General features: G+C 68.0%; 106 protein-coding genes (1 of these 106 running past the window's edge). 41 read left to right on the top strand and 65 right to left on the bottom strand.

Translation table 11 applies throughout. The features are described from left to right. Positions 1-371 precede the first annotated feature (371 nt). Positions 372-1,301 carry a slipin family protein gene (locus IG65_RS0116265; RefSeq protein WP_081879513.1) on the top strand — a complete coding sequence of 310 codons (930 nt, stop codon included), beginning with the start codon at positions 372-374 and terminating at the stop codon, positions 1,299-1,301. 102 nt (positions 1,302-1,403) lie between these two features. On the opposite strand, the gene IG65_RS0116260 is transcribed toward IG65_RS0116265, so the two are convergent. The 5 genes from IG65_RS0116260 to IG65_RS34775 form a co-directional block, all read right to left on the bottom strand. Continuing rightward, positions 1,404-3,173, bottom strand: coding sequence for an SDR family oxidoreductase (locus IG65_RS0116260; protein ID WP_030515768.1), 1,770 nt, complete (start codon positions 3,171-3,173; stop codon positions 1,404-1,406). A gap of 24 nt (positions 3,174-3,197) precedes the next feature. Beyond that, positions 3,198-4,307, bottom strand: coding sequence for a PDR/VanB family oxidoreductase (locus tag IG65_RS0116255; RefSeq protein WP_030515767.1), 1,110 nt, complete (start codon positions 4,305-4,307; stop codon positions 3,198-3,200). Continuing rightward, positions 4,304-5,206, bottom strand: a complete 903-nt coding sequence (locus IG65_RS0116250) for a metal-dependent hydrolase (protein ID WP_030515766.1) — start codon at positions 5,204-5,206, stop codon at positions 4,304-4,306. Before IG65_RS0116250 ends, IG65_RS0116255 begins: the two co-directional genes overlap by 4 nt. Positions 5,207-5,333: 127 nt before the next feature. Next, a complete protein-coding gene (locus tag IG65_RS35935) occupies positions 5,334-5,795 on the bottom strand; it encodes a hypothetical protein (protein ID WP_051756160.1) in 462 nt (153 codons plus the stop codon). 149 nt (positions 5,796-5,944) lie between these two features. Next, positions 5,945-6,259, bottom strand: a complete 315-nt coding sequence (locus tag IG65_RS34775) for a helix-turn-helix domain-containing protein (protein ID WP_227462808.1) — start codon at positions 6,257-6,259, stop codon at positions 5,945-5,947. Positions 6,260-6,309: 50 nt separating this feature from the next. On the opposite strand from IG65_RS34775, the gene IG65_RS0116235 reads away from it, so the two are divergent. After that, positions 6,310-7,062, top strand: coding sequence for an SDR family oxidoreductase (locus IG65_RS0116235; RefSeq protein WP_030515763.1), 753 nt, complete (start codon positions 6,310-6,312; stop codon positions 7,060-7,062). 154 nt (positions 7,063-7,216) lie between these two features. Here the strand turns inward: IG65_RS0116235 and IG65_RS0116225 are convergent, their stop codons facing one another. Continuing rightward, positions 7,217-7,411: a hypothetical protein gene (locus IG65_RS0116225; protein ID WP_030515762.1), complete on the bottom strand. Its 195-nt coding sequence runs from the start codon at positions 7,409-7,411 to the stop codon at positions 7,217-7,219. A gap of 133 nt (positions 7,412-7,544) precedes the next feature. After that, positions 7,545-11,027: a carboxylic acid reductase gene (gene car / locus IG65_RS0116220; RefSeq protein ID WP_030515761.1), complete on the bottom strand. Its 3,483-nt coding sequence runs from the start codon at positions 11,025-11,027 to the stop codon at positions 7,545-7,547. A gap of 306 nt (positions 11,028-11,333) precedes the next feature. Here car and trxA point away from each other — a divergent pair, with 306 nt between their 5' ends. From trxA to IG65_RS35930, 5 genes are all read left to right on the top strand, one after another. Next, positions 11,334-11,702: a thioredoxin gene (trxA, locus tag IG65_RS0116215; RefSeq protein ID WP_030515760.1), complete on the top strand. Its 369-nt coding sequence runs from the start codon at positions 11,334-11,336 to the stop codon at positions 11,700-11,702. Positions 11,703-11,841: 139 nt separating this feature from the next. Beyond that, positions 11,842-12,678: an HPF/RaiA family ribosome-associated protein gene (locus tag IG65_RS0116210; RefSeq protein WP_081879512.1), complete on the top strand. Its 837-nt coding sequence runs from the start codon at positions 11,842-11,844 to the stop codon at positions 12,676-12,678. A gap of 30 nt (positions 12,679-12,708) precedes the next feature. After that, positions 12,709-13,644 carry a universal stress protein gene (locus IG65_RS0116205; protein WP_051756157.1) on the top strand — a complete coding sequence of 312 codons (936 nt, stop codon included), beginning with the start codon at positions 12,709-12,711 and terminating at the stop codon, positions 13,642-13,644. An 86-nt stretch (positions 13,645-13,730) separates the two neighbouring features. Beyond that, on the top strand, positions 13,731-14,168 hold the full coding sequence (locus tag IG65_RS0116200) for a VOC family protein (RefSeq protein WP_030515757.1): 438 nt from the start codon (positions 13,731-13,733) through the stop codon (positions 14,166-14,168). A gap of 362 nt (positions 14,169-14,530) precedes the next feature. Continuing rightward, positions 14,531-15,727, top strand: coding sequence for an alpha/beta fold hydrolase (locus tag IG65_RS35930; protein ID WP_051756155.1), 1,197 nt, complete (start codon positions 14,531-14,533; stop codon positions 15,725-15,727). Positions 15,728-15,983: 256 nt separating this feature from the next. Here the strand turns inward: IG65_RS35930 and IG65_RS0116185 are convergent, their stop codons facing one another. Together IG65_RS0116185 and IG65_RS0116180 are read right to left on the bottom strand one after the other, a co-directional pair. Then, positions 15,984-16,187, bottom strand: coding sequence for a DUF397 domain-containing protein (locus IG65_RS0116185; protein WP_030515755.1), 204 nt, complete (start codon positions 16,185-16,187; stop codon positions 15,984-15,986). A 16-nt stretch (positions 16,188-16,203) separates the two neighbouring features. Next, a complete protein-coding gene (locus IG65_RS0116180; protein WP_197039851.1) occupies positions 16,204-17,028 on the bottom strand; it encodes a helix-turn-helix transcriptional regulator in 825 nt (274 codons plus the stop codon). A gap of 227 nt (positions 17,029-17,255) precedes the next feature. Here IG65_RS0116180 and IG65_RS38520 point away from each other — a divergent pair, with 227 nt between their 5' ends. The 4 genes from IG65_RS38520 to IG65_RS0116160 all read left to right on the top strand — a co-directional run bounded on the left by IG65_RS38520 (position 17,256) and on the right by IG65_RS0116160 (position 19,537). Further along, positions 17,256-17,423 (top strand): hypothetical protein, encoded by a 168-nt coding sequence (locus IG65_RS38520; protein ID WP_167331926.1) that lies wholly within the window; start codon positions 17,256-17,258, stop codon positions 17,421-17,423. Between the two features lie 5 nt (positions 17,424-17,428). Next, positions 17,429-17,608: a hypothetical protein gene (locus tag IG65_RS0116170; protein ID WP_156055642.1), complete on the top strand. Its 180-nt coding sequence runs from the start codon at positions 17,429-17,431 to the stop codon at positions 17,606-17,608. Between the two features lie 229 nt (positions 17,609-17,837). Beyond that, on the top strand, positions 17,838-18,920 hold the full coding sequence (locus IG65_RS0116165) for an S-(hydroxymethyl)mycothiol dehydrogenase (RefSeq protein WP_030515752.1): 1,083 nt from the start codon (positions 17,838-17,840) through the stop codon (positions 18,918-18,920). Next, positions 18,917-19,537, top strand: a complete 621-nt coding sequence (locus IG65_RS0116160) for an MBL fold metallo-hydrolase (protein WP_231509231.1) — start codon at positions 18,917-18,919, stop codon at positions 19,535-19,537. Before IG65_RS0116165 ends, IG65_RS0116160 begins: the two co-directional genes overlap by 4 nt. 91 nt (positions 19,538-19,628) lie before the next feature. Here the strand turns inward: IG65_RS0116160 and IG65_RS0116155 are convergent, their stop codons facing one another. Beyond that, positions 19,629-20,243: a TetR/AcrR family transcriptional regulator gene (locus tag IG65_RS0116155; RefSeq protein WP_030515750.1), complete on the bottom strand. Its 615-nt coding sequence runs from the start codon at positions 20,241-20,243 to the stop codon at positions 19,629-19,631. A 99-nt stretch (positions 20,244-20,342) separates the two neighbouring features. On the opposite strand from IG65_RS0116155, the gene IG65_RS0116150 reads away from it, so the two are divergent. The 7 genes from IG65_RS0116150 to IG65_RS0116120 all read left to right on the top strand — a co-directional run bounded on the left by IG65_RS0116150 (position 20,343) and on the right by IG65_RS0116120 (position 26,706). Further along, positions 20,343-21,236 carry a metal-dependent hydrolase gene (locus IG65_RS0116150; RefSeq protein WP_030515749.1) on the top strand — a complete coding sequence of 298 codons (894 nt, stop codon included), beginning with the start codon at positions 20,343-20,345 and terminating at the stop codon, positions 21,234-21,236. Continuing rightward, positions 21,233-22,276: a PDR/VanB family oxidoreductase gene (locus IG65_RS0116145; protein ID WP_030515748.1), complete on the top strand. Its 1,044-nt coding sequence runs from the start codon at positions 21,233-21,235 to the stop codon at positions 22,274-22,276. Before IG65_RS0116150 ends, IG65_RS0116145 begins: the two co-directional genes overlap by 4 nt. 89 nt (positions 22,277-22,365) lie before the next feature. Continuing rightward, complete coding sequence (locus IG65_RS0116140; protein WP_030515747.1) at positions 22,366-23,829, top strand: NAD(P)/FAD-dependent oxidoreductase; 1,464 nt, start codon at positions 22,366-22,368, stop codon at positions 23,827-23,829. Continuing rightward, complete coding sequence (locus IG65_RS0116135; RefSeq protein ID WP_030515746.1) at positions 23,826-24,710, top strand: short-chain dehydrogenase/reductase; 885 nt, start codon at positions 23,826-23,828, stop codon at positions 24,708-24,710. The genes IG65_RS0116140 and IG65_RS0116135 overlap by 4 nt, the downstream gene beginning before the upstream one ends. Beyond that, on the top strand, positions 24,707-25,753 hold the full coding sequence (locus tag IG65_RS0116130; protein ID WP_051756152.1) for an alpha/beta hydrolase: 1,047 nt from the start codon (positions 24,707-24,709) through the stop codon (positions 25,751-25,753). The genes IG65_RS0116135 and IG65_RS0116130 overlap by 4 nt, the downstream gene beginning before the upstream one ends. Positions 25,754-25,783: 30 nt before the next feature. Continuing rightward, complete coding sequence (locus tag IG65_RS0116125; RefSeq protein WP_030515744.1) at positions 25,784-26,095, top strand: pyrimidine/purine nucleoside phosphorylase; 312 nt, start codon at positions 25,784-25,786, stop codon at positions 26,093-26,095. A 179-nt stretch (positions 26,096-26,274) separates the two neighbouring features. Further along, positions 26,275-26,706, top strand: coding sequence for a nuclear transport factor 2 family protein (locus IG65_RS0116120; protein ID WP_030515743.1), 432 nt, complete (start codon positions 26,275-26,277; stop codon positions 26,704-26,706). Positions 26,707-26,769: 63 nt separating this feature from the next. On the opposite strand, the gene IG65_RS0116115 is transcribed toward IG65_RS0116120, so the two are convergent. After that, positions 26,770-27,645: an NmrA/HSCARG family protein gene (locus tag IG65_RS0116115; RefSeq protein WP_030515742.1), complete on the bottom strand. Its 876-nt coding sequence runs from the start codon at positions 27,643-27,645 to the stop codon at positions 26,770-26,772. Between the two features lie 130 nt (positions 27,646-27,775). Here IG65_RS0116115 and IG65_RS0116110 point away from each other — a divergent pair, with 130 nt between their 5' ends. Further along, the gene (locus IG65_RS0116110) at positions 27,776-28,372 is read left to right on the top strand and encodes a TetR/AcrR family transcriptional regulator (protein ID WP_030515741.1); all 597 of its coding nucleotides are present in this window, start codon (positions 27,776-27,778) and stop codon (positions 28,370-28,372) included. Positions 28,373-28,497: 125 nt separating this feature from the next. On the opposite strand, the gene IG65_RS0116105 is transcribed toward IG65_RS0116110, so the two are convergent. The 6 genes from IG65_RS0116105 to IG65_RS0116080 all read right to left on the bottom strand — a co-directional run bounded on the left by IG65_RS0116105 (position 28,498) and on the right by IG65_RS0116080 (position 34,349). Beyond that, the gene (locus IG65_RS0116105) at positions 28,498-29,724 is read right to left on the bottom strand and encodes a cytochrome P450 (protein ID WP_030515740.1); all 1,227 of its coding nucleotides are present in this window, start codon (positions 29,722-29,724) and stop codon (positions 28,498-28,500) included. A gap of 280 nt (positions 29,725-30,004) precedes the next feature. Beyond that, positions 30,005-31,084 (bottom strand): dihydrodipicolinate reductase, encoded by a 1,080-nt coding sequence (locus IG65_RS0116100; RefSeq protein ID WP_030515739.1) that lies wholly within the window; start codon positions 31,082-31,084, stop codon positions 30,005-30,007. 31 nt (positions 31,085-31,115) lie between these two features. Beyond that, positions 31,116-31,313, bottom strand: a complete 198-nt coding sequence (locus IG65_RS0116095; RefSeq protein WP_030515738.1) for a ferredoxin — start codon at positions 31,311-31,313, stop codon at positions 31,116-31,118. Then, positions 31,313-32,119, bottom strand: coding sequence for an SDR family oxidoreductase (locus IG65_RS0116090; RefSeq protein WP_030515737.1), 807 nt, complete (start codon positions 32,117-32,119; stop codon positions 31,313-31,315). Before IG65_RS0116090 ends, IG65_RS0116095 begins: the two co-directional genes overlap by 1 nt. 1 nt (position 32,120) lies before the next feature. Continuing rightward, positions 32,121-33,326 carry a cytochrome P450 gene (locus IG65_RS0116085; RefSeq protein WP_030515736.1) on the bottom strand — a complete coding sequence of 402 codons (1,206 nt, stop codon included), beginning with the start codon at positions 33,324-33,326 and terminating at the stop codon, positions 32,121-32,123. A gap of 144 nt (positions 33,327-33,470) precedes the next feature. Then, complete coding sequence (locus tag IG65_RS0116080) at positions 33,471-34,349, bottom strand: SDR family NAD(P)-dependent oxidoreductase (RefSeq protein ID WP_030515735.1); 879 nt, start codon at positions 34,347-34,349, stop codon at positions 33,471-33,473. A 112-nt stretch (positions 34,350-34,461) separates the two neighbouring features. On the opposite strand from IG65_RS0116080, the gene IG65_RS0116075 reads away from it, so the two are divergent. Then, complete coding sequence (locus IG65_RS0116075; RefSeq protein ID WP_030515734.1) at positions 34,462-35,934, top strand: aldehyde dehydrogenase; 1,473 nt, start codon at positions 34,462-34,464, stop codon at positions 35,932-35,934. Between the two features lie 46 nt (positions 35,935-35,980). Continuing rightward, entirely contained in the window at positions 35,981-36,730 is a 750-nt protein-coding gene (locus IG65_RS0116070; protein WP_030515733.1) for an SDR family oxidoreductase, read from the top strand. A gap of 92 nt (positions 36,731-36,822) precedes the next feature. Here IG65_RS0116070 and IG65_RS0116065 read toward each other — a convergent pair whose 3' ends face one another. Next, positions 36,823-38,175, bottom strand: a complete 1,353-nt coding sequence (locus tag IG65_RS0116065) for a cytochrome P450 (protein ID WP_051756210.1) — start codon at positions 38,173-38,175, stop codon at positions 36,823-36,825. A 222-nt stretch (positions 38,176-38,397) separates the two neighbouring features. Between IG65_RS0116065 and IG65_RS0116060 the strand changes: the two genes are divergently transcribed. Continuing rightward, positions 38,398-39,405: a DUF4189 domain-containing protein gene (locus IG65_RS0116060; protein WP_030515731.1), complete on the top strand. Its 1,008-nt coding sequence runs from the start codon at positions 38,398-38,400 to the stop codon at positions 39,403-39,405. Between the two features lie 185 nt (positions 39,406-39,590). Continuing rightward, on the top strand, positions 39,591-40,733 hold the full coding sequence (locus IG65_RS0116055; protein ID WP_030515730.1) for a phage tail tip lysozyme: 1,143 nt from the start codon (positions 39,591-39,593) through the stop codon (positions 40,731-40,733). Positions 40,734-40,763: 30 nt separating this feature from the next. Here the strand turns inward: IG65_RS0116055 and IG65_RS0116050 are convergent, their stop codons facing one another. The 3 genes from IG65_RS0116050 to IG65_RS0116040 all read right to left on the bottom strand — a co-directional run bounded on the left by IG65_RS0116050 (position 40,764) and on the right by IG65_RS0116040 (position 43,616). Further along, entirely contained in the window at positions 40,764-41,804 is a 1,041-nt protein-coding gene (locus tag IG65_RS0116050; protein ID WP_030515729.1) for an NAD(P)-dependent alcohol dehydrogenase, read from the bottom strand. A gap of 96 nt (positions 41,805-41,900) precedes the next feature. After that, the gene (locus IG65_RS0116045) at positions 41,901-42,320 is read right to left on the bottom strand and encodes a pyridoxamine 5'-phosphate oxidase family protein (RefSeq protein ID WP_030515728.1); all 420 of its coding nucleotides are present in this window, start codon (positions 42,318-42,320) and stop codon (positions 41,901-41,903) included. Positions 42,321-42,377: 57 nt separating this feature from the next. Next, entirely contained in the window at positions 42,378-43,616 is a 1,239-nt protein-coding gene (locus IG65_RS0116040; protein ID WP_030515727.1) for a cytochrome P450, read from the bottom strand. A 239-nt stretch (positions 43,617-43,855) separates the two neighbouring features. Here IG65_RS0116040 and IG65_RS0116035 point away from each other — a divergent pair, with 239 nt between their 5' ends. Then, positions 43,856-44,428, top strand: a complete 573-nt coding sequence (locus IG65_RS0116035) for a TetR/AcrR family transcriptional regulator (protein ID WP_030515726.1) — start codon at positions 43,856-43,858, stop codon at positions 44,426-44,428. 1 nt (position 44,429) lies between these two features. Then, the gene (locus IG65_RS0116030) at positions 44,430-45,296 is read left to right on the top strand and encodes a PfkB family carbohydrate kinase (RefSeq protein ID WP_030515725.1); all 867 of its coding nucleotides are present in this window, start codon (positions 44,430-44,432) and stop codon (positions 45,294-45,296) included. Between the two features lie 93 nt (positions 45,297-45,389). Here IG65_RS0116030 and IG65_RS0116025 read toward each other — a convergent pair whose 3' ends face one another. From IG65_RS0116025 to IG65_RS0115970, 12 genes are all read right to left on the bottom strand, one after another. Continuing rightward, positions 45,390-46,052, bottom strand: a complete 663-nt coding sequence (locus tag IG65_RS0116025; RefSeq protein ID WP_036524749.1) for a nucleoside/nucleotide kinase family protein — start codon at positions 46,050-46,052, stop codon at positions 45,390-45,392. Positions 46,053-46,072: 20 nt separating this feature from the next. Beyond that, positions 46,073-46,717: an LUD domain-containing protein gene (locus tag IG65_RS0116020; RefSeq protein WP_030515723.1), complete on the bottom strand. Its 645-nt coding sequence runs from the start codon at positions 46,715-46,717 to the stop codon at positions 46,073-46,075. After that, entirely contained in the window at positions 46,714-48,198 is a 1,485-nt protein-coding gene (locus IG65_RS0116015; RefSeq protein ID WP_051756149.1) for a lactate utilization protein B, read from the bottom strand. The genes IG65_RS0116020 and IG65_RS0116015 overlap by 4 nt, the downstream gene beginning before the upstream one ends. Next, positions 48,195-48,977 carry a (Fe-S)-binding protein gene (locus tag IG65_RS0116010; protein WP_036524592.1) on the bottom strand — a complete coding sequence of 261 codons (783 nt, stop codon included), beginning with the start codon at positions 48,975-48,977 and terminating at the stop codon, positions 48,195-48,197. Before IG65_RS0116010 ends, IG65_RS0116015 begins: the two co-directional genes overlap by 4 nt. A gap of 165 nt (positions 48,978-49,142) precedes the next feature. Then, positions 49,143-49,538 (bottom strand): DUF779 domain-containing protein, encoded by a 396-nt coding sequence (locus tag IG65_RS0116005; protein WP_030515720.1) that lies wholly within the window; start codon positions 49,536-49,538, stop codon positions 49,143-49,145. Next, positions 49,538-51,055: an aldehyde dehydrogenase gene (adh, locus tag IG65_RS0116000; protein WP_030515719.1), complete on the bottom strand. Its 1,518-nt coding sequence runs from the start codon at positions 51,053-51,055 to the stop codon at positions 49,538-49,540. The genes IG65_RS0116005 and adh overlap by 1 nt, the downstream gene beginning before the upstream one ends. A gap of 158 nt (positions 51,056-51,213) precedes the next feature. Beyond that, positions 51,214-52,506: a hypothetical protein gene (locus tag IG65_RS0115995; RefSeq protein WP_030515718.1), complete on the bottom strand. Its 1,293-nt coding sequence runs from the start codon at positions 52,504-52,506 to the stop codon at positions 51,214-51,216. Positions 52,507-52,652: 146 nt separating this feature from the next. Continuing rightward, positions 52,653-53,156: a nitroreductase family deazaflavin-dependent oxidoreductase gene (locus IG65_RS0115990; RefSeq protein ID WP_030515717.1), complete on the bottom strand. Its 504-nt coding sequence runs from the start codon at positions 53,154-53,156 to the stop codon at positions 52,653-52,655. A 6-nt stretch (positions 53,157-53,162) separates the two neighbouring features. Beyond that, complete coding sequence (gene msrA / locus IG65_RS0115985; protein ID WP_228794851.1) at positions 53,163-53,630, bottom strand: peptide-methionine (S)-S-oxide reductase MsrA; 468 nt, start codon at positions 53,628-53,630, stop codon at positions 53,163-53,165. A gap of 186 nt (positions 53,631-53,816) precedes the next feature. Beyond that, complete coding sequence (locus IG65_RS0115980; RefSeq protein ID WP_156055640.1) at positions 53,817-54,314, bottom strand: ATP-binding protein; 498 nt, start codon at positions 54,312-54,314, stop codon at positions 53,817-53,819. A gap of 99 nt (positions 54,315-54,413) precedes the next feature. Beyond that, entirely contained in the window at positions 54,414-55,211 is a 798-nt protein-coding gene (locus IG65_RS0115975; RefSeq protein WP_030515714.1) for an RNA polymerase sigma factor SigF, read from the bottom strand. Then, complete coding sequence (locus IG65_RS0115970) at positions 55,201-55,629, bottom strand: anti-sigma factor (RefSeq protein ID WP_030515713.1); 429 nt, start codon at positions 55,627-55,629, stop codon at positions 55,201-55,203. Before IG65_RS0115970 ends, IG65_RS0115975 begins: the two co-directional genes overlap by 11 nt. A 233-nt stretch (positions 55,630-55,862) precedes the next feature. On the opposite strand from IG65_RS0115970, the gene IG65_RS0115960 reads away from it, so the two are divergent. After that, the gene (locus IG65_RS0115960; protein ID WP_030515711.1) at positions 55,863-56,231 is read left to right on the top strand and encodes an STAS domain-containing protein; all 369 of its coding nucleotides are present in this window, start codon (positions 55,863-55,865) and stop codon (positions 56,229-56,231) included. 36 nt (positions 56,232-56,267) lie between these two features. Here the strand turns inward: IG65_RS0115960 and IG65_RS0115955 are convergent, their stop codons facing one another. The 3 genes from IG65_RS0115955 to IG65_RS0115945 are packed head-to-tail and all read right to left on the bottom strand — an operon-like array spanning position 56,268 to position 59,535. Continuing rightward, on the bottom strand, positions 56,268-56,714 hold the full coding sequence (locus tag IG65_RS0115955) for a response regulator (RefSeq protein ID WP_030515710.1): 447 nt from the start codon (positions 56,712-56,714) through the stop codon (positions 56,268-56,270). Further along, a complete protein-coding gene (locus IG65_RS0115950; RefSeq protein ID WP_036524743.1) occupies positions 56,711-58,273 on the bottom strand; it encodes a CHASE3 domain-containing protein in 1,563 nt (520 codons plus the stop codon). Before IG65_RS0115950 ends, IG65_RS0115955 begins: the two co-directional genes overlap by 4 nt. 47 nt (positions 58,274-58,320) lie before the next feature. Further along, on the bottom strand, positions 58,321-59,535 hold the full coding sequence (locus IG65_RS0115945) for a PP2C family protein-serine/threonine phosphatase (RefSeq protein ID WP_231509229.1): 1,215 nt from the start codon (positions 59,533-59,535) through the stop codon (positions 58,321-58,323). A gap of 731 nt (positions 59,536-60,266) precedes the next feature. Here IG65_RS0115945 and IG65_RS0115935 point away from each other — a divergent pair. Further along, entirely contained in the window at positions 60,267-60,950 is a 684-nt protein-coding gene (locus IG65_RS0115935) for a PAS and ANTAR domain-containing protein (protein WP_231509228.1), read from the top strand. 16 nt (positions 60,951-60,966) lie between these two features. Here IG65_RS0115935 and IG65_RS0115930 read toward each other — a convergent pair whose 3' ends face one another. The 8 genes from IG65_RS0115930 to IG65_RS0115895 form a co-directional block, all read right to left on the bottom strand. Further along, complete coding sequence (locus IG65_RS0115930) at positions 60,967-61,998, bottom strand: 1-acyl-sn-glycerol-3-phosphate acyltransferase (RefSeq protein WP_231509227.1); 1,032 nt, start codon at positions 61,996-61,998, stop codon at positions 60,967-60,969. Further along, a complete protein-coding gene (locus IG65_RS0115925) occupies positions 61,995-62,915 on the bottom strand; it encodes a GNAT family N-acetyltransferase (RefSeq protein ID WP_081879519.1) in 921 nt (306 codons plus the stop codon). Before IG65_RS0115925 ends, IG65_RS0115930 begins: the two co-directional genes overlap by 4 nt. Positions 62,916-63,093: 178 nt before the next feature. Further along, entirely contained in the window at positions 63,094-63,855 is a 762-nt protein-coding gene (locus IG65_RS0115920; protein WP_030515703.1) for an ABC transporter permease, read from the bottom strand. Next, positions 63,852-64,841, bottom strand: a complete 990-nt coding sequence (locus IG65_RS0115915; protein ID WP_051756139.1) for an ATP-binding cassette domain-containing protein — start codon at positions 64,839-64,841, stop codon at positions 63,852-63,854. Before IG65_RS0115915 ends, IG65_RS0115920 begins: the two co-directional genes overlap by 4 nt. A 46-nt stretch (positions 64,842-64,887) precedes the next feature. Continuing rightward, on the bottom strand, positions 64,888-65,529 hold the full coding sequence (locus IG65_RS35925) for a PadR family transcriptional regulator (protein WP_051756136.1): 642 nt from the start codon (positions 65,527-65,529) through the stop codon (positions 64,888-64,890). Positions 65,530-65,580: 51 nt separating this feature from the next. Continuing rightward, complete coding sequence (locus tag IG65_RS0115905; RefSeq protein ID WP_030515700.1) at positions 65,581-66,843, bottom strand: glycosyltransferase family 4 protein; 1,263 nt, start codon at positions 66,841-66,843, stop codon at positions 65,581-65,583. Further along, on the bottom strand, positions 66,840-68,411 hold the full coding sequence (locus IG65_RS0115900; RefSeq protein ID WP_051756134.1) for a glycoside hydrolase family 57 protein: 1,572 nt from the start codon (positions 68,409-68,411) through the stop codon (positions 66,840-66,842). The genes IG65_RS0115905 and IG65_RS0115900 overlap by 4 nt, the downstream gene beginning before the upstream one ends. Further along, positions 68,408-69,223: a bifunctional 2-polyprenyl-6-hydroxyphenol methylase/3-demethylubiquinol 3-O-methyltransferase UbiG gene (locus IG65_RS0115895; RefSeq protein WP_030515698.1), complete on the bottom strand. Its 816-nt coding sequence runs from the start codon at positions 69,221-69,223 to the stop codon at positions 68,408-68,410. Before IG65_RS0115895 ends, IG65_RS0115900 begins: the two co-directional genes overlap by 4 nt. A 210-nt stretch (positions 69,224-69,433) precedes the next feature. Here IG65_RS0115895 and IG65_RS0115890 point away from each other — a divergent pair, with 210 nt between their 5' ends. After that, a complete protein-coding gene (locus IG65_RS0115890) occupies positions 69,434-70,219 on the top strand; it encodes an electron transfer flavoprotein subunit beta/FixA family protein (protein WP_030515697.1) in 786 nt (261 codons plus the stop codon). 41 nt (positions 70,220-70,260) lie between these two features. Beyond that, positions 70,261-71,220 (top strand): electron transfer flavoprotein subunit alpha/FixB family protein, encoded by a 960-nt coding sequence (locus tag IG65_RS0115885; protein ID WP_030515696.1) that lies wholly within the window; start codon positions 70,261-70,263, stop codon positions 71,218-71,220. Positions 71,221-71,319: 99 nt separating this feature from the next. On the opposite strand, the gene IG65_RS34765 is transcribed toward IG65_RS0115885, so the two are convergent. Beyond that, a complete protein-coding gene (locus IG65_RS34765) occupies positions 71,320-71,727 on the bottom strand; it encodes a DUF1707 domain-containing protein (RefSeq protein WP_051756132.1) in 408 nt (135 codons plus the stop codon). 113 nt (positions 71,728-71,840) lie between these two features. On the opposite strand from IG65_RS34765, the gene IG65_RS0115875 reads away from it, so the two are divergent. The 5 genes from IG65_RS0115875 to IG65_RS0115855 all read left to right on the top strand — a co-directional run bounded on the left by IG65_RS0115875 (position 71,841) and on the right by IG65_RS0115855 (position 76,033). Next, positions 71,841-72,827: an aminoglycoside phosphotransferase family protein gene (locus tag IG65_RS0115875; protein WP_081879508.1), complete on the top strand. Its 987-nt coding sequence runs from the start codon at positions 71,841-71,843 to the stop codon at positions 72,825-72,827. A gap of 342 nt (positions 72,828-73,169) precedes the next feature. Beyond that, positions 73,170-74,636, top strand: coding sequence for a sensor histidine kinase (locus tag IG65_RS0115870; RefSeq protein WP_227463003.1), 1,467 nt, complete (start codon positions 73,170-73,172; stop codon positions 74,634-74,636). After that, the gene (locus IG65_RS0115865) at positions 74,636-75,064 is read left to right on the top strand and encodes a roadblock/LC7 domain-containing protein (protein ID WP_030515692.1); all 429 of its coding nucleotides are present in this window, start codon (positions 74,636-74,638) and stop codon (positions 75,062-75,064) included. The genes IG65_RS0115870 and IG65_RS0115865 overlap by 1 nt, the downstream gene beginning before the upstream one ends. Then, positions 75,061-75,411 carry a DUF742 domain-containing protein gene (locus tag IG65_RS0115860; RefSeq protein WP_030515691.1) on the top strand — a complete coding sequence of 117 codons (351 nt, stop codon included), beginning with the start codon at positions 75,061-75,063 and terminating at the stop codon, positions 75,409-75,411. Before IG65_RS0115865 ends, IG65_RS0115860 begins: the two co-directional genes overlap by 4 nt. Then, entirely contained in the window at positions 75,386-76,033 is a 648-nt protein-coding gene (locus IG65_RS0115855) for an ATP/GTP-binding protein (RefSeq protein ID WP_081879507.1), read from the top strand. The genes IG65_RS0115860 and IG65_RS0115855 overlap by 26 nt, the downstream gene beginning before the upstream one ends. A 54-nt stretch (positions 76,034-76,087) precedes the next feature. Here IG65_RS0115855 and IG65_RS0115850 read toward each other — a convergent pair whose 3' ends face one another. Continuing rightward, the gene (locus tag IG65_RS0115850) at positions 76,088-76,945 is read right to left on the bottom strand and encodes a LysR family transcriptional regulator (protein ID WP_036524723.1); all 858 of its coding nucleotides are present in this window, start codon (positions 76,943-76,945) and stop codon (positions 76,088-76,090) included. A gap of 111 nt (positions 76,946-77,056) precedes the next feature. Between IG65_RS0115850 and IG65_RS0115845 the strand changes: the two genes are divergently transcribed. Continuing rightward, the gene (locus IG65_RS0115845; RefSeq protein ID WP_030515688.1) at positions 77,057-78,352 is read left to right on the top strand and encodes an NAD(P)/FAD-dependent oxidoreductase; all 1,296 of its coding nucleotides are present in this window, start codon (positions 77,057-77,059) and stop codon (positions 78,350-78,352) included. Positions 78,353-78,427: 75 nt separating this feature from the next. Here the strand turns inward: IG65_RS0115845 and IG65_RS0115840 are convergent, their stop codons facing one another. After that, positions 78,428-79,132 carry an SDR family oxidoreductase gene (locus IG65_RS0115840; RefSeq protein WP_051756130.1) on the bottom strand — a complete coding sequence of 235 codons (705 nt, stop codon included), beginning with the start codon at positions 79,130-79,132 and terminating at the stop codon, positions 78,428-78,430. Between the two features lie 95 nt (positions 79,133-79,227). On the opposite strand from IG65_RS0115840, the gene IG65_RS0115835 reads away from it, so the two are divergent. Further along, positions 79,228-79,893, top strand: a complete 666-nt coding sequence (locus IG65_RS0115835) for a TetR/AcrR family transcriptional regulator (protein WP_030515686.1) — start codon at positions 79,228-79,230, stop codon at positions 79,891-79,893. A 228-nt stretch (positions 79,894-80,121) separates the two neighbouring features. On the opposite strand, the gene IG65_RS0115830 is transcribed toward IG65_RS0115835, so the two are convergent. Together IG65_RS0115830 and IG65_RS0115825 are read right to left on the bottom strand one after the other, a co-directional pair. Beyond that, a complete protein-coding gene (locus tag IG65_RS0115830; RefSeq protein WP_030515685.1) occupies positions 80,122-80,661 on the bottom strand; it encodes a DUF1697 domain-containing protein in 540 nt (179 codons plus the stop codon). Positions 80,662-80,671: 10 nt separating this feature from the next. After that, positions 80,672-81,325 (bottom strand): dihydrofolate reductase family protein, encoded by a 654-nt coding sequence (locus IG65_RS0115825; RefSeq protein WP_051756129.1) that lies wholly within the window; start codon positions 81,323-81,325, stop codon positions 80,672-80,674. A 127-nt stretch (positions 81,326-81,452) separates the two neighbouring features. On the opposite strand from IG65_RS0115825, the gene IG65_RS0115820 reads away from it, so the two are divergent. Continuing rightward, positions 81,453-82,466, top strand: a complete 1,014-nt coding sequence (locus IG65_RS0115820) for an RNA polymerase subunit sigma-70 (RefSeq protein WP_051756122.1) — start codon at positions 81,453-81,455, stop codon at positions 82,464-82,466. Between the two features lie 29 nt (positions 82,467-82,495). Here the strand turns inward: IG65_RS0115820 and IG65_RS0115815 are convergent, their stop codons facing one another. Beyond that, the gene (locus tag IG65_RS0115815; RefSeq protein ID WP_039779969.1) at positions 82,496-83,239 is read right to left on the bottom strand and encodes an acyltransferase; all 744 of its coding nucleotides are present in this window, start codon (positions 83,237-83,239) and stop codon (positions 82,496-82,498) included. A 78-nt stretch (positions 83,240-83,317) separates the two neighbouring features. Between IG65_RS0115815 and IG65_RS0115810 the strand changes: the two genes are divergently transcribed. Further along, positions 83,318-84,763, top strand: coding sequence for a PQQ-binding-like beta-propeller repeat protein (locus tag IG65_RS0115810; protein WP_231509226.1), 1,446 nt, complete (start codon positions 83,318-83,320; stop codon positions 84,761-84,763). On the opposite strand, the gene IG65_RS0115805 is transcribed toward IG65_RS0115810, so the two are convergent. The 8 genes from IG65_RS0115805 to ctaD all read right to left on the bottom strand — a co-directional run bounded on the left by IG65_RS0115805 (position 84,747) and on the right by ctaD (position 94,192). Next, positions 84,747-86,021 carry a hypothetical protein gene (locus IG65_RS0115805; protein WP_051756120.1) on the bottom strand — a complete coding sequence of 425 codons (1,275 nt, stop codon included), beginning with the start codon at positions 86,019-86,021 and terminating at the stop codon, positions 84,747-84,749. The two genes, IG65_RS0115810 and IG65_RS0115805, sit on opposite strands and share 17 nt — an antisense overlap. Positions 86,022-86,208: 187 nt before the next feature. Then, positions 86,209-87,186, bottom strand: a complete 978-nt coding sequence (locus IG65_RS0115800; RefSeq protein WP_030515679.1) for a class I SAM-dependent methyltransferase — start codon at positions 87,184-87,186, stop codon at positions 86,209-86,211. 36 nt (positions 87,187-87,222) lie between these two features. Then, positions 87,223-87,987: an enoyl-CoA hydratase-related protein gene (locus IG65_RS0115795; RefSeq protein ID WP_030515678.1), complete on the bottom strand. Its 765-nt coding sequence runs from the start codon at positions 87,985-87,987 to the stop codon at positions 87,223-87,225. Between the two features lie 231 nt (positions 87,988-88,218). Beyond that, the gene (locus tag IG65_RS0115790) at positions 88,219-89,052 is read right to left on the bottom strand and encodes an NUDIX hydrolase (RefSeq protein WP_030515677.1); all 834 of its coding nucleotides are present in this window, start codon (positions 89,050-89,052) and stop codon (positions 88,219-88,221) included. 93 nt (positions 89,053-89,145) lie between these two features. Further along, the gene (locus IG65_RS0115785; RefSeq protein ID WP_030515676.1) at positions 89,146-89,976 is read right to left on the bottom strand and encodes an ABC transporter ATP-binding protein; all 831 of its coding nucleotides are present in this window, start codon (positions 89,974-89,976) and stop codon (positions 89,146-89,148) included. Between the two features lie 191 nt (positions 89,977-90,167). After that, entirely contained in the window at positions 90,168-90,983 is an 816-nt protein-coding gene (locus IG65_RS0115780; protein ID WP_051756118.1) for a peptidyl-tRNA hydrolase, read from the bottom strand. After that, on the bottom strand, positions 90,983-92,236 hold the full coding sequence (gene serB, locus IG65_RS0115775; RefSeq protein WP_036524710.1) for a phosphoserine phosphatase SerB: 1,254 nt from the start codon (positions 92,234-92,236) through the stop codon (positions 90,983-90,985). Before serB ends, IG65_RS0115780 begins: the two co-directional genes overlap by 1 nt. A 219-nt stretch (positions 92,237-92,455) precedes the next feature. Continuing rightward, positions 92,456-94,192 (bottom strand): cytochrome c oxidase subunit I, encoded by a 1,737-nt coding sequence (gene ctaD, locus IG65_RS0115770; protein WP_030515673.1) that lies wholly within the window; start codon positions 94,190-94,192, stop codon positions 92,456-92,458. A gap of 199 nt (positions 94,193-94,391) precedes the next feature. On the opposite strand from ctaD, the gene IG65_RS0115765 reads away from it, so the two are divergent. Beyond that, positions 94,392-95,468, top strand: a complete 1,077-nt coding sequence (locus IG65_RS0115765) for an ABC transporter substrate-binding protein (RefSeq protein WP_030515672.1) — start codon at positions 94,392-94,394, stop codon at positions 95,466-95,468. Between the two features lie 17 nt (positions 95,469-95,485). Here the strand turns inward: IG65_RS0115765 and IG65_RS38515 are convergent, their stop codons facing one another. Next, positions 95,486-95,992 carry a hypothetical protein gene (locus tag IG65_RS38515; protein WP_197039850.1) on the bottom strand — a complete coding sequence of 169 codons (507 nt, stop codon included), beginning with the start codon at positions 95,990-95,992 and terminating at the stop codon, positions 95,486-95,488. 89 nt (positions 95,993-96,081) lie between these two features. Between IG65_RS38515 and IG65_RS0115755 the strand changes: the two genes are divergently transcribed. Beyond that, the gene (locus IG65_RS0115755; RefSeq protein WP_197039849.1) at positions 96,082-96,648 is read left to right on the top strand and encodes an AAA family ATPase; all 567 of its coding nucleotides are present in this window, start codon (positions 96,082-96,084) and stop codon (positions 96,646-96,648) included. Here IG65_RS0115755 and IG65_RS39585 read toward each other — a convergent pair. Then, positions 96,642-96,776, bottom strand: coding sequence for a hypothetical protein (locus IG65_RS39585; RefSeq protein ID WP_255359458.1), 135 nt, complete (start codon positions 96,774-96,776; stop codon positions 96,642-96,644). The genes IG65_RS0115755 and IG65_RS39585 overlap by 7 nt on opposite strands. Positions 96,777-97,039: 263 nt before the next feature. Continuing rightward, the gene (nrdF, locus tag IG65_RS0115745; RefSeq protein ID WP_030515669.1) at positions 97,040-98,002 is read right to left on the bottom strand and encodes a class 1b ribonucleoside-diphosphate reductase subunit beta; all 963 of its coding nucleotides are present in this window, start codon (positions 98,000-98,002) and stop codon (positions 97,040-97,042) included. A 112-nt stretch (positions 98,003-98,114) separates the two neighbouring features. On the opposite strand from nrdF, the gene IG65_RS39795 reads away from it, so the two are divergent. Further along, positions 98,115-98,792 (top strand): GNAT family N-acetyltransferase, encoded by a 678-nt coding sequence (locus tag IG65_RS39795; protein WP_369801546.1) that lies wholly within the window; start codon positions 98,115-98,117, stop codon positions 98,790-98,792. A 91-nt stretch (positions 98,793-98,883) separates the two neighbouring features. Here IG65_RS39795 and IG65_RS0115735 read toward each other — a convergent pair whose 3' ends face one another. From IG65_RS0115735 to nrdI, 4 genes are all read right to left on the bottom strand, one after another. Continuing rightward, positions 98,884-99,552 carry an alpha/beta fold hydrolase gene (locus tag IG65_RS0115735; RefSeq protein WP_030515667.1) on the bottom strand — a complete coding sequence of 223 codons (669 nt, stop codon included), beginning with the start codon at positions 99,550-99,552 and terminating at the stop codon, positions 98,884-98,886. 307 nt (positions 99,553-99,859) lie between these two features. Continuing rightward, entirely contained in the window at positions 99,860-101,413 is a 1,554-nt protein-coding gene (mgtE, locus tag IG65_RS0115730) for a magnesium transporter (protein ID WP_231509225.1), read from the bottom strand. Between the two features lie 362 nt (positions 101,414-101,775). Continuing rightward, complete coding sequence (nrdE, locus tag IG65_RS0115725; RefSeq protein WP_231509235.1) at positions 101,776-103,857, bottom strand: class 1b ribonucleoside-diphosphate reductase subunit alpha; 2,082 nt, start codon at positions 103,855-103,857, stop codon at positions 101,776-101,778. A 59-nt stretch (positions 103,858-103,916) separates the two neighbouring features. Then, positions 103,917-104,227 carry the 3' portion of a class Ib ribonucleoside-diphosphate reductase assembly flavoprotein NrdI gene (nrdI, locus tag IG65_RS0115720; protein ID WP_051756104.1) on the bottom strand. The gene runs 193 nt beyond the window's last position, so only the last 311 of its 504 coding nucleotides appear in the window; its start codon lies beyond the right edge, outside the window; it ends in the stop codon at positions 103,917-103,919.

The following is a 104,227-nucleotide window of genomic DNA, read 5'->3' as shown; positions in this document are numbered from 1 at the left end:
CCGGCATCGACTCCTCCGACACGATGATCCCTTCCGCTGAGACGCTCGGCCTCAGCCTCTCCGATCACCGTCCCGCCCACAAGATCTCAGACAGTCCCCGACGGCGATGCTTCTCGGCGAACGGCTGCCACCGAGATCCAGACGAGTGCGCCGACCACGGCCGCGATGACGACGAAGTGCATGAGCGGACCGTAGCCGCACAACCGGGCGTTCGCCCGGTGAGTCGGTTGCGCCGCTCCTGGCGCGACCTCTCCGGCCGCGAACCTCCCTCGCCGGCCGTTCGTTCGTGGCCCGCGAGGCGCAACGGTGCCATGATCGATGGCAGGAGCCCGGTCCCGGGCGTGCCGGGCGTTTCGCATGGTGGTGACGCTATGGACGTTGCGACGTTTGCCGCATTCATCGTGGGGGCGGGGGCGGTGTGCGCCGGGGTCGCGTTCGGGACCGGGTTGCGGGTGGTTCAGCAGTACGAACGCGGGCTGGTGTTCCGGTTCGGGCGGGTGCGGGCGGTGCGTAAGCCGGGTTTGCGGGTGCTCATTCCGTTCGTCGACAAGATGCGCAAGGTGCCGATGCAGGTTGTCACGATGCCGGTGCCGGGGCAGGAGGGCATCACTCGCGACAACGTGACCGTGCGGGTCGACGCGGTGGTGTACTTCCGGGTGATCGACCCGACACAGGCGGTGGTGGAGGTGCAGGACTATCTGTTCGCCGTCGAACAGGTGGCGCAGACCTCGCTGCGCTCGATCATCGGTAAGAGCGAACTCGACGATCTACTGTCCAACCGCGAACAGTTGAACAAGGGCCTGGAGTTGATGATCGACAGTCCGGCCCTCGCCTGGGGCGTCCACATCGACCGGGTGGAGATCAAGGATGTGGCGCTGCCGGAGGCGCTGAAACGGTCGATGTCGCGGCAGGCGGAGGCCGAGCGCGAACGCCGCGCCCGCGTCATCACCGCCGAGGGCGAGCTCCAGGCCTCACGAAAGCTGACCGACGCCGCCGAACGGATGGCGACCGCCCCGGCGGCCCTGCAGCTGCGACTGCTCCAAACCGTCGTCGAGGTTGCGGCAGAGAAGAATTCGACCCTGGTGCTGCCGTTCCCGGTGGAGCTGTTGCGGTTCCTGGAACGATCGACCCCGCCGGAATCGGGTGCGGCGCCGGTCGAGAGCCGCCCGGACACGCCCACCGCCGAAGCCGGGACTGCGCATGCACCGGACACGGATTCCGGCGTGGACCCCCGCGCCGCCGAACCGCCCTGGGCCGACGCCTCGCGATCACCGCAGCGCGCACCGATTCGCCCCGAGTGAAGGCCGGCTGCTCCCCCGGCTCCCTCGACCCCGGCTCGAACAGGCGGACCGGTCGCATCGACCGTACGACCGGTCCCCCGCGCCGACGACGCGAAACGCGGCCTACGTCAGCTTCACCCGCGCCGCGACGAAGCGGTGGACGGCCGGGGCCAAGCGGCTGAAGTGGTACTGCAGGTGGGCTTCCGGCGTGATCGGGACGATCTCGCGGTGCCGTTCGACCGCGCGCACGATCCGGTCGGCGACCTTCTCCGGGCCGTAGCCGCGTTTGCGGTACAGCGCGTCGTAGCGGGCCTGCTTCGCGGCCTCCGCATCGTCGGACAGGCCCGAGAACTTCGTTGTCGCAACGATATTCGTGTGCACGATGCCGGGGCAGATGGTGTGCACCTCGATACCCTTGCCGGCCAGTTCGGCGCGCAGGCAGTCGGAGAACATGAAAACCGCGGACTTACTGGTCGAGTAGGCGCTGAAACCCTGCTGCGGGCTGTAGGCGGCCATGCTGGACAGGTTGACGATATGTCCGCCGAGTCCCCGCTCGGCCATGGCGGCGCCGAAGGTGCGGCAGCCGTTGACCACGCCGCCGAGGTTCACCCGCAGCACCCGGTCGAATTCGGCGGCGGAGGTCTCGAAGAAGTCTCCGGCCTGGCCGATGCCGGCGTTGTTGATCAGGATGTCGGGCACACCGTGGGCGGCGATCACCGCGCTCGCGTGCTCGCTCATCGCCGCTTCGTCGGAGACGTCGACGGCGTAGGCGTGCGCGATGCCACCGGCCGCCGTGATCAGTTCCACGGTCTCCTTGGCGGCGTCCAGGTTCAGATCCGACAGGACGACCTCGGCGCCGCGGCGGGCGAACGCCAGCGCCGTTTCGCGGCCGATGCCGCTGCCGCCGCCGGTGATCACGACCAGCCGCTCGGTGAACGGCCCGGCTTGCGCGCCGACCTCGGCGCGGCGCAGCGTGCGCGGATACTCACCGGTGTCGACGGCCGTGGCGAGTTCGGTCGCCGAGGTGGCCAGCAACTCCGGATGGGAGAACGGCAGCCAATGCCCGCCCGCGATCTCGCGCCGGAACAGCCGATCGGTCCACTTCGGTGTGTCGTCGTACCCGGCCGGACGCACCGCGATATCGCGGCGCGCGATGATCAGCTGCACCGGCACCTCGGTGTGCCGCTCGCGCGGGCCGAGCATGCGCGGCAGGATGTTGGCGCGGTAGATCCGCATACCGTCGAAGAAGTCCTGCCGGAACGCCGGGCCCAATGTGACGTTCTCCGGGGAGGTTTCGTTCATCAGGCCGATGAACCGCTTCCACACCTTCTCCGACGACAGCGGCCGCATCACCGCCTTGTTCAGGCCGGGGGTCATGAACAGGAAGGTGTAGGCCGAGGACAGCAGCTGCGTGGCCGGGCCCCACACCGCGCCGCGGCCCATCCGATTGCGGGTCCACTTCGCCAGGTGGTCGAGATTCGGGCCGGAGACCGAGGTGAACGAGGCCACCCGGGCGGCGGCCTGCGGCTCACACACCGCCTCCCACACCTGCACCGAACCCCAGTCGTGGGCGAGCACGTGCACGGGCCGGTCCGGGCTCACCGCATCGGCCACCGCGTAGAAGTCGGAGGCGAAGCGGTCCAGGCCGTAGTCCTCGGTGCGATCGGTCCGAGTGGAGCGGCCGTGGCCGCGGGTGTCGTAGGCGACGACGTGAAAACGCCCGGACAGCTTCGGAATCACCCGATCCCACAGGTGATGGTCGTCGGGCCAGCCGTGCACGAGCAGCATCGTCGGTGCGGCGGGATCGCCGTATTCGTAGACGGCGATATCGAAGTCACCGTTGCGGACGAAGTGTTCGGAGTCCGGAACGGGGGCGGAGTCGGTCACGAGAATCTCCTCGAAGAGGGCGAGTGGAGGTCAGAGGTCGAGCACCAAACACTCACCCGCGCACCGTGATACGCAGATGAGCAGTTCGCCCTCGGCGCGCTCGCCGGGGGTGAGGACGGTGTCGCGATGATCGGGCTGCCCGTCGAGTACCCGGACCTTGCAGGTGCGGCAGAAACCCTGCCGGCAGGAGTAGGCGATATCGGGCCGCACGCGCAGCACTTCGTCGAGCACCGAGCGGTCGGCGGGAATGTCGAGCACCTCACCGGTGCGGGCGAGCTCGACGCGGAACGGCTTGCCGTCGACCACCGGCGCGGCGGAGAATCGCTCGGAATACAGTTCCACACCGGGCATTTCGCGAACGGCCGCGGCGATCGCCGAGGTCATCGGGACCGGCCCGCAACAGTAGACCGATGTGTCGACGCCGACCCCGGGCAGCAGTTCCGCCGCCGTCGGCACACCCCCCTCGTCGTCGGTGCGCACCGTCACCCGGCTGCCGAAGGATTCTGTTTCGGCGAGGAACGGGATGGTGTCGCGACTGCGGCCGGCGTAGACCATGGTCCAGTCCACGCCCAGCCGATGCGCCATCCGCACCATCGGCAGGATCGGCGTGATCCCGATGCCGCCCGCGACGAAATGCACACGGGCAGCGGAGGATCCGTGGCCCGGCAGGACGAATGGGAAGGCGTTGCGGGGCCCGCGGATGGTGAGTTCGGCGCCGACGCGGAGGATGTCGTGCACCTCGACCGAACCACCGAGGCCGCCCGGTATCCGGCGCACCGCGATCCGGTAATGGAACCGATCGGCGGGGTCACCGCACAGCGAATACTGCCGCAGCCGGCCCGACGGCAGTTCCAAGTCCAGATGGGCGCCCGGTCGCCAGGTCGGCAGTGCGCTGCCGTCGGTGGCGCGCAGCACCAGGCTCACCACATCGGCGTCGTGCGCCTCGATCCGCCGCTCGACCACCCGCACGCGCAACCGGCCGCTGTCGACCGCGCCGGTCACCGGACGCCGGTGGATCAGCGACGCCCACCGCATCCGCGCCTCGGCGACCGCGCCGATGATGCGGATCGGCCGGTCCGAGCCGCGCCCACCGTAGAGGTCGGGCGGCAGTTCGGTGGGCACGGGCCTGCGTGTCGTCACGACGCGAGTGCCTGTGCCGCAGGCGATTTCGCCAGATACGCCACGGCCTGCGCGGTCGATCCGACCGAGGCCGGGGTGTATCCGGGCTTGGCCACCGACAGCGCCGACCACAGCAGCGAGGGAATTCCGGGCAGCGCACCCCGCCACATCGCACCGAGCGCCTTGCCCACGATGCGCGGATACCCCATATTCGGCAGCTCGGGGTCCTGGTGCACCAGATACTTCGTACCGCGCAGCAGCAGCGCCACGAAGATCGGGAAGGTGATCGCCATCAGCGCGCACCGGCGCACGTAGCCGACCTCGAAATATCCGGCGACATCGTGGGCGACGAAGCGGTGTTCGACCTCCTCGGCACCGTGCCAGCGGTACAGGTCGAGCATGTTGGGCGCGGCGTCGAACCGCTCCAGATCGGCGTTGATGATCCAGTCGCCGAGGAAGGCGAAGAAGTGCTCGAGGGTGGCGATGAAGCCCAGCCGTTCGACGAGGGTCTGGACCTGCTCGCGCGGCGTCTGCCCCTCTCGCGGACCCAGCGCCTTGCGGAAGATGTACTCCATCTGCCGTGCGTAGCTGTCGACGTCGACGCCGTGGGCGCGGAAGACCTGCTGCAGCGAATCGTTGTGGGTTTCGGCGTGCATGGCCTCCTGCCCCATGAAGCCGATGACCTGTTCGCGCAGCTTCTCGTCCTTGATCAGCGGCAGCGCCTCGGAGAAGGTCTGGATGAACATCCGCTCGCCCTCGGGCAGCAGCAGGTTGAGCGAGTTGAACACATGCGAAGCGATGGGTTCGGCGGCCAGCCAGTGCAGCGGGGTGGCCCGCCAATCGAACTGCACATTCCGCGCGTGCAGCGCCACCTCACCGGGATCGCCCACGCCACGGTTGTGCATGGGAAGTAACTTCATCGGTACTCCTGGTCGTCATCTCGGCCATCGGTTCCGGCCGCACCGGCACCGTTGCTACAGCAGCGTAGCAATTATCGGACGGTAAGCGACACCCTGAGTACCACATAATTTTAGCCGCCGGAGAGGGTCAGCGCGGAGTTCTCGGCCAGGTGAAGGTGTGACCGTCGGCATCCACGGTGGTCACCTTGGTGAAGACATTGCCCGGCCGCGCGACGTCGGTCAGCGTGAGATGCACCTTTTGGGTGACGTACTTGCCGGCGGCACAGTTGGGATCGCAGGTGTTCTCCCGCTCGACACCGTCTCCCTGCGCCTGATCCGGCCCCCAGCTCTGCCACACGATCTGTTCGACCTGAGCACCCAGATCGGCGCAGGCGAGGATCATATTCTCCGGCCGGACCGCCGGCTTACTGAAGGAACAGTCGATAACTTCCGGGACCGTACTGGCGGTGGTCGCCTTCGGCGCGACCGAGTCGGCCGGGCGAGCGTTCCCCGAGTCGGACGAGCCACAGCCGGTCAATATCAGCAACGCGGCGGCCGCGGCCGCGCCGAACAGCGGGCGGCTACCGCGCCGAATCGTGTCACCGTTCATGTCAGTCCCCAGATCTTCGTCGAACTCCACCCGCCGCCCGTGGGCGTGTCTACCAAACCTAGTGGATCGATTCCGCGGCCGGGGGCACGCGACACCGGCGCATACGCGCAACCTCGGCACCTATCGCCTCGCTCGGTCGACGACAGCGACTATTCCCCCACCGCGCCGGCGTCGAGATTGCTCGCCGCCCACGCCCACAGCGGTTGCAGCGCCCGCACGAGTTCGGTTCCGGCCGTGGTCAACTCGTAGGCCTTGTCGGCGCGTTTGACGATCACACCGGCGCCTTGCAGGGTCTGCAGGCGCACCGAGAGCATGCTCGAGGAGCAGTTGTCCATGCGCCGGCGCAGCTCGAGGAAACCGAGAGGTCCCGGCGTCAGTTCCCAGACGACGCGCAGCATCCAGCGCTGCCCCAGCAGTTCCATCGCCGCCCGCGGGGCGCCCTCGCGCTCTCTTGCACTTCTCATTTCGAACTACCATAGTGATTCTGAAATAGAAGCAACGAGTGGGAGTGCGGGTGGATTCACAACGCATCGTGTTGATCACCGGCGCCTCCCGCGGCATCGGGGCGCAGACCGCCCGGATTCTCGCGGGGCGCGGCGATCATGTCGTCCTGAACTATCGCGAGAAACGCAGGCGGGCAAGCATTCTCGCCGATTCGATCGCCGCCGACGGCGGATCGGCGACGCCGGTGGGCGCCGACCTGTCCGATCCCGAGTCCGCCGCGACCATGATCGAGGAGATCCGCACCCGCTTCGGGCGGCTGGACGTGCTGATCCTCAACGCCTCTGGCGGGCTCGAACACGGCGCCGCGCCCGATTACGCGATGGCGATCAACCGTGACGCCCAGGTGCGGCTGGTCCGGCTGGCGCTACCGCTCATGGCCCCGGGTGCGCGCATCGTGTTCATCACCAGCCACCAGGCGCATTTCCACGGCCGCAAACCCACCCCGGCGGACTATGAGCCCATCGCGCGGAGCAAGCGGGCGGGCGAGGACGCGCTGCGCGCCATGATCGGCGAATTCGACTCGCTCGGAATCGGTTTCACGGTCGTATCGGGCGACATGATCGAGGGCACCATCATCGTGCGCCTGCTCGAACGCCGCGATCCGGACGCGGTGGCGGCGCGAACCGAACACGGTGCGCTGCCCACGATCGACGAGTTCGCGACCGCGATCGCCGACACCACCACGGCCGATACCGAATCCGGCCACACGGTCTATGTCGGCGGGACCGACTACCTGGCCGACGCGATCGATCCGGCTACCTGACCGTCGGACGCGGAGCCGGCACCGCCACGGCCACGCTCCGACCCCTCGCTGCGAAGCGACTACCGTTCGCGGACGGCCGAGCCGACCAGCGGCCGCGGCGCGCCGGCAGCCCGGCCACGATCGGTCCACATCGGCCGCCGCCGGGCCCGCACGATCACCCGTGGGCGTGATCGAACCACTGATACGGGATCGACCAGTCCCATTCGGCCGCGGCCGCTTCGGCGTCGCGGTAGTCGTCGACCTGGCACTCGTTCAGGTAGACCGGAACCATCGCGCCGAAACCCGCACCCAGCGCGGACAATCCGTTCAGCACACAGCGCCACAGAGCGGACTTCTCGAGTCGGTGCACCGGAATCGACCTCCTTGTCGCACTCGGCGAGCGCCCGGGGCGACGCGATCACCCTCGGCGCCTTCGCCGACCAACGCTGTGGGGCAAAACGGTACGCCCGGCAGGCCCCGGCTGTGTCCGGTTTCGGCAATCTTCACAGCAGAACCGCAGCGGTCAGATCCCGGACGTATTTCTCGATCAATTCCCGGCTCAGGTGCGGAATGTCGCCGTCCGGGCCGGTTCCCGCCGCCTGCACGGCGGCCCGGAACCGCTCGGCCGGCAGCGCCGATCCCGGAACGGCCGGGGCCGGACGACGGAAGGCATGCAGCAGCGGCAGGACCGAATGCCGCCGCTGCCGCTCGGGCAGGGCACGCAGCGCGGTCTCGAAACGGGCCAGCCAGTCGGCGTAGTCGGCGATGCGAGTGATGCGGTGGCCGTCGGCGACGAGCCAGTCGACGAAGGTGTCCAGGCCGATGCCGTCGTCGTGCGGGTTGAGCACGTCGAAGGTGTCGAATCCGCTCTCGGCGCCGGGGCCGAGCGCGGTGATGGCGGCGGCGGTGAAGTCCGCGGGAAGGCCGTCGTAGTGGGCGCGGGCGCGACCCCCGTCGGCGGCCGGGCGGTAGAACGATTCCGGTGCGAGGCCGGTGGCGAGCACGCTGAGCAGCAACCGGGTGAACAAGTCGGGCAGATTGAACTGCCCGGCGAATTCGCTGTGCGCGAGGATCATGTCGGACCGGAAGACCGCGACCGGAAGTCCGCACAGGTCGTGCGCCTCGCGCAGCAACACCTCACCGGCCCATTTACTGTTGCCGTACCCGTTGGCGTAGCCGCCGTCGATGATCCGTTCGGGGCTGATCTCGCGGATATCGCCGTCCTCGGTGAAGCGCGCGGGGTCGACCTGGGAGGCCACCGCGACGGTGGACAGATAGGTCACCGGCTTGCGGCGCGCGGTGATCGCCAGGCGGACGACCTCGGCCGTTCCCACCACGTTCGGCCCGAACAGCTGGTCGTAGGGCAGCACGTGATTGACCAGCGCCGCCGGGTGCACCACCAGGTCGACCGTTTCGGCGAGTTCGCGCCACCGGTCCTCGCCCAGCCCGAAATTCGGTTCGCCGATATCACCCGGCACGACAGTCAGCCGGCGGTCGGCGAGCTCCCGATACCGTTGCAGCAGAACCGGATCCCCGCTGTCGAACGCCTCGTCCAGACGCGCCCGCGCGGCGTCGGCGTCACGGCCGCGGATCACACAGATCAGGGTGCCGTCGCAGGCGTCGAGCCGGTGCAGCCATTCCAGGCACAGGAACCGGCCGAGGTAACCGTTCGCCCCGGTCAGCAGAACCGTGCGCGGCGGGGCCGGTGCGGGCGGCAGAGACTTTGCGGCGGTGAGGGTTTCGTGATCGATGAACGCGTCGAGGGTCAGATCCGCGGCCCGCACCCGCGTGCCGCGCCCGTGCACGGTGGCGAGCGTGGGGCGGCGGCCGCCGCCGCGTCGTTCGGTGTCGATGTGTTCGGCCAAGCGCCGCAACGTATTCGCCGGATGGACGATCGTGCCCACCGGCACCTCCACGCCGAACAGTTCGCTCAGCAGATTCGACAGCGACAGCGCCGAGAGCGAATCACCGCCGAGGTCGGTGAAATGCGCCTCCGGCCGGATATCGCCACTCGCGCAGCCCAGCAGGGCCCGCGCGGCGCGGCCCACCGTCTCCAGCACGGGACGATCCGCCGCACCGTGGCGCAGTGCCGCCAGTTCGTCGGCCTGTTCCTGGGACAGTTCGGCGTAGAGCCGCTCCAGGCGTTCGCCGTAGCGCTCCTTCAGCTTGGGCCGCAACAACTTTCCGATCCCCGACAGCAGACCGTTGTCCTGAGTGAACGGTTCGGTCTCGAGCAGGAAGTCGCGCGGAATCTCATAGCTGTTGAGCCCGGCCTCCTTCGCCAGCTGCTGCAGTGATTCGGTCAGCGCCGCACGGGGATCCGGGAGCGCCTGCGCCTCGTCGGCCGGCACGATCACCGCGAGCAAGTAGGCGCGTTCGCTGCTGCCGTAGACGAAGATCTGACGGATCAGCGCGCTGGTGGAGAACACCGACTCCAGCTTCGCCACGGTGACGAACTCGCCCTGTGACAGCTTGAGCACGTTGTTGCGGCGATCGACGTAGACCAGATGGTCGGGGCCGAGTTCGGCGACCACGTCGCCGGTGCGGTAGAAGCCGTCCTCGTCGAACATCTCCGCGGTGATCTCGGGGCGTTTGAAGTATCCCGGGAACATGGTGGTGGTCTTGAGCAGCAGTTCCCCGCGCGGATGGGGCTGGTCGGTGCCGAAGTAGCCGAGTTCGGGGACGTCGGCGAGCTTGTAGTCCAGCACCGGCGGGCGCCGGACCTTGTTGTCGACGATGACGCTGCCGCCGGCCTCAGTGGAGCCGTATCCGTCGTGCAAGCCGATGGTCAGCACGGATTCCATGAAGGCGCGCATCTCCGGCGCCAGCGGCGCACTGGCGCACATCGCGCCGAGGAAGCGGCCGCCCAGAAGTCGTTCGCGCAGTTCGGCCTTCACCTCGTCCTCGATGACGCCGCGCTCACCGCCGGCCGCGATCCGGGCCTCGACCTCACCCTGGTGGTGTTGCAGCAGCATCTCGCAGACGCGCGGAACGAAGACCAGTTCGGTGGGCCGGGTCAGCTCCAGATCCTCGAACAGCGTCGACATATCGCTGCGCGCGGTGAAGTAGGCGGTGCCGCCGCGAGCGAGCGTGCCGCCCAGTTGCAGACGGCCGGCCACATGGCTGAGCGGCAGATAGTTGAGGGTGATCGCGGGCACCGGCGCCTTGGCGGTATACAACCACATCGCCGCGGCCAGGCGGTCGGTGTACATGGCGCCCTTGGGCGTTCCGGTGCTGCCGGAGGTGTAGATGAGCAGCGACAACGGATCGTCGCCGGGCGCGCTCGCGAGCGGCACGGCCGGGAGGGCGAAACCGTGCTCGACGAGATCGTGCAGCGAGTCGAACGCGATCTCGCGACCCGATTCGGCCAGCCGGGCGCGAGCCGCCGCGACGGCCGCGCGTTCGTCGTCGTCGCCGGTGCTGTCGAAGACGACCAGTTGCCCGATCGTCGCACTCGCCAGCGCGGCCTCGACAGCGGCGTCGAGCAGTTCGGCGCTGCAGGCCAGTACCCGCGCCTCGGTTTCGGCGATGATCGAATTCCATTGCGCGACAGCGGCCGTGGCCTGGAGCGGCACCGCCACGGTGCCGAGCCGCACGCCCGCGAGGTCGACGGTGACGTAATCGCTGCTGACGAATCCGACGGTGCACACGAAATCACCGGCCCGCAGTCCCCCGGCCTGCCATGTACTCGCCAGCGCGCCGGCGCGCGACCACAGCTGCCGATAGCTCAGGGTTTCGAAGCGCGGCAGCGGCCGCCGCACCCGACGCCCCTCGGCGTCGACGACGATCTCACCGGCCCGCTGCCCGACGGCCGGACGGTCGGCGTACGCGGTCATGACCGTGTCGACCAGTTCGGCCAGGCGCAGCCCCGGGCGCGCGAGCGCGGCGCTGACGTCCGCATCCGGCCATGCCGCACGCACCTCGTCGTCGGCCATCGCCGCCGCGAGGCGCCGTTTACGCTCGGCCTTCTGCACGTCATCGGGCATGGGTAGGTCTCCCTGGGTCGTCTGCCGGCGGACGAGTCGTCCCCACGCGCCACTGTAGCGCGCATCACGGTTAACTTAGCTCCGCTAACTACCCATTCGTCAAGCCTTTGCGCCAACAATTCGGTAGGCAGCAGCGGAAATGCCTACTCACATGATGGTCGCACCACCCCTGGGCGTCGTTCGATTCCAGTGTGAAGCCGTTTCCGTTCCGGCACCGGGGCGAGACTCCGCGTGGAATAAGTGCGCCACCCACACGCTTCCATATATACCCCCCGGGGTATATGACCCAAGAGAGAAGAGAGAGACATGGCAACTACGACAGTGACCAAGGCGAACTTCGACCAAGTCGTCGCGGGCTCGGACCTGGTGGTTCTGGACTTCTGGGCATCCTGGTGCGGTCCGTGCCGGATGTTCGCGCCGATCTTCGAGCGCGTCGCCGCGAAGCATCCGGACGTCGTGTTCGGAAAGGTCGACACCGAGGCGGAAGAGGAGTTGGCGGGCGCGTTCCGGATCAGCTCCATTCCGACGCTGATGATCGTCCGCGACGGTGTCGTGCTGTACGCGCAGCCGGGCGTCGTCCCCGAAGACGCACTGGAGCAACTCATTTCACGGGCACGCGAGTTGAACATGGACGACGTGCGCCGAGAGATGGCCGCGCAAGCGGCGCGAGTGTGAGCCGGGTCGCTGCCGGATCGCCCCTCGGAACCACCGCGGCTTCGCCGGTTGTTCGGCCGCTGAGAAGCGGTCGAACGGCAGGGGCACGGTGACTTTGTGCCCTCTCGCACCGGGCCGCGCGGATGCGACTGTCCTCCTCATGCAGAACACCGTTTCGCCGGCGGAGCCGATCCTCCAGGTCTCCGCCGGCCGCTATGTGTCGGATGCGGGAGCGGACTACGCGCGGGAGAAGATCGGGCGTGCGCTGGCCCACGCGCCCGAGCCCGTCCTGTCCGCGCGAGTGCGGCTCACCGGTCACGGTGATCCCGCCCTCGGCGGATCGGTTGTCGCCCAGGCCAATGTGAATCTCGCCGGTCGCCCGGTGCGGGTGCAGGTCACCGGCACGAGCACGCGCGAAGCCGTGGACCTGCTCCGGGCGCGGCTCGAGTCACGCCTCGCCCGCATCTCGCGGCACTGGGAAGCCGTACGAGGGGGACGAGGAGCCGGGGCCGTCCACGAATGGCGGCACGGCGCTGCTCCGCGAAACGGATTGCCGTACCACCCGCGTCCGGCCGAGGAGCGTCGAGTCGTGCGGCACAAGTCGTATGCGCTGACGAACGAGACCGTCGACGAGGCGGCCTTCGACATGGAACTCATGGACTACGAGTTCCAGCTGTTCACCGAATACGGCAGCCGCGTCGACAGCGTCCTGTATCGCGACGGCGCCACGGGTTACCGTCTGGCGCAAGTGGATCCGCGTCCCGACGCGGTGACCCGCGGCTTGCCGGCATTGTCCGTCAGCAGCCGGCAGGCGCCCCGGCTGAGCGTGCCCGAGGCGATCACCCGGCTGGAACTGACCGGATGGCCGTTCGTCTTCTTCCGGGACCGGGATCTCGATCGCGGCTGCGTGCTCTATCACCGCTACGACGGGCACTACGGCCTGATCACGCCTTCCGACGCCGCAGACCGCACCGACGCCGCGGACCGCACCGAATAGGCCCGGCGCACACGGGAAGAGGAGACACCTATGAGCGGACCGGATACACCGGCGATCGTGGTCGGCGCCGACGGCTCGGAGATCGCGTTGCAAGCCGTGGTGTGGGCCGCCGTCGAGGCCGCGTTGCAGCACTGCGCGCTGCACATCGTCACGTCCTACGGCGTAGCGCCGAATCCGGGCCTGACCGCGGTGCTGGCCGCCGCGGAACAGCAGTGGCTGCGCGCGGACGGGGAACGGGTACTGGCCGAAGCGGCGGCGGTGGCGCGCCATGCCACACCCGATGCGACGCTGGCGATCAGCACCGAACTGAGTTTCGACCTGATCATCCCCACCCTGCTCGAGCATTCGGCGCGGGCGCGGATGGTGGTGGTCGGCAGCCATGGCCGCGGGGCGATCGGGCGGATGGTGCTCGGCTCGGTCAGCACCGCGCTCAGCCGGCACGCGCACTGCCCGGTCGCGGTCGTGCACGGCGATCCGGCCGCCGACGCCGGATGGGCGCGGAAACCGGTCGTGGTCGGAGTGGACGGCACCGCGAACAGCGTCCCGGCCGTCGAACTCGCCTTCGCCGAGGCGTCCCGGCGCGGGGCCGGGTTGGTCGCGGTACACGCGTGGAGCGATCGGAGCGGTTACGACCTGCCCGTGGTCGGCTGGGAGGCGATTCGCGAGACCGAGCGGGTGGTGCTGGCCGAGAGACTGGCCGGCTGGGCGGAACGGTTCCCGGAGGTATCGGTCGAGCGAGTCGTGATGTGCGACAGCCCCGTTCGGGCGCTGCTCGCCCACTGCGAGGACGCGCAACTGCTGGTGGTCGGTACCCACGGGCGCGGCGGGTTTCCCGGTCTAATTCTGGGTTCGACCAGTACCGCGCTGCTGCATCTCGCGCACTGTCCGACGATCGTCGTCCGGGGCGGCGAGGCCGACGCGGCGGTCACCGAACACGTAACCGCCGGGGCGGAAGGCGTCGCATGAGTGCCGGCTCGTTCCGCGACGACGAAGGCCCCGGCCGGTGATTCGTCTACCGAAATTGGTCAGCCCTGCTCGGTAGCATCCACCGCATGCCCATCAAACTCGAGAACGTCGGCATCGCCGTTCGCGACCTCGAAGCAGCGATCGCCTTCTTCACCGACCTCGGTCTCACGGTTCTCGGCCGGGACACGGTCAGTGGTGAATGGACCGACACTGCCGTCGGTCTCGACGGCAATCACGCCAAGATCGCCATGCTCCAGACCCCGGACGGTCACGGTCGCCTCGAGCTCTTCGAGTACATACACCCGGATGCGATCGAGACGGAACCCACCCGCCCCAACGAGATCGGCATGCACCGGGTCGCCTTCTCGGTCGACGACATCGACACAGCCCTCGAGATCGCCGCGAAGCACGGCTGCCATCCGCTTCGCGGCGTCGCGACCTATCAGGACATCTACAAACTCACCTACCTCCGCGGCCCGAGCGGCATCCTCGTGATGCTCGCCGAGGAACTGAAGAAGGACTGAGGGCGGATCGTGCCGCTCGAGCGTGCCGATCGTGCAAACCGTGGCCGATTCCCTCACCGCGGAGAAGAGCCCGAATACCTCGTGGGCCGGCCCCGGACGTTCCCGCAGCAGCTCCCTGCGAACGACGATGGTGTGCATCATCGGAAAGATCTCGGTGCGCCGGTGATCCCGATGTGGCAGGGAACGTCCCAGCGCCTGTGGGCAGGTGCGGGGGTGAACTAATCGTGCAAACCGCGGCGAGATGTGGCGATTTCCGTCATCGTCGGCGAGGTTTGCACGATTAGTTCAGCCGGACGCGGGGTCGGAGGGGATCGCGGCGAGGCACTATCGTGAACGGCCTGACTATCGCACGGGGGTAGACCATGGATGCGGTGCGAGCGCGGCATATTGCCCGTCCGGACGTGGACCTGCACGGGGAGGAGGTCGGCGATGGGCCGACGGTTGTCTTGCTGCATGCAGGGGGTGAGCGGCGGCAGGTGTGGGCTCCCATCGTGGAGCGACTTGTCGAGGACGGATTGCGGTGTGTCGCTTTCGATCAGCGCGGGCACGGTGACAGCGGTGGGTCACTCAGGAGGCTGGACGAGTGCGGCGGCGATATTGCCGCGATAGTCGATGCGGAACCCGGATGCGTGCTCGTCGGCGCCTCACTGGGCGGGCTCTCCGCCGTTGCGGCATTGGGTGATCCGCGCACCCGAGCCAAGGTCACGGGGCTGGTGCTGGTGGATGTGGTGCCCAATCTCGATGCGGGCCGAGTGCGGCGCTTTCTCGATGCCGGTGGCCTGTCGAATGTCTACCCGGACTTCATCGACGATGTCTTGGCCCACGTCCCGCGGCTGCGACAGATCACCGCACAACTGGATATCCCCATCCTTCTGATCCGTGCCGGTCGGGGCTCATCGCTCACCGACGTCGAGGCCGACGGGTTGCTCCAGCTGGCTCCGCACGCCACGGTGACCCGAATTCCGGGCGCCGGGCATCTGGTCGCCCGCGATCAGCCGGAGGCGTTGGCGCGGACGATCGCGGATCTCACGACACCGTGGCCGGCGCTGGCGCTGCTGCGCGAACTCGGCGCGGCCCGGGTGGCGCATCCCGGTGGGGATCTCCTCGATCATCTCGAGCGGGTGCGGCAGCTGGTCGCCGACCTCGGCGGAGGTACCCGGGTTCGGCTGGCCGCACTCACCCACGCCACCTACGGCACGGACGGCTTCCCACACTCGCTGCTGCCACCCGACCGGCGATTACGCCTGCGCGCGGCAATCGGTCACGACGCGGAAGCGCTGGTCTACCGCTACGGCGCGTGCGACCGAGCCGAGACCTATCCCCACCTCGGCACCACCCCACTTCCGGTCACCGACCGCTTCACCGGCGAGGTGGTCGCCGTAGACGGCACCGACCTCGCGGACTTCGCACTCCTCACCGTCGCCAACGAACTCGACGTGGTGCGCCATGCCACGCTGACCACCGAAACCGTTCACGGGATCCGGGCTCTCATCACCGCGTGTGCGACATACGTGCCCGATGCCGCCGCTGGGGCCCTCGCCGACCGGCATCTCACCTGAGAACACCGGACACGATTCGAATTGCGTTGTGCCAGAAGGCTGAACTTTCCGTGCAAACCTCGGGGAAATGTGCGGGTTTCCGTCAATGTGGGCGGGGTTTGCACGAAAAGTTCAGACAGATCACCGTCCGGGCCCCAATCGAGCGGCACCCGCCAGGTGCGCCCTCACCGCCAGCGACGACAGATACGCAAGAACCACCGAAGCTCAAGGGAGATAAGGACTTCGGGGCATCTCGAACCGTAATGAGCGGAGAGGGCTACGCCCGATCGAACCGGCCGCGCTGGACGCTGGTGGTGAAGGAGGACCACTCCGAGGGAGTGAACAACAGCGCGGGGCCGGTGGGATTCTTCGAATCGCGAACGCCCACAGCATCATCGAGGAACGCTACCTCGACACACTCCTTGGTTGAGCCCGAACGGCTTGACTTGAACCACTTCGCACCGGACAGATCGTTGCTCACGGCATGTGCTCCTTGATCAAAGCTCCGAATCAACTTCAGGCAACGCTACACGACGAATCTCCCGAAGTGCCTGCATATATCGTTGCAGCTCGGCCTCTCGCTCGAGGTAGAGGTCGCCCGTCCAGCCCTCCACATACACGATAGAAGGTTGTGCCAGCCCCGACACCAGGTCGGGAAATTCCAAGAGCATGAAAGAGCCGACGTAGGACCCGAGTTGACTCGGAGCCGTGAACGGAACCACACGAATGGAGATGTTCGGGAGGTCCGAAAGGGAAACCAGGTGCGCCAGCTGCTCACCGATCACGGCGGCGCCGCCGACTTGATCACTCAGGACCGCCTCGTGCAGTAGTGCGGTAATTCGCAGGTTTGGATCCTTTAGGCGCTCCTGGCGGTGCGCCTGCCACTCGATCCGACGCTCCAACTGCTCACTATCGATACCCGGGTGCTCAGCCCAAGCAAGCGCACGTCTGTAGTTCGACGTCTGCAGCAATCCGGGGACAATCGTTGTCTTCCATACCGTCAGCCGGTCCGCCGCATCCTCCAGCGCCAAGTAGTGGTTGAAACCCGTCGATATCTGGTCCGCATACGCCCTCCACCAGCTGGCCGTCACCTTCCCCTCTCGCGATGCGCGAATCTCCTTCACCAGATCCAGGCAGATGCGCCGCTCCTCATCGGTCGCCCCATAGCTGTCGCACAGTGCGTTCACTTGCAGGCTGGTGATCCGCGTCGTCTGGCCCTCTTCGATGCGGCCGATGGTCTGATGCGACGTTTCCGCGATGCGCGCGGCCTGGGATTGTCCCATTCCCTTGGCATTTCGCAGCCGCCGCAGTTCACGCCCCAATGCTCGTTGCGCGAGTGTGCTCCCTGACCCCATTCGTTAGCTCCCCTATCGATTGTGTCCCGGTTTTCTGGACAGGTCCCCACTGGACAGGTTGCTGGTAGACGAGTTCAAACAATCGGTACGGCAACGGATACCCGAAATCCCCACCATTCGACTACAACTCGCGGCCGAGTCGATGCAACCTCAACGCCGACAACCACTTTCACATCGCAGGGGAAGTATCCACCATGGGACTGCTCAACCACGATCGAATGCCGATCATGACCGTCTCCTACGCGCACATCATCATGCAATTGCATATCGACTGCGCTTTGTGCGTGTGCCCGGTCAAACAGCAGGCGAAGCAGCGGCTCATCGAGGCAAAACACCTGGTGCCGGATTCGGGTCGGGAGTGACGCGGATGTTCTGGGAATTCGTTCTGCTGATCAGTATTCCGCTGGCGGTCATCGTGCTGGCGATGTTCTGGCCCGAGCAGATTTCCAAGCCGGACACACGATATTCGGTGCGCGCCATTCTCGACCGCATCGCCGACGAAGACCGAGCGCGAAAGGCGAAATACCGTGACCGATACCGGGAATAGCCGACACTTTCGCACGGCGGCCGGGCCACGGTCGGCGTGGTGGCGGGTCGGCGACCACGAGCGGTGAGCGAGCAGTTCCGGCGTCGATTCGCTTCCTGACCGCCGGGCGTCTCATGCGGCCACGAACCCGTGAACCGAACTACAGTCCGGACACCTGTCCGAGATATTGGGGGCGGGCATACACTGACCCATAGGTGAACCGGCACCCTCGACGCGTAAAGGAGATTCCATGTCCCAGAAGGTTCGCGGCGTCATCGCCCGCAGTGTGGGCGCCCCGGTCGAGATCGTCGATATCGTCATCCCCGATCCGGGCCCGCACGACGTGGTGGTGCGGGTGCAGGCCTGCGGGGTGTGCCATACCGATCTGACCTACCGCGAGGGCGGCATCAACGACGAATTCCCCTTCCTGCTCGGACACGAGGCGGCCGGCGTGGTGGAAACGGTCGGCGACGCCGTCACCCACGTCCAGCCCGGCGATCACGTGCTGCTGAACTGGCGCGCGGTGTGCGGGCAGTGCCGGGCCTGCAAGCGCGGCAAGCCGTGGTACTGCTTCGACACCCACAACGCGAGCAAGCCGATGACGCTGGCCGACGGAACCGAGCTGACCCCGGCTCTGGGCATCGGCGCCTTCGCCGACAAGACCCTGGTGCACGAGGGACAGTGCACCGTGATCGACCCGGAGACCGATCCCGCCGTGGCCGGACTGCTCGGCTGCGGCGTGATGGCCGGACTGGGGGCGGCGATCAACACCGGCGGGGTGAGCTACGGCGATTCGGTCGCGGTCATCGGCTGCGGCGGCGTCGGTGACGCCGCGATCGCGGGGGCCCGGCTGGCGGGCGCCACCACCATCATCGCCATCGACCGCGATCCGCGAAAGCTGGAGTGGGCCAAGGAACTCGGGGCCACCCACACCCTCGAGGCCGGTGATGACGTGGTCGAGCGGGTGCAGGAATTGACCGGCGGTTTCGGCGCCGACGTGGTGATCGACGCGGTCGGGCGGCCGGAAACCTGGAAGCAGGCCTTCTACGCGCGCGATCTGGCCGGCACGGTGGTGCTGGTCGGCGTGCCGACGCCGGATATGCAGCTGGAGATGCCGCTGATCGACTTCTTCTCGCACGGCGGCTCGCTGAAGTCCTCCTGGTACGGCGACTGCCTGCCGGAACGCGACTTCCCGATGCTGCTCGACCTCTACCGCCAGGGACGGCTGCCGCTGGAGCGGTTCGTGAGCGAGCGCGTGGCCCTCGACCAGGTCGAGCAGGCCTTCACCACCATGCACCACGGTGACGTGCTGCGATCGGTGGTGACGCTGTGAGGATCGATCGCGTCGTCACCTCCGGAAAGTTCGAATTGGACGGCGGCAGCTGGGATGTCGACAACAACGTCTGGGTCGTCGGCGACGACCGTGAGGCCGTTGTGATCGATGCCGCCCACCAGGCCGAGCCGATCATCGCGGCCGTCGGCGATCGCACGGTGCGCGCGATCCTCTGCACCCACGCCCACAACGACCACATCAACGTGGCCACCGAGCTGGCCGCGGCGCTGCGTGCCCCGATCCGGCTACATCCGGCCGACGAGGTGCTGTGGAGTGCCCTCTACCCCGACACCCGCTACGAACCGCTGCACGATCGGGAGCGAATTCCGGTGGCGGGCAGTGAGATCGAGGTCCTGCACACACCGGGCCACTCCCCCGGCGCGGTGAGCCTGTACCTGGCCTCGGAGAAGACGGTCTTCACCGGTGACACCCTGTTCCAGGGCGGCCCCGGCGCGACGGGTCGCTCGTTCTCGAGCTTCCCGACCATCATCGAATCCATCCGCACCCGCCTGCTGAATCTGCCCGCGGATACCACGGTACTGACCGGACACGGTGACTCCACCACCATCGGCACGGAGGCACCGCACCTGTCGGAATGGATCAAACGCGGTCACTGAAAATCACTGCCGCACAGTCATTTGCGCGACGAGGGCCGCACGAGCGATCGTGCGGCCCTCGGTCGTGACGCCCTTACCGTGGCGGCCTCGCTCACCCCTTGACGAGCGGGATCAGGTAGACGCGGGCGAAGGCGGCCAGTTCTTCGTCGTTGTGGAATTCTCCGGCGCAGTACGGCGCGAGGATGAGGGAATGCACTATGCGGCAGAGCAATTCGGCGCGGGTGAGCAGGTCGGGGGCGTCGGGCAGTAGCCCACGATCCACCGCGCGCTGCAAGACCGCCGCCGTCGCGGAGACGCACATGGCGAAGGTCGTGGCGCCCTCGGCGGTCAGCTTCATGATGACCCGCTCCGGCTCGAGGGCCATCATGCGCTCGACGAGCGGGTTGGTCCGCCAGCGGGTGAGGACGGTGACGAAGACGTCGGTGACGAGGTCCTCGACGGTGTCATGGCGCTCGGGAATCTCGGCGACATCGGTGAGCACGGCGGTGACTTCGCGGTTCACCACGGCCTGCACCACGTCGTCGCGGGAGCCCATGCGCCGGTAGACCGTGACCCGGTCGACGCCCGCTTCGCGGGCGATGTCCTCGATGGTGGTCTTTTTGACGCCGACCTTCTGGAACCGGACCAATGCCGCGTCGAGGATGCGCGCTTCCACGCCATCGGCGACATTGTCCCGGGTAGAGGCCGTTTTCGACGCGCTGATCACACTGTCCACGCTAACAGAGGGACCACCCTTTGCAACATTCTCGAGAAAAATGTTGCGCGCAACATTGCAATAGAAAATGTTGCGCTGTACGTTCCGTGTATGGCTTCGACAGCTGGCGCGACGAGGCGCCCCTACCGCGACGAGGCGCATGCGATCAACGCGCGCGACGTGCACTTCGACTTCGCCACCGTGCCCATGCACTACATCCCCGGTGAGGCGCTGGCCACCCACATCGTCAACGTGATGCACCTACTGCTGCCGGAAGGTGAGCGGGCGATGGCCCAGGCCCTCGCAGAGTCGTTGCCCTACATCGACGACGAACGGCTCCGCGAGGAGGTGACCGGATTCGTCGGACAGGAGACCATGCATGCCGCTACCCACGAGGCCGCTCGCACGCACCTGCAGTCGATCGGGCTGGACGTCGACTCCTACATCGGCGCGATCGGCTGGGCCGTCGATCGCATCCTCGGCGACCACGGACTGACCGGCCGCGCCAAAGAGGAATGGCTCAAGGAACGGCTCGGACTGTTCGCCGGCATGGAGCACTACACCGCCGTATTCGGCGAGTGGTTGCTCAACGCCGAGGTGCTCGAACAGAAGGGTATGCATCCGGCCATGCTCGATCTGGTGCGCTGGCACGGCGCCGAAGAGGTGGAGCACCGCAGCGTCGTGTACGACGCGTTCATGCACGTGGACGGCAGCTACGCCCGCAAAGCGCGGACGGCGCTCGTCGCGAGTGCGACGCTGCTGCCGCTGTTCGTGCTGTCGGCCGCGTACATGTATCGCAAGGACCCATCGCCCGACAAGGGCCGGTTCTGGGGATGGCAATTCGTCAGCGCGACCCGTCGCAAGGTGATCCCGAGCTGGACGACGTTCTTCACCGAGATCCCGCGCTACCTGCGGCCGGGATTCCATCCCTCCCAGCTCGGCCCGATGGACACGGCGTTGCGCTACCTCGCACACTCGCCCGCGGCCAGGGCGGCACAGCGATGACCCGCGCGGCGACCAGCGTGCCCGCCGGGCTGCGGATGCTCGGCGGCGTCATCGACATCTACAAACACGTGTTCGTCTCGGGACCGGCCGCCACGGTGTTGTCGCGGCCGAACCCGTTGCGGCGCAACGGTTTCGACCTGAATATGGTGGTCGAGTCCGTCGACCGGGCAGCCGACGACGTGGCCGGCTTGACGCTGCGCGCGCCCGGCGGTGACGAGCTGCCGAGCTGGCGTCCCGGCTCACATCTGGACGTCTTCCTGCCGTCCGGCCGGCAGCGGCAGTATTCGCTGTGCGGCGACCCCGCCGACCGGAAGCGCTACCGCATCGCGGTCCGCCGCATCGCGGACGGGGAGGGCGGTTCCCGGGAGATCCACGAGACGCTGCGCGTGGGCGACCCACTGCGAATTCGCGGTCCGCGCAACGCCTTCCCCTTCGTGGAGGCGCCGTCCTACCTGTTCCTCGCGGGCGGCATCGGGATCACCCCGATCCTGCCGATGGCCACAGCGGCCGGCGCGCGCGGACAACTGATCTACACCGGCCGCACCCGCTCCGCCATGCCGTTCCTGGCCGAACTGCCGGCGCACGCGGAGATCCGGCCGGACGACGAGTGCGGCGTGCCCGTGGTCGCGGACCTGATCGCGCGGGCCGAGCCCGGCGCGGCCGTCTACGTCTGCGGGCCGCCGCCGATGCTCGCGGCCGCCCAGCGCTGCATGTTCGAGCTGAACCCCACCGGCTCCCTGCACACCGAACGGTTCTCGGCACTGCCCGTCACCGACGGGAAGCCGTTCCGGATCGAACTGGCCCGCTCCCGCCGGACGGTGCGGGTGGAGGCGAACGAGACCGCGCTGAGCGCGATTCGGCGCGTGGCGCCGGACGTGACCTTCTCCTGCCGCCAAGGATTCTGCGGAACCTGCAAAACCGGCGTGCTCTCCGGCGCCGTGGACCACCGCGACCGCCTGCTGCCCGACGCCGAGCGCGGCGACCGGATGCTGATCTGCGTCTCCCGCGCGGCGGGCGACGATCTCGTGCTCGACCTCTGAGCGCTCGACCTCCGACACCGAGAAGGGACAACGTTGTCCGAACAAGCGCATGCCACGCCGATCGCGGTACTGCACGGAAGGAACCTGCGATGAACACACCTCGCGAGCACATCGGCATCGCCATCGTCGGCGCCGGATTCGGCGGTATCGGCCTGGCCGTCAAACTTCGTGAGGCCGGTTTCCACAATCTGGTGATCCTGGAACGCGCGGACGACCTCGGCGGCACCTGGCAGGCGAACACCTACCCCGGCTGCGCGTGCGACGTCCCCTCGCACCTGTACAGCTATTCGTTCGCCCCGAACCCCGACTGGTCGCGCACCTACGGCAAGCAGCCCGAGATCCTCGACTATCTCCGCTCGGTGGCGGAACGGTTCGATGTGGCCCGGCACATCCGGTTCGGCACCGAGGTGCTGGACGCCCGCTGGGACGAGGACGAGTCGGTCTGGCGGATCGAGACCTCCCGTGGCTCGCTCACGGCCAATTTCCTGCTGTCGGCCGCCGGGGTCTTCGCCGAAGCGAAGTATCCGGCGCTGCCGGGCCTGGAAACGTTCGCCGGCACCGCTTTTCACTCGCTGCACTGGGATCACGACCATGACCTCACCGGCGAACGGGTCGCGGTGATCGGCACGGGAGCGTCCGCGGTGCAATTCGTGCCCGAGATCCAGCCGAAAGTCGGCAAGCTGCTGCTCTTCCAGCGTTCCGCGCCGTGGATCGTGCCGCGAATGGACCGCGCCACGCTCGGCGCGGAGCGGCTGGTACTGCGCACGCTGCCGATGGCGCAGAAGGCGATTCGCGGCGGCTGGTACGCCACCATCGAGGCATTCGGCCTGATCTCGCTGGTGGACAAGCGCTTTCGCCATCCCTACGAGGCCCTCTCCAAGTGGCATCTGCGGCGGCAGGTGCGCGACCCGGAGCTGCGCGCGAAACTGACCCCGGACTACGTGATCGGCTGCAAACGCGCGATCTTCTCCGACGCGTACTTCCCGGCGCTGGACCGGCCGAACGTGGAGGTGGTGACCGAGTCCATCGCGGAGGTCCGGCCGCACTCGATCGTGCTACGTGACGGTTCCGAGCACGAAGTGGACACCATCATCTTCGGCACCGGTTTCAAGCCGATCCCCTCGGTCTTCGAGCGCTACCACGGACGCGACGGGGTGACGATGGCGCAGCTGTATCACCAGCAGCCGCAAAGCTATCTGGGCATCGCACTGGCCGGATTCCCCAATTTCTTCTGCACGCTGGGCCCGTTCGGGGCGGCGGGCAACCAGTCGGCGATCTACATGATCGAATCCCAGATCGCCTACATCGTCGACGCTCTGCGCACGATGCGCCGCAAGGGCGCGCGCCGGGTCGAACTGCGGCCGCAGGTCCAGGAGCGCTTCGTCGAGGAGATGCGGGAACGCAGCACCTCGACGGTCTGGCTCACCGGCGGATGCCAGACGTACTACACCACCCCCGACGGCCGCAACGCGGGCCTGTACCCCAACTGGAGTTTCGAATACCGCCGCCGCACAGCCGGTTTCGACGCCGAGTCCTACGCGGTGAACGCATGATCGGCCTCGGAAGACTGCTCGGGCTGGTCGGTCTCGGCGGCGAGCGCTACGACGTGAACGGACGGGTGGTGCTGATCACCGGCGCCGGCCAGGGCATCGGCCGGGAACTGGCCGCCATCCTGCACCGGCGCGGCGCGCGGATCGCGGTGGTGGACATCGATGCCGCCGCGGCCGAGACCGCCGCGCGTGATCTCGGCTCGCGCGCGCTCGGCGTGGGGGCCGACGTCGCCGACCGGGAGGGTATGGAGGCCGCTGTCGCCTGGGTGATCGACCATTTCGGCCGCCTGGACGTCGTGGTCGCCAACGCGGGGATCGTGCCCGAGGCCGCGACCCTGCGGACGATGACCGGGCCCGCGTTCGACCGGGTGATGGCCATCAACCTCACCGGCGTGTACAACACCGTGCATCCCGCGCTGGATCAGATCGTCGCCAATCGAGGACACGTCGTGGTCGTCTCCTCGTGCGCGGCGTTCGCACCGGGGATGGCCGGATCGCCGTACATGATCAGCAAGGCCGCCGTCGAGCAGTTGGGCCGCGCCCTGCGGGTGGAACTGGCCGGGTTCGGCGCGAGCGCGGGCGTGTCGTATTTCGGCGTGGTGGAGACCGAGATGACGCGCAGCACTCTCGATCGCGATCCCCTCGGCCACGAACTGGACAGCCTGCTGCCGTGGCCGCTCAACGTCCGGATCAGCGCGACCGAGGCGGCCATCGTGATCGCCGACGGCATCGCCCGCCGAGCACCGCGCACCGTCGCGCCGCTCGGCTGGGAGCCCTACGCCCTGCTGCGCGGCGCGGTGAACGTCGTGCTCGACAGTCGACTGGCCAACGACGCACGGATGCACGACCTGGTGCGGCGCGTCGAACAGCGGGCCCGGCCATGACCGGCCGGATCGGCGAAAACCGTTCCGAATACGAGGAATTCGCCACGGCCGGCCTGTTCCCGGGAGACCACACCGTCACCGCGGCGCCGGCCTCGCCCCCCGCCCGGGCACTGCGCCGGATCTCGGCACTGCTCGGGGTGGGCACCGTCCTCACCGCCGTCCCGGTCGACCGGCGCACCCTCGCGGCCGCGCGCCTGCTGCTCGAGCACGGTATGCGCGCGGCCGCGCCGGTGCTCGGCGGGACCGGCATCGACCCGGTGGACGACGGCCCGGTTCCGGGCGAATGGGTGCGCGGACCGCGTGCCACCCGCGACGACGCCGCTGTGCTCTACGTACACGGCGGCGGGTTCGTGGCCGGCTCGCCCCGGTCCTACCGCGGCGTCGCCTCGCGGCTTTCCACGGCCGCCCGGCTGCCGGTCTTCACGCCGGCCTACCGGCTCGCTCCCGAGTATCCGCATCCGGCCGCGCCGCAGGATGTCGCGGCGGCCTACCGATGGCTGCTGACCCAGGGCTACGATCCGGACCGCATCGTGCTGGCCGGCGATTCCGCGGGCGGCTATCTGGCCGCGGACTTCGCGATCACGCATGCGGCGCAGGGTAATTCGCGCCCTGCCTGCCTGCTGCTGTTCTCGCCGATGACCGATCTCTCCCTGGATACCGCCGCGCGCTCCGTCCATCGGGACACCGTGCTGGGCCCGGCCGTCGCCCGCGCGGCCGTCGCGCAGTTCACCGCGCGACCGCAGCGGCTGCGGCCGGTCGCGGGAACGGCTCTGCCGCCGACCCTGATTCACGTCGGCGGGGACGAGTTCTTCACCGCCGACGCCGTCGCCCTCGCCACGGCGCTGCGGGCCGCCGGCGCACACTGCTCGCTGCACACCTGGCCCGGGCAACTGCACGTGTTCCACGCGCTACCTGCCGTCGTGCCCGAATCCCGATCCGCCTACCGCGCCGCGGCCCGCTTCGTCGCCGCCCATCTCGATCCCGCCGGGGAGACAGCGGCGGCGACCGCCGCACCGGGCCGATCGGCGCGGTCAGTAGGCTGACTACTCCACGTCACCTCCGGGAAAGAGACCATGTCGCAGTTCGAGAACGTCAGCGTGGCCACGAAGGCCAATGTGTACTTCGACGGCAAATGCGTGAGCCACGACCTCACGCTGCCCGACGGCACCAGGAAGTCGGTCGGCGTGATCCTGCCGTCGACATTGACCTTCACCACCGGCGCTCCGGAGATCATGGAACTGGTGGAGGGCGAGTGCGCCGTGACACTGCCCGGCGCGACCGAGCCGACGACCTACCGCGGCGGCGAATCGTTCTCCGTGCCCGGCGACAGCTCGTTCGACATCGAGGTGCGGGAAACCCTGCACTACATCTGCCACTTCGGCTGAGCAGCCGATAACACCGCGGCCCCGAGAACCGCTGCCACGCAAGGGTTTACGAAGGAGGGCCGCACGAGCGATCGTGCGGCCCACCCGGCGGCACGGGCCGCCGATGCTCCCCTGCTACCCCGATGACCTTGTCCATTTCCCGCCGGATCGCCGTCGCTCACGACGGTAAGGTCCGGGCTATGACACCGGACAACAGGACCGTGGTTCAGGCTGCCTGGCGAGCCTTCGCCGGCCACGACGCCGAGCAGATCGCAGCATTCTTCACTCCGGACGCCGAATGGCTGGCGCCGGCCGGCAATGCCACCGCGGTCGCCTTGGACGCTCCCAGCCACATGATCGGACGCGAGGCCATCACGGAGTTCATCGCGAACGGTTTTCCCCGCCTGTTCGTCGCCGATGTCGCGCTGGATTTTCACGGCTTCTACGCCGAGGGCGACCGGGTGATCGTGGAGGAGACGATGACTGCCACGCTGGCGAACGGGAATCGCTACAGCAACGACTACTGTTTCGTGTTCGAACTGCGCGACGGAGTGATTCACCGGGTTCGCGAATACATGGACACCGCGCGCGGACACCGTGACGTCTTCGGTGAACCGGCGGTCATCGGCTGACGGTTTCGGTCACCGTTCGCGATCGTCGACGCCGACAAGCGCAAGGGCGCACCTCGGTGATGATCAAGGCCGGGTGTCGAGCAAGGGGCGGATCAGCTTCGCGCCCTTGACGTCGAGCCAGTCCCGGAAGGTCATCAATCCCGGGTGCAGTGCGCGCAGTTCGTCGACGTCGACGTCGGGGATGGTGCCGTCGCCGCTGTTGAGCAATTCGTAGCCGCGGGCGAATCGTTCGTTGATGCGGCGCAGTTCCTCGATCGGGCGCTGGATGTACGGGACCGGCCGCCCGAGGGCGGCGCCGACCTGCGCGGCGACCTCCGGCGGCGTGAGCACGTCACCGACGAGTTCCAGTGTCCGGCCGCGATAGTCGTCCGGATTCCGCAGGGCGAGCCCGGTGAACGCGCCGATATCGTCGAGCGCGATGAATTGCTGACGCACGTGCGCGGCGGCGGCGGTGCGCAGCGCGCCGTCGCTTATCCCGACCGTCGCGGACTGCGTGATCAGATTCTCCATGAAGGAACTCGGCCGCAGCACCGTGGCCGAGACACCCGACGCGGCGATGTACTGCTCGATCTCCCATTTGGTCGGCTGGCCGCCTCGATCGGCACCCAGGCCCGAGCTGTAAACCAGGTGCGCCACACCATATTTCACCGCCGCGTCGGTGACGGCCTTACCCGCCTTCACCTCGTCCTGCTCCGGGGCCAGCGGCCCGGGATGCACGCTGTACACGCCGTAGGCGCCGTCGACGCAGCGCTCGATCGTCGCCGGGTCCTCCAGCGAGCCCGCGATCACCTGCGCGCCCGCCTGTGCCAAGCTTCGCGCCCTGTCGCTGTCGGGGCGGCGAGTCAACACCCGCACCTGCCATCCGTCGGCAAGGAGACGATCGGCGACCGCCCCGCCTTGCTGCCCGGTCGCGCCGATGACGAAAACAACCTGCTCCATGAGCCCTCCGTAGGCGAATCTTCGGATCTACCGCGCCGCCGAGCCACAGTAAACGGAGACCATTCTCCGCTTCTGCTCACTATACGGAGCGGTGTCTCCGTTTCGCAATGGCGGCGGCTACGATCGAGCGATGGGTAAGGACGCGGGGCAGGTTGCCAAGCCACTGCGCGCGGATGCGCGCCGCAACCGGGACCAGGTGCTGGCGGTCGCCCGGGAGATGCTCTCGGTGGACGGCTCGTCGGCGTCGTTCGACGAGATCGCGCGCCGAGCGGGCGTCGGCGTCGGCACCGTGTACCGGCATTTCCCCACGCGTTCCGCACTGTTCGAGGCGGTCGTCGTCGGCCGGGTGGAGGAGTTCACCGAACGAGCACGCCTGCTGGCGGGCACCGATACCGCGCCGGAGGACGCGTTCTTCGACTACTTCACCCACCTCGTCGGCGAGGTCGCCCTCAACCAGGCGCTGTGCGAAGCGCTTGACGACGACGGCACGGCCGTAGCGATCCCCGACGAACTCCGGCACGACTTCATCCGGTCGCTCGACACCCTGCTCTCCCGGGCGAAAGAGGCAGGGGCCGTACGTCCCGACATCGATGTCGCCGACGTGCTCGACCTGGTCATCGGCGCGGCGACGGTCGAACGCCGCGCCCGAGCGCGCAACGCGCCGAACCCTCTGATCGCCGTCGTGCTCGACGGCCTCCGCGCGCCCGATCACCGAGCGCCTGCGTGACCGTCACCGGTTGCCGGACCACTGCGCTGGGAATGACGCTGGGCCACAACGCATGTCGCGCACACGACCGAGGGCCGCACGAATGATCGTGCGGCCCTCGTGTCCCCCAGCCTTTTTCCCCGGGTCTAGGAATATTCGACCTGCCAGTGTTTGATGCCGTTGATCCAGCCCGAGCGCAGGCGCTGGGGGTCGGAGATCTGGTGCAGGTCGGGCATCACGTCGGCGATGGCGTTGAACATCAGGTCGATTTCCAGGCGGGCGAGGTTGGCGCCGACGCAGAAGTGGGCGCCGGTGCCGCCGAAGGCCAGATGCGGGTTGGGATCGCGCAGCACGTCGAAGTCGAACGGCTTGTCGAAGGCCGCCTCGTCGAAATTGGCCGAGCTGTAGAACAATCCGACCCGCTCACCGGCCTTGATCAACTGCCCGCCCAATTCCACATCCTCGGTCGCGGTGCGCTGGAACGCGGTGACCGGAGTCGCCCAGCGCACGATTTCGTCGACCGCCGTGCGTGGACGCTGCTGCCGGTACACCTCCCACTGGTCCGGATGGTCGACGAAAGCCTTCATTCCGTGCGTGATCGCATTGCGAGTGGTCTCGTTTCCGGCGACCGCGAGCAGAATGACGAAGAATCCGAATTCGTCCGAACCCAATGCCTCGCCGTCGATATCGGCGCTGACCAGTTGGCTGACGATATCGCCCGACGGTTCCGACCGGCGCGCCTCGGCCATATTCCACGCGTAGCCCAGGATTTCGGCCGAGGCGACCGCGGAATCACCGTATTCCGGATCGTCGTAATTGAGCATCTGATTCGACCAGTCGAACAGCTTGTGGCGATCGTCCTGCGGGACGCCCAGCAGTTCGGCGATGGCCTGCAACGGCAATTCGCACGCCACCTGTTCGACGAAATCGCCGCCGCCGGATTCCTTGGCGGCGCGCACGATTCGCTCGGCCCGCTCGGTCAATGCCGCCCGCAGGCTCTCCACGGCGCGCGGGGTGAAACCCTTGGAGATGATGCGGCGGATCTTGGTGTGCTTGGGCGGATCCATGTTCACCAGCAGCGCGCTGGTCACCGACAACTGCTCCGGCGTGGCGAACCCGGGCAGCCGGATGATGGAACCCTTCTTCTCCGAGGAGAAGACGTCCGAGCGGCGCGAGACCTCCTTGATGTCCTCGTGCCGGCTCACCACCCAGTAGCCGGCATCCTCGAACGGGTAGGACTGCTCCTCACTCTGGGCGTTCCACCAGACCGGCGCGGTGCGCCGCAATTCCGCGAATTCGGCGACCGGACTTCTCTCGGCCCACAGTCCCGGGTCGGTGAAATCGAATCCGGCCGGTATCGACGGAGCAGCCACAGTTCCTCCTCGTGTCCGCTGCACTGCGAATCATGGATTTTTCGAAACGTGTTCTTCCTTGATTAGAACACGCTGCATTGCAGCGGAAAAGAGCTGCGGATGCGCGCATTCCGGAAAAACAGAAGTTATGACAAAACTATTTCGAGCATACGAAAAACCGCCCGATCGGCGGGATTTCCCGATCGTCCGGACGCGCATCGCTCTACGCTATTCGTCTGTATCGCACTGTTCGGTCGGCGAAAACCCGAGTGGCACCCGGGAATTCAACGGCGGGTTTCGTTCATCCGCTCACCTCGGTTCTCCGGTCGCGATGCAGACGCGACGCGGCCCGCCCCGCCGGCAGCGGCAGATCGAGATAGGTCCGCACGCCCGGTTCGGCCGCCACGACATAGGGGATCGCGTTCACACAGTTCAGCGCCGTGGCGACGATCGAGGGATTGCGCCGGGCCCCCTCGGCCGGATCGTGGGCGTGCAATCCGGACAGCGTCAGCACACAGCCGGGGTCGCCGCGCACCTCGACCTCGAACCGCTGACCGTTCGGCCCGAAGCTCCACGCCGGGTCGAAGTTCCGCTCACCCATGAACCAGTTGACCGCCGCCGTGATCACCGGTTCGCCGTCGACCGTGCCCTCCCACCGAAAGCGCTGGGCCGCAACCTGTCCCGGTTCGATGACGCCGATCGGTGAGTCGATCGGCGCGGTGGCGACCGCGATGTCGTGCGTGGTGCGGATATCGGGATCCAGATCGAATCCCAGTTCGTCGGCGATCATCCACACCGACTGGCTGTAGCCGCCGGCCAGCATCGCCGCGACGGTGCTTCCCGCGGCCTTCTCCGGATCGGCGCCGAACATCATCCAGTGCCGCACCACATCCGGAGCGCCGTAGGTGCGGATATCGGAGAATTCCTCGGCTCGGACGCCGGTCACCGAACCCGACAGCGCGGAGACCACCAGCGGCAACCGTTCGGTGAGGCCGCCGGGGTGAATTCCGGTGCCGTGCAACGTGACTCCGCCCTCGGCGCAGACCGCGTCGAACTTCTCGCGGTCGCGCTGCCGGGGATAGAACCAGCCCAGCGGGGTCACGACGTTCTTGCCCGAACGCAGGATCGCGCGCAGCACCGAGGTATCGGCGAAGACCGGGCTGTAGATCACGCAGTCGGCGTCGAGGGCGAGCAGGGCCTCGGCGTCGGTGGTGGCGGTGACGCCGATGCGGTCACGCCCCACCAGGGTGCCGAGATCGACGCCGTCCTTGTCGGGGCTGTGCACCCAGGCGCCCACCAGTTCCAGTTCCGGATGGTCGAGGACGCCTTCGATCGCGGCACGACCCACTCCACCGGTCGCCCACTGGATCACCCTGATCACGAACGCCCCCCTTCCCGGACGGCCGCGCCCATCACTGGTCCCGCACGATCGAGAGTGCCTGGGTCGGGCAGTACCGCACCGCGTTCTCCACATCCGCGCGGTCGGCCTCGTCCACCTCGGGCCGCACGATTTCGACCTTGCCGTGTTTGGGCACGTCGAAGTAGTCCGGCGCCTCGGCCTGGCACATCGCGTGGCCCTGACACAGGTCCAGATCCACTTCGATACGCATCAGCTCTGTGCCTCCTTATCGGCCTGCTCCGGCTCGCGCAACGGAGCTTCCGGCTGCACCTCGACCAGCACCAGATGCGCGCCGCGCGGTGTGTTGACCACCGCGGCGATCGCGGCGGCGAGGTCGGAGGCGCGCAGGAAGAAGGGGTGGCGGGCGAAGCCCCATTTCACCCAGTCGTCGAGCAGTGGGCCGACCTGCTCGGGTGCGGCGTTCATCCCCATTCCGGTCTGGGTCGCGCCCGGCCGCACGATCGAGGCGCGAACACCGGTGCCCTCCAACTCCATTCGCAGCTGCCGGGCCATCGCCTCGAGTCCGGTCTTGGCGGCGTTGTAGGCGCCGTTGCGGGGGCGGACCTGGTCGGCGCAGTCGGAGCCGATGAAGACGAAGTCGCCGCGGCGCCGGGAGATCATGCCCGGCAGGATGCGATGGGCCAGCCGTTGCGCACCCACCAGATGGACGTCGACCTGCTTCAGGAAGGTCTGCGGTTCCATCTCGTAGGCGAGACCGAATTCGATGTCCCCGGCGCCGGATACCGCGACCTCGATGGGCCCCAGCGCCTCCTCGGCGGCGGTGACGAAGGCGTCGACCGAGGCATCGTCGGTGACGTCGAGCGAACCCGCGAAGGCGGTGCCGCCGTTGGCGGTGATCTTGTCGGCCAGTTCGCGGCAGGTCTCCACCCGGCGCGCACCGAGCGCCACCGGGAATCCGGCCTCGGCCAGCATGATCGCGGTCGCGGCGCCGATTCCCGACGACGCCCCGGCGATGAGAACCGGTCGCACATCCGGGTGCGGATCGAAACGCGGCATACTATGAAACCTCCACGGTGACAGGGAGTTTCGCGAACCCCCGGACATTGGTCGAATGCACCCGCTCCATGGCGGACTCGTCGATCGCGTACTCCCGGACGCGGGAGGCGAACTCGCGCAAGGCGACAACCGTCTCCAGCCGGGCCAGATGCGCGCCCAGGCAGAAGTGCACGCCGCCGCCGAAGCTGGCCAGCGCGCTCTTGTCGGTGCGTTCGATGTCGTAGCGATCGCCGTCGGTGAAGACCGCGTCGTCGCGATTGGCGGAGCCGATGAGCAACACCACCTTCGAACCGGCGGGGATCACCCCGTGTTCGAACGGCACATCGACGACCGAGGAGCGCGCCACCATCTGACTCGAATTGTCGTAGCGCAGCGTCTCCTCGACCCAGTCCGGCACCAGGTCGCCGTCGGCGACGACTTTGGCGAACTGTTCGGGGTTTCGGCCGGCCCAGTACAGCGCGTTGCCGAGCAGTTTGGTGGTGGTCTCGTTTCCGGCCACGACCATGAGGAACATGAAGCCGATGATCTCGTCGTCGGTGAGTTTGTCACCGTCGATCTCCGCGTCGAGCAGCGCCGAGGTGAGGTCCTCGGTGCGGCTGCGGCGGCGCTGGGCGACCATGTCGGAGTAGTAGACGACCAGATTCAGCGAGGCCTCGATGGCCGCCTCCGGCACGTCGAGCACACCCTCCTCGCGGTGCACCACCAGGTCGGCCATCCGGCGGATCTCGGCGCGATCGGGTTCGGGCACGCCCATCATGTCGGAGATGACGTCCATGGGCAGCTTGCCCGCGAAATCCTCGATCCAGTCGAAACTGCCCTGCTCGAGCGCGGGTTCCAGGTGCTGCAGCGTCAGTTCCCGGATCCGGTCGCCCATACCGGCGATCCGGCGCGGCGTGAAGCCCTTGTTGACCAGCTGGCGCATGCGCAGGTGGCGCGGATCGTCCATGGCGAGAAACGACATGGTCTTGTGCGCGTGCGGGCCCCACGCGGCCGGGTCCAGGGAGACGCCGTTGGCACTGGACAGGCGGGTGGCGTCGCGGAATGCGGCGGTCACGTCGGCGTGGCGCGACAGCGCCCAGAAGTCCAGGTCCGGGTTGTAGTACAGCGGCGCCTCCGTGCGCAGCCGCCGATACACCGGATACGGATCGTCGTGGAAGCGGTAGTCGTAGGGATCGAATACGACCGGTCGCGCAGATGCCACAGTCATCACACCCACCTCTCGAAATATAACGCGTTCACATGGAGCCTCATCCGCACACCGCCAACCGAGACACAGGACTGGACATGTGTCTGGACGCTACCACCGGACCGGAATCCGGACAATGGGCGAGCCCGAGCGCCGCCATCGGCTTCACGATCCCTCGCCGAGCAGCGGCTGCAACTCGGCCACCGACCACGGCGGAGTATCGGCATGGTCGCGATAACCGATCGACTCGAGCTTCGGACGGGCGAAGCGACCGACGAATCCGCCTGCCGCAACGAAGATCTCGCCCGTCGCGGTGGCGAGGTCGGAGGCGAGATAGACATACAGCGCGGCCGCGTAATCGGGCGGCGGCGCGTCCAGCGACGACTGCGCGGTGAACTCGTCGAGCAGTCCCCGCTCGCGCAGCTCGGCGATCTTCGCCTCGTATTCCGGCCCGGTGGACAGTCGCGTCCTGGCCCCCGGGCAGATGGCGTTCACCCGGATACCGTGCTCTTTCAGCTCCGCGGCCATGGCCAGCGTCAGGCTCGCGACCGCGCCTTTTCCGGCCGGATAGCCGGTGCCGCCGTAGTCGCCGAGATAGGCGAACGAGCCGGTGTTGACGATCGAGCCGGCGCCGCGGGCCACCATCAGCGGCGCCACCGCGCGGCAGGTGTTGAACACCGTGGTCAGGTGGGAATCGAGCTGGGCTCGCCAGTCCGCGGTGGAGATATCGAGGATCGAGGAGTGCGCGGGTTCGGCGATGCCGGCACAGTTGACGAGAACATCGACGGCACCGAAACTTTCGACGCACCGGCTCACCAGCGCGTCCGCGATCGTTTCGTCCGCGGCCGAGCCCGCGACCGCGACGGCACGACCGCCCGCCGCGCCGATTTCGTCCACCACCGCGGCCACCGCCGCCTCGCTCCGGGAATTGACCACCACCCCCGCGCCCTGGCGCGCCAGTTCGACGGCGACGGCCCGGCCGATGCCGCTCCCGCCACCCACCACGATCGCCGCCTTACCGGCCACCGTCGCATCTCCGGTCATCGCCGGTACCGCCTCTCACCGATTCGATCAGTCTGCAACACGTTCTTGTATTCACAGCTCCGTCCAAACTATATTCCGTACAGGTGTCCAGACAGCCCTATCGGAGAGGCGAATGACGAAACTGCTCCCCCCAGGCGAGGGATCCCGGCTTCTGATCGACGGCAAACTGGTCGCCGGCGGCGCGGGGGTGTTCGCAACGATCAATCCGGCGACCGAGGAGATCCTCGGCCAGGCCGCCAATGCCGACGCCGCCGATTTGGACGCGGCCATCGCCGCCGCCCGCGCGGCCTTCGACAACACCGAGTGGTCGCGCGATCACGCGTTCCGCGCCCGGTGCCTGCGGCAACTGCGCGACGCGCTGCGCGACAACATCGAGGAACTGCGCGAGATCACCATCGCCGAGGTGGGCGCCCCGCGCATGCTGACCAGCGGCCCGCAACTGGAGGGCCCGATCGGCGACCTCGGCTATTTCGCCGACCTGGCCGAAAGTTACGAGTGGGTCAGCGATCTCGGCGTCGCGAAACCGATGGGAATCCCGACGGCGCGCACGCTGCGCCGGGAGCCGATCGGCGTGGTCGGCGCCATCACGCCGTGGAATTTCCCGCATCAGATCAACTTCGCCAAACTCGGCCCCGCCCTGGCGGCCGGGTGCACCGTGGTGCTCAAACCGGCCCCCGACACCCCGTGGGTCGCCGCGCTGGTCGGCACGGTGATCGCCGACCACACCGACATTCCGGCCGGCGTGATCAATATCGTCACCTCCGACGACCATCAGCTCGGTGCCCAGCTGGTCACCGATCCGCGGGTGGACATGATCTCGTTCACCGGGTCGACGCAGACGGGCCGGACCATCATGGCCGGTGCGGCGCAGAGCCTGAAGAAGGTCTTTCTCGAACTCGGCGGGAAGTCGGCCTTCATCGTTCTGGACGACACCGATGTGGCCGCCGCGGCGAGCTACGCGGGGTTCACCGTCTGCGTCCACGCCGGCCAGGGTTGCGCGCTCACCACTCGCCTGCTGGTTCCGCGCGAGCAGTACGACACGGCGGTCGCCGCGGCGGCGAAGTCGATGGGCGGCATCGTCCCGGGTGATCCGAACGAGCCGGGCACCGTCTGCGGGCCGGTCATCTCGGCGCGGCAGCGCGACCGCGTGCAGCGCTACATCGATATCGCACGCGCCGAGGGCGGCACCATCGTCACCGGCGGCGGCAGTCCCGATCGCGACCGCGGGTTCTTCATCGAACCCACCCTGATCAGCGGACTGTCCAACACCTCGACCGTGGCGCAGGAGGAGATCTTCGGCCCGGTGCTGGTGGTGATCCCGCACGACGGCGACGACGACGCCATCCGGCTGGCCAACGAATCGCCCTACGGGCTCTCGGGCGAGGTGTGGGGCACCGACCAGGCGCGAATCGACCACGTGGTCAACGGTGTCCGGACCGGAACCCTCGGCGTCAACGGCGGTATCTGGTACAGCGCCGACGCCCCGTTCGGCGGTTACAAGCAGTCCGGCATCGGCCGCGAACTCGGTGTCGCCGGATTCGAGGAGTACCTCGAAACCAAGCTCGTCGCCACCGCGCAGAAATAGACAGCACGCGACCTCGTCGCGAATTACCGACAGGAGAAGACAACTCATGGCTCGTTTCACCGATCGCGTCGCGATCGTCACCGGCGCGGCCCAGGGCATCGGCGCCGAATACGCGAGGGCACTGGCCGGCGAGGGCGCCACCGTCGTCGTCGCGGATCTCAACGAGGACAAGGGAAAACAGGTCGCCGAGGAGATCAGCAGCGGCGGCGCCACCGCGGTCTTCCATCCCGTCGACGTCTCCGATCCCGAATCGGTCACCACCCTGGCCGACTACACGCAGAACGAGTTCGGCGCGATCAACCATCTGGTCAACAACGCCGCCATCTACGGCGGGATGAAGTTGGACCTGCTGCTGACGGTGCCGTGGGACTACTACAAGAAGTTCATGAGCGTGAATCTCGACGGCGCGCTGAACATGACCCGCGCGGTGTGGCAGCACATGTCGAAGGGCGGCGGCGGGTCCATCGTGAACCAGTCCTCCACCGCCGCATGGGTGTATTCGAACTTCTACGGCCTCGCCAAGGCGGGGGTCAACAGCCTCACCCAGCAGCTGGCGGTCGAACTCGGCGGATCCAACATCCGCATCAACGCCATCGCGCCGGGACCGATCAACACCGAGGCGACGCAGACCGTCACCCCGGGCTCGATCGTGAACGACATGGTGAATCGCCTGCCGCTCAAGCGGATCGGCACCCCGCAGGATCTGGTGGGGGCGTGCCTGTATCTCCTGTCCGACGACGCGGCGTGGGTCACCGGGCACATCCTCAACGTGGACGGCGGGCAGATCATCCGGTAGCGGGCGACGCCCGTCCCCGGGACGGGCGTCTCAGCGGGTCGGTGGCAGCGGTGGGTGCGGTGAACCGCGATGGGCCGCTTCACCTTTCGCGATCAGCGGTCGGCGCTGCCGCGACTGACGGTGACCGGCTCGGCCAGGCGCTTCTCATCGCAGACCTGCTGCAGAGTGTCCAGGGTTTCGTCGAGTCCGGGGCCGAGCCGCGGGCCGGGTGTGAACGTGGCCGGCAGATGGCGCATGCCCTGGATCACGCCGATCGTGTCGTAGTGCACCGCGCCGCCGGGATCGCACCGGAAATCCGGCAGCCGATCGAGCACCGCGACCAGCATGCGCTTGAACACCGTGCGCGCCACATTGGAACCGATGCAGCGGTGGACGCCCAGACCGAAGCTGAAGTGGCGGTTGCCCTTCCGATCCAGGTCGACGGTGTTCGGGTCCGGGAACAGTTCCGGGTCGCGGTTGGCCATCGCCCACGACAGCCACAGCCGCTCCCCTTCCTCGAGCCGGATGCCCGCGTATTCGCAATCCGCGGCGATGGTGCGGCCGTCACCGGGTGCGGGAGTGAAGTACCGGAGGAATTCCTCGGTCGCCGAGTTCAGCAGCAGGTCGCGTTCGGCGCTGAGGATCTGCCGCTGATCCGGATGCTCCGAGAGCCATTCCAGCGCATGGGCCGTCAGCGCGGTGGTGGTGTCGAAGCCGCCACCGATCAGCAGGCCCAGCATGCCCAGGATTTCGATATCCGGCGGCGCGGCGCCGTCGATCTCCAGACGCGTCAGCGCCTCGATGATTCCCGGACGCGGATTCTCACGCACCTGCGTGAGGTTGATCAGCAGATCCAGGCCCATCGCCTCGTGCTGGCGCCGAACCCGTTCGATATCGGGCGAATTCGGTGGGGTGTACACCGAGGCGTGCGCGGGTTCGCAGTACAACTGCCATTTGCGCAGCGGGATGCCCAGCATCGCCAGGGTGAGGACGGCCGGCACGATATTGGCCAGGTCGTCGACGAAATCGATACGGCCGCTCTCGATCCGATCTTCGAGACTCGCCCGTACCACCTCGTCGACGAACGGCACCCAGCGCTGCACCGCGGCCGGCGACAGATACGGATTGAGCGCCTGGCGCCACAGCCGCTGCTCGGGCGGATCCATCTCGAGGATGCCGTTGCGGATGACATTCCCGGTCTCGGGAAACGGAATGGTGATGCCGCGGTAGCCGCGGCGCTCCCCGTTCGGATCGTGGTCACTCGACACGTGTTCCGAGCGCGCGAGGCTGAACACCTCGCGGCTGCCGGCCGCCACCCAGTGCCCGCCGTAGGTCGGCGACCACGCGAGCGGACACTGCCGGTGCATCTCGGTGGTGATCGCGTCGAAATTGTCGCGGTACTGCGGCGCATGCCGATCGAAGTCGTAGCGCGGCTGTCTGTGGTCGTCGGCGTGCACGGTCACGATGCTGTCCTCTCGGGCGTCCCCGGTCTCAGGCTCCAAGCACACAGAATACGGCGAACGGCAATATTGCTCTCCGATTTTGAGAATGCTATTTCAGGCAATATCGACGTCATAGGTATGCGCTACAGTGGCTCGCCGATACGATTCACAGCACGGACGGGGGCACGGTCGATGTCGACACCGACCACGACACAGCGCATTTCGACGAGCAGGGCGCGGTAGGCGATGGCCACCGACGATCGTTCGGATTCCCCGCAGCAGCCGCCGTCCGGCGAGCCGGGCCCACCCCCGGCGCCGCCGACCCGGGCCTACCCCGGCGGCGTGCCGGATCCGGGCGCACAGCCCGGCGGGCCCGGGCCGCAGCAACCCGCTCCGCCGACCCAGGCCTATCCGGGACAGCCCGCCCCGCCGACACAGGCCTACCCCGGGCAGCAGGCGCCGCCGACCCAGGCATATCCCGGCGGGCAACCGGGGCCGCCGCCCGGTTCCCAGGATCCCACCGTGCATGCGGGACAGGGATATCCCGCCGGGGTGCCGTATCCCGGGGACCCGAATCAGCCCCCGATGTACGGGCAGGCATATCCGCCGGGCGGCTACCCCGAAGGCGGATATCCGGGCGCGCAACCGTATCCGCAGCCGTATCCCGACCCGCAGTACGGGGGCGCGCAGCCCTACCCGTATCCGGGTGCGCCGCAACCGAATTCGGGTGGCGGCAAGGTGCTGGCGATCGTCGCGGCAGTGGTCGTGGCGGTCCTGGTCCTGGGCGCGGTCGTCGCGGTGATCGTGGTGCACAACCACAACAAGAACAGCGATACCGATGCGGCCGCCGACCGGTCGACCAGCGCCGGCCCCTCGCCGACGTATTCGACCTCGACCGCACCCACGACCCGCGAGACCACCCGCAACGCTCCCCCGCCGCCTCCGCCGACCCCGGCCGACGTCTGGATCGCCGCGGGCTACGACGTCGATACCGGCAAGGTGACCTGGGCGCGCAGCACGGTCAGCTCCGACGACGCCACCAACCAGGTCCAAACCCGTTGCCCCGGTTGCGCACAGCCGGCGGCGTGGGCGCGCAACGCCTGCGTGGCGGTGGTGGTCGGCCAGAACAACGGCTGGGCCTCCACCTGGGGCACCACCGCCGAAGAGGCCGAATCCAAGGCCATCAGCAGCGCACAGGGCAACTACGGGGTGTCGGGCCCGTTCAACAAATGGTCCAAATGCGCGACGGAGTGATCGCACCCTGACGATCGCTTCCCAGCAAGGGGAGCAGTCACGCGCAGTGTCGGACTTATGCTTCCGGCAGTGCTGTCGGCCCGGACACGAGTCGTGTCCGGCGACGGTGACGCACATGAACCGGCGTGCGGCGGAAGGCGGATCATGGTCATCCCAGGCGTGTCCGCGGTGAAAGCGAGGCAGCGATGAGCCCCGATGGCACCATACGACTGGGCGACCTGCACAAACTTCCCGACTATGCACCAGAGGGTTTGATAGCGTTCTTCGATGCCGCCGAGGCGGTTATTCAGGAACAGATCCGCACGCTCGGATCGGGCCACCCGTCGGAAGCGCCCGACTTACGCGACAGACTCCGTGGCCAGGGTGTATCCAATCCCGAGGACAAATCGGAGATGGTCGATAAGTACGGCAGTCACAAGAAACAGCTGAGCAACGCCGTATCCAATATTGAGCGAGACGACCACGGCGTCGTGAAACACACCGCCGGAATCGGCAAGGCTGTAACAGACGCTTATTCGGGCGTGGATACCGCAGTGCGGGAACTGAATACGAAGATCGACGCCTCTTGGAAGGTGAAGCCGGAGACCTGGAAAGACGACAACGGCAGAGAGCACAAGAGACTACCGAAAGCCATCGTCGACGGCTTGTTCAAGGCCATGTGGGAAACCCTGAGTACGACCTTCGACAAGGTCCACGGCGTCTCGGATCAGGCGGCGGCCGCGGCACTGAAGATAAAGGGCGACGCCCCGCCGTCCTCCACCGGCAATCCGATACCGGCTGTGTCGCCCGGTTCGAGTCCCTCCGCGGGAGCCACTCCGGCGGGATACAACGGAAGCACTCCGTGGAGCGGCCAGTCCGGATCCATGGGTACCGCGATCATTCCGACCACGGAAAAGCCCACCGCGATGGCGATGATGAAGTACCTCATCGATACCTACCACTTCACACCGGCGCAGGCCGCCGGCATCGTCGCCAACGCGAAATTCGAGTCGGGATTCGACGTTTCCGCCACCGGCGACAACGGATCGGCAAAGGGCCTGTTCCAATGGCGTTTCAACCGGCTTTCCGGCCTCCAGGCCTTCGCACAGAGGCCCGGTGAGAATATCGGCGACTGGCATACCCATCTGGATTACATGGTTCAGGAACTGCGCGGTGGCGACTATCAGCAGGCGAACAATGCCGTCACCTCGAACCCCAACGACGCCCGGACCGTGGCCGAGGCCTTCGACAGGTACTACGAGAAGAGCGCGGGCCTTTCGACCAACGACCGGCGCAATTACGCGGCAGGGCTGCTCGAGGAGTACAACAAGTCGGCGCTCGCCGTGTGAGTGCGGCGGCGGGGCGCGGCCGAGGCGTGATCAGGGGACGATGACGGCGCGGCCGCGCAGGGTGCCCGCCGCGAGCCTGCGGTATGCCTCGGGACCGTCGTCGAGGGTGAAACGTTCGACAGCGATATCGAGGACACCCTGGTGCGCCAGGTCGACGAGTTCGATGAGTTCGGCCCGTGTTCCCCAATACGGCGAGGTCACCGCCGCCTCGTAGGGGCTGATGCCGAATCCGACCCGGGCCGCGGCCTTTCCGTCGCCGAGGCCGACGATGGCGACATCGGAGTCCACGCCGGCGACCGCCATGGCGGTGTCGACGGTCGGCTGATAGCCGACGAAGTCGAGCACCAGGCTCGCACCCGCCGCACCCGTGATCTTGCGGACGTTGTCGGCAGCCGCCGCATCCGACAGCACCGCCTCGTGCGCACCCACCGACTTCGCGAACTCGAGTTTGTCGTCGCTGACATCGAGGGCGACGACGCGCGCGGAGGACAGATGCCGCAACAACTGGATAGCGACGTGACCGAGGCCGCCACTGCCGATCACCACCGCCCACGATCCGGGCCGCAGCTTGCCGAGCGATCGTTTGATCGCGTGATAGGGCGTGAGCCCGGCGTCGGTGAGCGGCACCGTCGCGACCGGATCCAGATCGCCGATCGGGACGAGGTGGCGGGGTGAGTCGACGATCAGATACTCGGCGATCGCGCCCGGCGCACCGAGGCCGGGCGGGAAGATACCGAGTTCAGCGGCGCGCGAGCAATAGTTCTCCATGCCCTGCGCGCAGAACCAGCAGCCGCCACATCCCCACGGGCCGTAGACCACGACGCTCGTGCCCACGTCGAGTCCGCGCACGCCGTCGCCGACGGCCGCGACCGTTCCGGCCCCTTCGTGCCCAAGGGTGAGCGGCAGTTCGAACCCGAACGCTTCGAGAGGCATCGACATCACGAAATCGTCGGAATGACAGACCCCGGCGGCGGTGACCTTCAGCAGCACCTCGCCCGGCCCCGGCTCGGGAGTGGGAATGTCGCGGACTTCCGGTTCGGCACCGACGGTGACGTACTGCAGAGCCTTCATAGCGCTTTTCCTCTCGGTCGAGCAGCTGGGGTCGCGAAGTACCGGCCTGGCGCCTCACAGGCTAGTGCGTATCCGCTGGTCCCGGCGTCCGGCGCGCTACTCCTTCGAGTAGTCGGTGCTCAGCCACCGTTCGGGGCGCATCCGGATCACCACCGAGTCCGGGCCGAGGTTCTGCTCGGCGAATGCGGCGCCCTCCTCGGGTCCCAGATAGCGCACCGCGATCGCGCGGACCACCTCGGGCGACGCCGCGTCGATCGCGGTGACCGCGCCCTCGGCGGTGACATACCGGTACGGCGGCTGTTCCACCTGCGCGGTGATCGAGAACCGCCCGGCGGCCCGGATGAGCCGCTCCTTCAGCGTCCCGGCGTCGGTCCACAGCACGACCTCGCCGCCGGGCTCGTACCCGTACCAGATCGGCACCGCCAGCGGCGCCCGATCGGGCCGCTCGACGGCGATCACCCCCACGTGCAATTCGGCGAGGAACTTCTCACGCTCGGTACGGGTCATGGTCGGCATCGACGGTCCTTTCGCGAGTCGGGTCTGTGTTCGCGACAACCCGTGGCGACGGGTGTCCTATTCCGCACCGCGGATGAGCAGCGGCAGGGTGGTGTGGCGGCGCACGAGAATGCTCGGGGTCCACTGCGGCGGTGCGGCGAGGCGGATATCGGTGCTGCGGTCGAGGAGGGTCGTGATCGCGGTGCGGGCTTCCAGTTTCGCCAGGGCCGAGCCGACGCAGAAATGGAGTCCGCGGCCGAAGGCGGTGTGCGACTTGATATTCGGACGGTGCAGCTCGACAGCGGCCGGTTCCGGGAAGATCGCCGGATCGCGATTGGCCGCGCCCCACAACAGCAGGAGATGGCTTCCGGCGGGCAGGGACACCTCCCCGAGACGGGTATCGGTGGTGACGTGGCGGTAGTGGCCGCGAAACGGGGATTCGAGGCGGAGCACCTCGTCGAGGAAGGCGGGAATCAGGTGCGGTTCGGCGCGCAGCCGGTGCTGAATATCGCTGCGGGTGGCCAGAATTCGGGCCGCAGAGGCGATCAGGCCGGCGGTGGATTCGCCGCCGGCGCCGACCAGTTGAACGAGAATCAGCACCGCGACCTCCTCGGTGAGCGTGCCGGCGCGGCTTGCGCGGGCCAGCGCGTCGAGCACGGTGCGTGGCGGCCCGTCGGGTTCCGCCGCGCCCAGCGTCCGCCGCAGCTGTTCGGCGAGGTAGCCGGCGAGCAGTGCCGCCGACTGCACCAGTCGCGGGAGACGGTGCGCGTCCACCACGGCACCGAGCATTTCGGTGCTGTCGTAGGCCCATTGGAGCAGTTGTGGCACATCGTCGCCGGGCAGCCCGATCACTGCCGCGACGAGGGCGAGCGGCAGGCGGTCGGCCATCTCGGCCGCCCAGTCGATGCGGCCGTCGCGAACGTGTTCCGACCAGAGCCGGTCGACCAGATCCTCGGCCATCGGCGCGAGTTCCCGGATGCGCCCGGCCAGCACACTCGAGACGAGCTTGCGGTGAACGGCGTGGGACGGATCGTCGGCCGTGGCGAGAACATGCACCGCGCGACCGCCGCCGTCGAGATCGAAGGCGGTGGCAGCGGCTCCCGGATGACGCAGCAGTACCGCGGTGAGGTGGGAGGAGAACTCGGTGGTGCGGGCGGCCGCTTCGGTCACGAGATCCCACGACGACACCAGGTGAAAGCCGGTGCCGGGCACCCGGTAGACCGGCGCCTCGTCGCGCAGGCGGTCGTAGAGCGGGTACGGATCGTCGAGATGGGCGGACAGGAACAGTTCGGATCCGTCCGGCACTGTCGTGGTCATCGGTGAACTCCCTCCGGGAACGGGTGCGCTCACCGTGCGCGCGGTGGAGACGAGTGTCAATCGGTGTCGCACAGTGAGACGCGGAGGGCCGCTTCCGCGCGTTCGTCGACAAGCCCGAGCACGTGGACCGACGCTATCTACGCACTTCACATGCATGTACTGAGAGAGTCAGGCGTGAGACAATTACGCTCCATCGTCTCGTCTCGAGACGCCGCAGAGTGAAGGGATCGTATCCGGCGATGCGAACCACCGAGGTGGACTGGCTTGCGGGCGGGGTCCGACGCACCGTCGCCCGCTCGCGCATCGAGGCGGCGGCCGCCGACCTCTTCCTGGAACGCGGAATAGAGCGAGTGAGCATCGACGACGTGGCCGAACGCGTGGGCTGCTCCCGGGCCACCGTGTACCGGCACGTCGGCGGTAAGCCGGAACTGGTCCGGATCGTGACGGCCTCGGCGGCGCGGGATATCGCCGAACGCGTGGCGGCGACCGTGGCGCCGCTGCGCGGCCCGCGGCGCGTGGTGGAGGCCGTCCTCGCCTCGCTCGCGGCGATCCGCGCCGAACCCACCCTGTCGGCGTTCCTGGCCGGTGCGGGCGCCACCGGCGACCAGGTGGTGGCCACGCCCGAACTGCGCGGTATCGCCACCGCACTCACCGGAATCGCCGCGGACGACGATGCCGCACAGTGGATCGTGCGGGTGGTGTTGTCGCTGCTCACCTGGCCGCTGCCCGACGCCGCCGCGGAACGCCGGACGGTGGAGCGGTTCGTCGGCCCGCTCATGATGCGTCCGACCGGACCGGCGCGGAAGGGATGAGATGAACGTCCCCCTCTTCGTCGGTCTGACCACCGTCGACCTCGCCTACGCCGTCGACACCTATCCCGCCGAGGACACCAAAACCCGTGCGCGCGACCAATTTCTGGGCGCCGGCGGACCGGCCGCCAATGCCGCGGTGGCGTGCGCGATACTGACCGGCGGGGCCCGGCTGCTCACCGCCGTCGGCCGGCATCCGCTCACCGCGCTGATCCGCGACGATCTGCGATCCCACGGTGTGGAACTCGTCGACACCACGGCGCGGCGCACCGATCCGCCGCCGATCTCGTCCATCGTGGTCGCGGCCGGTGCCGGGACGAGAACCATTGTCTCGCTGGACGGTTCGGGGATCGAGGCGCCGTTCGACCACGCATTCGCCGATCTCGTCCGGGAGGCGCCGGTGGTGCTCGTCGACGGGCATCACATCGAACTGGCCCTCGGCATCGCGCGGGTGGCGCGCGACGCGGGAGTTCCGGTGGTGCTCGACGGGGGACGCTGGAAGCCCGAACACGCGCAACTGCTGCCGCTGGTCGACATCGCGATCTGCTCGGCCTCGTTCGCGCCGCCGGGCGCCGAGGACGTCTTCGACCACCTGCACCGGATCGGGGTCCGGGCGGTGGCCGTCACTCGCGGACAGCAACCGATCCTCTACTCGGCCAACGGAATTCGGGGTGAGATCGCGGTGGGCGAGGTGGACGGCGCGGATACGCTCGGCGCCGGGGACATTCTGCACGGCGCGTTCTGCGCCTACCACTCGCGCGGCCACGACTTCGCCGACGCGCTCACCCGCGCCGCCGCGGTCGCCACCCTGTCGTGCCGGTTCTTCGGCACCCGCGCATGGGGAGACCGGCTCGGTGAGCCGGCCGAATGAGATGAGCGGGCCGCGGTCCGCGACGGGACACGCTCATCGAGTCGCACCGGCGAGACAGCCGGACTCGGGCGACCCGCGCACCCCGGGACAGGCTCACCGACCCGGGCGAATGAGGTAGCCGCCCGAGACCGCGCGCAGCACGAGGTCGGCTCTGTCCGCGGTCCGTGCGATGAGACGGGCATTCGGCAGATCGCTGCCGGCCACCATGGCCTGTGCCCGATGCGGCGATTTACCGCCGCGCAGATGCCGGCGCAGCAGACGCTGTTCGATAACCGCTTCCTCGGCATCGAGGTACCAAACCTCGTCGAGATATTCCCGCACCTCCCGCCATCCCGGCCGATCCAGCAGAAGGTAGTTCCCTTCCACGATCGCGACCCGTTCGCCGGTGAAGACCACCGCATCCGGGACCGGGTCGTGGCGGGCTCGATCGTAGACCGGCCACGGCACCGGCACGCCGATCGCACTGTCGCGCAACCGCCGCAGCCGCGCGACGAACGACCCCACATCGAAGGTATCGGGCTGCCCTTTGCGGGCGAGCGCGCCGGCATCTCGCAGCAGCGCCGAGCTCAGATGGAATCCGTCCATCCCCGCCGCCTCGGCGGACACTCCCGACCTCCGCACCGCATCCGCCAAACCCTGTGCCAGCGTGGACTTTCCCGCTCCCGGCGGTCCGGCGACACCGACCAGGTACCGGCGTCCGCCCGCATCATCCGCCGCGCGCACGATCCGCGCCGCCAGCTCATCCGGCCCCGTCACCTTCACGATGTTCCCGCCCCTCATTCGACCAGGACGACGATCAACCGCCGGGGCCCGTGCACGCCCTGCACGCGGGTCATCTCGATATCCACGGTCGCCGACGGACCGCTGATCCAGGTGGTCGGCCGGCGCGGGTCGAGACGCGGAACGACCTCCGGCAGCGCGGATTTCACCAGCTCCGCGTGAACCACGCACACGTGACAGTCGGGCACGAGCGTGGGCGCGCGGCGGCCCTGGCCGGCGTCGCCGTCGAGCACGATCGTGCCCGATTGCGCGATCGCCGCGGCGCAGGTGGTCACGACCGCGTCGATCTCGTCCAGCTCGGGCGTGGTCAAGGGCGGGTCGTCGATCACGACGCGGTGCTCGGAGCGGTCCGCCCACAGTGCCGTCCACATGTCCGGCAGTCCGGGTGGCGTCAGCACCACACGGGCCGACGCGCGCCGCAGTTCCCGATCCACGGCCGCCGCGACCCCCGCCGGCGTGGTCCGATGCACCTGCGCCCCATACCGTTCCAGGCGCTGTTCGAACAGGTCCAGGATCGCGGCGCGATCGTCGGGGTCGACGCCCGGCGCGCTCCGCAGATAGTCGCGCGGCACGGTGATCGCGTCCGCCGGTTCGCCGATGGCCTCGCGAACGCGCCGCAGGATCGTCTCGCGCGCATTCACGACCGGCCCCCGTCCTCGTTCACGGTGTCGTGCGGCCCGGGTCCGTCGTTGCGGCCGCCCTCGGTACGCGCCCACCAGCGGCGAAACGATTCGGCCGGAATGTCCGGTACCCGCCGGCTGTCGGTCCACCCGCCCAGCGCACCGGGCAGATGCCGCTTCGGGACCGCGACGCCGATGCTCGCCGCCGACCGCACGGCCGCGCCCCACAGCGCCGGATGGCTCATGAATCCCGCCATCGCGGCGAAGGCCACCCGCTCGACGCGATGCTTCACCGCCGCCTCACCCTCGGCCACCCGGTGGCGCAGGGCCAGCAGATTTCCGGTGATATCGATGCCCACCGGGCAGACGTCGTCGCAGGCCCCGCACAGCGCGGAGGCATACGGCAGCGAGGCGGTCTGCGGATCGTCGGCACCCTTCAGCAACGGGTTGAGGATGGCGCCGATCGGCCCCGGATAGACCGACCCGTAGGCCTGTCCGCCGGTGCGTTCGTAGACCGGGCAGATATTCATGCAGGCGCCACACCGGATGCAGCGCAACGCTTCCCGCCCGAGTTCGTCGCGCAGGGCGCGGGTGCGCCCGTTGTCGACCAGGACCAGATGGAAGGCCGAGGGGCCGTCCTGTGCGGTGACGCCGGTCCAGGTCGACACATACGGCGACATCCGCTCCCCGGTCGCGCTGCGGGCCAGCAACTCCAGATAGATCTCCAGGTCGCGCCAGCTCGGAATCACCTTCTCGATGCCGGCCACCGTGATCAGCGTCTCCGGCAGGGTCAGGCACATCCGCCCGTTGCCCTCCGACTCCACCATCACCACCGTTCCGGTGTCGGCGACAAGGAAATTCGCGCCGGTGATGCCGACCTTCGCGCGCAGGAACTTCTCCCGCAGGTGCAGCCGCGACGCATCGGCGAGCGCCTGCGGATCGTCGGTCAGATCGTCGGGCGCGGGGCGACCGTGCTTGCCCATCTCGCGGCGGAAGATGTCGCGAATCCGGCTGCGGTTCAGGTGCATCGACGGCACCACGATATGGGAGGGCAGATCGTCGCCCAGTTGCAGGATGATCTCGGCGAGATCGGTTTCGCGGGTGTCGATTCCGGCCGCAGCGAGCGCCTCGTCCAGCCCGATCTCCTCCGACAGCATGGATTTGGCCTTGACGATCTCGGTTTCACCGGTGGCCAGGACCAATTCGGTGACGACGGCATTGGCCTCGGCCGCGTCGGTCGCCCAATGCACCATTCCCCCGGCACCTTCCACCGCACCGGCCAATCGCTCCAGATAGGTGTCGAGACGGCGCAGCACATCGTCCTTGACCGCGGCGGCGGCAGTGCGCAGTTCCTCCCAGTCCGGACGTTCGGCCACCAGCGCGTCCCGCTTGGCGCGGATGGTGTGGGTGGCACGGTGCACAGTGGCACGCAACTGTTCGTCCGCGGTCGCGGTGCGCGCGGCCTGCGGGAACGGGGGCCAGCCCACGAAACTCTTACTCACGAGCGGGCTCCCGCGGCCACCGGCAGCCCGGGCATCGGCCCGTCGGCCTGCGTGCGTGCCAGGATTTCCACCAGATGCAGATCGCGCACCGGCGTCGCGTCGGCGGCCAGGCGCCCGCCGATGTTCATCAGGCACGAATTGTCCACGGCCGTCACCACACTCGCGCCCGTCTCGCGCACGTGGGCGGCCTTGTCGGCGTTCATCGCGCCGGAGGCGGCGGCGTTCTTCACCGAGAACGTGCCACCGAATCCGCAGCATTCGTCGGCCGCGGGCAATTCGACCAGCTCCAATCCGGCCACCGCCCGCAACAATCGGTACGGCCGGTCGCCGATGCGCTGCACGCGCAGCGAATGGCAGGTCGGATGGTAGGTCACCCGATGCGGGAAATAGGCGCCCACGTCGACGACATCCAGGTCGTCGGTGAGGAATTCGGTCAACTCCCGGATTCTGGGGAGCAGCGCCTCGGCATCGCGAGCCAGCCCGGAGTCACCGACCTGCTCGGCCACCACCCGGTAGAACTCGCGCGGCGCGGCGCCGCACGAGGCGGACGGCACGACGATCCGGTCGTAGTCACCGAACACCGAGACGAAATGCCGGGCCATTTTCGCGGTGTCGGCCCGATACCCGGTGTTGGCATGCATCTGGCCGCAACAACTCTGGGCCATCGGGAATTCGACCTCGACGCCGAGCCGGCGCAGCAAGGCCACCGCCGCCCGGCCGGTTCCCGGATACATGACGTCGTTGACGCAGGTGATGAACAATGCCGTACGCGCCGACATGCGGCCCCTCTCGTCACCGATGCCGCGGGCCGGGCACTGTTTCTGGAGCGGCACCTCGATACGGATACTCGCGAACGATCCCGGCCAGAATACGCCGCGCGCACCGCGGCGAGACGGATCTGCGGGCCGTGTGCACCCGCGGATCCGCCTCGCCGGCGGCATCGGTCAGCTGATCGCCTCCGCCCCGGTGAGCGGCGGCGGCTCGGAATCGAGTTCGGCCACTTCGTCATCGGTGAGCAGCCGGGACCGGATCAGGAACCGCACCCCCTCGGGAGCTTCGAGCGAGAATCCGCTCCCCCGCCCGGACACGACATCGACGGTGAGAAACGTGTGCTTCCAGTACTCGTACTGATCGGCGCTCATCCAGAACGGAGTATCGGCGCCGACCCGGCCCAGCAGCACATCCGAGGCGCCCACGCGGAATTCCCCGCGCGGGAAGCACATCGGCGCGCTACCGTCGCAACAGCCACCCGACTGATGGAACATGACCGGGCCGTGCTGTCGAATCAGGTTGTCCAGCAACGACTCCGCGGCCTCGGTCAGGTCGACGCGGGTACCCATCAGAAGAAGCCGAGTTTGTTCGGTGAGTAGCTGACCAGCAGGTTCTTGGTCTGCTGGTAGTGGTCGAGCATCATGCGGTGGTTCTCGCGGCCGATGCCGGACTTCTTGTAGCCGCCGAAGGCGGCGTGTGCGGGGTAGGCGTGGTAACAGTTGGTCCATACCCGGCCGGCTTTGATGCCGCGGCCCAGCCGGTAGGCGGTGTTGCCGTCGCGGCTCCACACCCCGGCGCCGAGGCCGTAGAGGGTGTCGTTGGCGATCGCGAGGGCTTCCTCGGTCGAGTCGAAGGTGGTGACCGCGACGACGGGGCCGAAGATCTCCTCCTGGAAGACCCGCATGTCGTTGGTGCCCTTCAAGATGGTGGGCTCGACGTAGAACCCGCCCGGCAGGCCGTCGACCTTGCGCTGGCTGCCGCCGGTGAGGACCTCGGCGCCCTCTTTGCGGCCGATGTCGATGTAGGACAGGATCTTTTCGTACTGGTCGTTGCTGGCCTGGGCGCCGATCATGGTGTCGCTGTCGAGCGGGTTGCCGCTGACGATGGCCTTGGTCCGTTCCAGGCAGCGTGCCATGAACTCGTCGTAGATCGAGGAGTGGATCAGCGCGCGCGAGGGGCAGGTGCACACCTCGCCCTGGTTGAGGGCGAACATCACGAAGCCCTCGACCGCCTTGTCGAGGAACGCGTCGTCGGCGGCCATCACATCGGGCAGGAAGATGTTGGGGCTCTTGCCGCCCAGTTCGAGGGTGACGGGGATGATGTTCTCGCTGGCGTACTGCATGATCAGCCGGCCGGTGGTGGTTTCACCGGTGAACGCGACCTTGGCCACGCGGGGGCTGGATGCCAGCGGCTTGCCGGTTTCGACGCCGAAACCGTTGACCACGTTGAGAACTCCCGGCGGGAGCAGATCGGCGATCAGCTCGACCACCTTCATGATGGAGGCCGGGGTCTGCTCGGCGGGCTTGAGCACGACCGCGTTGCCGGCCGCCAGTGCCGGCGCCAGCTTCCAGGTCGCCATCAGGATCGGGAAGTTCCACGGGATGATCTGGCCGACCACGCCGAGGGGTTCGTGGAAGTGGTAGGCGATGGTGTCGGCGTCGATTTCGCTGACACCGCCCTCCTGGGCGCGGATGGCGCCGGCGAAGTAGCGGAAGTGATCGACCGCCAAAGGCAGGTCCGCGGCCAGGGTTTCGCGGACCGGTTTGCCGTTGTCCCAGGTTTCGGCGACGGCGAGCTGGTCGAGATTCGCCTCGATCCGATCGGCGATCTTGTTCAAGATGTTGGCGCGATCGGCGGCCGAGGTCGCACCCCACGCGTCGGCCGCACCGTGCGCGGCATCCAACGCCAGCTCCACATCGGCAGCCGACGACCGGGCCACCTCACAGAAGGTCTCCCCGTCGACCGGCGACGGATTCTCGAAGTATCTGCCCTCGACCGGTGCCGTCCATTCGCCACCGATGAAGTTGTCGTAGCGGTCGGCGTAGGAGACGATGCTGCCTTCGGCGCCGGGCTTGGCGTAGATCATGACGGATGCTCCTCGATGAGTCACGAAGGGTCGCATCACGACAGGGGACGTCGTGATGTGGACCACTATGAGCCCCGAGGGTTGGCACAAGGTTGAATGCGGCAGGGCGCGTCGCCATCAGCTTCGCCGTGCCACGATCTAGCTTCGCAGTGCCGCGATCAGCTTCGCAGTGCGCTGTGCAAACGCGCGGCGGCCACCGCGCGGCGCGCGTCGCGAGCGGGCAGCAGCCGCAGCGCATGTTCGTGGATCTCGATGTCACCGGGCGCTTTGGCGCCGTAGTCCAGCGCGTATTCGGCCTCGCCGGCCGACAGGACCGCGGTGCGGATACCGACCTCCAGATATTCGCGCCATTCGACGACGCCCGGGGTCTGCGAACCCGGCAGCAGCGGGCCGCGATACAGCCGCACGGCGGTGGCGGTGTCCCCGGCGGCCAGGGCGGCGAGCATATCGGTCGCATCGCAGGACACCGGCGTGGTCAGCCGATAGACCCGATTGCTGATATCGCCGCCGGTCGCGCGGCGCAGATGCGAGACGTCGGCCTTGAGTGTGCTGGAACCGGTGGGCCGGTCGCCGTAGACGGCCAGCTGCAACCGCTCCGGTGTGTAGCCGTCGGGTTCGAGGGCGAGCAGGGTGAGGATCTCGAGCAACCGGCGGCGCAGGCGCAGCGGCCGCCCGGCCCGGGTCAGCGCGGCGCCGCCGAGACATTCCAGTCTCACCCCGGGGGCCGTATTCGCCCCGCCGCCTTGCAGTTTCGCCTCCACCGCCGCGGTGAGCGACAGCACCGTGGACATGGCCAGCGGGTGCGAGCGATCCCAGGTGGTGGACAGATCCAGCACACCGAGCTGGCGGCCGTCGGCGGAGCGGATCGGCGCGCAGTAGCAGACCCAGCCGTGCAGTGCCTCGACCAGATGTTCGGCGGAGAACACGCTGCTCGGGCGGCCGGTGTGCAACGCCAGCGACAGCGCGTTGGTGCCCATGTGGTTCTCGTCCCAGCGACCGCCGGGCGTGAAACCGACCCGTTCAGCGCGCCGTCGCATCACCTGGCCGCCGGCGGACCACAGAATGGTTCCCGCTTCGTCGGTGACGGCGGCGACGAATCCGGCGTCGTGGGTGATGCTGTGCAGCTGATCGGAGAGTTCGGCGATCGGGCCGCGCAGCGGCGAATCGGCCCATTTCGACGCGACATCACCGGCCACCGCGGGCGCGCAGTCGGTGGCCGGATCGACGAACGCGCGCGACCGCACCCAGGACTGCGCCACATCGGCCCGGGGCTGCGCCGCCTCGGCATCGGGGGCATCGGCATCCGGTGCGTCGGAGGCGGCGGGGCCGGATTCGAGAGGACACACGGCCGGGGTCGCCGGGAGATCGCGCGGGCTCGGAACCCAACGCGCCCACTGCCGTTCCAGTGCCGCGCGTCGCCGCAGCAGAGCACTGTCGTGTCCTGATCGCATCCAATCTCACCCGTCGCCGCTCGGTCCGCACCGTGCGTTCCGGCGGTGCCTGGGGCCGGGCCGCACATCGTCGGCTCGGCCCCATTGTCCAGCAGGTCGGCTCGTCGCGGGAGCGAAACCGGCCGGTGCGGAGGATCGAACTCGGCTCAGATGGGCGTCAGTTCGAACAGCCGGAACCGGCGCGCGCCCGCCAGCCGCTGCTCCATGGTGTATCCGGGCCAATAGGCCACCGCGCGGGCCCACGCCTCCTCGCGTTCGGTGCCGCTCAGCTGCCGGACCCGCACCTTGATTCGCTTACCGCCGCTGTGGATTTCGGCATCGGAGGCCGCGGCGAGATTCGCCGACCAGGACGGATGCTCCGGCCGCCCCCAGTTGGACCCGATCAGCAGATACCGCTCGGGCCCATCCGGGACGTACAGCAGCGACACCGTCCGCGGCAACCCGGATTTACGTCCGCGCACCGTCAACTCCATCGACGGCAGACCCGCCAGATCGAGCACTCCGTGCCGGCCGCCGGTGAGCCGGCGGATGATGCGTTCCAGGAGGACGACGACCGGACCCGTGCGCATCACCCACGGGATCCGCGCGATCGCCCGTCCGAGAGCGGACAGCGGGTTACCGATACGTGAGTGACGGGTGCGATCCGACATGACGGCCTACTGCGAGGTCGCGGCGCGCTTGGGCAGCTTCCAGCCCGGCCGGGGGAAGTGGCAGGTGTAGCCCTCCGGATAGCGCTGCAGATAGTCCTGGTGCTCGGGTTCGGCCTCCCAGAAATCGGACGCCGGGGTCACCTCGGTGACCACCTTGCCCGGCCACAGACCGGAGGCGTCCACATCGGCGATGGTGTCGAGCGCGATCGCCTTCTGCTCGTCGTCGAGATAGAAGATCGCGGACCGATAGCTGCTGCCGATGTCGTTGCCCTGGCGGTCCTTCGTCGACGGATCGTGGATCTGGAAGAAGAACTCGAGCAGCGCCCGGTAGTCGGTGCGCGCCGGGTCGTAGACGATCTCCACGGCCTCGGCGTGGCCCGGATGGTTGCGGTAGGTGGGGTGATCGTTGCGCCCGCCGGTGTATCCGACGCGCGTGGAAATCACACCCGGCTGCTTGCGGATCAGCTCCTGCATACCCCAGAAGCATCCGCCTGCCAGAATCGCCTTGCGCGTGTCGGTCACGCTTCCTCCTTCGGATCGGGTCCCCGCCCAAGTCTCGCACCGGTACAACCCGGGTGCGGGCCCGAAAAGTCCCGCTGCGGCGCTCGCCTCGCCCGCCTTCCGTATTCCGCATACCCGCTCTCCGGGCGGATTAACGGACTATCCCCGGTCGTACCCCGCGGTCGTCTCCGAACCCGTTGGCGCCGAAGCGATTTCGGCGTGCATCGCGACACGGGTCCCGTCGTCCCCGGTCGTGATCTCGACATCGCGCACCAGGGCGCGCATGATCGCCAGTCCCCGCCCGCGCACGGGATCCGGAACCTCGGCACGGGGTTCCCAGCTGCCGTGGTCCACGATCGTCAGGTACAGGTCCGAGCCGCTGATCTCAGCACGCAGCCCGACCATGCCGGTGGCGTCGCGGTAGCCGTGTTCCACGGCGTTCGTACATGCCTCGTCCACCGCCAGCAACAGATCGTAGACCTGTTCCGAGCCGACTCCCCCGCGCTCGAGCCAGGCCCGCAGATCGTGGCGCACCTCGGCGATCCGGTCGGCCCGCGACGGGAAATTCGCCTCGAAGGGGGCCACCTGTAGCGGGTGCGGCTCGCGTATCGCGGGCCCTGGGGCGGGGTCGCCCGGGGGATCTGGAAATCCGCTCATGTCCTCATTCCGATCGCAACCGATGATCTCCACTCGATGATCTCCTCGGCATCCGCGATACCCCCTTTCCCGTACGCCATGCGGCGCCGTCGGCCTACCTCAGTCGCGCAGCGCCTTCTCGCGCAACTGTCTGAGCGTTCTGGTCAGGATCCGCGAGACCTGCATCTGGGAACAGCCGAGTTCGTGCGCGATCTGTTCCTGCGTCATTCCGCCGAAGAAACGCATGGTCAGCACGTACCGCTCCTTCTCCGGCAGGGCGTCGATGAGCGGCTTCACGGTCAGAGTGTCATCGATCGCCCCGAAGGTCGGATCGACGTCGCCCAGAGTGTCGAGGATCGCATTCCCGGAGCGGCTGTCGTCCTCGGAGGTCGGCGTGTCCAGTGACTGGGTCTGGTAGGCGTTGCGGGCGATCAGCGCCTGCGTCACCTCACCCAGATCGGCGTCCATCTCCTCGGCGATCTCGCGCGCCCGCGGCATCCGGCCCAGCCGTTGCGACAGCGTCTCCACGGTCGGGCCCAGCGCGGTCTGGATCTCCTTGATCCGCCGCGGCACGCGCAGCGCCCAGGTGTGATCGCGGAAGTGGCGGCGCACCTCGCCCATCACCGTCGGCACCGCGAAGGCGAGGAACGGCGACCCCTGCGAGGGATCGAACCGGTCGACGGCCGCGACCAGGCCGACCCGGGCGATCTGCAGGAGATCCTCGAAGTTCTCGCCGCGCCCGCTGAACTTGCGCGCGATGTGCTCGGCCAGCGGCAGGCAGCGGTTGATGATCCGTTCGCGCAGCCGGTCGCGCTCCGGATCGCCCTCGGGCAGGGCGGCGAGCTCGACGAACAGCGGTGCGACGTCGTCGTAACCGTCGGGGTGGCGGGCGGTGCCGGTACCGTTCTCAGTCGACATCTGTTCCGCCACGTGCCCAGCGGAACTCGACGACGGTCGGGTGCCCGCCCACGGCTGCGTCGTAGTCCGAACTCTCGGTCTTCACCCACTGGGTCAGAGTCGAGACGATGTGCCAGCCGAAGCTGTTGGCGTCCGGTCCGCCCGCGGTCGTGGTGACGGCGGCGACGCGCACGTCCATGGTGTTCTCGCTCGCGGTGAATGTGCAATCGATCACGGAACCGGCGGCCGCGTCCACGATCAGCGCGCTGACCACCTCGTCGACGGCGAGACGGATATCGGTGGCCTCGTCGATACCGAAATCGGCGACCAGAGCGACGGTTTCGGTCAGCGCCCGGACCATCATCAATTGCGCCGCATCGGCCGGTACCTGGAATCCGACCGCAGTGGTCCCCGCGTCCGGGGACACTTTCTCGACCATGCCCATTCGTTGCTCCCAAATATCGTGCCGCGAGACGATTTCACAGCGTACGCGAGCGCCCGCCGGACGCCCTCCGATCGCGGTGACGGCCCCCGTTCGGATCGCGCCGAAACGGGTATGTTGGTCAGCGGCGAATCGTCGCCACGCCGCGGACAGCGGCGCAGATCGGAATACGCCGGAGGTATCGAAGTGGCGAAATGCGGTACGAATCGCCTCGCGCTGGGGTCGGCCCGATGAGCGGCGAGCGGGTGTCACCCCTGCTGCGCACCGAGCAGCGCACGGAAGGTTCGGCCGTGGTCGTGACCGTGGCCGGTGAGGTGGACATGAATTCCGCGCCGGAGCTGCAATCGGCTCTCGACCGGGCGCTGCAGGCCGAGCCCACCGCCGTGGTGCTGGATATGACCGAGGTCGGTTTCCTCGGATCGGCCGGGCTGAGCGTGCTGCTGGCCACCTCCCAGTCCACCGCGACGGGCGGCCTGCGAGTGGTCGCGTCGCCCGCGGTGCGCCGCCCGATCGAGGTGACCGCGCTGGACGCGTTGCTGCACCTGTTCCCGACCGTCGCGGACGCGCTGGCCGCGCCGGAGCAGACCACCTCGGCCTGATCCGGCGCCCGCCCGGCGCGTTCCTCGTCGCCGGCGTCATCGCTGTCGTGGCAACCGGACGACCTGAACGAAGAATTCGTCGATGTGCTTGATCGCGGCGATGAATTGATCCAGGTCGACCGGTTTGGTCACATAGGCGTTCGCGTGCAGCCGATAACTGCGCAGAATGTCCTCTTCGGCTGCCGACGTGGTGAGTACCACCACCGGAATATGGCTGAGGTCCGGATCGGATTTGATCTTTTCCAGAACTTGGCGGCCGTCGTATTTCGGCAGGTTCAGATCGAGCAGAATCAGATCGGGCCGCGGCGCCTGCGCGAATTCCCCCTGCCGGTAGAGGAAGTCGAGCGCTTCCTGACCGTCGTGGGCGACGTGCAGCGTATTGCCGATCTTGTTGTCCTCGAACGCCTCCCGGGTCATCAGCTCGTCGCCGGGGTCGTCCTCCACGAGCAGGATGTCGATGGGCTGGCTCACCGGTGCGGTCATGCGTCGGCTCCTTCGGATACGGGTTCGAGCGGTGCGAGCGTGGCGGCCTGGGTCGCCAGGGTGAAGCGGAACCGGGCGCCGCCGGTGTATTCGGTGTCGATCCACAGATTGCCCCCGTGGTACTCGACGATCTTCTTGCATAGCGCCAAGCCGATGCCGGTGCCGCTGTAGTCCTCCCGATTGTGCAGGCGCTGGAAGATCACGAAGATCTTGTCCGCGAATTCCGGCGGGATGCCGATGCCGTTGTCGGACACCGAGAATTGCCATTCGTCCAGGTGATCGCCCGGCTCACACTCGATGCGCACGACCGGCGCGGTACCGGGGGTGTGGAATTTCACGGCGTTGCCGATGAGGTTCTGCCACAACATCGTCAGCAGCGTCGGCTGGCCGGCGACGTCGGGCAGCTGCTCCGGACGCTCGATCACCGCGGCGGATTCCTCGATCGCGCCGGACAGATTGTCCAGCGCCGAATTCAGCGTCGAGTCCAGGGCGACGAGCTCGTTGCCCTCGATCACCCGGCCCACGCGCGAGAAGGTCAGCAGATCGTTGATCAGCCGCTGCATCCGCTTGGCGCCGTCGACGGCGTAGTCGATGTACTGTTTGGCCCGCTCGTCGAGCTGATCGCCGTAACGCTTCTCCAGCAACTGACAGAACGCGGCGACCTTGCGCAACGGCTCCTGCAGGTCGTGGGAGGCGACGTAGGCGAACTGCTCGAGTTCGGCGTTCGAGCGGCGCAGTTGGACCGTCTGGCGATCCAGATCGTCGGCCTGCCGGGCGAGCTGCACCTCCTGCGCCCGCGAGGACCCCAGTTCGGAGACGATGCGCACGCGCATCTCCTCGACTGCGTCGGCGACCGTGGCCAGGTCGGCCGGCCCGTGCGCCTCGATGTGATGATCGAATTCGCCGGCCGATACCCGCCGGGACGCCTCGGTGAGCTCGTCGAGCGGGCGGGCGATCAGCCGCCGGATCAACACGGTCAGTGCCAGGCCGGTGAGCAGGATAAGGACGACCACCGCGATCAGCACGCTGTCGCGCACGGTGCGCGCGTGGTCGAGGTCGCGGCGGTCCTGTGCGATCGCGGCCGCCGAGTCCGCGTTCTGTGCGGCGAACTTCTTGCGCAACTCGTCGAACAGGACCTTGCCGCGGGTGACCAGTGCAGCGGATTCGGCCTGCGATACATTGCCCGCCGCCGCGATCATCGGCTGCACGTATTCGGTACGCCAGCGCTGAGCCGCGGCCTCGACGGCGTCCAGATCGTCGAGCAGTGTGGTGCGGCCGGCGGCCAGCTCGCGCAGGCGGCCCGCGGCGGTGGCCTCGTCGGCGACACCCTGGTTGTAGGGCTGCATGAACTGATCGTCGGCCGAGATCGCGTAGCCGCGCAGGCCGGTTTCCTGATTGACGAGGGCGGACTGCAGCCGATAGGCCTCGGTCGCGGCCGGCTGGGCGCGATCGAGCAGCCGGTCTTCGATGGCGTCGGTATGGGCGATCATTTGCCTGGCGGCTATCGCACCGGCGATCACCACCACCAGCATCAGGGCGAGGACCAGCTGAAACCACATCTGTGCGGTGAGCCGGCCGACGATCCCCTCGCGGGGTCGGACGTCTTTCACCGGACCCACTCACCCCCGTGCCAGCGCAGATAGACGATCGCCAGATCGTCGTCGAGTCCGCCGGCCGGGGCGGCCGCGGATTCGACCTGGCCCAGCAGTTCGTCCAGATAACGGGCGGGCTGTTCGACCGACACCCCTTGCGCCATCGCCAGCAGGCCGTCCTCGCCCAGCCAGTCGCCCGCACCGGTACGCACCTCGAACAGGCCGTCGGTGAACAGCACCAGCCCGGTACCGGCCGGCACGGTCACCTCGGTGACCGGCCAGTCCGCCCGCCCCGGTATGAAGCCCAGGGCCGGTCCGCCGGGCACCTCCAGCCATTCGGTGCCGGTCGGCGAGTGGACGAGCATGCCGGGGTGACCGGCCCGGATCACCTCGACGGCGCCGCGACCGGGCGGGGCGTACAGCGTGGTGAGAGTGGCGAAGGTCTGTGGTCCGGTGCGTTCGGCGACCAGCACCTCCTCCAGCAGTTGCAGCTGCCGGGGCCCGGTGATGCCGCTGAATACCAGTGTGCGCCAAGCCAATCGCAGACCCACGCCGATCGCGGCCTCGTCCGGGCCGTGGCCGGCCACATCGCCGATCAGCGCGTGCACCGTGCCGTCGGCCTCCTGGACGACGTCGTAGAAATCGCCGCCGAGCAGCGAATGCGCGCGTCCGGGCCGATACCGCGAGACCACATCGACGATCGGCGCACCGCGCAGCAGCGGCTTGGGGAGCAGCCCGCGTTCCAGGCGGGCGTTCTCCTGGGCGCGCATGGTGCTCGCGCGCAGCGCCGCGGTGGTGCGCTCGGCCTGTTTGCGCTGAATCGCATAGCGCACGGCCCGGCCGAACCACTCCGGCTCGACCCGGCCCTTCACCAGGTAGTCCTGCGCGCCGGCCGCCATCGCGGCCAGGCCGGTCTGTTCCTCGTCCAGGCCGGTCATCACCACGACCGCGACCTGATCGGTGTATTCGCGCAACTGCGCGAGCGCGTCCAAGCCGTGGGAGTCGGGCAGGTTCAGATCGAGCAGCACACAGTCGGGCAGGCCCGCGGCCAGCCACGCGCCCGCTTCGGCGAGCGAGCGCACATGTTCCAGGCGCACACCGGGCGCACCGTCGGCAACGAGTTCCTCGACCAGCAGGGCATCACCGGGGTCGTCCTCGACCAGCAGGATCGTCTGCCCGAGCGGGGAGGCGGTGCCCAGCGGCGTGACGCCGTCGAGGGGCGGGCGCACGGTGGAACCGCGGCCGTCGTCTCGAACGGATGCGGAAGTGGGACCCTCGGACGAGTGGCCCGCGGAACGGCCGGATACATCGCGAAACCGCGGGGACTGTTCCGTCACCGCGGCCGGGCGGGACCGCGGGGTCGCGTCGCCGATGCGACGAGGTCGCACGATGTCGGCCCGCAGCGCACCGGCTGCATCGGACCGCGACGAGGGAACAGCAACCGTGCCTGGGACGGCACGCTTCGACAATGCTGCCTCCGATCAACGAAGTGGCGGCCCGAGCGCACGCCGACTTGCTCAGCGGCCCGTTTTTCGACCGTGAGGCTTGCCGATCCTATCGGACCCCGGCCGACCACGCTGCGCTCGCCATGGGGCAGGCCACGATCAGGACGTCGCGTCGGCACCAGCCCGAGATCGGAGGAGAGGCTGGTGCACCACGGTTTTCGCTACGAGAGGCGCCCCCGCGCGGATGGCGTCCGAGGTGCGCCGAAGGCGCAATTTCGCCGTCCACACCGCGACCACCGCCGCGTGCACCGCAATGACGATCAGTGATATCGAGCCGATCACCATGAGCAACGCAACCACGACTGATCCCGGTCCTCTCCGAGTTGGATGTCCCTGTGTACCGACGGAAAGATGCCCCGAAACCCTCATACCAAACAGAGAACGTGCGCGGGGCACGTCACATCCCGTCCGACCTGGTGTAACAACCGACCGCAATACAGCGGATACTGTGGAACGTGAGTACGGAACAGTCGCCACGCATCGCGCCGCTCGATCCCCTGACGAGCGTGCTCGGCGCCCAGTCCTGCGATCACGTCGGCTGGTTCCGATTCTGGTTCGCCGATCAGCGCTGGGAATGGTCGGACGAAGTAGCGCAGATGTACGGGTATCAGGGCGCCGATACCGAACCCACCACCGAACTGCTCATATCGCACAAACATCCGGACGACCGCGAGGAACTGGCGGCCAGCATCGCGACCTCGGTGAAAACCGGAGACCCGATCTGCGGCCAGCACCGCATCGTCGACGCCGACGGGGAAACCCACGACATCATCGTCGTCGGCGAGCAGCTCACCGACGACGACGGCACGGTGGTCGGGGCCAGCGGATATTTCGTCGACGTCACCGAGACGATCGCCGAAGAGCGCAACGACGCGCTGTCGGAGGTGCTGCCCGAGGTGATCGAGTCCCGCGCGGTGATCGAACAGGCCAAGGGCGCGCTGACGCTGGCCTACGGCATCAGTCCCGAACAGGCGTTCCGGGTGCTGAGCTGGCGTTCCCAGGAGACCAACACCAAGCTGCGGGATCTGGCCGCGCAGTTCGTGCAGGAGTTCCGCCGCCTGAACGGGGAGAACACCGCCCTGCGCAGCCGCGTCGACCACATCGTCCTGACCGCCCACCGCCTGATCCCGCACGACTGAGCGCCGGTCGGTACGGTCAGGAGACCGCTTCGGCGACGACGATCTCGCGGGTCGGGCCGGTGCCGACGGCCGTGGCGTGGGCGTCGATGCGCACCTCGGTGCGGCCGCGGATCGCGCGATCGCAGCGCTCGGCCAGGTCGTGGCGGTCGGTGCCCGGTTCCTCGATCGGCAGCAGGACGAGTTCGGCGACGATGCCCTTGGCACGCAAGATGCGACGGGCCGAGTCGAGGAAGGTGTCCACGCCGACGAAGCCCGGGACCGTCGACGTCTCGCCGGCGCCGTTCAGATAGCGCAGCCGGATCGGCTGTACCGGCGTGGCGGTGTCGACCGCGGCCTGGAACAGCGCGGGTCGCATCCGGCCGTGCGCCCGGCCACACCAGGTGGTGCCCTCGGGGAACAGGCCGACCCGCTCCCCCGCCGCCAGCCGTGCCGACATCGCCGCGATCACCTCGGGCAGCTGCCGCAACCGATCCCGATCGATCGGGATCACTCGCATGAGCCGGGCCAGCTGCCCCAGCACCGGCCACGACACCAGATCGCCGCGGGCCACGAAGCCCATCGGCGAGACCGCCGCCAACGCCAGTACATCGGACCATCCGACGTGCGCGGCCACCACCAGAAGGCCGCGCCCGGAATCACCCGCGGCGCCACCGCCGCGCACCGCACTCTCGACTCGCACCGCGCCCTCGTCGACCGCGTCCCGCTCGTCGACGACGCGCAAAGCGATTCCGCAGCAGCGCAATACGGCCCGTGCGTACCGGCGATGCAAGCCCGTCCGCCGGGCAGCCGGCGTCGCCACGTTCACCACCGGAAACGCCACCAGCAACCCCAACACGCCCGCGATCCGCGCCACAGTCCGCACCGTGCCCGCGGTATCGGGCACGGCCACACACCCGGCGCCGCACGGACTCGCGGGCATCCATGCGTGGACCGCCGGTTCCGCCACGGGCCGAGGATCGAACGGCGTCTCCGCTGCCGTGCCGGCGCGCCCGGCCGCGGGCCGGCCGACAGTGTCGGCGCCGCTTCGGAAATCGGTTGTCTCGGTCATCGTGCTCCTCCGCCCGTATCGCGGGCCCGCGCGGCATCGGCGTCCGACGCGCGGGCGTCTGTGCCTTCCGACGCGCGAGCGTCTGTGCCTTCCGACGCGCGGGCATCCATGGCTCCCGCGGCGCTCCGCAGGCGTTCCAGGTAGCGGGTGTTGATCGTTTCCAGGCCGAGGAGGGCGACGAAATCCGCGACGCCGAAATCCGGGTCGTGGGCCGGTTCACCGCAGATCTCGGCGCCCAGGCGCAGATAACCGCGCAGCAGCGGGGGAAGTTTCGGCCGGGCCGGGGCGGCCAGTTCGTCGAGCCCGCGGCCGTCGACCACGACCGGGCGGTACGGGCGCACGCGGCGGGCCGGATCACCGGCATGCTTGCTCAGCAACAGATCCCGGACCGCGGCCACGTTCGCGCCGGGCGGATCGGCGGGGGTGTCGCGCATCGGCACCGAGACGCAGCCCATCACCCAGTCGTAGCCGGTGAGCTGGATGTAGTGCAAAATCCCGGCCCACATCAGCGTCAGCACCGAGCCGTTGCGATGGTCCGGAACCACACAGGCGCGGCCCATTTCGACGATCCGGCGCCCTTCGGGATCCATGGCGCTCAGATCGAATTCGGTGGCCGTGTAGTACCCGCCGGCGGCGCGCACCTTGTCCGGCGGCAGCATCCGGTAGCAGCCGACGAATTCGCCGGAGGCCTCGTCGCGGACCAGCAGATGATCGCAGTGCTCGTCGAACCGGTCGGCGTCCAGGCCCTCGGCGCTGAAGGGAATGTCGAATCCGGGTTCGCCGGCGAACACCCGGTAGCGCAGCCGCTGCGCGGCCCGGCGATGGTCGAGATCGGAGGACACAACCAGGGAGTACTGTGGCGTCGCCACCCCTGGGCCTGTCGTGCGGGTCGGGTTCAGCACGGACGATGGCGTCATGGTGTCGATGAAGCCAGGCCGATTCGGCGAGGCGGCGACGTTCGAGTGTCGAGCGAATGCCAGTCCGGTGAACGAGATCCCCGTCACACCGAACGTTCACTGCGTCGTTCCCCCGAGTTGGCCCACACGCCCGAAACCGCCACGTCGGACGCACCGGCGCGGCGATAACGAGCAGCGGTCAGGCGTTCTCGCGGGCGAAGCTGCGGGCGCCGACCACCATCAGCAGTACGGCCACCGCCACCGTCAGCCCCGTGCCGAGATACACCTCGGTGACCGCGAAATCACCGCGGAACAATGCCCGCGCGGCCTCGACGGTGTGCTGGAACGGATTGATGTCGGCGATGATCCGCAGCCAGTGCGGCGCCAGGCTCATCGGCAGCAGGATGCCCGACAGCAGCATCAGCGGCACCGAGACGCTGTTGAGCACCGACGCCAAGGTGTCCTCCGAACGTGCCCACAGCGCCAGCGCATAGGACCCCGAGGCCAGTCCGGCCGCCATCACCGAAATCAGCAGCACCGAGGCTATCAGCCCGAAAGCGCTGGGCCGCAACGAGAATGCCGCCATCGCGACCGCGACCAGGACCAGCGCCTGCACGATCAGCACGACCATATCCTTGAGCACCCGGCCCACCAGCAGTGCGCCGCGGTGGGCCGGGGTGACGCGCTGGCGTTCGATCACGCCGGCCCGCAGTTCCTGCACCATCGCGAATCCCGCGAACATGGAACCGAACAGTCCGACCTGGATGACCAGGGCAGGCGTCAGCACCTTCCAGGGGTCGGTATCGGCGCCCAGCGCGGGTGCGATCGCCTTCACCAGCGGACCGAACAACACCAGATACAGCACGGGCTGACTCAATCCGATGATCACCCACACCGGATTGCGCAGCTGAGTGCGCAGTTGCGACCAGAACACCAGCCCGGTCTCCCGCAGAAAACTCATTTTCCCTCCCGCAGCGAACGCCCCGTGACGGTGAGGAACACGTCGTCGAGGCTCGGTCGTTTCACGGTCAGCGCGCCGGGCACGATGCCGTGCTCGTCCAGTGCGCGCAGCAGCGGCACCACGGCGGCATCGCCGCGCGCCACCGTCAGATGCACCAGTCCGTCGGCGCGCAGCTTCGACCGCAACTCCAGCACCGAGTCGGCGATCTCGATCGCGAGATCGGCCTGTGCGTCGGCGATGTCGAGGCTGATCACATCGCCGGAGATCCGCTGTTTCAGCTCGTCCGGCGTGCCGGAGGCGACGATGCCGCCGTGATCCATGACCAGGATCCGGTCGCACAGTGCGTCGGCTTCCTCCAGGTAGTGCGTGGTGAGCACGATCGTCGTGCCCTCGGACCGCAACCGCCGCACATGTTCCCAGAGGTTCGCGCGGCTCTGCGGGTCCAGCCCGGTGGTCGGCTCGTCCAGGTAGACCAGTCGCGGACGATGCACCAGGCCGAGCGCGATATCGACGCGGCGGCGCTGCCCGCCGGACAGCTCGCGGCAGCGCCGACGGCCGAGTCCGTCCAGTTCCAGCGTCCGCAGGAGGTGTTCGGCACTCGCCGTCGCCTCGGCCTTGCTCAGCCCGAAAAGCCTTGCCTGCAGGACCAATTGGTCGATCACCAGCTCATCGTCGTTGGTCATGCCGCCCTGGGCGACGTACCCGATGCGAGCCCGCACCTCGCGCGGCGCCTCGCGGAGATCGGCGTCGGCGATCCGCGCCTGGCCCGCGGTCGGCGCGAGCAGCGTCGCGATCATCCGCAGGGTGGTGGTCTTACCGGCGCCGTTGGGACCGAGCAGTCCCACGATCTCGCCCTCGCGGACCTCGAAGTCCAAGCCGTTCACGGCCTGCATCGGTCCCGTTTTCGTCGTGAACGTCCGTGCCAGCCCCCGCACTCGGATCGCCGAGGTGCGGGTGCGGTCACGAACGGTAGCCGTCGTTTCCATACCGCACACGGTAGGAATGACGGCTCAAATAGTCAAGCTTTACTATTCAGTCTTGATCAACTCCGGCTCCGGAGTCGTCCCGCGGATGCTCGAAGAGGGTGTACGGCGCCGAGGACCAGACATCCAGCTCGCCGTTCTCGATGCGCTGCAGGGTTTTTCGCGACCACTCCAAGTCGGCGCGGGTATGGGCGGCGGTCAGCGCGATCGCGTCGGCCACGTGATACGGCTCGGTTTCGGTCGGATCGCCGCTGCCGGACAGGATCCGCTGCTCCTCCCGCTCGAAATAGCCCAGATCGGCCGCGAACTTCAGAATGCGGCTGCGCAACGCCGCGATCACATCGCCGCGCGGCGCGAACGGGAACAGCGCCACCGCGGCGTGATACGGATGTTTCGGCTGCTCGGCCGACCACAGACCCTCCCGGATCAGATCGGCGAGCACCTTCTCCCCCTCCGACGTCAGCCGATACGAGGTCCGTTCCGGGCGCGCACCGTCCTGGCCCACACCCTCGACGGCGATGAGCCCGTCGCGCTGCAGGGTGTTCAGGGCACCGTAGACCGATCCGGGTTTGACGTTGGCCCAATCGTCGGCATGCCAGGACAGCAGCTCACGCCGCACGTCGTAGCCGTGCACGGGTTGCAGCAGCCGCACCAGGGCCAGCACCAGCAGTCGAGTCGTCGGAACAGCCATACCGAAAATTCTGCCCCCGCCGCCCGGTACCCACCGCCGCGACCCGGCCGATCACAGCGGGTTGTTCGGATCCCGTTCCGGCAGTGGGCGTTCGGTGATCACCGGGCGGCCCAGCGGATTGCGGACCCGGCGCTTGGCGGCCTGATAGACCTGAATCGTCTCCGCGGCCACCACATCCCAGGCGAAATCGGCGGTCAGCCGAGCGTGGGCCGCGTACGCACGCTGCTGCGCCGCGATCGGATCGTCGAGGACGGCCGTCACCGCCTCGACCAGTCCGGTCACATCCGCCGGTTCGAACGAAGCGCCGGTGACTCCGTCGACGACCAGCTCACCGAGCCCACCGGCGGTGGAGGTCACCAGCGGCGTTCCGGCCGCGGCGGCCTCGAGGGCGACGATGCCGAACGGCTCGTAGCGGCTGGGCAGCACGATCGCGTCGGCGCCGTGCAGCCAGCCCAGCAGTTCGGCGTGGTCCAGGCGGCCGGCGAAATTCACCGCGCGGGCCACCCGATGGACCCGCGCGCGCTCGCGCAGCCATTCGAACTGCGTGCCCACCCCCGCGATGGTCAGCGTGGCGCCGGGATGTGCGCGACGGATCCGCGGCAGTGCGGCGATCGCGTCCTGCACGCCCTTCTCGTATTCGAGCCGGCCCACGTACAGCAGCCGCGGCGGACCCGAACGCGGCGCGCGATCGCGAAATGTCCACGCCCCCACGTCGATTCCGTTGCGGATCACCGTCACCGGCACCAGTTCGGGGCCGTAGAGCTTTTCCACCTCGTCCTGCATCGAGGTCGAACAGGTGATGAGGGCATCGGATTCGCGGGCCAGCCACCACTCGACCGAATGGACCTGCTTGTTGACCCGGCCCGAAACCCAGCCGCTGTGGCGGCCCGCCTCGGTGGCATGAATGGTCGAGACCAGCGGCACGTCGTAGTACTCGGCCAGGGCGATCGCCGAATGCGCGACCAGCCAGTCGTGGGCGTGCACCACATCCGGCGTCCAGCCCTCGGCGATACCCGGTTTGCTCAACGCGATCCCGGCGCGGACCATCGCATGCCCCATGGCGAGGGTCCAGGCGAGCATGTCCTCGCCGAAGTCGAAGGCGGGCGGATCCTCGGCGACCGCGACCACCAGCACCCGATCCTCGATGAAGGTGTGGGTGGGGTGCGTCGTGGCGTCGGTGCCCATCGGCCGGCGCGCCAGCACCACGACCTCGTGACCGGCGGCCGCCAGTTCGACGGCCAGATGATGGACGTGCCGGCCGAGCCCACCGACAACTACCGGTGGGTACTCCCACGACACCATCAAGATCTTCATGCCGGTCCTTCTGTTGCTCCCGCCGAGCGGTGACCGACTGCGGGGATGTCCGTACCTCGTGCGTCGAGTCGGCGCGCGTCGAGAGCGGGGAAGAATCCGTCGGCCGCGTACCATCCTGCCGCCAACTGCCGTGCTTTGGCGAGTTGGCCCGCGGTGACGGCCCCGGCGATCTCGCGGACGGCGTGCGCGTGCTGATGCGCGCGGTCGCGGGCATAGCCGGCCGCGGAGTCCTTGCTGACCATGAACGCCCAGTCGCTGGAGACGGCCAGAATCGCCTCGCGCAGCAGCTGATCGGCGACCGGATCACGCAGACCGTCGGACTGCGCGGCCATCTTGTCCAGGGTGTCCAGGGCCGCACGCACGATCTCGGCGTTGAGTTCGACCAGGTCGCGGACCTGATCACCGGCCCACACCCGCCAGTCCTTACCCGAACCCCACGAGGAATCGGCCAGCTCGACGGGTTCGCCGACGAATCCGTCCGCCCGCGCGTCGGCGAGGGTGCCGACGGTGACCCCGGCCTCGGGCAGGGCGCGCAACACCTGTTCCAGCCACTGCGGCCCCTCGTGCCACCAGTGGCCGAACAGTTCGGTGTCGAAGGCCGCCACCACCAGCGCCGGCCGGCCGATCCGCTCGGATTCGGTGATCAGCCGTTCGCGCACGGTCGCCACGAAATCGGCCACATCGCGTTCGATCGCCGCCGCGGCGGCCGCGGGATCGTAGGGCGCCTTGTCCGGACCCGCGACCTGCTTGCCGGTGACGCGGGCCGGTTTGAGACCGGTCTCGTGGTCGTAGTGATGGAAGTCGCGGTAGTGGGCCTGGCCCGGATATCCGGATTTCGGCGACCACACGCGGTAGCTGACCTGCAGATCCCGCCCGAACGCGACCACATCGCTGTCCCAGACGGGCCGGCCGAGGGTGGTGTCGCCACGCAGCGCCGGACCGTCGACCATGAAATGCGTCACACCCGCTGCGGCATAGCCGCTTTCCATCCCCGGTGTGAACCCACATTCCGGCGCCCAGATCCCCGCCGGGGTGCGCCCCCAGCGATGCCGCGCGTCGGCCAGGCCTTCGCGCAACTGGAAGTCACGCAGGCGCGCGTCGAGCAGCGGCTGGAACGGATGCGCCAGCGGACCGCCCAGCAGTTCGATCGCCTCGGCGTCGATCAGCTCCCGCCACACCGGCGAACCGCCGTGCCGCCACCGCTGCTCGAAATCGGCGAGGGCCTCGGCGGCCAGTGCGTGTTCGTAGCCGCCCAGCTCGCGCTTGCCGACCATCGATGCCTCGTCGGCACGCATCTGCCAGTTCCCCAGCCAGTGGTGCATGGCCGCCAGCGCGTGCGGATCGTCGAGCTGCGCGGCCAGCACCGGCGTGATGCCGAAGCTGAGCAGATGCGAACGTCCTTCCGCGGCAAGGGTTCTCAGCACCCGGGCGACCGGCAGATAGGACGCCGCCCACGATTGGTACAGCCATTCCTCACCCACCGGCCAGCGGCCGTGATGGACCAGCCACGGCAGATGAGAATGCAGGACCAGGCTGAACCGGCCCGGCACCGCCCGCGAATCGCTCACGGCTTCACCGCGATGGCGACCAGATCGAGGCTGGCATCGATCTCCGGATCCCAGACCGGGACGGCCGAACCGGGGGCCGGGCGCAGTTCGAAATCGCCGGTGCGCACACCGGCCACCGCCGCGGTCAGCTCGGCGGGCCAGGGTTCACCGGCCAGCGCCCGCTCGATCTGCGCGTCGATGAACGAGCCGCCCCACTGTTCGTCGAGAGCGACCAGCGCCGGGCCGTGATGGACACCGGCCATGACGTCGACGCGGAATCCGGCCTGCTCCAGCAGTTCCGCGAGTTCGGCGGCGTTCAGCTCGCGAGTGTGGAAGGGGTTCAAGGGCGTATCGCGACCGGGCGAGAAGGTGATCCGGTTCGGCGTGCTGATCAGCAACTGCCCGCCGGGGCGCAACACCCGCAGGCATTCGCGCAGGAATTGGCCCTGGTCCCAGAGATGTTCGATGACCTGGAAGTTCACCACCACATCGACCGAGGCGTCGTCGAGCGGCAGGTCGGCGAGATTGCCCTGGATCATCTCGACCCGGGGGTACGCCGCGCGCACATGCTCCACCGCGCTGGTGTCGTAGTCCAGGCCGATCACCCGGGTGGCGACGTCGGCGATCATGTTCGCGCCGTAGCCCTCGCCGGAGCCCGCCTCCAGAACCGTTGCCCCGGCGCATCGTTCGAGCAGGCGCGCGTAGACGATCTCGTGTCGGCGGAACCAGTAGTTCTCCTCCGCGATACCCGGCACGGTCCGTTCGCCGGTCAGTGGCAGCGACTCCACCCCGGCAGACTCCCCGCTCACCGGGGAGACGACAGCCTCACTCATTGGATCGACGTTAGCGGTTGCCTGTATCACACCGGCGCCCGGACCGGCCATGGAGAACATCACACCCTAAGTTACCCGTGAGTAACTTAATGTAGGGTAATCTCCCGGACGGAGCTTTAGATGTGACGGAGCTTTTCACGTGGACGTACGGCCACCCGATCGTGCGACCCCACCTCACGTGCCACCAGAACAGGAGGTCGACGAAGACCAATGCCGAACATCGTCGTACTGATCAAGCAGGTTCCCGACACCTGGTCCGAGCGCAAGCTCAGCGATGGTGACTACACCCTCGACCGGGAGGCCGCCGACGCGATCCTGGACGAGATCAACGAGCGTGCCGTCGAAGAGGCTCTGCTGATCAAGGAAGCCCAGGGCGGCGAGGTCACCGTTCTCGCCATGGGCCCCGAGCGCGCCACCGAGGCCATCCGCAAGGCGCTGTCCATGGGTGCCGACAAGGCCATCCACGTCAAAGACGACGCCATCCACGGCTCCGACGCCGTGCAGACCGCGTGGGTGCTCGCCGGTGCGCTGGGCCAGATCGAAGGCATCGAGCTCGTCATCGCCGGTAACGAGGCCACCGACGGCCGCGCCGGCGCCGTGCCGGCCATCATCGCCGAGTACCTGGGCATCCCGCAGCTCACCCACCTGCGCAAGCTGACCGTCGACGGCGACAAGATCTCCGGCGAGCGCGAGACCGACGAGGGCGTGTTCAAGCTCGAGGCGAACCTGCCCGCCATCGTCTCGGTCACCGAGAAGATCAACGAACCCCGCTTCCCCTCCTTCAAGGGCATCATGGCCGCGAAGAAGAAGGAAGTGCAGACGTTCACGCTGGCCGACCTGGGCATCGACCCGTCGACCGTCGGCGTGGGCAATGCCGGCACCGCAGTCTCCGGTGTCACCCCGAAGCCGCCGCGCACCGCGGGCGAGAAGGTCGTCGACGAGGGCGAGGGCGGCAACCAGGTCGCGCAGTACCTCATCGGCCAGAAGATCATCTGAGCCCACCGAGCGCAATCACCACAGACTTCAGGAGAAGCAACATGGCAGAAGTACTCGTGCTCGTCGAGCACGCCGAAGGTGCCCCCAAGAAGGTCACCACCGAACTCCTCACCGCCGCCCGCACGCTGGGCACCCCGGCCGCGGTCGTGCTGGGTGCGCCCGGCACCGCCGACAAGCTGGCCGACGCGCTGACCTCGGCCGGTGCCGAGAAGATCTACGTCGCCGAGTCCGACGACGTCGAGGGCTTCCTGGTCACCCCGAAGGTCGACGTGCTGGCCGGTCTGGTCGAGTCGGCGTCGCCGGCCGCCGTGCTGGTCGCCGCGTCCGCCGAGGGCAAGGAGGTGTCGGGTCGCCTGGCCGCCCGCATCGGCTCCGGCCTGCTGGTCGACGTCATCGACGTCAAGTCCGACGGCACCGCGGTCCACTCCATCTTCGGTGGCGCGTTCACCGTGGACGCCAAGGCCACCGGCGACGTGCCGGTGATCTCGGTGCGCCCGGGCGCGATCGAGGCGGCTCCGCAGGCCGGCGCCGGCGAGAAGGTGACCGTCGAGGTTCCGGCTCAGGAAGAGGGCGTCACCAAGGTGACCTCCCGCGAGCCCGTCGTCGGTGGCGACCGTCCGGAACTCACCGAGGCCACCATCGTGGTCTCCGGTGGTCGTGGCGTCGGCAGCGAGGACAACTTCCACAAGGTCGTCGAGCCGCTGGCCGACGCGCTGGGTGCCGCGGTCGGCGCCTCGCGTGCCGCCGTCGACTCGGGCTACTACCCGGGCCAGTTCCAGGTCGGCCAGACCGGTAAGACCGTGTCGCCGCAGCTGTATGTGGCCCTGGGCATTTCGGGCGCGATCCAGCACCGCGCCGGCATGCAGACCTCGAAGACCATCGTCGCCGTCAACAAGGACGAAGAGGCGCCGATCTTCGAGATCAGCGACTACGGCATCGTGGGCGACCTGTTCAACGTCGCGCCGCAGCTGACCGAGGCGGTCAAGACCCACAAGGGCTGATCGAGACCCCTGCAGGGAGTACGGCTCGCCGAATCGGTACCTCGCGGTATCGGTTCGGCGAGCCGTCTGCGTTCCGTCCGCGTGCTCGGTCGGCGCTGCTCAGTCCGGTGGCCGCTGCGTCTGGTTCCGGCCGACGGTGATGCCGATGACGGTCGGTATGCACAGCGCCAGCCCCCACGGCACCGCGACCCAGAACGGCCAGAAGTACCCGGCGCCGGTGGCCAGCCAGATCACGACGCACAGGATGTTGACGAAGATCCACGGCGTCCACATGATCAGCACCCACGGCGGCACCCGCCCGGGCCGCGCGGCGCCCGGCCGATCCCGCACCGCGGGCAGATCCGACAGGATCGGCGACAACTCCCCATAGGTACGCGCGGCGTAGACCTGCTGGACCCGATCGTCGAATTCGGCGAGATTCAATCGACCCTCGTTCATCGCCGCGCGCAACCGCTCGACGATCTGCTCCCGGTCCGCGTCCGAGGCCCGCACGTGCTCGTTTCCCACGGCCCAAGCCTAGAGGCGACCATCGCCACGCGCGGGGAAACATCACCCGGAACCACCTGGGGCAGGCGATAATCCGCTTGCGCGCCCCCACCGCCCTCGGCCAGGCTGAGGCCGTGCCGACTCCGACCGGATCGCCGATCGCACTCCCACCCGCGGTCGTCGAGACCGTGAGCACGGTCTTCGGCGCGCGCGGCCGGACCTGGCTCACCGAACTTCCCGAGCGTGTCGAGGCGCTGTGCGCGCAGTGGCAGCTGACCTCGCTCGGCGCCGCCTTCGCCGGTGGCACCCACTCCTACGCCGCCCCCGTCCGCCGCGCCGACGGTTCGGTGGCGGTGCTGAAGATTCCGGTCGTCGACGAGGAGAACGTCGGCGAGGCGGCCGGCCTGTACTGCTACGACGGCGACGGAGCGGTCCGCCTCCACGACTACGACCCCGGCAGCGGCGCCCTGCTGCTCGAGTGGGCCCGGCCGGGCACGCCACTGCTGGCGCAGCCCGGATTCCCGAGCCTGGAAGGCCTGCCCGAACATGCGGACAAGGTCGATGTGGCCTGCCGGTTGTACCGGCGTCTGCGCCGCCCGCCGGTCGCGCTGCCGGACGGATATCCGGACATTCCCACCGTTTCCGCTGTGCTCGCCGACTGGTCCGTCCGCTTCGGGCAACCGAAACCCGAACTGGTTCACGCCGTTCCGTCCACCCTGCTGGACGCCGCGGTGGCTCGATGCGCCGAACTCGCCCGGCCGCAGGGACCACCGGTCGTCGTCAATCGCGATACCCACCTGGGCAATATCGTTGCCGCCGAACGGGAGCCGTGGCTGCTGATCGACCCGAAGCCGTATCTCGGTGAGGCCGCATTCGATATCGGTTTCCTGATCATGATTCGGATTCAGCGCTTGCCGACCGCCGAGCACGCGAAACGAATGGTCACCGATACGGCCGTGGCCACCGGCGTCGACCCCGGCCGCGCGGGCCGGTGGGCGTTTCTGCGGGCGATGGAGGAAATATCGTGGGCCGTCGACGATCACGCGCCCGCTGACCTGCGGTTACACTTCGCCGTCGCCACCGCCCTGAGCGGAATTGCGCCATCTTTCGAGGTGGGTTGAGCCGCACCGAAACAGGACGATTGCGAAACACCGGCGATGAAGATATTCCTACCGAGCCGTAGATAACGAATCGGTCGCTGCCACACGGAATTGCTGCTATCTTTGCTGTCGTCGGGTGCTGGGGCCGATCGGGATCCTCGCCGGTGGGTCGATGCTGAATTCGCCTGTCCGGTAAGCGCTTCGAGGTCTCCTCCAGGTTAGGTGCAGTATCATCCTGCCTGCCGCGTTCCCGCCGTCCGACCTGAGTGTTATCCCGGCCGCGCCGATCGCGGTCGTCGAGTTGGAAAGGACGAAGCGGCCGGAAATCCGGCACCGAGGGAACTGATGAATCAAGCTACCGCCGTGACTCTTTCGTGGATCCTCGCCGCCATTCTGATACTGACGATCGCGGGAGCTCTGTACGCCGCGTATTACGCGTCGCAGCAGCGCGCCCGTGCCCGCAGTGCCGAGGCGGAATTGCGCGCCCACGAGGACGAGCTCGAACATTTCACGAGCACCACAATGGGTTTGGTGGCCGACTCGGTGCGCCGCGCCGAATCGACGGTCGAATTGCCCGCCATCGACCGCGGCGGTTCTCGCTTCGCCCAGCTGCTGCAGCGGCTGACCGAGCGTTACGCCGACGACCTGCACCGAGTGGCCGCCGAAACCCATGAGCGCACCAGCCACGAGCTGGAATACGAGAAGCAGCAGGCGATCTCCGCCACCGAGGCCAGTATCCGCGAACAGGTCGAGAACGCCTCCCGCGAGGCGACCAGCGCCGCGGTCCGCGCGTTCGGCACCTCCGTGGTCAGCCTGGGCGCCGACGTCGGCCAGGTGGTGAGCGCCGCGCTGCGCCAGCACCGCGGGGACGACGTCTACGAGACGCTGATCCGCATCGACCACAGCGTCCAGCAGATGATCCGCCAGGCGCAGTCGTACGTGATCGTCTGTGGCGGTCTGCCCGGTCGCCGCTGGCCGCAGCAGTCGCTGACCGACATCGTCGGCGGCGCCATCGGCCGAGTCCGCGACTTCACCCGGATCCGGCCGCAGCAGCTCGACCGGGTGATCATCAGCCGTGCGGTCGAACCGCTGGTGCACACGATGGCCACCCTGCTGGACAACGCGCTGCGTTACTCGCCGCCCACCTCCTTCGTGGACGTCACCTTCCAGGAAGGCCACCACGGCCTGACGGTGATCATCGACGACGCCGGCGTGCGGATGAACCCCGAACAGATGGAAGAGGCCCGCCAGGTCCTCGCCGGCGAGCGCACCGTCGACATTCACCAACTGGGCCCGACCCCGCGGGTGGGTTTCCCGGGCATCGCCGCGCTGGCCCGCCGCTACGGCTTCACCGTGTACATCGACGGACCCAATATCTACGGTGGTATGCGCGCGATGGTCTACGTACCCGAGGGACTGCTGGCCGCGCGGCCCGACAACCTCGAAAGCGTTACGGCGCCACCAATTTCCACGCCGATCGAGGTCGCCGCGGCACCCGCCGCGGTCGGGAGCGCGCATGCCGCCCCGGCCCCGGTGACCCTCTCCGCGGCACCGGCCGCGCCGGTCGCCGAGGCGGAACCGCTGCCGGCCGCGGATCCGACACCGACCGGCCAGTCGTCCACGGTGCACGAGATCACGCCGGGCGGGCTGCCGCGCCGGCGGCGGCGCAGCGTGGCGTTGCCCGCCTCCGCCCGCGGGCCCCGCACCGATACCGGACAGCCGCATACCGATACGGGCCTGCCCCGGGTCGACATCGCCGAAGCCTGGCAGACCGGTTCCACCAGCGGACGTGCAGCCGCACATGACAACTCCGAAGGGATGACATCCTGATGGCCACACCCGGCACCACTGTGACCGACGGCGATAACAAGCTGTCGTGGATGCTCGAGGATCTGACCGTTCCCGGCGTCCGATTCGCCGTACTACTGTCCGAAGACGGCCTGCGCATCGCCCACGTCGGCGCCATCTCCCTCGACGACGCCGAGCGCTTCGCCGCCGCGGCCTCCGGCCTCAGATCCCTGGGTAAGGCCCTCAGCGAGTTCTGCGGCGGAGCGAACACGGTGCGGCAGAACATGACCGAGTACGACGAGGGCATGATCTTCATCACCGCGGCCGGTGAGGGCGCCCTGATCGGCGTCTCGACCATGTCCGATGTGGACGTCAGCATGGTCGCTCACCGGATGAACGAACTCGCCGTGAGAGTCGGCCGCGAACTCGGCAGCCTGCCCCGCCACAGGCCCGGTAGCGATCGGGCATGAGCAAGCACCGGCGCGATCCCGACCTGGTCCGTGCCTACGTACGCACGGGCGGACGTACCCGTGCGACTCGCTCGGTCGACCTGGTGACACTGGTTGTGGCAGCACAGGATCCGACGCCCGGTGCCAGTCCGGACGCGCGCCGGGTTTTGAACGTCTGCAGTCGGCACGCTGCACTGTCGCTCGCCGAGGTGGCCGCATATCTCGACCTGCCGCCCTCGGTAGTGAAGATCGTGGTATCGGACCTGCTCGACAGCGGCCATCTGGTCAACCCGACCCCGGCGGATCATGTGCCGGAGGTCGCACTGCTCGAGGAGGTACTGAATGGGCTCCGCGCTCTCGCCGTCTGAGCGCCCGACCGCCCTGTCCGAACGACCCGCCGCTGTGACCGACCGTACGGTCGACTATGTACCGGAAACGGTCACGCGGTCGGTGAAGCTGTTGGTAGCAGGTAATTTCGGCGTCGGTAAGACCACGTTCGTCAGCAGCGTGTCGGAGATCCGTCCGCTACGCACCGAGGAGACCATCACCGAGGCCAGCGTCGGGATCGACGATATGGCCGGTCTCCCGGGCAAGCAGACCACCACGGTGGCCATGGATTTCGGGCGCATCACGCTCAATCCGCAACTGGCGCTGTATCTGTTCGGTACGCCGGGGCAGCGCCGGTTCCTGCCGTTGTGGGAGGAGCTGGCCAACGGCGCACTCGGTGCGCTGGTGCTGGTCGACACCCGCCGAATCGACAAGGCCGACGAGGTGCTCTCCATCCTCGAGGAACGCGGCGTGCCGTATTCCGTGGCGATCAACGAATTCGACGGTGCGCATCGCTTCCCGCTCAGCGAGATTCGCGATGCGCTGGACCTGGAACCGGGCACCCCGCTGACCGCGTTGGACGCCCGCGACCGCGGCACCTGCCTGCGATCGCTGATCACGCTGGTGGAATTCCTGTTCCACCGGCTCGAACCGCGTCCCTGACCGTTTCACCCCGAGCAACGCCATACCGGCCTCCGGTGCGGCGTTGCTCCGTTTTCAGGAGCTGTGCAGGGCGGCCAGCAGGGTGACCAGGATGGGTGAGCGCCGGATATCGCCGCGAAGTACGGCCGACACCGGAATGCGCAGCGGCCGGCCGGCGAGCTCCAGGGTGGCGATCCCTTCGGTGGCACTGTCGGCGTAGAGGATCGTCCAAGCGTCCGGCCGATTGATCAACTCCATCGTCGCGGTGTGGTCCGGCGGGATCGGCGGGCCGTAGCTCGGGCGGGTCGGTAGTTCGGCGAACGCGTGCCGGACGACGTTGTGCAGAAGCACCTGTTCCGTCTCCGGGGGCAGCAGCAGCGGATATTTCCCCAATTCGGCCAATGTCACATCACCGCGGCCGGCCAGCGGGTGGGCGGTCGAGGCGGCGATGACGAGGTCCTCCACCCACAGTTGTTCGACCGTCAGACCAGGCTGTTCGACACTGCCACGAATGAGAGCAAGATCACAATCGCCGTCGGCGACCGCGGCGATGCGCTGCCGGAAAGGCTTGATGACGAACTCGATTTCGGCACCCGGATGCGCTTCGCGTGCTCCGGCTATCGCGGATAGCGATCTTGTTGCGAAAGACATATTCGCTGCCAGGCGAATTCGCGGTCCGGAGTCGCGAACAGCTGCGCGAATAGCGGATTCGAGGCTCAGCATTTGTTTCGCAAGGGGAAGTAGCCGAACGGTTGCCTCGGTCGGCACAACGGAGCGCGTGGAGCGCTCGAAGAGCTGCACACCAAGATCATGTTCGAGTCGCGCGATTTGATGACTGATAGCCGATTGCGATATGAAGCAGCGCACAGCGGCGCGACTGAAGCTCAACTCCTCGCACACCGCGACGAAGTAGGTGAGCTGACGAAGTTCCATCAAGATCTCCATTCATGAATGATCTAGATAAGAGTCATCAATATTATGCGCCCTGACCCCCGAAACATCCAGGGCATGAATCGCGTTTACTCATGACAGAAGGAGGCTGTCATGCAAGACGTGGATGCGGGAATCGAAACCACCGATGTGGTCATCGTGGGTTCGGGGTTCGGCGGGCTCGCCGCCGCGAAGCAGCTCAGCAAATCGGGGATCGACTACGTTCTCATCTCGGCGACGCCGGAACATCTGTTCCAGCCGCTGCTCTATCAGGTAGCGACGGGTGTGCTCCCGTCCACCGACATCGCTCCGCCGATCGCGCAGATCCTGCGCCGGCACAAGGGCGCGAATGTGCGGCTGGGCAAGGTCGTCGATATCGACGCCGCTGCCGCCGTCCTCACCTACGAGACCGAGCAGGGGCCGCGCAAGATTCGCTACGGCTCGCTGATCGCGGCCACCGGTGCCACCCAATCGTATTTCGGCCGCGACGATTTCGCGGAGAAGACGTTCTCGCTCAAGACCATCGACGATGCCAAACTGCTGCGGGCGCAGATCGAGCGCGTCTTCGCCGAGGCGGCGAAGGCCGATCCGGAAACCCGGGAACGGCTGCTGAGCTTCGTGGTCGTCGGCGCGGGCCCGACCGGCGTCGAGGTCGCCGGTCAGCTCAAGGAGCTCGCGAAACGCCACTATCACCAGGAGATTTCGGTGACCCTGGTGGAGGGCGCGGGCGCGGTGCTGCCGCCGTTCGGTGGCAGCCTGTCGGAGTATGCGCGCAAGTCGTTGAGCCGCAACGGCGTCGAGGTGCTGCTCGACACCTTCGTCACCGACATCGAAGCCGGCAAGGTGACCGTCAAGACCAAGGACGGTGTCGAGCGCGGTATCGGCGCCGAGACCGTGGTGTGGTCGGCGGGTGTGGCGGCCGGCGGATTCGCCACGCTGCTGGCCGAGGCCACCGGCTGCGAAACCGACCGTGCCGGACGGCTTCTCATCAACCCGGACTGCACGGTGGGCGGACACGCCGATATCTACGCCATCGGCGATATGACCTCGCTGAACGGCTATCCCGGCCAGTCGCCGACGGCCATGCAGGAGGGCCGCCACGTCGCCGACATCATCCGCCGCAAGAAGCAGCCCGGTACCCCGTTCGTGTACTGGGACAAGGGTTCGATGGCGGTGATCAGCCGGTTCAGCGCGGTCACCAAACTCAACGACCGCGTGAAGTTCACCGGCACCATCGCCTGGGCTACCTGGCTCGCCGTCCACCTGTTCTATCTGGTCGGCTTCCGCAACCGCTTCGTCGCGGTCCTGTCCTGGCTGGTGGCGTTCATCGGTACCGGCCGCCCGGGCTTCGACGAGAGCGACAAGCCGCAGCAGGCGGCGGCGATTCCCGAGAATCGACGAGCGGCGTAGCGTCACCCGACCGAATCCCCCTTCCGGCCCGCGACAACGATGCGGGCCGGAACGTGTGGCTCCCGGGTCCCGGGTTCAGGCCGCTCGCTCGACGGCGGTGTCGATGGTGGCCATGGCGAACAGATCCTCGGCAAGAGCATCGGGATGGACGCGCCGCACGTCGTTCGGTTCCACCGAGGCGAAATGGCCGGAATCGAACAACTGTTGCGCCGCACTGTTTTCGATGAGGCGGGTGATGAGCAGAGCGCCCACCCGCACGCCGCTCGGTCGGACCTGCTGGTCGATCGCGTACAGGTAATTGAGCAAGGCCGACTGCGGCACGCTCGAACTGGCCAGCGCCGCTTGCGGTTCGCGCACCGCTCCGCCTTGGGCGATGAGGACGGCGCCCGAGCCGCGGGCCGTCATCGCCGGCAGTAGCGCGTGCATGATGCGCACCGGCGTGGTCAGGTTGATCGGCAACCACGTGCGCAGGGTGTCCGCGTCCAGCGACAAGGCATCGACGGGTAGCCGGCTCACATCACCCGGGCTGTAGACCACCACGTCCGGAAGTCCGTGCGCCCTCCGCAATTCGGCGAGCGCGTGGTCGATCCGGGCGTCGTCGGTGAGGTCGGCGAGCAGGACGTCCACCTCGATCCCCTCGGCCGCCAGCCGCGCCCGCAACCGTTCGAGTGTGTCCGCGTTGCGCGCGATCAGCGTCACCGAATAGCCCGCACCGCCGAATCGCAGCGCCGCCGACAATCCGAGCGCGGGACCCGCGCCGAACACTGCCAGATGTGGCATGACCGAACCTCCATAACTCGAGAAGGCACTCAAGTTGAGTGACCACTCAAGTTAAGGCTAAGTCGAGTGGGTTTTCAAGTTGTTAGTGTGAGGTCATGGTCGAGAAGGTGGCGAGTACCGGGGAAACGGCGGCCGGCGCGCGCCCGCGGCGTCGTGACGCCCGGGACAATCGGGACAAGATCGCCGCGGCGGCCCGGCGGCGGTTCACGGCCGAGGGCCTCGACGCTTCGCTGAATCAGATCGCACGCGACGCCGGGGTCAGCATCGGCACGCTCTACAACCACTTCCCCACCCGGGAGACGTTGATCGGCGACGCGTTACTGGACCTGGTCGTCGAGTCGGGCCGCAGCGCGGAGGACGCCTTGCGGGCGGACGACCCGTGGACGGGGCTGGTAGACCACCTGACGAAGCTGGCGCAGTGGCAGGCGAGCGATCGCGGCTTCACCGATATCTGCGTGTATTCGCTGCCCGCCGACAGTCCGATCGAGGTGGCGAAACAGCAGGGGCACACCCTGTTCCAGCGATTGGTGACGCGAGCGCAGGAGGCCGGGCAACTGCGCAGCGACATCACCGAAGCCGATCTCGGCCTCCTGCTGTGGTCGGTGGTGCGCGCGACCGACGGCGTGCGCGAGGTAGCCCCCGAGGTGTGGCGCCGGCATCTGACGGTCCTGCTCGACGGCTTACGCGCAGAGGCCGCCCATCCCCTGCCGGGACGCGCGCTCGACCCCGAACAGGTCCGCGCGGCAATGACTCTCGGTTGAGACCCCCGAACACAGCAGTCCCCGGTAGTCTCCATCGATACCTGAACCTCAGTCGTCGCTGTCGGTTCCCGATATTCGACTGGCTTGCCGGGGGCCTGGCCAGATCCTGGAAACCATCTCCGTGAGTCGTTCGACGTCTCGTTCGACTCCGCGATGATTTCCGGTGTTCCGGTGTATTACCTAGTTTCCTCCTGTTTTTTCTCCAGTCAAGACCTCAGGAAGGAAAAACTACAGCTTGGCCAGCACTTTTTGCACCGTGAGCCAGGTGCGGGTGGTGATGTCCCTGCCGTAGACGGTCTCCAGCCACGACATGTGGTTCGGCGTGCCCGCGACCGAGTTGTCGATGACCGCCAGCAGCGCCCGCGCCGGTTCGTCGAAGCGCACGATGCGCACGGCCGACTCCAAGTTGCCGGGCAGGTCCGGCGGCGCAGACCCCGCTCGATCCTTCACGAAGGTCGCGGTGAGATAGGTGCCGCGCGCATGTGTGAGGCCGGGAAAAGGATCGGAGTCGACCAGCTTCTGCAACTCCTCCCGGCTGCGGATGATGGTGCCGCCGCCGATGCCGAGCTCCGCCTGCAACGCCGCCTGGATCTGCGATTCCATTGCGGCGATATCGGTTTCGGTGCTGCCGAAGACGATGTTCCCACTCGCCAGCACCGACCCCACCCCCTCGTAGCCGAGGCCCTCGAAGACCGCCCGCAACTTCTCGTTGCGCATATTGGGGTTGCTGGGCATGATCCCCCGCAACCAGGCCGCATACCGGTTCATGAGCCGAAGGCTACCCGGCGGCACCGACAGGAATGCCGGTTCGGCCGTCCCGGCGATCGGGCTGTCCGGCGGACGCGTCCGGCAGGCGTTCGTAGGTCAGGTGCGCGAGACTCGTGCCGACCGCGCGAACCCCGGTGAGCCGCAAGGGGCGCGGCGAGACCGGTGCCGAGCCGCCGGCGCGGGCGAAGAGCCGGCTCCCCGCGCCCATCACCACCGGGAATACCGCCAGTCGCACCTCGTCGACCAGGCCGTGGCCGGTCAGCGCGTGCACCAGTTCGGTACTCGCGTAGATCCGGATCTCACCGTCGACGAGGTGTCGCAACCTCGCCACCTGCTCGGCGAGATCGCCCCGCAGCACGGTCGTGTTGTTCCACTGGGGATCCGACAGCGTCGCGGACACAACGTATTTCGGCAGACCGTTCATGCGGTCCGCGGTCGCACCGGTGCGCCGCGGATACCGGGCAGCGAAGTATTCGTAACTGCGCCTGCCCAGCAGCAGTGCCTGTGCATCCAGCACATCGTCGTGAATCAGCCGGGCCCATTCCGCGCGGTCGTCCGGTGACAGCGCCGCACGCCAATCCGCGTCGCTGAAACCCTCCGCACCGGTCGGATCCTGGGTCACTCCGTCGAGCGACACGTTCTCGAAGACGACGATCTTTCCCATGGCGGTACTCCTCTTGTGGGTGGCGGGACTGCTACAGAGACAGACACCGCCGCATGGGCCGAAATGGTCGCGTTCGGACCGACACATTCACGGTCGCCGTGGTGTCAATATTCGGTGGAGGTGTGTCATGACAGACGGAGATGACGACGCGGTGGCGATCGGCGATCTGATGGCCGGGGCGCGGGCGGGCGACGGTGCGGCGTTTCGGGCGTTGACCGCGCCGTACCGCACGGAGCTACAGCTGCACTGCTATCGGATGCTCGGCTCGCTCCAGGATGCCGAGGATGCCCTGCAGGACACGATGCTGGCCGCGTGGCAGGGCATCGGCGCATTCCAGGAGCGCTCCTCGCTGCGCACCTGGCTGTACCGAATCGCCACCAACCGGTGCCTGAACGCGCGCCGGGCCGCGGGCCGGCGCCGGGCGAAGGAGTGGGACGTGCCGAACGTCGAACCGCCCGAGCCCTCCCGGCTCGGCGAGGTCGTGTGGTTGCAGCCCTGTCCCGACGCACTGCTCGAGCGGGTGCCTCCCGGCCCGGAGGCACGCTACGAGCTGAGCGAGTCCGTCTCGCTGGCCTTCGTGACCGCACTGCAACTGCTGCCGCCGCGCCAGGTCGCCGTCCTCGTCCTGCGCGATGTCCTCGGATTCCGTGCGGCCGAGACCGCCCGGATGCTCGACACCACCGTCGACTCGGTCAACAGTGCCCTCACCCGGGCCCGGGCGGCACTCGAGCGGCGCCGGCCGATCGGCCGGTCACCGGCACCGGGGTCGGCCGACGAGGAGGCGATCGTGGCGAGATTCGCGCACGCGTGGGAATCGGCCGATGTGGACGCGCTCGTGCGACTGCTGACCGACGACGTCTTCATGTCGATGCCGCCGATCCCGTTCGAATACGTGGGCCGCGAGGTCGCCACCCGCTTCTGCGCCGGCATCTTCGCCGCCGGGCGGCGATTCGACCTGGTACCGACGCGGGCCAACGGCCAACCGGCGTTCGGCGCCTACCTGCGCGGCCCGGACGGCAGCAGTCACGGCACCGGCCTGTACGTCCTGTCGCTCGCCGGTGAGCGCATCAGCGCCCTGGCCCGATTCGAGAGCACGGTGCTGCCGTGGTTCGGGCTGCCGCGCACGCTACCGAGCCGATAGCGGTACGGGAGGAGTAAGGGTCCGGCGGATCAGTCCGATCCGGCCCCGACTCCCGCCTTCTTGCGTTCGATATCGGCCAGCGCGGCGGCATGCCGGGCGCGCTCCTCGGCGGCGTCGTCCCAGGCCTTCTTGCGGTTCTTGACCACCCGGGCGGGGGCGCCGACGGCGATGCTGAAGTCGGGGATCTCCCCCTTCACGACGGCATGGGCGCCGAGCACGCAGCCGCGGCCCACCCGGGTCTCGCGTAGCACGGTCACCTTGGCCGCGATCCAGGTGTCGGGGCCGATGCGGACCGGGCTCTTCACGATGCCCTGATCCTTGATCGGCATCGTCACATCGTCCATCCGGTGGTCGAAATCGCAGATGTAGCACCAGTCGGCGACCAGGGTCGACTCGCCGATCTCGATGTCGAGATAGGTGTTGACGACGTTGTCCTTACCGAAGACCACCTTGTCGCCGATGCGCAGCGAGCCCTCGTGGCAGCGCAGCGCGTTGCCGTCTCCGATGTGCACCCATTTGCCGATCTCCATGCGACCGAGCTCGGGGGTGGCGTGGATCTCGACATTGCGGCCCAGGAAGACCATGCCGCGCAGCACGATATGCGGATTCGCCAACCGGAATTTGAACAGCCGGTAGTACCGCACCAGATACCACGGCGTGTAGGCACGATTGGCGAGCACCCAGCGCAGCGACGCCATCGTCAGAAAGCGCGCCTGCTCCGGATCCCGGCGGCGCGAACCCCGCCAACGCGAACGCAACGGTGCGCCCCACATGCTCGTCACGGGCCAGCTCCCTTTCCTCGGGCGACGGTTACCTCGGTGGTCACCTGATCGAGGTACCAGCGTAGTCTCGTGCAGGCCCGTTACGAACAGATGGGAGTGCAGCAGGTGCGAAGCGGCAGTCGGCGACCCGAGCGCAGCGAGCACGACCGCGGCGGACACCACCCGACGACGTTGCGCCACTCGGTAATTCGGGGAGGCGCCCCGAAGCGCGCGATCGCGGCGTTGGGCGCCCTGGGCCTCCTGGCGCTGACCGGATGCGGCAGCAGCACCGTCGACGACATCAAGGTCGGTTCCGGCAAGGGCTGGCAGTCGGCCTTCCACGATGCCCGCAACAGCGGCGCGAGTCCCGTCACCGGCGCCCGGCATCTGAGCCTGAGCTGGTCGCGCCCGATCGGCGGCCCGCTGGCGAATGCGACCACGATCGGCCCGGACGGCCAGTTGTTCGTCACCTCCCGCACCAGCACCGACTGTGTCGGCAAGCCGGGTACCACCGGCATGATCTTCTCGTTCCAGATGCCCACCGGGCGCAAGCGCTTCTGCAATGCGCTGGGACCGGATGCCGTCGCCGCGGCCTCGGCGGTCGACGGGGCGAGCAATGTGTACGTCGGTGACGACGGCGCGGTGTTCTCGTTCAACGCGCTGGGGCAGCCGCGCTGGCGCACTCCCGTTGCCGGCGTTCCGGTCTCGGTGCAGTTCACCCACGACGGCACCGTGCTGTCGGTCTCGCAGTCCGGTCAGGTCGACGTCCTGGACCGGCAGACCGGCGACCGCGAGGTGTCGACCTATCAGGTGCTGGGCGACCCCGACTTCCTCGCGCACCCGAATGTCACTCGCCCTGCGGACGGGCAGGGTATCGACGACTGCGCCGTCGGCGGTCCGCAGTGCGCGGTGGCGAATGTGTCGGCGCTCGATCCGAATTCGGGCCGCTTCTATCTGACCGCCTGGCGGACCGGCGCGCCCGCGGCGTCCGTGGTGGCGCTGCACTACGCCGACAAGAAGGTCACCCAGGACTGGAGCGTCGACATCCTCACCGACGGCAGCGCGACCAGCCCGACGCTGTCGTCGGACGGGAAGACGCTGTACGTAGGCGACAACAGCGGTCGCCTGCTCGCCGTCGACACCGCCGACGGTCACACGAAATGGACGCAGCCGCTGGGCTTCGCCCCGCGCGGCGGCATCTCCGAACTCGACGGGCTGCTGATTCCGGGCGGCGACGACGGCCATCTGATGGCATTGCACGACAACGGCGACCGCGCCGAGATCGCCTGGGAACGTAAGGATCTCACCCTGCGCGGCCGCCCGGTGCAGACGGCCGGCGATACCGGCTACGTGGTGGTGCCGATGGGCGACGCGCTGCATCTGCTGACCTTCGAGACGAAGTCGGGTAAGACGATCGCCTCCGCCGCACTGCCGGGTGCGCAGGGCACGACGGTGTCCACCGCGATCGGACCCGACGGCCAGGTCGTGGTCGGCACCCGGATCGGCGAGCTGTTCGCCTTCACACCGGATCGGTAGAGTTCGCCGCCGGCCCCACGCGCGGGGTTTCGCAGACGAATGCCGTTGCGGTGCGGCCGATCCGGGTGATCACCACGGTGTGCGGGGTGCTGCCCCGCGGTTTGATCCGGCGCCGCAGGGCATCGGGATCGACGTCGACGCCGCGGATCAGTATTTCCAGCGGACCGCAGTCGCGGCGGTGCAGTTCGGCGCGCAGCGGCTTCTCCCGGAATTCCAGCCGGTCCAGGATGCGGAAACCGCGCACACCCGGCGGCACCGTCTCGCCGGTGAGATAGGCGATGCGCGGATCCAGTTGCCACAGGCCGTATCTCGCGGCGTAGTGGCGGACCAGGCCGGCCCGGACCACCGCGCCGTCCGGGTCGACGAGCCAGGTTCCGGGCTCGCGGTCGGGGAGGTCGTCGGGTTCGGCATCGGTCAGCGACCACGAACAACCGTCGCTGCGCAGCACCGTCGCCCGCCTGGTCACCCCGGATTCGGTGAGCCCGCGCGACCACAGGCAGGCTTCGCGCACGGCACCGTCGAGGGAGACCACCTCGACCTCACCGTCCCACGAAAGGCCCGCGTACCCGTCCGCGGCCGTCCGGTCGGCTCGCGCCGGCAAGGGTTGTGCGCCCGCGCGCCGCTGCGCGAAACGGTCGAAATCCAGTCCGGGAGCGCATTTCACGACCAGATCGCGGTCGCGGTAGACGGCCAGCAGCTCCGGTAGCGGCGGTTGCAGCTGAGCCGGATCGTGGGTGCGCCGGCCTCCCGCGCGCCGCGCCGGATCGGCGATCACCACGGCGCCGGCACTGCACGGCCGCAGCGCATCGGCCTGTGCCAGTGCGACATTCGGTGCATCCGCCAGATTGTGCGCGGCCATCGCCAGCCGCACCCGGTCCAGATCACTGCCGAGCACCGCCGGGCATTCCCGCCGCAGCGCGGCGAGTTCCGCGCCGATCGAGCAGGTGACGTCGTGGACGGGACGCCCCGCCAGCCGCCGGGCCCGGTGTCGCGCCACGAGACTCGGCGTCGCCTGCTGCAGAGCGTCGTCGGTGAACAGCCATTCGGCCGCGCCGTCGAGTTTGGCGGCCGCACGACGGCGCAGCTGCACGGTCTCCACCAGCGCGGCTGTGCGCTCGCCGTAGTCGCGGCGCAGGACCTCGAGGTCGCGCAGCATCGTCGCAGGCGTCAGCTCGTGTTCGCCGACCACGGTCAGTGCGTCCCGGCCCGCCGCACTGTCCAGAAAGCCGACGTCTCCCGCTGTGAACGAATACCCCATCAGCGCGGCTCCGGCCGCCGCCCGGGCGAGACCGACTGGGCCGCAACGGGTATCGAGCAAGCAGAGACCGCCCGCCGGTGGGGCACCGGCACCACCGAGGGCCGGAGCACGCACCCCACGCCCGTCGAGACGGTCCGCGCCGGACCGGCGGCGTAGCCGGTCCGCACGCGAGACAGCCTGCCGCCCACTACTTTCCGGCGGCGCCCGGCTTCACGCCGGTGATCATGGCGTTGTAGAAGAACTGACGCGGCACCACGTGGCGCAGCACCTTCTCGTCGAGCTTGCTCAGGCCCAACCATGCCTTGTACTGGGCCATCCGGTAGCGCCAGGTGAGTTTCTCCTCCGGCACCGCCGCCTCGAAGGTGCGCACCGGCCAGCCCCACAGCGCGGCCGCGAATTCCTCGGTCTCGGCGTGCACCTGCACCGCACCGGCGCTGCGCGCGATCCGCTCGAGCTCGGAGGGATCGAAGGTGTGCAGGTCGACCACGGCCTCCAGGGCCGCGGCCCGCGACGACTCGTCCAGTTCGGCCTGCGGTCGCCGCCAGTCGGACAGGAACGGCAACTTGGTCACCTCGGTGGTGACCTTCCAGGTGATCTGGCCCAGTTTGCGGGCGTAGAAGTTGCCGATGGTGGTCGGCTCACCGGCGAACACGAAACGGCCGCCCGGCTTCAGTACCCGCAGGCATTCCCGCAGCGCCTGCTCGACATCCGGAATGTGGTGCAGCACAGCATGTCCCACGACCAGGTCGAAGGTGTTGTCCTCGTAGGGGATGGTCTCGGCGTCGGCGACACGGCCGTCGACATCCAGCCCCAGGTTCTGCGCGTTGCGGGTGGCGACCTTGACCATGCCCGGCGAAAGGTCGGTCACCGAACCGGTTTTCGCCACGCCGGCCTGCATCAGATTCAACAGGAAGAAGCCGGTGCCGCAACCGAGTTCGAGGGCCCGCTCGTACGGCAGCGGCGCATTCGGCGCGACGGCGTCGAAGCGGCCGCGCGCGTACTCGATGCAGCGCTCGTCGTAGGAGATGGACCATTTGTCGTCGTAGGTCTCGGCCTCCCAGTCGTGGTAGAGGACCTGCGCGAGCTTGTTGTCGGTGAGCGCGGCCTGGACCTCGGCCTCGGTGGCGTGCGGGTTCGGCGCGGGGTCGTCAAGACGTGCGGTCATGGTGGCACAGCGTATCGAGTGATCACGCGGAGTGGGTCAGCGGCCCAGGAATTCCGCGACGCCCGGACCGGACGCCGAATAAGAACGTGTTCCTACGCTGCGGTCTTCGGTTTCGAACAGCTCCGCCCACTCGGCGCGGGCGCGGTCGAGGCCGTGCGGACCGGCCTCGAAGACCCGTTTCGCCGCGGCCAGCGCGCGTGCCGGGCCGGTGGTGAACTGCCGCGCCCACCGCAGCGCCGCAGCGAAGACGTCGTCGGGCGCGACCACCTCGTCGACCAGCCCGATCGCCGCCGCCTCCTCGGCATCGACGTAGCGGCCGGTGTACACCAGATCCTTGGCCGGGCCGGGGCCCACGAGCAGTCCCAGCCGGCGGATGCCCGCCACCGGGATCAGGCCCGCCCGGATCTGCGGCAGGCCGAGTTTGACGTTGTCACCGATGAGCCGGCGGTCGGCGCCCAGAGCGAGCTCGAGGCCCGCGCCGACCGCGTACCCGGTGATCGCGGCGATCGTCGGCTGCGGAATCCGGGCCAGGCAGCCCAGTGCCTGCTGCAGATCCGCGGCGACGGCGCCGGCCTGCGCGGGCGTCCAGCGCGCGAGTTCGGCCATATCGTCGCCCGCGCTGAAGATTCGCTCGTCGCCGTAGACGATCACGGCCCGCACCTCGTCGTCCGCCGCGAGGTCCGCGGCTGCCGCGGCCAGCTCCAGCGCCAGCTGCAGATCGACGAGATTCAGCGGCGGCCGGGCGAAACGCAGTACGGCGATTCCCGCCTCGACACGGTCCACGGTCACGAATTCGGCCACGGCGGCGAGCCTACTGTGCGTGGCGGGACACCTGCGACGTCGGGATGTTCGCGCCGGTCCCGGACCGCCGGGGCACCGCGTCGCCGTCCGGGCCGCCGGTAGTGCGCCGAGACGCTGCCGACCCGCGAGGCGAAACGGTCCCCGAGACGAGCCCGCCGCACCGCGACCGGTGCCAGGTAGCAGCTCACGACTCGGCCCCTTGCCCCGGGTGAGTTCGGTCGTACTGCCGGCTCAGTCTCGCTTCGAACCCTGCAACCGGGACGCGTCCGGCATGTCGGCGAAATACCGGTGGTTGTTCGGGAACTGCAGCATCGGCTGACCGTCGACCGGCTCGAAGACCGGCATGATCGGGCTGATCGAGCGCTCGGCCGCGAGAATCTCTGTGGTGGAGGCGAATTCGGCGATCGAACTCAGCTGCGTCCAGGTCGGCGGCAGCAGCACGTCCTCGCCGGCCCGCCAGCGGTCCAGCGCCTGCGCCGGATTCCGCCACGCCACCTCGTGCGCCTCGGTGGTCGCGCCGTCGGCGCGCTGCCCCTCCGGCAGCACCGCGACGAAGAAGTAAGTGTCGTAGCGCCGGGGTTCCACCACCGGCGTGATCCAGTTGTCCCACGGGCGCAGCAGATCCGCGCGCAGCACCAGATTCTCGTTCGCCAGGAAATCGCCGAACGACAGTTCGCGGCGCTCGAGCTTCTCCCGGGCACTGCGGTAGGCGACGGTATCGGAGACGACGGTGTCGGCGGTGGGGCCCGCCAGCAGCACACCGCATTCCTCGAAGGTCTCCCGTACCGCGGCGCACACCAGCGCCTGCGCGCGTGCGCGGTCGACTCCGAAACGACGACCCCACCACGTCGGGTCCGGCCCGGCCCAGCCGATTTCCGCATCGGCGTCGGAGCGGTCGACACCGCCACCCGGAAAGACGGTCATGCCGGCCGCGAAGGCCATCGCCTTGACCCGTCGTTGCAGGAATACCTCCGGTCCGGATGCGCCGTCACGCACGAGCACTACGGTCGAAGCGTCCTTCGGCGCCGGTGGCTCGGCCGGGGTTTCTGCAACAGATTCACTCACAATCGCACCATAACGCGCGCTTGGTTCCGATCGGCAGCAGGTGCCCGAATGCGGCACCGGTGCGCGGTGCGGGAACAGGCGCCGGGAACCAGCTCAGGCGCGGTGGCGGCCGAAACGCTGCGAGCGCCGCGCGAAATACCGTCCGTCGATGCGATCGAGGGCGATGGACTGGCGGAAGGCCTCGCTGAGGTTCTCGGCGGTCAACACGTCCGAGAGCAGCCCCTGTGCGATCACATCGCCCTCGTTGAGCAGCAGCGCGTGGGTGAAGCCGGGCGGAATCTCCTCGACGTGATGGGTGACCAGCACGGTCGCCGGAGCATCCGGGTCGGCGGCCAGATCGCCCAGTTGCTCGACCAGTTCCTCGCGGCCACCCAGATCGAGCCCGGCGGCCGGCTCGTCGAGCAGCAGCAGTTCGGGATCGGTCATCAGAGCGCGGGCGATGAGAACGCGTTTGCGTTCGCCCTCGGACAGGGTTCCGTAAGCGCGGTCGGAAAGGTGTTCGGCGCCCAGGCTTTCCAGGATGTCGACGGCGCGGTCGGTGTCGACATCGTCGTAGCGCTCGCGCCAGCGGCCCATCACGGCGTACCCCGCCGACACCACCAGATCCGACACCTTCTCGTCCACCGGGATCCGGCCGGCCACCGCCGCCGACGACAGGCCGATGCGCGGCCGCAGTTCGCTGATGTCGGTCTTGCCGAGCACTTCGCCCAGCAGCGTGGCCGACCCCGAGGTCGGATACAGCTCGGCGGCGGCCATCCGCAGCAGCGACGTCTTACCGGCGCCGTTGGGGCCGAGCACGACCCAGCGTTCGTCGAGCTCCACCTGCCAGGTGACGGGACCCACCAGGGTATGGCCCGAACGCCGGACGGTCACCTCGTTGAAATCGATGAGCAGATCGGGATCCGGTTGCGGCACGAGCTCCATCTTTGCCGACGCGCTCGATCCGTTGCCAACGTGGTCGGTGTGCACGCTATCCGTCATAGTCGGCCACCCGCTCCCCCACGAACCGAATCGGCCATTGCCGCAGTGACATTCCGCACGTTTGAGCACCCTACGGCGCTCGACACGCCACGGCACGCCGGGCCTCGGCTCGGTGCGGTGAGTGGTCGCGCGCGCTACGACGCGTCGTCGAGCGGGCTCATCGGCGGCGCCACCGCGATCACCGTCATCGATCCGGGGGCGACTTCGGTGAACCCGGCATCCCGCACGGCGGCGATCGTCTCGGGCCCGTCGCCACCGTTCACTCGGGCGCACAGGCGGGCCCAGAGATCCGGCTCCGCATCCCGGACGGCGCAGCGGAATCCACGCTGCGCCCAGGCGAAGGCTTGTTCCACCGGAAGCGCACCGGCCAGCAACATGCTCGCGTGGCCGACCTGCGCCGCCGCCTTGCCCACGGTCATGCTCAGGGCCGAATTCACCCACAGCACAGGCAGTTCCGGGTCCGCGGGGCCGGGCTCGTCCCATTCGAGATCGGTGCCGCCGATCTGCAGTTTGCGAATGCGCTGGTCGATGTCGCCGACCGGACCGGGCACCAGGGCGCGCGCCTCGGCGCCGTCCACCTCGAGCGTGACGCCGTCCACCTCGTTGGCCGCGAGCCACTGTGCGCCACGGGCCCGGCGCGCGACCTTCCGGATACGCGAGCGCTTCCACGCGAGATAGCGGTCCTGCCACTCACCGTCCGGACCTACCCGCGAATCCAGGCAGAGCGCCACGGCCGCGGCGGCCGCCGCCTCCAGTACCGCACTGCGTCGCGGCGGTTCGGCTTTCGGTATGTGCAGCACCATCTGCATCGCCTGCACCTGTGCGGGATCGTCCGGATCGCCGCCGCCCCCGTAACCCAGCGCCAATTCCGCATGCCGGGCACGGAAACCCGAATCCAGCAGCAGTGGCGGTGCGGCGCCCTCGGGCGCGTCGATCTCGGGCTCTGTCATCAGCTCAGCGGCACTCGGCGCAGCAGTCCGTCGCGGGCGTCCGCGGCCTCGACCTCGTCGCGGGTGACCCCGAGGATGAACAACACCGCGTCCAGGAACGGATGCGACAACGCGGTGTCGGCGACCTCCCGCAGCGCGGGCTTGGCCTGGAAGGCGATACCGAGGCCGGCGGCGTTGAGCATGTCGATGTCGTTGGCCCCGTCGCCGACCGCGACGGTCTGTTCCATCGGCACGCCCGCCTCGGCCGCGAAACGCCGCAGCGCCACCGCCTTTCCGGGCCGGTCGACGATCTCGCCGATGACCTGACCGGTGAGCTTGCCGTCGACCACCTCGAGGGTGTTGGCGTGCACGAAATCCAGTTCCAGTTCGTGTGCCAGCGGTTCGATCACCTGACGGAATCCGCCGGAGACCACACCGCACCGGAATCCGAGCCGGCGCAGGGTGCGAATGGTGGTCCGCGCGCCGGGGGTCAGCTCGATCCGCTCGGCGACCTGATCGATCACCGTTTCGTCCAGTCCGGTGAGGGTGGCGACGCGCTGACGCAGCGATTCGGCGAAGTCGATCTCCCCGCGCATCGCGGCCTCGGTGACCTTGCGGACCTCCTCCTCGACACCGGCGTGGGCGGCCAGCATCTCGATCACCTCGCCCTGGATCAGGGTGGAGTCGACGTCGAAGACGATGAGCCGCTTCGCCCGCCGGGCCAGCCCCGCGCGCTCGACGGCGACGTCGACCTTCTCCTTCGCGGCGACCTCGGCCAGCGCCGTGCGAAGACGGGTCTCGGCCAGCGCGTCCTCGGTGGGCGGTGCGGTAACCATCAGCTCGAGACCGGTCACCGGGTAGTCGGCGATACCGCGGATGGAGTCGATGTTGACCTCTTGGGCCGCCAGTGTGCGCGCGATGGTGCTGAACGCGCGAGCGGTAACCGGGCTGCCGAGCACCACCACCGCGTGTGTGGACAGCGGCGCCCCGGAGACCGAATTGGCGCCGATCTCGACGTCGACCTGCATGCCGACGGTCGCCATCGCATCCTCGAGCTGATCCTGCAGATCCTCCGGATCGCCTGGACTCGTCACCAGCACACCGAGGGTCAGCCGGCCCCGGATCACGACCTGCTCCACATCCAGCAGGCTCACGCCGTGCCGGGACAGCGCCGCCAGCAGCACCGAGGTCACGCCCGGTTTATCGGGTCCGGTGACCGTGATCAGCACCGTCGTCTCGGTGGCAGTGCCACGATCGGACTCGGACGTGCCCACGCGCAACTCCATCTCTTCGTCACAGCTCCACTTCCGCGGCGATCGCGGTCCGCGACGGCCAGCAGACATTCTCTCAGGTCGGGTGCGGCCACCGGCGCGCACCGGTCGCCGGGGTCACTGCCGAACCGCCGACCCGGCGCGGCACCCCCGAAACGCCGAACGCGGCGGCCGTCGCACTGGACGGCCGCCGCGCCGGGACTGCTCTCTTCGAAGCGGGTACTAGCTCGACACCTTCTCGAGCTCGGCCACGTGATGGGACTTCGAGCCCCAGCCCACGTGCGCCTCAGCCCGCATGCGCTCCACCATGTGCGGGTAGTGCAGCTCGAATGCCGGACGCTCGGACCGGATCCGCGGCAGCTCGTAGAAGTTGTGCCGCGGCGGCGGGCAGGTGGTGGCCCACTCCAGCGAGTTGCCGTAGCCCCACGGATCGTCCACGGTCACGACCTCGCCGTAGCGGTAGCTCTTGAAGACGTTCCAGATGAACGGCAGCGTCGAGGCACCGAGGATGAAGGCGCCGATCGTGGAGACGGTGTTCAGGGTGGTGAAACCGTCGGTCGGCAGGTAGTCCGCGTAACGACGCGGCATGCCCTCGTTACCCAGCCAGTGCTGCACCAGGAAGGTGGTGTGGAAGCCGACCATGGTCGCCCAGAAGTGCCACTTCGCCAGGCGCTCGTCCAGCATGCGGCCGGTCATCTTCGGGAACCAGAAGTAGATACCGGCGAAGGTGGCGAACACGATGGTGCCGAAGAGCACGTAGTGGAAGTGCGCGACCACGAAGTAGGTGTCGGACACGTGGAAGTCCAGCGGCGGGCTGGCCAGGATGACGCCCGACAGACCACCGAAGAGGAACGTGACCAGGAAGCCGACCGAGAACAACATCGGTGATTCGAAGGTCAGCTGCCCCTTCCACATGGTGCCGATCCAGTTGAAGAACTTCACACCGGTCGGAACCGCGATCAGGAAGGTCATGAACGAGAAGTACGGCAGCAGCACCGCGCCGGTGGCGTACATGTGGTGCGCCCACACCGCGATCGACAGCGCCGCGATGCCCAGCGTCGCGTAGACCAGGGTGGTGTAACCGAAGATCGGCTTACGGCTGAAGACCGGGAAGATCTCGGACACGATGCCGAAGAACGGCAGCGCGATGATGTACACCTCGGGGTGGCCGAAGTACCAGAACAGGTGCTGGTAGAGCAGCGAACCGCCGGTGGCCGGGTCGTAGATGTGGCCGCCCAGGTGCCGGTCGTAGGCCAGCGCCATCAGCGCGGCGGTCAGCAGCGGGAAGGCCAGCAGGATCAGAACGCTGGTGACGGCGATGTTCCAGGTGAAGATCGGCATCCGGAACAGGGTCATACCGGGGCAGCGCAGGCAGACGACGGTGGTCAGCATGTTGACACCACCGAGGATGGTGCCCAGACCGGAGACGGCCAGACCCAGAATCCACAGGTCGCCGCCGACACCCGGGGAGTGCACGATGTCCGACAGCGGGGTGTAGGCGGTCCAGCCGAAGTCGGCGGCGCCACCGGGGGTGATGAAGCCCGCGGTCGCCATGGTCGCGCCGAACAGGTACAGCCAGTAGCTGAACGCGTTCAGACGCGGGAAGGCGACGTCGGGCGCACCGATCTGCAGCGGCAGCACGATGTTGGCGAAGCCGAACACGATCGCGGTCGCATAGAACAGCAGCATGATCGTGCCGTGCATAGTGAACAGCTGGTTGAACTGTTCCGGCGACAGGAACTGCAGACCCGGACGAGCGAGCTCACCACGCATCAGCAGGGCCATCAGGCCGCCGATCATGAAGAACGACATCGCGGTCACCAGGTACATCACACCGAGGACCTTGGGGTCCGTGGTGGTGACGGCCTTGTAGATGAACGAACCCTTCGGGCCCAGTCGTGCCGGATACGGCCGTGTCGCTTCCAGCTTGGGGACTGGCTGGGGCTCTACAGCAGTCACTGATCCTCCTGAAGGTGTGCCTTCTGCTCGTTTCGCACGCTCGTGCGTTCCGGCGCATGACGAAACGACGGTGGCTTGCGCTAGAGGCATCGTAAACCGTGGCGTCGCAGGCGTCCGACGGGGTCCTACTCTGTGTCGTATTCGCCGCGCGGACGGTGCCGCAACGATCCTGCACACGGGCGCATGTACCCTACGCTGCATGCCGGTGAGCGAACGCGTCTCCACCCGAAAGCCCAAGACCCGCAAGCGCACCAGTGCGCGCCGGCTCTCGCTCGGCGGTGCGGCCGTCGGCGCGGTGGTCGCCCTGGTCACCGGGTGCGGCACCGGGGGTGACGACGCATCGAGTTCGATCGTCCGGACCACCACGAATATCGCCGGTGCGAGCGTGGTCGGCATCGAGCGCGACACCACCCGCGCCTGCGCCCTGCCCACCGCCCCCGATCAGGCGTCGGGCACCCGCACGGTGGCGGGCACCCAGGTGCCCGCGGATCCGAAACGCATTGTCGTCCTGGACACCGCGGCGCTGGACGCGGTCTGCGCCGTAGGCCTGTGGGAGCGGGTCGTCGGCGCGACCACGCAACCCGGCCCGGCGCCGCAACCGAACTATCTGGGCACCGGCGTGCTGAAGATCCCGAGCGTGGGGACCTCCGGGGCGGTGGACCCGGCGAAAATCTCCGCGCTGCAACCTGATCTGATCCTGGGCGCCGCGGGTGACGGGGATCTCGCCGCGTTGCGCGGGGTCGCCCCGACCGTACTGGTCGACCACCGCGGCTGGCAGGACGATTTCACCGCCTACACCGACGCCCTGGGCCGCGGTTCGGCCTGCGCGAAGGCGCTCGCGGACTACCGCACGGACGCCCGCGAAACCGGAGCCTCGATCGCGGCCAATTTCTCGCAGGCATCGGTGATCCGCTTCTCCCCCAAGGACATTCAGGTTCAGGGCACCGACACGTTCGCCGGGCAGGTGCTCGCCGACGCCGGTGTGCAGCGGCCCAGCGCCCAGCTCGATCGCTCGTTCACGGTGGACAGCCTCGCCGCCGAAAGCGACCGCAACAAGATCGAGGGCGACATCATCTATCTGATGTTCGACGGCCCCGACGGTCAGAGCCACGGCGAATCAATCATGAAGGGCGACGACTGGAAGGCGCTCGGCGCCGTCGCCGACAAGCGCGATTTCGCCGTCGAGGACGACCTCTGGCACGGTTCCGGGCTCACCGCCGCACGGGCGATCCTCGACGACCTGCGCAAGACGCTGAACGGGTACGTCACCGACTGAGCGAGCGGCGTATCGGTTCATCGCAGCTCGGGGCCCGGTTCACGGGCCATCCGCTCGTCGGCATCCGACGGTTTCGCCGGCCGGCTCGCCGGGGTGCGGCGCGGATCGTCGGTTGCCGCCCGCGGACGCAATGCGTAGGCCGGCACCAACTGGTCGGTCAGGTGCAGCGGCGTCCGCCCGTCCGCATAACAGACCGAGAAATTCACCCGCCCCAGCCACTCGCCACTGAACGAGGGCACCCAGTGGGTCAATGTCCCCGGCCGCTCCCCCGTCATATCCAGCCCCGCCCCGTTGACGTGCCGGGGCGCGCCCGGATCCCGGATGAGAATCGCGTCCAACCGCACCCACACCGGTTTCGGCGGCTGCACGAGCACCCGGTAGTAATAGCCGGTCTCGTTCGGATACTGCAGCTGCGGTTCGGTCCCCTCGGTCCGCGGAACATCGTCCGGAAGCCGTCGCGGCGCCCGGCCGGAGAACCCATCGCCCGCCCCCTCCGACGACACACCCCCGGAACTCGAACACATATTCGAATAATACCGAGCGGTCGGCCCGATCGACACCCGCCCCACCGCATCGGGGCCACGCGTCGTCCGGGCACGTCATGATGGGGCGGATGGGAAAACTTCTCGTGCTGGTGAACGGCCTTCCGGGCGCCGGCAAATCAAGCGTCGGCCAGGCGCTGGCACCGGCCTTGCGCGCCCGATTCCTCTCGAAGGACACGGTCAAGGAGGCGTTGGCGACCTGCGTCGAGGATCCCGCCGGTCTTCCGGATCTGGGCGGTGTCGCGATGGACGCGGTGTGGTCGCTGGCGCGAACCAGTCCCACCTCGATCGTCATCGATTCCTGGTGGTTCGCACCACGAGACACACAATTCGCCCGCGCCGGTATCGAGAAGGTGGGCGCGGACCGGGCCGTCGAAATCTGGTGCGACGTACCACCGTCGGTGGCGAGGACCCGGTATGCGAGCCGGCGCCGCCCCGGCTTCTATCACGACGCCCAGCGCCTCGGCACGCAGTGGGACCGATGGGCCCGGGAAGCCGCACCGCTCGGACTGACGCCCGTCGTCACGATCGACACCACCCAGCCCGTCGATTACACCGCGCTCGCCGCGCAGATCCACAGGGTTGCCGGTGAGCCGCTAACCCACGGCGGGCCTTTCTCGGCCTTCCGCGATCAATGAGCGGAGGAATCGGGGGTCTGCGCGCCGTGCGCGCGCAACGCGTCCGCGAACCACGTGAACACCGGGCCGAGTTCCGGCGTGGCGGGCCAGCCGTTGAGCATGCCGACCAGTCGCCAATAATGTTCCACCCGAGGGTCGTTCGCGATTTCCAGGCGGTGCAGTATCCAGCTGCGCAGCTCGGCGTCGTCCGGCCTTGACCGTCAGTCCCCTCCGCTCGGCCGGCGCGCCGATCGTCAGCATCGTCTCGTCGTTCACGAGCCTCAGCCTGCCGCCTCCTCCTAGGGGAGACTCGAGCGGCTGGGCTGGGCTGGGCAAAGTCTCGCGAGGAGCCGAGAACGAACGAGCCCGGATGCAGAAGCCTGCGTCCGGGCCCTTCACGGTAGAACCGAGTTCAGAACTCCCAGTCCTCGTCTTCGGTGTTGACCGCCTTGCCGATCACGTAGCTGGAACCGGAGCCGGAGAAGAAGTCGTGGTTCTCGTCGGCGTTCGGGGACAGCGCCGACAGGATGGCCGGGTTGACGTCGGTCTCGTCGCGCGGGAACAGACCCTCGTAACCGAGGTTCATCAGCGCCTTGTTGGCGTTGTAGCGCAGGAACTTCTTGACGTCCTCGGTGAGGCCGACCTCGTCGTAGAGGTCCTGGGTGTATTCGACCTCGTTCTCGTACAGCTCGAACAGCAGCTCGAAGGTGTAGTTCTTGAGCTCGTCGCGCTCGGGCTGGGTGAGGTCCTCGAGGCCCTTCTGGTACTTGTAGCCGATGTAGTAGCCGTGCACGGCCTCGTCACGAATGATCAGCCGGATCAGGTCGGCGGTGTTGGTGAGCTTGGCGCGCGAGGACCAGTACATCGGCAGGTAGAAGCCGGAGTAGAACAGGAAGCTCTCCAGCAGCGTGGAGGCCACCTTGCGCTTGAGCGGCTCGTCGCCCCGGTAGTACTCGAGCACGATCTCGGCCTTGCGCTGCAGATTCGGGTTCTCTTCCGACCAGCGGAAGGCGTCGTCGATCTCGCGGGTGGAGCACAGCGTGGAGAAGATGGAGCTGTAACTCTTGGCGTGCACCGACTCCATGAACGCGATATTGGTCAGCACCGCCTCTTCGTGCGGGGTGCGCGCGTCCGGAATCAGGCTCACCGCGCCGACCGTGCCCTGAATGGTGTCCAGCAGGGTCAGACCCGTGAACACGCGCATGGTCAACTGCTTCTCGTGCGCGTTCAGCGTGTTCCACGACGGAATGTCGTTGGACACCGGAACCTTCTCCGGCAACCAGAAGTTGCCGACGAGCCGGTCCCAGACCTCGGCATCCTTCTCGTCGGGCACCCGATTCCAGTTGATCGCAGACACTCGATCGATCAGCTTCACGCCCGCTCACTCACCCTTCCCGCTTCGCCGGTCATTGTACGCTCGGACACTACTCCTAGTGGGCCGCCGCTCAGCACAACACAAGGGCTTGTGTCTCCCATGTCCTGGGCAAATGCGTTCCGGGGTGGGAAGTTCCACACCGCGGCCGGGAGCGAATGACGAGCGCGCGATGCACAGGCTACTGCCGCCGCCACGATCGCAGCAACGATGCCGAGAGTTTGCTATTGCGATCCAATACCGGGACGTGCCGGTCGATCGCCGCAGAGCACATTCCGGCGGACATCGACAAGGCCGGGCGGGTGCTCCGAACCTGAACTCGGCGCCTCGACCGACCGTATTCGCACGCCGGTGGCGTACTAATCGTGCAAACCTCCTCGGCTTCAGCGGTTTTCTCACAATCTCATGGAGGTTTGCACGAAAAGTTCGCGCTACAACACAGTTGATACCGCCTGCCGGAATGACGCCGCCGGGTTCATCGCGCCACTTGCTCCGAGAGGATGCCGCATGGCACAGCCGGTCATGGGTCGGCGCGTTCGCGGGTGCTCGACTCGTCGGGTTCGTGCACGCGGCGTGGGACGGTGGCAGCCACGCGTTCCTCCTCGACACCGCGGTCGCCCCGGATCTCCGTCGGCAGAGCATCGGATCCGACCTGGTGAACGCCCTGGTCGGCGACCTGCGTGAACTCGGAATCGAATGGCTCCACGTCGATTACGAACCACATCTGCGCAGCTTCTACCGCGATGCATGCGGTTTCGGAGCCACCGACGCCGGTCTCCTACGACTGAACTGACGCGGAAAGCTCTCGATCATCCCGGCCGCGAGCGATTACAGCTCGGAATGTTGGTCCAGGTGTCCGAGCACATCGGCGATGTATGCATATTTCACTCGCTCAGCAGTAGTTCGGCGACGGCCTCCGGAGCCTCGTGCATGGCATCGTGGCCGGTGGGGAGGTCGTGGACCACCCACCCGGGGTCGGCTTCGAGCCGGATGCGCTGTTCGGCGAACGGGGTGCGGTCTTCCCAGCCCGAGCAGTAGACGAACTCCCGGCGGGGAACTCGGGCGAATGCGCCGGTGAGCCGGATTGTTTGCAGGAACGAGGCCAGCGGGTGGGGGCGGCGGCGCGGATCGCCGTTGCCCGGTGGGCGAACGGCGTAACCGGTGGTCGCGGCGCCGTCGGCGATCACCTGCCGGAAGTAGTCGTTCATCGCCGACCAGCACGATTCGCCGTCACGGGGGACATACGCGTCGAGATGCACCAGGCGCGCGATTCGGCCGCCGGCACGGTCGGCGCCAGCGGCAATCACCATCCCGCCGTAGCTGTGCCCGACCAGCGTCACATCGGTGACGTCGGCGCGGTCGAGGAACCGCACGACGTCGTCGGCGTGGGTGTCGAGGTTGGCGGTCGCGACCGTCGCGGCATCGTCGTCCGGCCGCAGACCGGTCAGGGTCAGGGCGTGGACGGTATGACCGGCGCGCTCCAGCAGCGGAACCACCGCCTCGAACGACCAGGAACCCTTCCACCCGCCGGGCACCAGAACATATGTCGTCATGCGCTTTTCCTTCTCTCCCACTGCGGCATCGAGGCACGCCACCTCGGAATCACTTCGCGTGGAGACAGTCTCACCGGCGGATAGCGTGGCTTGCTACCGACAGAAAGCCATCCGGTACCTGTTCGCCGCCAATCTCGCCCAGCCATTCACGGCTTACCGTAAAGCATGGTCGCCGAATCGGTTTCGCCCCATCTCGAGCTCCCGGAATCGCTTCCGTGCGACCACGCCCGCGGCGACGGGTACCCCCGGCGAGCATCATGAACGGCTGCAGTCGACAGCGGACTGTACCGTCGCCCGCGGTCCCGACTCAGATGCCGAGGACGAGCTTCGCCGTCGTGAAGTAGATGACCAGCCCGGTCGCGTCGACCAGCGTCGTCACCATGGGCGCGGAGATCACCGCCGGGTCGATGCGCAATTTCTTGGCCAGCAACGGCATCGTGCCGCCGATGGTCGCGGCCCAGCCACAGATGATCACCAGGGTGATGCCGACGACCAGCGCGATCTGCGCGCCGACGAATGCCGCGCCGATCACCATGCCGACCACCGCGAGCATCGACCCCAGCACCAGGCCGACCCGGCATTCACGCCAGATGACCTTCAGCAGATCCGACACCCGCACCTCGCCCACGGCCAATGCCCGCACACACGAGGTCGCCGCCTGCGCACCGGCATTGCCGCCCGCGCCGATCAGGAGCGGAATGAACAACGCGAGATGCGCGGCCTGGGCGAGCGTCGCCTCGAACGCGTCGGTCACCGTGACCGTCAGGGTGGCCGCGACCAGCAGCAACAGCAACCACATCGCGCGGTAGCGGGCCAGCTGGAACACACCGGCGGCCATGTAGTGCCCGGACCACGGGCTGGCGCCGGCCTGCCGCGCCACATCCTCACTGTCGGCGACCTCGATGACCTCGACCGCGTCATCGATGGTCAGCAGCCCGACCAGCCGGTCCTCACTGTCCACGACCGGCAGGTTGATCAGGTTGGTCTCGCGCATGAGCCGCGCGGCCTTCTCCGCGGCGTCGGTCGCGCGGGCGAAAACCGGTGCGGTGACGACGAGTTCGGTCAGCATCGTCTCCGGATCGCTGAGGACCAGTTCTCGCATCTCGACCACGCCGGTGAGCCGGCGACCGCCGTCCACCACAGGCAGCGTGTACACCGTCTCCGCGTGCGCACCCTTGGCGCGAACCACCCGCAGCGCCTGTTCGACGGTCAGATCACAGTGCAGCGCAACGACTTCCGGGGTCATGTAGCGACCGACCGAACCCTCGGGATAGCCGAGCAGCGCCGCGGTCATCCGCCGTTCGCGCGGGCTCAGCCCGGCCAGCACCTTCTTGGCGACCGTCGCGGGGGCCTCGCGCAGCATCCGGGCGCGGTCGTCGGGGTCCATCCCCTCCACCAGTTCCCGGAAGCTCTGATCACGCATCCCGGACAGGATCTGCTGCTGGTCCACCGGCTCGAGCTCCTCGAACACCGCCAGCGCGCGGTCCTTGTCCAGCAGCCGGAACGCGATGCCGGCGTGCACGGCGTCCATGCGCGCGAGTTCGTCGGCGATCCGGTGCGGGGCGTGGTCGTCCAGCCAGGTCAGCGCGGCGTCGACGCGGCGGTCGTCGATGAGGTCGCGGAGCGAGATGTGATCCGAATGCTGTTCGGCGACAGCCGTTTCCGCAGTGCCGGCAGCATCGTGTCCGCTCGCGCCGGCGGCACACGTGTCGTGCACACCCGCTTCGGTGGCGTGTTTCTCGCCGGCAGACGCTCGACCAGCCTCCGCTCCGGCGGTGTTCAGCCCGGGCTCGGTGACCGGACGACCCTCATCCGGGACATCAGGGCGTGCGGGCGCGGCAAAGAACAGATCGGTCGACATGACAGAACCTCGGCATACTGCGAGTGGGTACGGGATCACGGATCACACCGCGAGGCACCGACCTCGCCACCGAAAGCTCTACCGGCAGAACAGGAGAACGGCGCCGCGCGGCCTTCGACTCGGGGGTTCGCTACGCACAGCCACCCACCTCCTCATCGCCCGCACTACACCGTCAGAGAATTTCGGATGCCCTCCCGGCACCCCGATGACCTGCATCGTCGCCTGGTCATCGCCCGGACGCACAGCGCCCGCATGCAGGTTACACCCCCACCCGCCGCCGCGCCGAACCACGAAAACCAGGACGCACCGTCGTACTACGAACGGGCGCCCCGGCCGGAACCGGGGCGCCCGTTGCGCAATCCTCACAACATGCAGCTGACGCAGCCCTCCACCTCGGTCCCCTCCAAGGCCATCTGCCGGATGCGGATGTAGTACAGGGTCTTGATTCCCTTGCGCCAGGCGTAGATCTGGGCCTTGTTGACGTCGCGGGTGGTGGCGCTGTCCTTGAAGAACAGGGTCAGCGACAGGCCCTGGTCCACGTGCTGGGTGGCCGCGGCGTAGGTGTCGATGATCTTCTCGTAGCCGATGTCGTAGGCGTCGGCGAAGTATTCGAGATTGTCGTTGGTCAGGTAGGGCGCCGGGTAGTAGACGCGGCCGATCTTGCCTTCCTTGCGGATCTCGATCTTCGACGCCACCGGGTGGATCGAGCTGGTGGAGTGGTTGATGTAGGAGATCGACCCGGTCGGCGGCACCGCCTGCAGGTTCTGGTTGTAGATGCCGTGCTCCATGACCGAGGCCTTCAGCTCGAGCCAGTCCTCCTGGGTCGGGATGTGCACGCCCGCTTCGGCGAAGATCTCCCGCACGCGATCGGTCTTCGGCTCCCATGCCTGTTCGGTGTACTTGTCGAAGTATTCGCCGCTGGCGTACTTGGATTCCGGGAAGCCGCCGAAGGCCGTGCCGCGCTCGATGGCGAGCTTGTTGGAGGCCCGCACCGCGTGGTAGGCGACGGTGTAGAAGTAGATATTGGTGAAGTCCACACCTTCTTCGGATCCGTAGTGGACCCGCTCGCGCGCCAGATACCCGTGCAGGTTCATCTGGCCCAGGCCGATGGCGTGGGATTCGTTGTTGCCCTGCTCGATCGAGGGCACCGAATAGATGTGGGTCTGATCCGAGACCGCGGTCAGCGCCCGGATCGCGACCTCGATGGTCTGCCCGAAATCCGGTGAGTCCATCGCCTTGGCGATATTGAGCGAGCCGAGGTTGCAGGAGATGTCCTTGCCGACCTTCGCGTAGGACAGGTCGTCGTTGAACACCGACGGCGTGGAGACCTGCAGGATTTCCGAGCACAGGTTGGAGTGGGTGATCTTGCCCTTGATCGGGTTGGCCCGGTTCACCGTGTCCTCGAACATGATGTAGGGGTAACCGGATTCGAACTGCAGCTCGGCGATGGTCTGGAAGAACTCGCGGGCGTTGATCTTCGACTTGCGGATGCGCTTGTCGTCGACCATCTCGTAGTACTTCTCGGTGACGTTGAGGTCGGCGAACGGCACGCCGTAGATGCGCTCGACGTCGTAGGGCGAGAACAGGTACATGTCCTCGTTCTTCTTCGCCAGCTCGAAGGTGATGTCGGGGATCACCACACCCAGCGAGAGCGTCTTGATGCGGATCTTCTCGTCCGCGTTCTCCCGCTTGGTGTCGAGGAAGCGGTAGATGTCGGGGTGGTGCGCGTGCAGGTACACCGCGCCCGCGCCCTGACGCGCGCCGAGCTGATTGGCGTAGGAGAAGGAGTCCTCGAGCAGCTTCATGATGGGGATGACGCCGGAGGACTGGTTCTCGATCTTCTTGATCGGCGCGCCGTGCTCGCGAATGTTGCTCAGCAGCAACGCGACTCCGCCGCCGCGCTTGGACAGCTGCAGCGCCGAGTTGATGGAGCGCCCGATGGACTCCATATTGTCCTCGATGCGCAGCAGGAAGCACGAGACCGGTTCGCCGCGCTGCTTCTTGCCCGAGTTCAGGAACGTCGGGGTGGCCGGCTGGAAGCGGCCGTCGATGATCTCCTCGACCAACTGCTGGGCGAGGATCTCGTCGCCGGCGGCCAGGGTCAGCGCGACCATGCAGACCCGGTCCTCGAACCGCTCGAGATAGCGCTTCCCGTCGAAGGTCTTGAGCGTGTAGGACGTGTAGTACTTGAACGCGCCGAGGAAGGTGGGGAACCGGAACTTCTTGGCGTAGGCCTGCTGGAACAGCTTCTTGACGAACGCGCGGCTGTACTGGTCGAGAACCTCGGGCTCGTAGTAGTTCTCCTCCACGAGGTAGTCGAGCTTCTCGTCGAGGTTGTGGAAGAAGACGGTGTTCTGGTTGACATGCTGCAGGAAGTACTGCCGGGCGGCGGCGACATCCTTGTCGAACTGGATCTCACCGTTGGGTCCGTACAGATTCAGCATCGCGTTGAGCGCGTGGTAGTCCAGGCCCTCGGTCGAGGTCTCGGTGCTGACCGGGCGCTCTAGGCGGGCCGTCTTTCCGGCCGGTGCTGTTGTCGTTGCCAAAACAATCCCAATCCCTCTCGGACGCGCTCGACGTCCTCGGCGGTTCCCATCAGTTCGAAGCGATACAGGTACGGCACCCCGCATTTGCGCGAGATGACCTCTCCCGCATAGCAATACGTATCGCCGAAGTTCGTGTTGCCGGCCGCGATCACCCCGCGCAACAGCGCACGATTATGCGGATCGTTGAGAAATTTCGCCACCTGCCTGGGGACGAATTCCTTGTCCGAGCGACCGGCTGCCCCCTCGCCGCGCTGCGCGTCGAACACGT

It is taken from the genome of Nocardia sp. NRRL WC-3656 (genome assembly GCF_000720265.1).
In the GTDB taxonomy this organism is placed as follows: Bacteria; Actinomycetota; Actinomycetes; order Mycobacteriales; family Mycobacteriaceae; genus Nocardia; species Nocardia nova.
Note: the sequence above shows the minus strand (reverse complement) of the source record. Positions and strands in the feature narration are given on the sequence as shown.

Excerpts from the sequence above, each read along its gene's own strand:
- IG65_RS0116115 (WP_030515742.1), bottom strand. The coding sequence starts at position 27,645 with ATGGAGCAGGTTGTTTTCGTCATCGGCGCGACCGGGCAGCAAGGCGGG.
- IG65_RS0116250 (WP_030515766.1), bottom strand. The coding sequence starts at position 5,206 with ATGAAGTTACTTCCCATGCACAACCGTGGCGTGGGCGATCCCGGTGAG.
- IG65_RS38520 (WP_167331926.1), top strand. The coding sequence starts at position 17,256 with ATGGGACTGCTCAACCACGATCGAATGCCGATCATGACCGTCTCCTAC.
- IG65_RS0116110 (WP_030515741.1), top strand. The coding sequence starts at position 27,776 with ATGGGTAAGGACGCGGGGCAGGTTGCCAAGCCACTGCGCGCGGATGCG.
- IG65_RS0115840 (WP_051756130.1), bottom strand. The coding sequence starts at position 79,132 with ATGCCACATCTGGCAGTGTTCGGCGCGGGTCCCGCGCTCGGATTGTCG.
- trxA (WP_030515760.1), top strand. The coding sequence starts at position 11,334 with ATGGCAACTACGACAGTGACCAAGGCGAACTTCGACCAAGTCGTCGCG.
- IG65_RS0116200 (WP_030515757.1), top strand. The coding sequence starts at position 13,731 with ATGCCCATCAAACTCGAGAACGTCGGCATCGCCGTTCGCGACCTCGAA.
- IG65_RS0116070 (WP_030515733.1), top strand. The coding sequence starts at position 35,981 with ATGGCTCGTTTCACCGATCGCGTCGCGATCGTCACCGGCGCGGCCCAG.
- IG65_RS0115735 (WP_030515667.1), bottom strand. The coding sequence starts at position 99,552 with ATGACGACATATGTTCTGGTGCCCGGCGGGTGGAAGGGTTCCTGGTCG.
- IG65_RS0115860 (WP_030515691.1), top strand. The coding sequence starts at position 75,061 with ATGAGCAAGCACCGGCGCGATCCCGACCTGGTCCGTGCCTACGTACGC.
- IG65_RS0115830 (WP_030515685.1), bottom strand. The coding sequence starts at position 80,661 with ATGAACCGGTATGCGGCCTGGTTGCGGGGGATCATGCCCAGCAACCCC.
- IG65_RS0116265 (WP_081879513.1), top strand. The coding sequence starts at position 372 with ATGGACGTTGCGACGTTTGCCGCATTCATCGTGGGGGCGGGGGCGGTG.
- IG65_RS0115980 (WP_156055640.1), bottom strand. The coding sequence starts at position 54,314 with ATGAGCGGATTTCCAGATCCCCCGGGCGACCCCGCCCCAGGGCCCGCG.
- IG65_RS0116085 (WP_030515736.1), bottom strand. The coding sequence starts at position 33,326 with ATGACTGTGGCATCTGCGCGACCGGTCGTATTCGATCCCTACGACTAC.
- IG65_RS0116210 (WP_081879512.1), top strand. The coding sequence starts at position 11,842 with ATGCAGAACACCGTTTCGCCGGCGGAGCCGATCCTCCAGGTCTCCGCC.
- IG65_RS0115800 (WP_030515679.1), bottom strand. The coding sequence starts at position 87,186 with ATGACCGCACGTCTTGACGACCCCGCGCCGAACCCGCACGCCACCGAG.
- IG65_RS0116060 (WP_030515731.1), top strand. The coding sequence starts at position 38,398 with ATGGCCACCGACGATCGTTCGGATTCCCCGCAGCAGCCGCCGTCCGGC.
- IG65_RS0115845 (WP_030515688.1), top strand. The coding sequence starts at position 77,057 with ATGCAAGACGTGGATGCGGGAATCGAAACCACCGATGTGGTCATCGTG.
- car (WP_030515761.1), bottom strand. The coding sequence starts at position 11,027 with ATGCCCGATGACGTGCAGAAGGCCGAGCGTAAACGGCGCCTCGCGGCG.
- IG65_RS34775 (WP_227462808.1), bottom strand. The coding sequence starts at position 6,259 with ATGAGAAGTGCAAGAGAGCGCGAGGGCGCCCCGCGGGCGGCGATGGAA.
- IG65_RS0115780 (WP_051756118.1), bottom strand. The coding sequence starts at position 90,983 with ATGACAGAGCCCGAGATCGACGCGCCCGAGGGCGCCGCACCGCCACTG.
- IG65_RS0115765 (WP_030515672.1), top strand. The coding sequence starts at position 94,392 with ATGCCGGTGAGCGAACGCGTCTCCACCCGAAAGCCCAAGACCCGCAAG.
- IG65_RS0116140 (WP_030515747.1), top strand. The coding sequence starts at position 22,366 with ATGAACACACCTCGCGAGCACATCGGCATCGCCATCGTCGGCGCCGGA.
- IG65_RS0116090 (WP_030515737.1), bottom strand. The coding sequence starts at position 32,119 with ATGCCGCGTTTCGATCCGCACCCGGATGTGCGACCGGTTCTCATCGCC.
- IG65_RS0115885 (WP_030515696.1), top strand. The coding sequence starts at position 70,261 with ATGGCAGAAGTACTCGTGCTCGTCGAGCACGCCGAAGGTGCCCCCAAG.
- IG65_RS0115915 (WP_051756139.1), bottom strand. The coding sequence starts at position 64,841 with ATGGAAACGACGGCTACCGTTCGTGACCGCACCCGCACCTCGGCGATC.
- msrA (WP_228794851.1), bottom strand. The coding sequence starts at position 53,630 with ATGCAGGAGCTGATCCGCAAGCAGCCGGGTGTGATTTCCACGCGCGTC.
- IG65_RS35925 (WP_051756136.1), bottom strand. The coding sequence starts at position 65,529 with ATGGCTGTTCCGACGACTCGACTGCTGGTGCTGGCCCTGGTGCGGCTG.
- IG65_RS0116170 (WP_156055642.1), top strand. The coding sequence starts at position 17,429 with ATGTTCTGGGAATTCGTTCTGCTGATCAGTATTCCGCTGGCGGTCATC.
- IG65_RS0116055 (WP_030515730.1), top strand. The coding sequence starts at position 39,591 with ATGAGCCCCGATGGCACCATACGACTGGGCGACCTGCACAAACTTCCC.
- IG65_RS0115925 (WP_081879519.1), bottom strand. The coding sequence starts at position 62,915 with ATGACGCCATCGTCCGTGCTGAACCCGACCCGCACGACAGGCCCAGGG.
- IG65_RS0115815 (WP_039779969.1), bottom strand. The coding sequence starts at position 83,239 with ATGTGGGGCGCACCGTTGCGTTCGCGTTGGCGGGGTTCGCGCCGCCGG.
- IG65_RS0116005 (WP_030515720.1), bottom strand. The coding sequence starts at position 49,538 with ATGGGTACCCGCGTCGACCTGACCGAGGCCGCGGAGTCGTTGCTGGAC.
- IG65_RS0116050 (WP_030515729.1), bottom strand. The coding sequence starts at position 41,804 with ATGAAGGCTCTGCAGTACGTCACCGTCGGTGCCGAACCGGAAGTCCGC.
- IG65_RS0115855 (WP_081879507.1), top strand. The coding sequence starts at position 75,386 with ATGGGCTCCGCGCTCTCGCCGTCTGAGCGCCCGACCGCCCTGTCCGAA.
- IG65_RS0115890 (WP_030515697.1), top strand. The coding sequence starts at position 69,434 with ATGCCGAACATCGTCGTACTGATCAAGCAGGTTCCCGACACCTGGTCC.
- mgtE (WP_231509225.1), bottom strand. The coding sequence starts at position 101,413 with ATGTCGACCGATCTGTTCTTTGCCGCGCCCGCACGCCCTGATGTCCCG.
- IG65_RS0116075 (WP_030515734.1), top strand. The coding sequence starts at position 34,462 with ATGACGAAACTGCTCCCCCCAGGCGAGGGATCCCGGCTTCTGATCGAC.
- IG65_RS0116080 (WP_030515735.1), bottom strand. The coding sequence starts at position 34,349 with ATGACCGGAGATGCGACGGTGGCCGGTAAGGCGGCGATCGTGGTGGGT.
- adh (WP_030515719.1), bottom strand. The coding sequence starts at position 51,055 with ATGATCTACGCCAAGCCCGGCGCCGAAGGCAGCATCGTCTCCTACGCC.
- IG65_RS0115930 (WP_231509227.1), bottom strand. The coding sequence starts at position 61,998 with ATGACCGAGACAACCGATTTCCGAAGCGGCGCCGACACTGTCGGCCGG.
- IG65_RS0115865 (WP_030515692.1), top strand. The coding sequence starts at position 74,636 with ATGGCCACACCCGGCACCACTGTGACCGACGGCGATAACAAGCTGTCG.
- IG65_RS0116125 (WP_030515744.1), top strand. The coding sequence starts at position 25,784 with ATGTCGCAGTTCGAGAACGTCAGCGTGGCCACGAAGGCCAATGTGTAC.
- IG65_RS0115955 (WP_030515710.1), bottom strand. The coding sequence starts at position 56,714 with ATGACCGCACCGGTGAGCCAGCCCATCGACATCCTGCTCGTGGAGGAC.
- IG65_RS0116145 (WP_030515748.1), top strand. The coding sequence starts at position 21,233 with ATGACCCGCGCGGCGACCAGCGTGCCCGCCGGGCTGCGGATGCTCGGC.
- IG65_RS0116095 (WP_030515738.1), bottom strand. The coding sequence starts at position 31,313 with ATGCGTATCGAAGTGGATCTGGACCTGTGTCAGGGCCACGCGATGTGC.
- IG65_RS0115950 (WP_036524743.1), bottom strand. The coding sequence starts at position 58,273 with ATGTGGTTTCAGCTGGTCCTCGCCCTGATGCTGGTGGTGGTGATCGCC.
- IG65_RS0115805 (WP_051756120.1), bottom strand. The coding sequence starts at position 86,021 with ATGGGGTATTCGTTCACAGCGGGAGACGTCGGCTTTCTGGACAGTGCG.
- IG65_RS0115825 (WP_051756129.1), bottom strand. The coding sequence starts at position 81,325 with ATGGGAAAGATCGTCGTCTTCGAGAACGTGTCGCTCGACGGAGTGACC.
- IG65_RS0115990 (WP_030515717.1), bottom strand. The coding sequence starts at position 53,156 with ATGTCGGATCGCACCCGTCACTCACGTATCGGTAACCCGCTGTCCGCT.
- IG65_RS0115820 (WP_051756122.1), top strand. The coding sequence starts at position 81,453 with ATGACAGACGGAGATGACGACGCGGTGGCGATCGGCGATCTGATGGCC.
- IG65_RS0115995 (WP_030515718.1), bottom strand. The coding sequence starts at position 52,506 with ATGCGATCAGGACACGACAGTGCTCTGCTGCGGCGACGCGCGGCACTG.
- IG65_RS0115920 (WP_030515703.1), bottom strand. The coding sequence starts at position 63,855 with ATGAGTTTTCTGCGGGAGACCGGGCTGGTGTTCTGGTCGCAACTGCGC.
- IG65_RS0115975 (WP_030515714.1), bottom strand. The coding sequence starts at position 55,211 with ATGTCGACTGAGAACGGTACCGGCACCGCCCGCCACCCCGACGGTTAC.
- IG65_RS0115895 (WP_030515698.1), bottom strand. The coding sequence starts at position 69,223 with ATGAGTGAGGCTGTCGTCTCCCCGGTGAGCGGGGAGTCTGCCGGGGTG.
- IG65_RS0115850 (WP_036524723.1), bottom strand. The coding sequence starts at position 76,945 with ATGGAACTTCGTCAGCTCACCTACTTCGTCGCGGTGTGCGAGGAGTTG.
- IG65_RS0116040 (WP_030515727.1), bottom strand. The coding sequence starts at position 43,616 with ATGACCACGACAGTGCCGGACGGATCCGAACTGTTCCTGTCCGCCCAT.
- IG65_RS0116010 (WP_036524592.1), bottom strand. The coding sequence starts at position 48,977 with ATGTCGGCGCGTACGGCATTGTTCATCACCTGCGTCAACGACGTCATG.
- IG65_RS0116030 (WP_030515725.1), top strand. The coding sequence starts at position 44,430 with ATGAACGTCCCCCTCTTCGTCGGTCTGACCACCGTCGACCTCGCCTAC.
- IG65_RS0115785 (WP_030515676.1), bottom strand. The coding sequence starts at position 89,976 with ATGGAGCTCGTGCCGCAACCGGATCCCGATCTGCTCATCGATTTCAAC.
- IG65_RS0115960 (WP_030515711.1), top strand. The coding sequence starts at position 55,863 with ATGAGCGGCGAGCGGGTGTCACCCCTGCTGCGCACCGAGCAGCGCACG.
- IG65_RS35935 (WP_051756160.1), bottom strand. The coding sequence starts at position 5,795 with ATGAACGGTGACACGATTCGGCGCGGTAGCCGCCCGCTGTTCGGCGCG.
- IG65_RS0116135 (WP_030515746.1), top strand. The coding sequence starts at position 23,826 with ATGATCGGCCTCGGAAGACTGCTCGGGCTGGTCGGTCTCGGCGGCGAG.
- IG65_RS0116120 (WP_030515743.1), top strand. The coding sequence starts at position 26,275 with ATGACACCGGACAACAGGACCGTGGTTCAGGCTGCCTGGCGAGCCTTC.
- IG65_RS0116035 (WP_030515726.1), top strand. The coding sequence starts at position 43,856 with ATGCGAACCACCGAGGTGGACTGGCTTGCGGGCGGGGTCCGACGCACC.
- IG65_RS0115970 (WP_030515713.1), bottom strand. The coding sequence starts at position 55,629 with ATGGTCGAGAAAGTGTCCCCGGACGCGGGGACCACTGCGGTCGGATTC.
- IG65_RS0116045 (WP_030515728.1), bottom strand. The coding sequence starts at position 42,320 with ATGCCGACCATGACCCGTACCGAGCGTGAGAAGTTCCTCGCCGAATTG.
- IG65_RS0115835 (WP_030515686.1), top strand. The coding sequence starts at position 79,228 with ATGGTCGAGAAGGTGGCGAGTACCGGGGAAACGGCGGCCGGCGCGCGC.
- IG65_RS35930 (WP_051756155.1), top strand. The coding sequence starts at position 14,531 with ATGGATGCGGTGCGAGCGCGGCATATTGCCCGTCCGGACGTGGACCTG.
- IG65_RS0116130 (WP_051756152.1), top strand. The coding sequence starts at position 24,707 with ATGACCGGCCGGATCGGCGAAAACCGTTCCGAATACGAGGAATTCGCC.
- IG65_RS39795 (WP_369801546.1), top strand. The coding sequence starts at position 98,115 with ATGCGTTCCGGGGTGGGAAGTTCCACACCGCGGCCGGGAGCGAATGAC.
- IG65_RS0116205 (WP_051756157.1), top strand. The coding sequence starts at position 12,709 with ATGAGCGGACCGGATACACCGGCGATCGTGGTCGGCGCCGACGGCTCG.
- IG65_RS0115905 (WP_030515700.1), bottom strand. The coding sequence starts at position 66,843 with ATGAAGATCTTGATGGTGTCGTGGGAGTACCCACCGGTAGTTGTCGGT.
- nrdE (WP_231509235.1), bottom strand. The coding sequence starts at position 103,857 with ATGCTGAATCTGTACGGACCCAACGGTGAGATCCAGTTCGACAAGGAT.
- IG65_RS0116165 (WP_030515752.1), top strand. The coding sequence starts at position 17,838 with ATGTCCCAGAAGGTTCGCGGCGTCATCGCCCGCAGTGTGGGCGCCCCG.
- IG65_RS0116150 (WP_030515749.1), top strand. The coding sequence starts at position 20,343 with ATGGCTTCGACAGCTGGCGCGACGAGGCGCCCCTACCGCGACGAGGCG.
- IG65_RS0115755 (WP_197039849.1), top strand. The coding sequence starts at position 96,082 with ATGGGAAAACTTCTCGTGCTGGTGAACGGCCTTCCGGGCGCCGGCAAA.
- IG65_RS38515 (WP_197039850.1), bottom strand. The coding sequence starts at position 95,992 with ATGTGTTCGAGTTCCGGGGGTGTGTCGTCGGAGGGGGCGGGCGATGGG.